Annotated in this window: 115 protein-coding genes, 1 other RNA gene and 4 riboswitches (2 of these 120 cut by a window edge); of the genes, 89 read left to right on the top strand and 27 right to left on the bottom strand. The window is 42.5% G+C overall.

Translation table 11 applies throughout. From position 1 onward, the window contains the following. The 8 genes from AC3WLU_RS07400 to AC3WLU_RS07365 form a co-directional block, all read left to right on the top strand. Positions 1-480, top strand: partial view of a sugar-binding transcriptional regulator gene (locus AC3WLU_RS07400; RefSeq protein ID WP_034309980.1) — the 3' portion only. Its footprint begins 555 nt before the window's first position; only the last 480 of its 1,035 coding nucleotides appear in the window; its start codon lies off the left edge, out of view; it ends in the stop codon at positions 478-480. A gap of 32 nt (positions 481-512) precedes the next feature. Then, complete coding sequence (gene gap / locus AC3WLU_RS07395) at positions 513-1,520, top strand: type I glyceraldehyde-3-phosphate dehydrogenase (protein WP_034309982.1); 1,008 nt, start codon at positions 513-515, stop codon at positions 1,518-1,520. Positions 1,521-1,725: 205 nt separating this feature from the next. Beyond that, on the top strand, positions 1,726-2,910 hold the full coding sequence (locus AC3WLU_RS07390; protein WP_492597051.1) for a phosphoglycerate kinase: 1,185 nt from the start codon (positions 1,726-1,728) through the stop codon (positions 2,908-2,910). A 46-nt stretch (positions 2,911-2,956) separates the two neighbouring features. After that, positions 2,957-3,718, top strand: a complete 762-nt coding sequence (gene tpiA / locus AC3WLU_RS07385) for a triose-phosphate isomerase (protein WP_106027029.1) — start codon at positions 2,957-2,959, stop codon at positions 3,716-3,718. Further along, positions 3,711-5,246: a 2,3-bisphosphoglycerate-independent phosphoglycerate mutase gene (gpmI, locus tag AC3WLU_RS07380; protein WP_034309990.1), complete on the top strand. Its 1,536-nt coding sequence runs from the start codon at positions 3,711-3,713 to the stop codon at positions 5,244-5,246. The genes tpiA and gpmI overlap by 8 nt, the downstream gene beginning before the upstream one ends. 30 nt (positions 5,247-5,276) lie before the next feature. Next, positions 5,277-6,572, top strand: a complete 1,296-nt coding sequence (gene eno / locus AC3WLU_RS07375) for a phosphopyruvate hydratase (protein WP_034309992.1) — start codon at positions 5,277-5,279, stop codon at positions 6,570-6,572. Between the two features lie 309 nt (positions 6,573-6,881). Further along, positions 6,882-7,343, top strand: a complete 462-nt coding sequence (locus AC3WLU_RS07370; RefSeq protein ID WP_492597050.1) for a hypothetical protein — start codon at positions 6,882-6,884, stop codon at positions 7,341-7,343. 61 nt (positions 7,344-7,404) lie between these two features. Then, a complete protein-coding gene (locus AC3WLU_RS07365; protein WP_492597049.1) occupies positions 7,405-8,319 on the top strand; it encodes a hypothetical protein in 915 nt (304 codons plus the stop codon). A gap of 136 nt (positions 8,320-8,455) precedes the next feature. Here the strand turns inward: AC3WLU_RS07365 and AC3WLU_RS07360 are convergent, their stop codons facing one another. Then, complete coding sequence (locus AC3WLU_RS07360; protein WP_098864840.1) at positions 8,456-9,286, bottom strand: M15 family metallopeptidase; 831 nt, start codon at positions 9,284-9,286, stop codon at positions 8,456-8,458. 54 nt (positions 9,287-9,340) lie between these two features. Continuing rightward, complete coding sequence (locus AC3WLU_RS07355; RefSeq protein ID WP_057278104.1) at positions 9,341-9,883, bottom strand: hypothetical protein; 543 nt, start codon at positions 9,881-9,883, stop codon at positions 9,341-9,343. Between the two features lie 177 nt (positions 9,884-10,060). Between AC3WLU_RS07355 and secG the strand changes: the two genes are divergently transcribed. The 6 genes from secG (at position 10,061) to AC3WLU_RS07325 (ending at position 15,765) form a co-directional block, all read left to right on the top strand. Next, positions 10,061-10,294, top strand: coding sequence for a preprotein translocase subunit SecG (gene secG / locus AC3WLU_RS07350; protein ID WP_034309999.1), 234 nt, complete (start codon positions 10,061-10,063; stop codon positions 10,292-10,294). 141 nt (positions 10,295-10,435) lie between these two features. Beyond that, on the top strand, positions 10,436-11,182 hold the full coding sequence (locus tag AC3WLU_RS07345) for an alpha/beta hydrolase (RefSeq protein ID WP_098185506.1): 747 nt from the start codon (positions 10,436-10,438) through the stop codon (positions 11,180-11,182). A 30-nt stretch (positions 11,183-11,212) separates the two neighbouring features. Beyond that, positions 11,213-13,570, top strand: coding sequence for a ribonuclease R (rnr, locus tag AC3WLU_RS07340; RefSeq protein WP_057278103.1), 2,358 nt, complete (start codon positions 11,213-11,215; stop codon positions 13,568-13,570). Between the two features lie 68 nt (positions 13,571-13,638). Further along, the gene (smpB, locus tag AC3WLU_RS07335) at positions 13,639-14,106 is read left to right on the top strand and encodes an SsrA-binding protein SmpB (RefSeq protein WP_034310006.1); all 468 of its coding nucleotides are present in this window, start codon (positions 13,639-13,641) and stop codon (positions 14,104-14,106) included. Positions 14,107-14,229: 123 nt separating this feature from the next. After that, positions 14,230-14,591: a transfer-messenger RNA gene (gene ssrA, locus AC3WLU_RS07330) on the top strand. A 433-nt stretch (positions 14,592-15,024) separates the two neighbouring features. Then, positions 15,025-15,765, top strand: coding sequence for a nuclease-related domain-containing protein (locus AC3WLU_RS07325; RefSeq protein ID WP_492597048.1), 741 nt, complete (start codon positions 15,025-15,027; stop codon positions 15,763-15,765). 223 nt (positions 15,766-15,988) lie between these two features. Here AC3WLU_RS07325 and AC3WLU_RS07320 read toward each other — a convergent pair whose 3' ends face one another. Together AC3WLU_RS07320 and fdhF are read right to left on the bottom strand one after the other, a co-directional pair. After that, complete coding sequence (locus AC3WLU_RS07320) at positions 15,989-16,465, bottom strand: helical membrane plugin domain-containing protein (RefSeq protein WP_034310010.1); 477 nt, start codon at positions 16,463-16,465, stop codon at positions 15,989-15,991. A gap of 18 nt (positions 16,466-16,483) precedes the next feature. Further along, entirely contained in the window at positions 16,484-19,423 is a 2,940-nt protein-coding gene (gene fdhF / locus AC3WLU_RS07315; RefSeq protein WP_492597047.1) for a formate dehydrogenase subunit alpha, read from the bottom strand. Between the two features lie 333 nt (positions 19,424-19,756). Here fdhF and AC3WLU_RS07310 point away from each other — a divergent pair, with 333 nt between their 5' ends. From AC3WLU_RS07310 to AC3WLU_RS07230, 17 genes are all read left to right on the top strand, one after another. Beyond that, positions 19,757-20,119 carry a Na-translocating system protein MpsC family protein gene (locus tag AC3WLU_RS07310; RefSeq protein ID WP_048688083.1) on the top strand — a complete coding sequence of 121 codons (363 nt, stop codon included), beginning with the start codon at positions 19,757-19,759 and terminating at the stop codon, positions 20,117-20,119. A 54-nt stretch (positions 20,120-20,173) separates the two neighbouring features. Beyond that, positions 20,174-20,971 (top strand): formate dehydrogenase accessory sulfurtransferase FdhD, encoded by a 798-nt coding sequence (fdhD, locus tag AC3WLU_RS07305; protein WP_095679215.1) that lies wholly within the window; start codon positions 20,174-20,176, stop codon positions 20,969-20,971. 145 nt (positions 20,972-21,116) lie between these two features. Beyond that, the gene (locus AC3WLU_RS07300; protein WP_063574716.1) at positions 21,117-21,989 is read left to right on the top strand and encodes a LysR family transcriptional regulator; all 873 of its coding nucleotides are present in this window, start codon (positions 21,117-21,119) and stop codon (positions 21,987-21,989) included. Positions 21,990-22,142: 153 nt separating this feature from the next. Next, on the top strand, positions 22,143-23,069 hold the full coding sequence (locus AC3WLU_RS07295) for an AEC family transporter (RefSeq protein WP_034310023.1): 927 nt from the start codon (positions 22,143-22,145) through the stop codon (positions 23,067-23,069). A gap of 158 nt (positions 23,070-23,227) precedes the next feature. Continuing rightward, positions 23,228-24,250 carry a tripartite tricarboxylate transporter substrate binding protein gene (locus AC3WLU_RS07290; RefSeq protein WP_492597046.1) on the top strand — a complete coding sequence of 341 codons (1,023 nt, stop codon included), beginning with the start codon at positions 23,228-23,230 and terminating at the stop codon, positions 24,248-24,250. Between the two features lie 57 nt (positions 24,251-24,307). Beyond that, a complete protein-coding gene (locus tag AC3WLU_RS07285) occupies positions 24,308-24,763 on the top strand; it encodes a tripartite tricarboxylate transporter TctB family protein (protein ID WP_230300565.1) in 456 nt (151 codons plus the stop codon). Between the two features lie 18 nt (positions 24,764-24,781). Beyond that, the gene (locus AC3WLU_RS07280) at positions 24,782-26,308 is read left to right on the top strand and encodes a tripartite tricarboxylate transporter permease (RefSeq protein WP_063574719.1); all 1,527 of its coding nucleotides are present in this window, start codon (positions 24,782-24,784) and stop codon (positions 26,306-26,308) included. Positions 26,309-26,387: 79 nt separating this feature from the next. Then, on the top strand, positions 26,388-28,019 hold the full coding sequence (locus AC3WLU_RS07275; protein ID WP_413000709.1) for an ATP-binding protein: 1,632 nt from the start codon (positions 26,388-26,390) through the stop codon (positions 28,017-28,019). Continuing rightward, positions 27,976-28,683 (top strand): response regulator, encoded by a 708-nt coding sequence (locus AC3WLU_RS07270; protein WP_187050249.1) that lies wholly within the window; start codon positions 27,976-27,978, stop codon positions 28,681-28,683. Before AC3WLU_RS07275 ends, AC3WLU_RS07270 begins: the two co-directional genes overlap by 44 nt. A 291-nt stretch (positions 28,684-28,974) precedes the next feature. Beyond that, entirely contained in the window at positions 28,975-30,033 is a 1,059-nt protein-coding gene (gene desA, locus AC3WLU_RS07265; RefSeq protein WP_413000711.1) for a Delta(5) desaturase DesA, read from the top strand. Positions 30,034-30,127: 94 nt separating this feature from the next. Then, complete coding sequence (locus AC3WLU_RS07260; RefSeq protein ID WP_413000713.1) at positions 30,128-31,249, top strand: sensor histidine kinase; 1,122 nt, start codon at positions 30,128-30,130, stop codon at positions 31,247-31,249. A 12-nt stretch (positions 31,250-31,261) separates the two neighbouring features. Then, positions 31,262-31,870, top strand: coding sequence for a response regulator transcription factor (locus AC3WLU_RS07255; protein WP_053536795.1), 609 nt, complete (start codon positions 31,262-31,264; stop codon positions 31,868-31,870). A gap of 102 nt (positions 31,871-31,972) precedes the next feature. After that, entirely contained in the window at positions 31,973-32,494 is a 522-nt protein-coding gene (gene msrA, locus AC3WLU_RS07250; protein WP_053536794.1) for a peptide-methionine (S)-S-oxide reductase MsrA, read from the top strand. Positions 32,495-32,653: 159 nt separating this feature from the next. Beyond that, a complete protein-coding gene (locus AC3WLU_RS07245) occupies positions 32,654-33,349 on the top strand; it encodes a response regulator transcription factor (protein WP_034311632.1) in 696 nt (231 codons plus the stop codon). Then, positions 33,346-34,701, top strand: a complete 1,356-nt coding sequence (locus AC3WLU_RS07240) for a sensor histidine kinase (protein ID WP_230134705.1) — start codon at positions 33,346-33,348, stop codon at positions 34,699-34,701. Before AC3WLU_RS07245 ends, AC3WLU_RS07240 begins: the two co-directional genes overlap by 4 nt. Positions 34,702-34,765: 64 nt before the next feature. After that, the gene (locus AC3WLU_RS07235) at positions 34,766-35,314 is read left to right on the top strand and encodes a PepSY domain-containing protein (protein WP_053536792.1); all 549 of its coding nucleotides are present in this window, start codon (positions 34,766-34,768) and stop codon (positions 35,312-35,314) included. 249 nt (positions 35,315-35,563) lie between these two features. Then, the gene (locus AC3WLU_RS07230; RefSeq protein ID WP_492597045.1) at positions 35,564-36,046 is read left to right on the top strand and encodes a tetratricopeptide repeat protein; all 483 of its coding nucleotides are present in this window, start codon (positions 35,564-35,566) and stop codon (positions 36,044-36,046) included. Between the two features lie 227 nt (positions 36,047-36,273). Here AC3WLU_RS07230 and shc read toward each other — a convergent pair whose 3' ends face one another. The 3 genes from shc to AC3WLU_RS07215 form a co-directional block, all read right to left on the bottom strand. Further along, entirely contained in the window at positions 36,274-38,169 is a 1,896-nt protein-coding gene (shc, locus tag AC3WLU_RS07225) for a squalene--hopene cyclase (RefSeq protein WP_492597044.1), read from the bottom strand. Positions 38,170-38,334: 165 nt separating this feature from the next. Further along, positions 38,335-39,984, bottom strand: coding sequence for a M14 family metallopeptidase (locus AC3WLU_RS07220; RefSeq protein ID WP_492597043.1), 1,650 nt, complete (start codon positions 39,982-39,984; stop codon positions 38,335-38,337). A gap of 218 nt (positions 39,985-40,202) precedes the next feature. Beyond that, the gene (locus tag AC3WLU_RS07215) at positions 40,203-40,544 is read right to left on the bottom strand and encodes a DUF1450 domain-containing protein (RefSeq protein WP_225991161.1); all 342 of its coding nucleotides are present in this window, start codon (positions 40,542-40,544) and stop codon (positions 40,203-40,205) included. Between the two features lie 265 nt (positions 40,545-40,809). Between AC3WLU_RS07215 and AC3WLU_RS07210 the strand changes: the two genes are divergently transcribed. The 5 genes from AC3WLU_RS07210 (at position 40,810) to ltaS (ending at position 47,657) form a co-directional block, all read left to right on the top strand. Beyond that, positions 40,810-41,760 carry an ABC transporter permease gene (locus AC3WLU_RS07210; RefSeq protein ID WP_053536781.1) on the top strand — a complete coding sequence of 317 codons (951 nt, stop codon included), beginning with the start codon at positions 40,810-40,812 and terminating at the stop codon, positions 41,758-41,760. Further along, entirely contained in the window at positions 41,753-42,700 is a 948-nt protein-coding gene (locus tag AC3WLU_RS07205) for an iron chelate uptake ABC transporter family permease subunit (RefSeq protein ID WP_034310068.1), read from the top strand. The genes AC3WLU_RS07210 and AC3WLU_RS07205 overlap by 8 nt, the downstream gene beginning before the upstream one ends. Next, on the top strand, positions 42,694-43,452 hold the full coding sequence (locus AC3WLU_RS07200; RefSeq protein WP_034310071.1) for an iron ABC transporter ATP-binding protein: 759 nt from the start codon (positions 42,694-42,696) through the stop codon (positions 43,450-43,452). Before AC3WLU_RS07205 ends, AC3WLU_RS07200 begins: the two co-directional genes overlap by 7 nt. Positions 43,453-43,662: 210 nt before the next feature. Next, the gene (locus AC3WLU_RS07195; RefSeq protein ID WP_492597060.1) at positions 43,663-44,607 is read left to right on the top strand and encodes a siderophore ABC transporter substrate-binding protein; all 945 of its coding nucleotides are present in this window, start codon (positions 43,663-43,665) and stop codon (positions 44,605-44,607) included. A 1,082-nt stretch (positions 44,608-45,689) separates the two neighbouring features. Continuing rightward, the gene (gene ltaS / locus AC3WLU_RS07190; RefSeq protein ID WP_440439108.1) at positions 45,690-47,657 is read left to right on the top strand and encodes a lipoteichoic acid synthase; all 1,968 of its coding nucleotides are present in this window, start codon (positions 45,690-45,692) and stop codon (positions 47,655-47,657) included. 55 nt (positions 47,658-47,712) lie between these two features. On the opposite strand, the gene AC3WLU_RS07185 is transcribed toward ltaS, so the two are convergent. Continuing rightward, positions 47,713-48,333, bottom strand: a complete 621-nt coding sequence (locus AC3WLU_RS07185) for an RraA family protein (protein WP_369315094.1) — start codon at positions 48,331-48,333, stop codon at positions 47,713-47,715. Between the two features lie 537 nt (positions 48,334-48,870). Further along, a complete protein-coding gene (locus tag AC3WLU_RS07180) occupies positions 48,871-49,050 on the bottom strand; it encodes a hypothetical protein (protein ID WP_034310080.1) in 180 nt (59 codons plus the stop codon). Between the two features lie 118 nt (positions 49,051-49,168). On the opposite strand from AC3WLU_RS07180, the gene AC3WLU_RS07175 reads away from it, so the two are divergent. The 7 genes from AC3WLU_RS07175 to AC3WLU_RS07145 all read left to right on the top strand — a co-directional run bounded on the left by AC3WLU_RS07175 (position 49,169) and on the right by AC3WLU_RS07145 (position 56,206). Continuing rightward, positions 49,169-49,498 carry a DUF948 domain-containing protein gene (locus AC3WLU_RS07175; RefSeq protein ID WP_063574734.1) on the top strand — a complete coding sequence of 110 codons (330 nt, stop codon included), beginning with the start codon at positions 49,169-49,171 and terminating at the stop codon, positions 49,496-49,498. A gap of 40 nt (positions 49,499-49,538) precedes the next feature. After that, positions 49,539-49,637: riboswitch (guanidine-I (ykkC/yxkD leader) on the top strand. Between the two features lie 48 nt (positions 49,638-49,685). Next, positions 49,686-50,006 carry a quaternary ammonium compound efflux SMR transporter SugE gene (gene sugE, locus AC3WLU_RS07170; RefSeq protein WP_034310082.1) on the top strand — a complete coding sequence of 107 codons (321 nt, stop codon included), beginning with the start codon at positions 49,686-49,688 and terminating at the stop codon, positions 50,004-50,006. 54 nt (positions 50,007-50,060) lie between these two features. Beyond that, the gene (locus AC3WLU_RS07165) at positions 50,061-50,585 is read left to right on the top strand and encodes a YhcN/YlaJ family sporulation lipoprotein (RefSeq protein WP_095679231.1); all 525 of its coding nucleotides are present in this window, start codon (positions 50,061-50,063) and stop codon (positions 50,583-50,585) included. Between the two features lie 144 nt (positions 50,586-50,729). Continuing rightward, the gene (locus tag AC3WLU_RS07160) at positions 50,730-52,238 is read left to right on the top strand and encodes a spore germination protein (RefSeq protein WP_440439109.1); all 1,509 of its coding nucleotides are present in this window, start codon (positions 50,730-50,732) and stop codon (positions 52,236-52,238) included. 24 nt (positions 52,239-52,262) lie between these two features. Continuing rightward, positions 52,263-53,363, top strand: coding sequence for a GerAB/ArcD/ProY family transporter (locus tag AC3WLU_RS07155; protein WP_413000740.1), 1,101 nt, complete (start codon positions 52,263-52,265; stop codon positions 53,361-53,363). Continuing rightward, complete coding sequence (locus tag AC3WLU_RS07150) at positions 53,360-54,442, top strand: Ger(x)C family spore germination protein (RefSeq protein ID WP_440439110.1); 1,083 nt, start codon at positions 53,360-53,362, stop codon at positions 54,440-54,442. The genes AC3WLU_RS07155 and AC3WLU_RS07150 overlap by 4 nt, the downstream gene beginning before the upstream one ends. An 84-nt stretch (positions 54,443-54,526) precedes the next feature. Next, the gene (locus tag AC3WLU_RS07145; RefSeq protein WP_492597042.1) at positions 54,527-56,206 is read left to right on the top strand and encodes a glycoside hydrolase family 13 protein; all 1,680 of its coding nucleotides are present in this window, start codon (positions 54,527-54,529) and stop codon (positions 56,204-56,206) included. 49 nt (positions 56,207-56,255) lie between these two features. Here the strand turns inward: AC3WLU_RS07145 and AC3WLU_RS07140 are convergent, their stop codons facing one another. Beyond that, on the bottom strand, positions 56,256-57,707 hold the full coding sequence (locus tag AC3WLU_RS07140) for an amino acid permease (RefSeq protein WP_492597041.1): 1,452 nt from the start codon (positions 57,705-57,707) through the stop codon (positions 56,256-56,258). Positions 57,708-57,803: 96 nt separating this feature from the next. Continuing rightward, positions 57,804-57,989, bottom strand: a riboswitch (Lysine riboswitch). A 257-nt stretch (positions 57,990-58,246) separates the two neighbouring features. Then, a complete protein-coding gene (locus tag AC3WLU_RS07135) occupies positions 58,247-59,209 on the bottom strand; it encodes a LacI family DNA-binding transcriptional regulator (RefSeq protein ID WP_063574740.1) in 963 nt (320 codons plus the stop codon). A gap of 629 nt (positions 59,210-59,838) precedes the next feature. Between AC3WLU_RS07135 and AC3WLU_RS07130 the strand changes: the two genes are divergently transcribed. The 5 genes from AC3WLU_RS07130 (at position 59,839) to AC3WLU_RS07110 (ending at position 64,661) form a co-directional block, all read left to right on the top strand. Next, entirely contained in the window at positions 59,839-60,762 is a 924-nt protein-coding gene (locus AC3WLU_RS07130) for a metal ABC transporter solute-binding protein, Zn/Mn family (RefSeq protein ID WP_106027058.1), read from the top strand. A gap of 12 nt (positions 60,763-60,774) precedes the next feature. Further along, the gene (locus AC3WLU_RS07125) at positions 60,775-61,530 is read left to right on the top strand and encodes a metal ABC transporter ATP-binding protein (protein WP_413000752.1); all 756 of its coding nucleotides are present in this window, start codon (positions 60,775-60,777) and stop codon (positions 61,528-61,530) included. Positions 61,531-61,540: 10 nt separating this feature from the next. After that, complete coding sequence (locus AC3WLU_RS07120; protein WP_063574743.1) at positions 61,541-62,464, top strand: metal ABC transporter permease; 924 nt, start codon at positions 61,541-61,543, stop codon at positions 62,462-62,464. After that, entirely contained in the window at positions 62,461-63,342 is an 882-nt protein-coding gene (locus AC3WLU_RS07115) for a metal ABC transporter permease (RefSeq protein ID WP_034310101.1), read from the top strand. The genes AC3WLU_RS07120 and AC3WLU_RS07115 overlap by 4 nt, the downstream gene beginning before the upstream one ends. Before the next feature lie 146 nt (positions 63,343-63,488). Then, positions 63,489-64,661: an FtsW/RodA/SpoVE family cell cycle protein gene (locus tag AC3WLU_RS07110; protein ID WP_063574744.1), complete on the top strand. Its 1,173-nt coding sequence runs from the start codon at positions 63,489-63,491 to the stop codon at positions 64,659-64,661. A gap of 81 nt (positions 64,662-64,742) precedes the next feature. Here the strand turns inward: AC3WLU_RS07110 and AC3WLU_RS07105 are convergent, their stop codons facing one another. Continuing rightward, positions 64,743-65,078, bottom strand: a complete 336-nt coding sequence (locus tag AC3WLU_RS07105; RefSeq protein ID WP_063574745.1) for a spore coat protein — start codon at positions 65,076-65,078, stop codon at positions 64,743-64,745. Between the two features lie 13 nt (positions 65,079-65,091). Next, positions 65,092-65,370 (bottom strand): hypothetical protein, encoded by a 279-nt coding sequence (locus AC3WLU_RS07100; protein WP_034310108.1) that lies wholly within the window; start codon positions 65,368-65,370, stop codon positions 65,092-65,094. 148 nt (positions 65,371-65,518) lie between these two features. On the opposite strand from AC3WLU_RS07100, the gene AC3WLU_RS07095 reads away from it, so the two are divergent. Next, positions 65,519-66,436: a proline dehydrogenase family protein gene (locus AC3WLU_RS07095; protein ID WP_492597040.1), complete on the top strand. Its 918-nt coding sequence runs from the start codon at positions 65,519-65,521 to the stop codon at positions 66,434-66,436. Between the two features lie 49 nt (positions 66,437-66,485). Here AC3WLU_RS07095 and AC3WLU_RS07090 read toward each other — a convergent pair whose 3' ends face one another. Then, a complete protein-coding gene (locus AC3WLU_RS07090) occupies positions 66,486-66,620 on the bottom strand; it encodes a YuzL family protein (RefSeq protein ID WP_072273724.1) in 135 nt (44 codons plus the stop codon). A gap of 208 nt (positions 66,621-66,828) precedes the next feature. On the opposite strand from AC3WLU_RS07090, the gene AC3WLU_RS07085 reads away from it, so the two are divergent. The 22 genes from AC3WLU_RS07085 (at position 66,829) to AC3WLU_RS06980 (ending at position 90,275) form a co-directional block, all read left to right on the top strand. Continuing rightward, positions 66,829-69,213 (top strand): 3-hydroxyacyl-CoA dehydrogenase/enoyl-CoA hydratase family protein, encoded by a 2,385-nt coding sequence (locus AC3WLU_RS07085; RefSeq protein ID WP_492597039.1) that lies wholly within the window; start codon positions 66,829-66,831, stop codon positions 69,211-69,213. Between the two features lie 71 nt (positions 69,214-69,284). Next, positions 69,285-70,463: an acetyl-CoA C-acetyltransferase gene (locus tag AC3WLU_RS07080; protein WP_053536761.1), complete on the top strand. Its 1,179-nt coding sequence runs from the start codon at positions 69,285-69,287 to the stop codon at positions 70,461-70,463. Positions 70,464-70,532: 69 nt separating this feature from the next. Further along, positions 70,533-72,320, top strand: a complete 1,788-nt coding sequence (locus AC3WLU_RS07075) for an acyl-CoA dehydrogenase FadE (protein WP_057278067.1) — start codon at positions 70,533-70,535, stop codon at positions 72,318-72,320. 141 nt (positions 72,321-72,461) lie between these two features. Next, positions 72,462-72,818 carry an arsenate reductase family protein gene (locus AC3WLU_RS07070; protein ID WP_034310119.1) on the top strand — a complete coding sequence of 119 codons (357 nt, stop codon included), beginning with the start codon at positions 72,462-72,464 and terminating at the stop codon, positions 72,816-72,818. 95 nt (positions 72,819-72,913) lie between these two features. After that, on the top strand, positions 72,914-73,297 hold the full coding sequence (gene gcvH / locus AC3WLU_RS07065) for a glycine cleavage system protein GcvH (RefSeq protein WP_034310122.1): 384 nt from the start codon (positions 72,914-72,916) through the stop codon (positions 73,295-73,297). 95 nt (positions 73,298-73,392) lie between these two features. Further along, positions 73,393-73,758, top strand: coding sequence for a toprim domain-containing protein (locus AC3WLU_RS07060; RefSeq protein ID WP_057278065.1), 366 nt, complete (start codon positions 73,393-73,395; stop codon positions 73,756-73,758). Positions 73,759-73,761: 3 nt separating this feature from the next. Then, on the top strand, positions 73,762-74,070 hold the full coding sequence (locus AC3WLU_RS07055; protein ID WP_053537408.1) for a thioredoxin family protein: 309 nt from the start codon (positions 73,762-73,764) through the stop codon (positions 74,068-74,070). 145 nt (positions 74,071-74,215) lie between these two features. After that, positions 74,216-74,323: riboswitch (SAM riboswitch) on the top strand. Positions 74,324-74,422: 99 nt separating this feature from the next. After that, on the top strand, positions 74,423-75,733 hold the full coding sequence (locus tag AC3WLU_RS07050; RefSeq protein ID WP_492597038.1) for an O-acetylhomoserine aminocarboxypropyltransferase/cysteine synthase family protein: 1,311 nt from the start codon (positions 74,423-74,425) through the stop codon (positions 75,731-75,733). A gap of 117 nt (positions 75,734-75,850) precedes the next feature. Beyond that, positions 75,851-75,963, top strand: a riboswitch (SAM riboswitch). A gap of 153 nt (positions 75,964-76,116) precedes the next feature. Continuing rightward, complete coding sequence (locus tag AC3WLU_RS07045) at positions 76,117-77,151, top strand: methionine ABC transporter ATP-binding protein (RefSeq protein WP_057278064.1); 1,035 nt, start codon at positions 76,117-76,119, stop codon at positions 77,149-77,151. Next, positions 77,144-77,812: a methionine ABC transporter permease gene (locus AC3WLU_RS07040; protein WP_492597037.1), complete on the top strand. Its 669-nt coding sequence runs from the start codon at positions 77,144-77,146 to the stop codon at positions 77,810-77,812. The genes AC3WLU_RS07045 and AC3WLU_RS07040 overlap by 8 nt, the downstream gene beginning before the upstream one ends. 15 nt (positions 77,813-77,827) lie before the next feature. Then, entirely contained in the window at positions 77,828-78,664 is an 837-nt protein-coding gene (locus AC3WLU_RS07035; RefSeq protein WP_413000763.1) for a MetQ/NlpA family ABC transporter substrate-binding protein, read from the top strand. Between the two features lie 810 nt (positions 78,665-79,474). Continuing rightward, positions 79,475-79,627 carry a YuzK family famiily protein gene (locus AC3WLU_RS07030; protein WP_474001829.1) on the top strand — a complete coding sequence of 51 codons (153 nt, stop codon included), beginning with the start codon at positions 79,475-79,477 and terminating at the stop codon, positions 79,625-79,627. Positions 79,628-80,077: 450 nt separating this feature from the next. Then, on the top strand, positions 80,078-80,863 hold the full coding sequence (gene sufC / locus AC3WLU_RS07025; protein WP_034310141.1) for a Fe-S cluster assembly ATPase SufC: 786 nt from the start codon (positions 80,078-80,080) through the stop codon (positions 80,861-80,863). Positions 80,864-80,878: 15 nt separating this feature from the next. Beyond that, on the top strand, positions 80,879-82,180 hold the full coding sequence (gene sufD, locus AC3WLU_RS07020; RefSeq protein WP_034310144.1) for a Fe-S cluster assembly protein SufD: 1,302 nt from the start codon (positions 80,879-80,881) through the stop codon (positions 82,178-82,180). Then, positions 82,180-83,409: a cysteine desulfurase gene (locus AC3WLU_RS07015; RefSeq protein ID WP_048688225.1), complete on the top strand. Its 1,230-nt coding sequence runs from the start codon at positions 82,180-82,182 to the stop codon at positions 83,407-83,409. The genes sufD and AC3WLU_RS07015 overlap by 1 nt, the downstream gene beginning before the upstream one ends. Next, the gene (gene sufU, locus AC3WLU_RS07010; RefSeq protein WP_034310148.1) at positions 83,399-83,827 is read left to right on the top strand and encodes a Fe-S cluster assembly sulfur transfer protein SufU; all 429 of its coding nucleotides are present in this window, start codon (positions 83,399-83,401) and stop codon (positions 83,825-83,827) included. The genes AC3WLU_RS07015 and sufU overlap by 11 nt, the downstream gene beginning before the upstream one ends. Before the next feature lie 55 nt (positions 83,828-83,882). Continuing rightward, positions 83,883-85,280 carry a Fe-S cluster assembly protein SufB gene (gene sufB / locus AC3WLU_RS07005; RefSeq protein ID WP_053536753.1) on the top strand — a complete coding sequence of 466 codons (1,398 nt, stop codon included), beginning with the start codon at positions 83,883-83,885 and terminating at the stop codon, positions 85,278-85,280. A gap of 198 nt (positions 85,281-85,478) precedes the next feature. After that, on the top strand, positions 85,479-86,327 hold the full coding sequence (locus tag AC3WLU_RS07000) for a DUF72 domain-containing protein (RefSeq protein WP_057278061.1): 849 nt from the start codon (positions 85,479-85,481) through the stop codon (positions 86,325-86,327). 85 nt (positions 86,328-86,412) lie between these two features. Continuing rightward, positions 86,413-87,240, top strand: a complete 828-nt coding sequence (locus AC3WLU_RS06995) for a sulfite exporter TauE/SafE family protein (RefSeq protein WP_057278060.1) — start codon at positions 86,413-86,415, stop codon at positions 87,238-87,240. 16 nt (positions 87,241-87,256) lie between these two features. After that, complete coding sequence (locus tag AC3WLU_RS06990) at positions 87,257-88,642, top strand: bifunctional metallophosphatase/5'-nucleotidase (protein WP_492597036.1); 1,386 nt, start codon at positions 87,257-87,259, stop codon at positions 88,640-88,642. A gap of 61 nt (positions 88,643-88,703) precedes the next feature. Beyond that, entirely contained in the window at positions 88,704-89,006 is a 303-nt protein-coding gene (locus AC3WLU_RS06985; RefSeq protein ID WP_034310161.1) for a YunC family protein, read from the top strand. A gap of 171 nt (positions 89,007-89,177) precedes the next feature. Beyond that, the gene (locus AC3WLU_RS06980; RefSeq protein ID WP_492597035.1) at positions 89,178-90,275 is read left to right on the top strand and encodes an HD-GYP domain-containing protein; all 1,098 of its coding nucleotides are present in this window, start codon (positions 89,178-89,180) and stop codon (positions 90,273-90,275) included. Between the two features lie 22 nt (positions 90,276-90,297). On the opposite strand, the gene yunB is transcribed toward AC3WLU_RS06980, so the two are convergent. Further along, positions 90,298-91,047, bottom strand: a complete 750-nt coding sequence (gene yunB, locus AC3WLU_RS06975) for a sporulation protein YunB (RefSeq protein ID WP_492597034.1) — start codon at positions 91,045-91,047, stop codon at positions 90,298-90,300. A gap of 86 nt (positions 91,048-91,133) precedes the next feature. Then, the gene (locus AC3WLU_RS06970) at positions 91,134-92,120 is read right to left on the bottom strand and encodes a M23 family metallopeptidase (protein WP_400450178.1); all 987 of its coding nucleotides are present in this window, start codon (positions 92,118-92,120) and stop codon (positions 91,134-91,136) included. A 187-nt stretch (positions 92,121-92,307) separates the two neighbouring features. Between AC3WLU_RS06970 and lipA the strand changes: the two genes are divergently transcribed. Further along, the gene (gene lipA / locus AC3WLU_RS06965; RefSeq protein WP_034310172.1) at positions 92,308-93,222 is read left to right on the top strand and encodes a lipoyl synthase; all 915 of its coding nucleotides are present in this window, start codon (positions 92,308-92,310) and stop codon (positions 93,220-93,222) included. A gap of 39 nt (positions 93,223-93,261) precedes the next feature. Here the strand turns inward: lipA and AC3WLU_RS06960 are convergent, their stop codons facing one another. Beyond that, positions 93,262-93,924, bottom strand: coding sequence for a YhcN/YlaJ family sporulation lipoprotein (locus AC3WLU_RS06960; protein WP_492597033.1), 663 nt, complete (start codon positions 93,922-93,924; stop codon positions 93,262-93,264). A gap of 113 nt (positions 93,925-94,037) precedes the next feature. Here AC3WLU_RS06960 and AC3WLU_RS06955 point away from each other — a divergent pair, with 113 nt between their 5' ends. Then, positions 94,038-94,313 (top strand): YutD family protein, encoded by a 276-nt coding sequence (locus tag AC3WLU_RS06955; protein WP_034310177.1) that lies wholly within the window; start codon positions 94,038-94,040, stop codon positions 94,311-94,313. A gap of 30 nt (positions 94,314-94,343) precedes the next feature. Here AC3WLU_RS06955 and AC3WLU_RS06950 read toward each other — a convergent pair whose 3' ends face one another. Beyond that, positions 94,344-94,631, bottom strand: a complete 288-nt coding sequence (locus AC3WLU_RS06950; protein WP_170946935.1) for a cytosolic protein — start codon at positions 94,629-94,631, stop codon at positions 94,344-94,346. 70 nt (positions 94,632-94,701) lie between these two features. Further along, positions 94,702-94,968: a DUF3055 domain-containing protein gene (locus AC3WLU_RS06945; RefSeq protein WP_034310182.1), complete on the bottom strand. Its 267-nt coding sequence runs from the start codon at positions 94,966-94,968 to the stop codon at positions 94,702-94,704. Positions 94,969-95,311: 343 nt separating this feature from the next. Between AC3WLU_RS06945 and AC3WLU_RS06940 the strand changes: the two genes are divergently transcribed. Continuing rightward, positions 95,312-95,749 carry a DUF86 domain-containing protein gene (locus tag AC3WLU_RS06940; RefSeq protein WP_048688255.1) on the top strand — a complete coding sequence of 146 codons (438 nt, stop codon included), beginning with the start codon at positions 95,312-95,314 and terminating at the stop codon, positions 95,747-95,749. 24 nt (positions 95,750-95,773) lie between these two features. Then, on the top strand, positions 95,774-96,541 hold the full coding sequence (locus tag AC3WLU_RS06935; RefSeq protein ID WP_063574756.1) for a TIGR01457 family HAD-type hydrolase: 768 nt from the start codon (positions 95,774-95,776) through the stop codon (positions 96,539-96,541). Between the two features lie 61 nt (positions 96,542-96,602). Here the strand turns inward: AC3WLU_RS06935 and AC3WLU_RS06930 are convergent, their stop codons facing one another. Continuing rightward, positions 96,603-97,100: a phosphatidylglycerophosphatase A family protein gene (locus AC3WLU_RS06930; protein ID WP_034311650.1), complete on the bottom strand. Its 498-nt coding sequence runs from the start codon at positions 97,098-97,100 to the stop codon at positions 96,603-96,605. A 206-nt stretch (positions 97,101-97,306) separates the two neighbouring features. Here AC3WLU_RS06930 and yutH point away from each other — a divergent pair, with 206 nt between their 5' ends. The 5 genes from yutH (at position 97,307) to thrB (ending at position 102,818) form a co-directional block, all read left to right on the top strand. Next, on the top strand, positions 97,307-98,308 hold the full coding sequence (gene yutH / locus AC3WLU_RS06925) for a spore coat putative kinase YutH (protein ID WP_057278053.1): 1,002 nt from the start codon (positions 97,307-97,309) through the stop codon (positions 98,306-98,308). Between the two features lie 105 nt (positions 98,309-98,413). Further along, on the top strand, positions 98,414-99,328 hold the full coding sequence (locus AC3WLU_RS06920; protein ID WP_492597032.1) for a L,D-transpeptidase family protein: 915 nt from the start codon (positions 98,414-98,416) through the stop codon (positions 99,326-99,328). A gap of 192 nt (positions 99,329-99,520) precedes the next feature. Then, positions 99,521-100,819 carry a homoserine dehydrogenase gene (locus AC3WLU_RS06915; RefSeq protein ID WP_048687328.1) on the top strand — a complete coding sequence of 433 codons (1,299 nt, stop codon included), beginning with the start codon at positions 99,521-99,523 and terminating at the stop codon, positions 100,817-100,819. Next, entirely contained in the window at positions 100,816-101,877 is a 1,062-nt protein-coding gene (thrC, locus tag AC3WLU_RS06910; protein WP_053536744.1) for a threonine synthase, read from the top strand. The genes AC3WLU_RS06915 and thrC overlap by 4 nt, the downstream gene beginning before the upstream one ends. Beyond that, positions 101,874-102,818: a homoserine kinase gene (thrB, locus tag AC3WLU_RS06905; protein ID WP_095679236.1), complete on the top strand. Its 945-nt coding sequence runs from the start codon at positions 101,874-101,876 to the stop codon at positions 102,816-102,818. Before thrC ends, thrB begins: the two co-directional genes overlap by 4 nt. A gap of 192 nt (positions 102,819-103,010) precedes the next feature. Here thrB and AC3WLU_RS06900 read toward each other — a convergent pair whose 3' ends face one another. Further along, positions 103,011-103,247 carry a NifU family protein gene (locus AC3WLU_RS06900; RefSeq protein ID WP_034310199.1) on the bottom strand — a complete coding sequence of 79 codons (237 nt, stop codon included), beginning with the start codon at positions 103,245-103,247 and terminating at the stop codon, positions 103,011-103,013. 164 nt (positions 103,248-103,411) lie between these two features. Here AC3WLU_RS06900 and AC3WLU_RS06895 point away from each other — a divergent pair, with 164 nt between their 5' ends. Continuing rightward, positions 103,412-103,741, top strand: a complete 330-nt coding sequence (locus AC3WLU_RS06895) for a YuzD family protein (RefSeq protein ID WP_440439126.1) — start codon at positions 103,412-103,414, stop codon at positions 103,739-103,741. 71 nt (positions 103,742-103,812) lie between these two features. Here AC3WLU_RS06895 and AC3WLU_RS06890 read toward each other — a convergent pair whose 3' ends face one another. Further along, complete coding sequence (locus AC3WLU_RS06890) at positions 103,813-104,880, bottom strand: NAD(P)/FAD-dependent oxidoreductase (protein WP_048687320.1); 1,068 nt, start codon at positions 104,878-104,880, stop codon at positions 103,813-103,815. Positions 104,881-105,168: 288 nt separating this feature from the next. Here AC3WLU_RS06890 and AC3WLU_RS06885 point away from each other — a divergent pair, with 288 nt between their 5' ends. After that, complete coding sequence (locus tag AC3WLU_RS06885; RefSeq protein WP_034310204.1) at positions 105,169-105,405, top strand: YuzB family protein; 237 nt, start codon at positions 105,169-105,171, stop codon at positions 105,403-105,405. A 353-nt stretch (positions 105,406-105,758) separates the two neighbouring features. Then, entirely contained in the window at positions 105,759-106,121 is a 363-nt protein-coding gene (locus AC3WLU_RS06880) for a HesB/IscA family protein (RefSeq protein ID WP_063574759.1), read from the top strand. An 87-nt stretch (positions 106,122-106,208) separates the two neighbouring features. Here the strand turns inward: AC3WLU_RS06880 and AC3WLU_RS06875 are convergent, their stop codons facing one another. Together AC3WLU_RS06875 and AC3WLU_RS06870 are read right to left on the bottom strand one after the other, a co-directional pair. Continuing rightward, positions 106,209-106,424, bottom strand: coding sequence for a Rossmann-fold NAD(P)-binding domain-containing protein (locus AC3WLU_RS06875; protein ID WP_063574760.1), 216 nt, complete (start codon positions 106,422-106,424; stop codon positions 106,209-106,211). A 216-nt stretch (positions 106,425-106,640) separates the two neighbouring features. Continuing rightward, positions 106,641-107,633 carry an NAD(P)/FAD-dependent oxidoreductase gene (locus AC3WLU_RS06870; protein ID WP_034310210.1) on the bottom strand — a complete coding sequence of 331 codons (993 nt, stop codon included), beginning with the start codon at positions 107,631-107,633 and terminating at the stop codon, positions 106,641-106,643. Between the two features lie 465 nt (positions 107,634-108,098). Here AC3WLU_RS06870 and AC3WLU_RS06865 point away from each other — a divergent pair, with 465 nt between their 5' ends. From AC3WLU_RS06865 to spsC, 4 genes are all read left to right on the top strand, one after another. After that, a complete protein-coding gene (locus AC3WLU_RS06865) occupies positions 108,099-109,313 on the top strand; it encodes an NAD(P)/FAD-dependent oxidoreductase (protein ID WP_063574761.1) in 1,215 nt (404 codons plus the stop codon). Positions 109,314-109,515: 202 nt separating this feature from the next. Further along, complete coding sequence (locus AC3WLU_RS06860; protein WP_053537405.1) at positions 109,516-109,995, top strand: NUDIX domain-containing protein; 480 nt, start codon at positions 109,516-109,518, stop codon at positions 109,993-109,995. 107 nt (positions 109,996-110,102) lie between these two features. Then, positions 110,103-110,420: a YuiB family protein gene (locus AC3WLU_RS06855; protein ID WP_034310217.1), complete on the top strand. Its 318-nt coding sequence runs from the start codon at positions 110,103-110,105 to the stop codon at positions 110,418-110,420. Between the two features lie 354 nt (positions 110,421-110,774). Then, positions 110,775-111,467 (top strand): stationary phase survival protein SpsC, encoded by a 693-nt coding sequence (gene spsC, locus AC3WLU_RS06850; protein WP_048687644.1) that lies wholly within the window; start codon positions 110,775-110,777, stop codon positions 111,465-111,467. A gap of 60 nt (positions 111,468-111,527) precedes the next feature. On the opposite strand, the gene AC3WLU_RS06845 is transcribed toward spsC, so the two are convergent. Continuing rightward, entirely contained in the window at positions 111,528-112,316 is a 789-nt protein-coding gene (locus tag AC3WLU_RS06845; protein ID WP_492597031.1) for a cobalamin-binding protein, read from the bottom strand. A gap of 9 nt (positions 112,317-112,325) precedes the next feature. Next, complete coding sequence (locus tag AC3WLU_RS06840; protein WP_034310222.1) at positions 112,326-112,808, bottom strand: divergent PAP2 family protein; 483 nt, start codon at positions 112,806-112,808, stop codon at positions 112,326-112,328. 268 nt (positions 112,809-113,076) lie between these two features. On the opposite strand from AC3WLU_RS06840, the gene AC3WLU_RS06835 reads away from it, so the two are divergent. Continuing rightward, the gene (locus AC3WLU_RS06835; RefSeq protein ID WP_145506548.1) at positions 113,077-114,582 is read left to right on the top strand and encodes a leucyl aminopeptidase; all 1,506 of its coding nucleotides are present in this window, start codon (positions 113,077-113,079) and stop codon (positions 114,580-114,582) included. A 63-nt stretch (positions 114,583-114,645) separates the two neighbouring features. On the opposite strand, the gene AC3WLU_RS06830 is transcribed toward AC3WLU_RS06835, so the two are convergent. Next, positions 114,646-115,017, bottom strand: a complete 372-nt coding sequence (locus AC3WLU_RS06830) for a YuzC family spore coat inner layer protein (RefSeq protein WP_492597030.1) — start codon at positions 115,015-115,017, stop codon at positions 114,646-114,648. 254 nt (positions 115,018-115,271) lie between these two features. Between AC3WLU_RS06830 and AC3WLU_RS06825 the strand changes: the two genes are divergently transcribed. Further along, on the top strand, positions 115,272-115,343 hold the start of the coding sequence (locus AC3WLU_RS06825) for a GTP cyclohydrolase II (protein ID WP_057278041.1). The gene runs 678 nt beyond the window's last position; only the first 72 of its 750 coding nucleotides appear in the window; its start codon is at positions 115,272-115,274; its stop codon lies beyond the right edge, outside the window.

Below are 115,343 nucleotides of genomic sequence, written 5' to 3'. Positions count from 1 at the left end.
GCCAATACGATTGTCGAAAAAATGGCACAGAAGGCACAAGCCTCCTACAGAGTGTTATATGTACCCGATCAATTAAGCGGTGAGGTTTATGCATCATTTCAGAAGGAACCTGCAATTAAAGAAGTGATTTCCCAAATCAAGTCTGCCGATATGATCATTCATGGAATCGGTGATGCCATGGCGATGGCAGAGAGAAGAAATTCTTCGCCAGAAATGTTAAAGAAGCTGTTAGATGGAAATGCTGTAGGAGAGGCATTCGGTTATTACTACGATGAAAACGGCAAAGTTGTTCATAAAGTTTTGACAGTCGGCATCCAGTTAGATGATCTTAGCCCTGAAAAGCGAGTGATAACTGTGGCAGGTGGCAAAACTAAAGCAAAGGCTATCCGTTCCTACATGAAAGGCGCACCTTCATCGACCGTTTTGATCACGGATGAAGCTGCGGCACAAGAGTTAATTCAGGGGAATTACACCCCTTAATATATTTGCGAACTTAAAAGGAGGAATTTTTCATGGCAGTAAAAGTTGGTATTAATGGTTTTGGACGTATTGGACGTAATGTATTTCGTGCAGCATTGAGTAATCCTGGGGTAGAGATTGTTGCTATTAACGACTTAACGGATGCTAATATGTTAGCGCACCTTCTTCAATACGATACAATTCATGGATCTCTTAATGAAAAAGTAGCAGTTGATGGGGATTACCTTGTTGTTGATGGTCACAAAGTAAAAGTATTGGCTGAACGTGATCCTGCACAATTAGCATGGGGTGAACTGGGAGTAGAGGTAGTTGTTGAATCTACTGGACGTTTCACAAAACGTGCGGATGCAGCTAAGCATTTAGAAGCTGGCGCGAAAAAAGTAATCATCTCTGCTCCTGCATCTGATGAAGATATCACGATCGTCATGGGTGTAAACGAAGACAAATATGATGCAGCAAACCACCATGTAATCTCTAATGCTTCTTGTACAACGAACTGCTTAGCTCCATTTGCTAAAGTGCTTCATGAACAATTCGGAATCAAACGCGGTATGATGACTACTGTTCACTCTTATACAAATGATCAGCAAATCCTTGATTTGCCTCATAAAGATTACCGTCGTGCACGTGCAGCTGCCGAGAATATCATTCCTACAACAACTGGGGCAGCAAAAGCTGTTGCACTTGTCCTTCCTGAACTTAAAGGGAAATTGAATGGTATGGCTATGCGTGTACCTACTCCAAACGTGTCTGTTGTCGACCTTGTTGCTGAACTTGAAAAAGACACAACAGTTGAAGAAGTTAATGCAGCATTCAAAAAGGCTTCTGAAGGTGAATTAAAAGGAATCCTTGAGTACAGCGAACTTCCGCTAGTATCAACTGACTATAACGGTAACCCATCATCATCTACAATCGATGCCCTTTCCACAATGGTAATGGAAGGAAACATGGTTAAAGTATTATCTTGGTATGATAATGAAACAGGATATTCAAGCCGTGTTGTTGATTTGATTGACTATTTGGCTAAAAAAGGATTGTAATTAGAATAATAAAAAAACTTGGCAGAAGATGATATTATTAGTAAGTCATTAATCAGTCAAGCGTTTACATTTCTTGTTTTTGGATAATTTCCTGGAAACCGACTATAATGAAAAAGAGAAAAGGGGAGTTGGGAAATTTACCCTCTCCCTTTTTGGCTAAAAGAATCAAAAATATGATAACAATATCTAAGGAGGTTCTTGGATTATGAATAAAAAGTCAATTAAAGATATTGAATTAAAGGGGAAACGCGTATTTTGCCGTGTTGATTTCAACGTGCCGATGCAGGACGGAAAGATCTCGGATGATACGAGAATCAAGGCTGCACTGCCGACGATTTCCTATTTGACAGAACAAGGCGCAAAAGTCATCTTAGCCAGCCATCTTGGCCGTCCTAAAGGACAAGTCGTAGAAGAGTTGCGTTTAGCACCTGTTGCGGAAAGACTAAGCGAACTTAGCGGCAAAGAAGTGCAAAAGGCAGAAGAAGCATACGGCGAGACCGTTCAATCAATCATTGAAAACATGCAAAATGGCGAGATCCTGTTGTTGGAAAACGTTCGTTTCTATCCAGGAGAAGAGAAGAACGATCAAGAATTGGCGAAGTCATTTGCGGCACTGGCTGATGTTTATGTTAACGATGCATTCGGAGCTGCGCACCGTGCACATGCTTCAACTGAAGGAATAGCTCACCATCTCCCGGCCGTTGCTGGATTGCTGATGGAAAAAGAGCTTTCTGTACTTGGAAAAGCCCTATCCAACCCAGAACGTCCTTTTACAGCTATAATTGGCGGAGCAAAAGTAAAGGATAAGATAGGCGTTATCGAAAACCTTTTGGAAAAAGTCGATCACTTGATCATTGGTGGTGGATTGGGTTACACATTCATTAAAGCGCAAGGTCATGAAATCGGTAATTCTTTATTGGAAGAAGACAAAATAGAATTGGCCAAATCTTTCATCGAAAGTGCAAAAGAAAAAGGCGTAAAACTTCACTTGCCTATCGATGCAGTCGTAACTGCTGAATTTTCACCTGATGCAGAGACGGATAATGTCGATATCGATGCTATTCCAAGTGATAAAATGGCTCTTGATATCGGACCAAAAACAAGTGAATTATTTGCGGATGTAATCAAAAGTTCCAAGCTTGTCATTTGGAATGGACCAATGGGTGTATTCGAGTTCGATAAATTTGCGAATGGAACGAAAACCGTTGCTCAAGCCTTGGCGGAAGCAAATGATACGTACAGCATTGTTGGCGGAGGGGATTCGGCCGCAGCTGCAGAAAAGTTTGGACTGGCAGAAAAGATGTCCCATATTTCAACTGGCGGCGGTGCATCTCTTGAGTTCATGGAAGGCAAAGAGTTACCTGGCGTTGTAGCCTTGAACGATAAATAAGATTGAACCGTTACATATTTCAACATTAGAAGGGATGAGAAACCAAATGCGTAAACCGATTATTGCAGGAAACTGGAAAATGAATAAAACACTATCTGAAGCGACTGCCTTTTTAGAAGAAGTGAGCAATTTGATTCCGAAGCAAGATGTAATCGATACGGTTGTATGTGCTCCAGCTTTATTTTTGGATCAGCTCGTTCAAGCAGCAAAAGGAACCGATGTGAAAATCGGGGCACAGAACATGCACTTTGAAGAAAGCGGTGCTTTCACAGGAGAAATCAGCCCAATCGCCTTGGCTGATCTTGGGGTATCCTACGTCATACTTGGTCATTCTGAGCGCAGGGAAATGTTCAACGAAACGGATGAAGCCGTTAATAAAAAAGCTCATGCCGCTTTTGCCCACAAGTTGACCCCGATCGTTTGCTGCGGTGAAACACTTGAGCAAAGGGAAGCTGGCGAAACGAATGATTTCGTAGGCAGCCAGATTGAGAAAGGCCTAGCAGGATTATCTGACGATCAATTGAAACAAGCCGTTATTGCTTATGAGCCGATTTGGGCGATTGGAACAGGAAAATCGTCATCTGCTCAAGATGCTAACGAAGTTTGTGCGCATATCCGCTCAGTCGTTGCCGACAAATTTTCAAATGAAGCAGCGGCAGCCATCCGCATTCAGTACGGTGGCAGTGTAAAACCTGAAAATATTAAAGAGTACATGGCACAACCTGATATAGACGGTGCATTGGTTGGCGGTGCTAGCTTGAAATCCGATTCATTTTTACAATTGCTGGAGGCTGGTCACTATGAGTAAGTCGCCTGTGGCACTTATCATCTTAGACGGTTTTGGCTGCCGTAACGAAGAAAAGGGCAATGCTGTTTTTCATGCGAAAAAACCGAACTTTGACCGATATTGGGAACAGTATCCGCACTCCCATTTAACTGCAAGCGGGGAAGCGGTCGGCTTGCCTGCCGGTCAAATGGGGAACTCGGAAGTGGGCCATTTGAATATCGGGGCAGGACGGATCGTTTATCAAAGCCTGACCCGTGTGAACCTGGCAATACGTGAAGGTGAGTTTGCACAAAACCCAACTTTGGTCGATGCCATGAGCCATACCAAGAAAAAAGGCACGGACCTTCATCTTTTCGGTCTTCTTTCAGATGGCGGCGTGCATAGTCATATCGATCATATGTATGCCCTTTTGAAATTGGCCGCTAAAGAAGGAGTTAAAAATGTATATGTACATGCATTTTTAGATGGCCGTGATGTCGGACCGAAAACGGCACAGGGTTATATTAAGGAAGCGGAAGCGAAAATGAAGGAAATCGGTGTTGGTCAGTTTGCGACCATTTCCGGAAGATATTATTCGATGGACCGTGATAAGCGCTGGGAACGTGTGGAGAAATCCTACCGTTCGATGGTGTATGGTGATGGCCCAGCTTACTCTTCTGCGATGGAATGTGTCGAGGATTCGTATGAACATGGAATTTTCGACGAGTTCGTGATACCTTCAGTCATAACGGCGGAAGACGGTAAACCGGTGGCAACGATTAAAGATGATGATGCCGTAATCTTTTATAACTTCCGTCCAGACCGGGCGATCCAGATTTCCAATACGTTCACGAATGAGGATTTCCGCTCATTTGACCGCGGTCCTGGACATCCGAAGCATCTCCATTTTGTCTGCTTGACACATTTTTCAGAAACAGTTGACGGATATGTTGCATTTAATCCGACAAATCTTGATAATACATTAGGGGAAGTACTTTCCCAAAACCAGCTTACCCAGCTTCGTATCGCCGAAACTGAAAAATATCCGCATGTGACGTTTTTCATGAGCGGCGGACGTGAAGAGAAGTTTCCTGGTGAAGAGAGGATTTTAATTAATTCTCCGAAAGTCGCTACATATGATTTACAACCGGAAATGAGTGCTTATGAAGTGACGGATGCATTGGTGGAACAAATTGAGGCTGACCGTTTTGATGCCATTCTACTGAATTTTGCCAACCCGGATATGGTCGGTCATTCAGGGATGCTTGAGCCTACCATTAAAGCGATTGAAACAGTGGATGAATGCCTAGGCAGGATTGTCGATTTAATCGTCTCAAAAGGCGGTACAGCGATCATCACCGCTGACCATGGGAATGCTGATGAAGTAGTAACGCTAGAAGGCAACCCGATGACAGCCCATACTACGAATCCCGTTCCTGTCATTATCACTAAAAATCAGGTAACATTAAGAACAGGTGGTATCTTAGGCGATTTAGCTCCAACGATGCTTGATTTGCTTGGAGTCGAAAAACCTGTTGAAATGACAGGGGAATCCCTATTATCTAAATAAAATTGTGAATAGGAAAAGGAGAGATTTATAATGCCGTACATCGAACATGTATATGCACGCGAAGTGCTAGATTCACGTGGTAACCCAACAATAGAAGTAGAAATCCAAACAGAGTCCGGATACTTCGGACGTGCAATCGTACCATCAGGTGCTTCAACAGGAGAACACGAAGCGGTTGAGCTTCGTGACGGGGATAAATCTCGCTACCTGGGTAAAGGGGTACAAAAAGCAGTCGATAATGTAAATGATATCATTGCTGAAGCTGTCATCGGTTTGGATGTAACGAACCAAGCAGGCCTTGACCTTACTATGATTGAATTGGATGGCACTGAAAACAAAGGTAACTTGGGAGCTAATGCAATTCTTGGTGTATCAATGGCTGCTGCCCATGCTGCTGCTGAATTTTCAGGTTTACCATTATATCGTTATCTTGGAGGATTCAATGCGAAACAACTTCCGACTCCAATGATGAACATCATTAACGGCGGATCACATGCCGATAACAATGTTGACTTCCAGGAATTCATGATCCTTCCTGTAGGAGCTCCTAGCTTCAAAGAAGCAGTTCGTATGGGTGCAGAAGTATTCCATGCCTTGAAATCTGTCCTTTCAGCCAAAGGCTTGAATACGGCAGTCGGCGATGAAGGCGGCTTTGCGCCAAACCTTGGTTCAAACCGTGAAGCGCTTCAAGTCATCATCGAGGCAATTGAAAAAGCTGGCTACAAAGCAGGCGAAGATATCTACCTTGGCATGGACGTGGCTTCATCTGAATTCTATAACAAAGAAACAGGCAAATATGATCTTGCAGGCGAAGGCCGCAATGGTGTTACATCCGAAGAAATGGTTGCTTTCTATGAAGAGCTAGTGAATGAATTCCCTATTATCTCCATCGAAGACGGCCTGGATGAAAATGACTGGGATGGCCACAAGCTTCTAACGGAACGCATCGGTTCTAAAGTTCAGCTTGTTGGTGACGATCTTTTCGTAACGAACACGAAAAAATTGGCTGAAGGCATCGAAAAAGGCATCGGTAACTCCATCCTGATCAAAGTGAACCAAATTGGTACACTGACCGAAACGTTTGATGCAATCGAAATGGCTAAACGCGCAGGCTACACTGCAGTCGTTTCCCACCGCTCAGGTGAAACGGAAGATGCAACGATCGCTGATATCGCCGTTGCAACAAACGCAGGACAAATCAAAACCGGTTCCATGTCCCGTACGGACCGTATCGCTAAATACAACCAACTTCTTCGCATCGAAGACCAACTTGGTGACTTGGCTGTATATGGCGGCTTGAAATCTTTCTATAACTTGAAGAAGTAATTATCTTGGGATTCCGCTTCTGACGAGAAGATGGATTCTGCACAGTAATTTCTTTTCACCTCCCATTCAATGTGAATGGGAGGTTTTTTTATGTTTATGAGGGGGAAGTGTGCATTCAATATGGGGGGAGATACAGTCTTTTACTATAATGTGCTTGCATGGATAAAACAATAATATGTCAAGACTATTAAGTTTTAATTTCAATATATAGTTAAAATGGTATAATATAAATATATTGGTAAATATTTCATAAACTAAATATAGGTTGATGAAACTACTATTACATATTAAAGGAGATGAAAAATAATTTTGCTTAAGAAATTATTTTTCGTGGGTACAGTTTTTGCTAGTTTATCAATTGGAAATAGTACAATTGCAGCAGAAATAGAATCAGAAACGACCGTTACTAACATATCTAGTTTATCAGAAGTCAGCAGCCTAACCTCAGGCATTTCAGGTGAAACATCAGGTAAAAAAATTAAATGTAGTTCCAAAGTAAAGGCGAGAAATCCAATATTTGGTTCTCCAACAAGCGCAACCGCTACTTCATCAGCAGCAGTAAAAGAAGATACTATCTCTGCTAAAGTTAGGGTATATAGCAGTAAGGGAGGATTAAAAGGACGAAAAACAGATTCTCAGAAAAATTCAACATATGCTGGAGCTACCTATACTGATAAATCTAATAATATTCCTGCAACTGCTTTTGGCAATCATACTTATGTAAAGAAGAGTTATAAAACAGTAGTACATGAAACTAAGGATAAATTTTAAATATAAGAAAAGTTAAGGCTAACTGATGTTAGCCTTAACTTTATTTAGGAGCAATGATGATATGAAAAAACAGCTTTTGATAGCAATGTCCCTTTTATTGATTGGAATCTCAGGATGGATTTTTTACAATAAAATGTCTGATGAAATCACAAAAGGTGTACAGCCTAGTTTTAAGGAAGGCTCCAATACCATCTCCTACGGCTTGTTAGATGCGGATGGAAAAGTAATGAATAATGGAAGTGCTCTAGAACCGAAAAATAATAAGCTCGAGTATACTCTTTCTCTCTCAAATTTTATAGAAGTGGAAAGAGAATATGCCTTAATAGTCCTTAGTAACTTTGAACAAACACCCTTCACAGTTGAAGGAAAGCAATACAGTGTTTATACTTTTAATGCCAAGCCAAATAAAAGTATCGAGTTTAATCTGAGTGTTACCACTAACAATAGTACAAAAGAAATAGATTATCTTATAATTAAAAAACCAAATTATTTAATAGATAAATTAGATATATCAAGAATGCATACATTGCAAGAAGTGTTACCTATGCGTTATATGGTTAAGAGCAACGGGGACAATCCAAAAGCAGCTGCTGGTTTAATTCCAGATGACACGATTAAAAAAGGCCCAAACGATACCATATTTGTCAGCAAGCAAAAAGAGGAACTGCATATCCTGTCTGCAGCAAGAAGTGGTGAACATGTTTTCATATCTGTTGGGAATGTTGGTGAAAAAAAGGAAAATTACAATATCATTGCATTAAATCAATGGCAGCAGATTCCGTTGGAAAATGATCAGTTAGTAGGAAATGTGGCAGTTAACCCCGGTGAAAGAAAAGTGTTTGAATATAAGCTTCCAAAGGTAAAGCATGATTCGAATTTTCAGGTTATTGCTTTACCCAAACCTTATGAAGTCAGCGAAAGTGACTATGAAAGTACAGTCCCCTCCGGTTCATTTCGAACTGTTATCAAACCTTAAAGTTACATCATTCTCTTATAGAAAAGATGGGGATTGTTACATCTTAGACATGATTCCAGCTGGATTCAAGATAGATAAGACCATTTAATCAAACGTTTGATTAATAAAAAAAGGTGCCGCATCCGGGCACCTTTTTTTATTTATTCGATACAGCTTCCACTGGTACGGCATTATAGTATTCTTCTAATGTAATCTTCGCTTCAAAGATTTCAGTTGCGGTAGCGACACCAACATAGCGGATGTGCCATGGTTCGTATTTATAACCCGTGATGTTTTCCTTGCCTTCAGGGTAGCGGATGATAAATCCGTATTCATGTGCATGTTCAGCAAGCCAGGCCGCTTCATTCGTATCACCGAAGCAGTCTTGGGCAGCGCATGCCCCATCGTGGGTCGTGACATCAATCGCCAGGCCCGTTTCATGCTCGCTTGTCCCAGGCATTGCACTGTAGGTTTTCGCCTTTTCTTCTCCGTCCTTAGCCACATAGTTATTAAAGACCTCGATCTGTCTTTGGTGAGAGCGATAAGCGGAAACGCCGGCAAAGTGCATGTTTTCTTTTTCGGCAGCCTGGAACATTACTTCAAGTGCCTTTCCCGCTTCCTCTCGCATCATTCTTTTTTCAATTTTATCTTGAAAGATGAAATCCACTTTTGGGTAGATGAGGTCAGCAGGTTTGTAATCTTCAGGCAGGCTGTATTGTTTATTGACAAGTACAGGAATGCCTTCCGGATGGGCTAATGTCTGAAGGCCAGCCTGTCCGGGTTTAGCCGTTTCATCAACTTCCACCTGGCGTTGGGCCGATTCTTTTGAATCATTATTCTTGTCGGTCTCAGTCTCCTTCTCAGTCTCCTGGGAGCTCGGTTGTTCTTCTTTTTGCTCTTTTTCATGCTCGCTTGTCAGGTCGGATGAACAGCCAGCCATCAGAATGAAAGATGATAGAGCGGTTGCTGCAAATATAGGTTTTAACATATGAAAGGCCCCTTGCTTTTAATATAAGATTTCCAATAAAAGTAGTTTTGAAAATTATCGTGATAAGTAATCCCTTGTTAATTCACTTTGATACTTATCAAGAAATAAGCCAATCCAGACGACCATCAGTAAAAATGGATAATCGTTACGGATTGCGGTTTCCACGACGGGATCAGACCAAAAGCTCGAAAGGAAACCGGATGACATCCTGATTGTCTCGAATGTGACAAGGGCGTGAAGCGATAACCAAAGAATCGTAAGGGTATTGGTCCCGAACCCAATGACCGCCGCTATGACGCTCAGCAAGGCGGCTGCTGCCCCGATCAGGAGGACATGGAAGCTTGATTGGAAAAAGTCGATACCGCTATTGGAAAGTCCATTATAAATAATAGCAGTAAAATAAACGGTTGTCGTGATATATGCAGCAAATAATAAGTATCGATTTCCGTGATACTTTGCCAGCAGCAATAGAAGCGGTGATAGGATGATTAATAGGACGCTGATGAAATTGCTTCCGCCTGCCCATAAAGAATAGCCGGCAACCGCCGAGAATAGGATGGTCAGGAGATCAAGAATCCGTAGTATGGACTTAAACATGTTGACACCTCTTTCTCTATTTATGCAAATTATCTCAAACTTTGATTCAAAAAGAAAATAAATGACTATGGGTTTTTAGGAATTCTTACCATCATAGTATAACAAAGATTGTGGATATTTATTGGGTGTGGTAAAGTTAAAGTAATTGTTTATTGGTTCTTCAGGAGGTGTAATTGCATGCATGCATTTCTCATAACGCTTTTAGTGATTGTCAGTATCGCCCTCATTGTGACGGTATTGCTTCAATCAGGTAAGAGTGCAGGTTTATCAGGTGCGATTGCCGGCGGTGCTGAGCAGTTATTCGGAAAGCAAAAGGCACGCGGTTTGGACCTGGTTTTACATCGTGCGACAATAGTATTGGCGATTCTATTCTTTGCTTTAACTTTACTTGTTGCATACTTTGATGTGTAATGGATCAAAAATGAGTCTAGCTAAATAGCTAGGCTTTTTTCTTTGCACAATAGTTGCATGAATAGATATAGTGATTTTAGTACTTAATTATAGGATAGGGATTTTTTGAAATTCTATTTACTGATAAAGGAGTTTAAGGTCATGAAAATCAAGCTGCAGCAGCCCTTTACTTTTGAAGGCGGAAAAAGGGCTGTCTTACTTTTACATGGGTTCACGGGGAATTCAGCGGATGTACGGATGCTGGGCCGTTACTTGGAGAAACAGGGATACACCTGCCATGCCCCGCACTATGAAGGGCATGGCGTTCCCCCAGAGGAGCTGGTGAAAACAGGTCCGGAAGATTGGTGGAAAGATGTCATGATGGGCTATGATTTCCTGAAAAGCAAAGGCCATGAAGAAATTGCTGTTGCCGGACTCTCATTAGGAGGCGTATTTTCTCTTAAATTAGGTTACACTGTACCTATAAAGGGTATCGTAACAATGTGTGCGCCTATGTATATCAAAAGTGAAGAAATGATGTTTAAAGGAGTATTGGAGTACGCCAGAGAATTTAAGAAGTATGAAGGAAAAACTCAAGAGCAAATAGAGCTTGAAATGGACCTCCTTGCCGATAAACCGATGAATACATTGAAAGCCCTTCAGGAATTGATAACGGATGTACGGGAGCACGTCGATCTTATTTATGCTCCGACATTTGTCGTGCAGGGCCGGCATGATGATGTTATCAATCCAAAAAGTGCCGATATTATTATTGATTCCGTAGAATCACCGGTCAAAAAAATCAAGTGGTATGAAGAATCCGGTCATGTCATAACCCTTGATAAAGAAAAAGACGAGCTGCATGAAGATGTATTGGAATTTTTAGAAAGCCTGGATTGGTCCGAATAACAAAAATATACCCTGAATAGGAGGGTTTTCATGGAAGATAACATTCAAGAACATATTAATAAGCTTCTGACATACATGACGGATGAAGCGTATAAGCCGCTAACGGTACAAGAACTGGAAGAGGCTTTGAAAATCGAAGACTCGGCAGATTTCAAGAATTTCGTTAAGGCTTTAGTAAAAATGGAAGAAAAGGGATTGGTGGTCAGAACGAGGAGCAATCGTTACGGCCTGCCGCAAAAAATGAATTTGTTCCGCGGTAAATTAACGGGGCACGCAAAGGGGTTTGCCTTTGTCACACCTGAAGACAACCCGGGAATGGATGATATTTTCATTCCGCCAAATGAAACGGGCACAGCGATGCATGGAGATGTCGTCATGGTACGGGTATCTTCGGAAACATCGGGCTCAAGGCAAGAAGGCACGGTCATCAGAATACTTGAACGCGGAATTACACAAGTGGTCGGTACATACTCCGAAAGTAAAAGTTTTGGTTTCGTCATCCCTGATGATAAAAAGATCGCAAACGATATCTTCATTCCACAGCATGCTTCACATGGAGCGGTAGAGGGACATAAGGTTGTCGTCAAGCTTACTTCTTATCCTGAGGGACGCATAAGTGCCGAAGGTGAAGTCATTGAGATTCTTGGCCATAAAAATGATCCTGGTGTCGATATTCTTTCCGTGATCCATAAGTATGGTTTGCCGATGGAGTTCCCGGATGACGTCATGGAGCAGGCCAATGCCGTTTCCGATACCATTCAAGAAAGTGAAATTGGCAACCGCAGGGACTTGCGTAATGATGTTTTGGTTACGATTGATGGAGCGGATGCAAAGGATCTGGATGATGCCGTCACTGTTTCCAAGCTTGAGAATGGCAATTACAAGCTGGGCGTTCATATTGCTGATGTCAGTCATTACGTGAAGGAAGGTTCTCCAATCGATAAGGAAGCCCTGGAAAGAGGGACGAGCGTGTATTTGGTGGACAGGGTCATCCCGATGATCCCGCATCGTTTATCGAATGGCATTTGTTCCTTGAACCCACAAGTCGATCGTTTTACACTCTCATGTGAAATGGAAATCACGCCGGATGGCAAAGTCGTCAACCATGATATTTTTGAAAGTGTCATTAAGACGACGGAACGTATGACATATGGCAATGTGAACAAAATCCTTGTCGATAAAGATGAAGAACAGCTTGAACGCTATGAAGCGTTGGTGCCGATGTTCCAGGACATGGAGAAGCTAGCGGCCATCCTTCGCAAGAACCGGATGAACCGCGGTGCAATCGACTTTGATTTCAATGAAGCAAGAGTCATCGTTGATGAAGAGGGCCATCCGACTGATGTGGTTTTACGTGAAAGGTCGGTTGCGGAAAAGCTGATTGAAGAGTTCATGCTTGCAGCTAATGAAACCGTTGCTGAGCATTTCCACCGTCTTGACCTACCGTTCATTTACCGTATTCATGAAGATCCAAAGCCGGAAAAACTGCAGCGTTTCTTCGAATTCATTACGAACTTCGGATACATTGTAAGGGGATCGGCCAATGACGTCCATCCTAAGGCGTTACAGGAAATCATTGAGGCGGTTGCCGGTAAGCCGGAAGAAACGGTCATATCCACCGTCATGCTTCGTTCCATGCAACAGGCGAAATATGATCCGGAGAGCTTAGGCCACTTTGGTTTATCTGCTGAGTTTTATACACATTTCACATCGCCGATTCGCCGTTACCCGGATTTGATCGTGCACAGGCTGATCAGGACCTACTTGGTGGAAGGTAAAATGGATGAAGCTACGAAGGAGAAATGGAATGCCAATTTACCTGAGATTGCCGATCATACATCGAAACGTGAACGTCGCTCAGTCGATGCCGAGCGGGAAACGGATGATCTGAAAAAAGCGGAATACATGCTGGATAAAATCGGCGAGGAATATACCGGGATCATTGGTTCAGTCACCAATTTCGGGATGTTCGTCGAGCTGCCGAACACGATTGAAGGACTTGTCCATGTCAGCTTCATGACGGATGATTATTATCGCTTCGATGAGCGTCAGCTAGCAATGATCGGGGAACGTACCGGTAATGTGTTCCGGATTGGCGATGAAATCGACGTACGGGTTTCCAACGTCAATAAAGAGGAACGCGCCATCGATTTTGAAATTATCGGCATGAAGGTAAGCCGTCCGCGTCCATCCGGCGAGAAGAAAATATTCAAAGCCAATTCAGGTGAACGCAAACGCGGCCGAGGCGGCAATGGGGGACGTAAGGAAGGAAAAGGCGGCGACCGTAATGGAGATTCGACTTCTTCTGGAAGAAAATCGAAAAAGAAGAAAAAATTCTTTGAAAATGCGCCAGCTGCCAAGCGCAAGAGAAAACCTAAAAAGAGATAAAGATTCAGGCGGGGGGATGATCATTCCATCCTCTCGCCGCGATTGGATGTAAAAAAGGGGAGAGTTAGATGCCAAAAGGCTCAGGTAAACAACTAGCACAAAATAAAAAAGCGTATCATGATTTCTTTATTGAACAAACGTTTGAAGCAGGAATCGTTTTAAAAGGGACCGAAATCAAAGCAATCCGTGCGGCCCGAGTGAATTTGAAGGATGCCTTCGCTAAAATAGAAAATGGTGAAGTTTATCTTCATAATATGCATGTCAGCCCTTATGAGCAGGGAAACCAGTTTAACCATGATCCGTTACGGACACGGAAGCTTCTTTTGCATAAGAAAGAAATCAGTAAACTGATCGGGGAAACAAAGGTAACAGGTTACACCATCGTCCCGTTGAAAATGTATTTAAAGAATGGCTTTGCCAAAGTTTTAATCGGACTTGGAAAAGGGAAGAAACAATATGACAAGCGTGATGACCTGAAGAAGAAGGAAGCGAAGCGTGATATTGAACGTGCTTTCCGTGATCGTCAGAAGATGTAAAACTGCCAAGACCTTACAATTGATTTTTTGAACCAATCTGTTATAATTAATCCTGTACCGATGACAATTGAATATCAGCCAACTTGCTGACTATTCTTCTCTCGTACGCTCCATTTCTATCATGGGGACGTTACGGATTCGACAGGGATAGTTCGAGCTTAAGTTGCGAGTCGAGGGGATCGGCCTCGTTAAAACGTCAACGCCTATAACTGGCAAACAAAACAACAACCTAGCTTTCGCTGCTTAATAACAGTCGATAGCTGTTCCTCCCTCCATGGCCCACGTGGTAGGGTAAGGGACTCACTCTAAGTGGGATACGCCGGAATCCACCGTCTGAGGATGAAGGAAGAGACCAATCAGACTAGCTGCTCTGCCGCCTGTCGATAGGCTAATGAGTTCGCGAAATGCGAATATATCGACTACACTCGTAGAAGCTTAAGTGCCGTTATGTCTGGACGTGGGTTCGACTCCCACCGTCTCCACCAATACATATATTGGTGGTTTTTTATTTGGTTTTTTTTCGTCGTTTTTGTCGAAAAATCGATAAATCGAATAATTCGCAGATATATCAGAATTTTTCGTTGATATATCTCCAGTTTCGAAGATATATTCCCGATTTCGCAGATAAACTGTACAATTTCAATCATTTGCTGTAGAATCCTTTTGAAGAAAATAGGATTGGAGCGATGAAATTGATTGTAAAAAAAAGAAAAGTTCCTCTTGCCGTCCGCAAATTACGTGCATTAGCGTGCAGGCTTCCTCCGAATCACCCTAAAGTTCCCTTAATCATGAACGATCTCAATAAAAGGGAAGCGGGCTATAAAGGGGAATGTTCCATTGATTTTCCATTAAGCTTTCTTGAACCGAAAAGCCATTTCATCTTCCACGATTTAAGGCTTCAGGATCAATCCCGATTTTTTGCTGGATACCTTATTAATCTCCAAGAAATATGCGCTTATCATTGAAGTGAAGAACATTGCAGGGTCGATCTATTTTGATCCGCATTTCAATCAGCTCATTCGAAAGATAGAAGGAAAAGAAACGGCCTTTCCAGATCCCATCATACAAGTCAGCCGCCAGGAATCACAATTGACCAATTGGTTCTTGAAAAACGGTTTTCCCTCACTGCCCATCCTTTCATTGATTGTCATCAGTAATCCCCAAACCATCATCCGTACAGCCCTTGAAAACCATGAACTCCACTATAAAGTTATCCATCGCGATGCACTTCCCGATAAAATTAATCAAATGGAGCATTCCATAACAGAATCCAGTTTTAGTGAGAAAGATTTGAAGAAAGCAATTCGCGTAATGAATAAACTCCACATCGATGCGGACTTTTCCATTCTGGAACGATACAATCTTACCGAAAAGGACCTAATTAAAGGAGTGATTTGTGAGAATTGTAAGGGCAATAAATTATTTAGAAGGCATGGCACATGGCTTTGCAATCAATGCCAACTCTCCAGTAAAAAAGCACATATCCCGGCTTTACGAGATTATTTTTATCTATTAGGCCCGACCATAACGAATCGGCAGTTGAGGAACTTTTTAAACATTTCCTCTTCATCCAGTGCAACGAGGATCTTGCAATCATTGAATCTGACAAGCAGTGGTGCGAATAAGGGGAGGGTGTACAGCCTGTATTTTGATGAATGACTTTAACTCATTTCTTTATATTCACATCAACATTTTGGAAATTTTTACTGAGACTAGATGTAATTCTTTTGCCCTTAATTTTATCTTCTTGATTCATTACACATCCAACATCCACTCCAATGCTAATCTTATCCAACGCTGCACTTTCAGCAGTTTTGCAGCAACTAAGCCCTATGATAGAAAAAGACTCAAAAGAAGCTTCTCTTGAGTCTTTGTTCCGTTTCTATTCTTTTAATTCCTTGCCCATTCCCTTGAGGAAGTGGACGCCAAAGCCGATCGCCCTGTTTATGTCTGGATCATTCAATGTTTTCATTAATTCCAGAACACCGATCTTCTTATCGGCCTGAAGGAATTTGTTTCCTTCATCAATTCCTGCAAGTGCACTGTTCAGCAGTTTCGTGGATTGTGCGGCATCGGCGTTCATCAAGGCTCCTGTTGCACCCATAAGGGTATTGATCAGGTTTGTTACAGGTTGCCTTGTGATTTGTTGAAGTGCGATTTTCGCAATTTGTTCTTTTCCTTGAAGCATGGAGGTCGCGGCTTCGAATACTCCCGAGTCATTCAGTTCATTGACGATTTTAAACATATTGTTCAAGGCATCTTCATTATCGGTAATCAGCGTTTTCAGTTCCTCCAGTTTTTGTAGTTTTATCTCTTCCTCAGTAATGGGATTATGGATTTCCGTTATAGGAGCTGCCATGATCTTCACCCTCCTTGTTTAATTATCCGTTAAGTGAACATACCCTGGACGGGCCCACTTACGTTCAACCTCGACACCATTTTGAGGATGACGTTTTTTGTTCCGTGGATTGGTACCCGGTAATGGAACGTCTCCGCTTGCGCTTAATACTTCCATGCGGACCATCGTCTGTTTGTAAGCAGGCGTGCTTGTGCGTCGATCATAGATGGGACCGGTCAGGAAGTTGATGGCAGAGTCTTTATCGACGGAGTTCATCGGTAAAAATAGCTCATTATTTTTAACACGGTCTGTGATCAATGCTTTTAACTTAACGGCCCCGAATGGAGACACCAAGCGAACGAGTCCGCCATCACTGACTTTACGTTCTTTGGCAAGTTCTGGTGAAACCTCGACGAAAATATCAGGTACTTTCGATTGGATTCCATTGGACTTGTTCGTCATATTGCCTTCATGGAAATGCTCCAGCATGCGTCCATTATTGATATGAAGGTCATATTCTTCCGGGAATTTATGAGGTTCCACCCAGTCAGCCAGTGCAAAGCGCGCTTTTTTATCAGGGAAGTTGAAGCCATCTACATAAAGAAGGGGCGTGCTTGATCCATCATGGCTCCCCCAGAGGAAGCTGTTCCATCCTTCCAGCACTTCGTAATTCGCTTGGCTGAATATCGGTGACAGGCTTGCCATTTCGTCATAGATTTCACTAGGGTGAGAGTAATTCCAATTCGCACCTAAGCGGTTGGCGATTTCTTGGGTGATTTCCCAATCCGCCTTAGAATCTCCCATAGTGGGAAGGGCTTTATATAATCGCTGTACACGGCGCTCCGTATTGGTGAACGTTCCGTCTTTTTCAAGAGATGGAGCTCCGGGCAATACCACGTCGGCATATTGGGCTGTCCTTGAAAGGAAAATATCCTGGACAACAAAGAAGTCCAATCCGGATAACACTTTATCGACATGGTTGGCATCCGCGTCAACAAGTGCCATATCTTCACCTACAAGATACATCGCCTTCATGTCGCCTTTTTCTATCGCTTTAAGCATTTCAATATTGTTCAAGCCTGGTTGGCCAGCGATTTTCACTCCATAAGCTTTTTCGAATTTAGCACGTGCCACGTCATCGGTAACATGCTGATATCCCGGAAGCCATGTTGGAAGGGTACCCATATCGCAAGCGCCCTGTACATTGTTGTGGCCGCGAAGCGGATAGGCTCCCGCTCCTGGACGACGGTAGTTACCCGTAGCCAATAGCAGGTTGGAAATTGCCGCCGAAGTATCGGAGGCACCGGTGTTTTGTGTTACGCCCATACCCCAAAGAATGCATGTACCGTCTGCATCGCGAATGGCCTCAGCTATTTGGATCAATGTTTCTTTAGAAATACCTGTATGTGTTTCTGCATATTCCAGGGTATATTTCTCAAGTACTTCTTTATAATCGTCGAAGAAGTTAACATTTTCATTGATGAATTCTTGATCATGCCAGCCTTGATCGATCATATATTTTGTAACCGCCATCAACCAGACTTGATCCGTTCCTTGTTTTGGGCTGATATGGATGTCGGAACGTTCGGCCATTTCGTTTTTGCGGATGTCAGCTACAATCAGCTTTTGTCCGTGAAGCTTGTGTGCCCGTTTAACGCGTGTCGCCAGTACGGGATGTCCTTCTGCCGGGTTAGCCCCAACGATGATGACAAGTCCTGCTGCGGCGATATCCTTGATCGTACCAGCATCTCCGCCCATGCCGACTGTACGGAACAGTCCGTCTGTTGCCGGGGATTGACAGTAACGCGAGCAGTTGTCGACGTTATTCGTTTCGAACATTTGCCGTGCCAGTTTTTGAATGACATAGTTTTCTTCATTCGTGATCTTGGATGAGGAAATGAAGCCTACTGAATTTCCGCCGTATTGCTGTTTGATCGAACCCAGTCTGGACGCAACCAAATCAAGTGCTTCATCCCAGCTTGATTCAACGAATCTTCCGTTTTTCCGAATCAGGGGCTTTGTCAAACGTTCTTCCGAATTTACGAAGTCCCAACCGAATTTCCCTTTGACACATGTGGATATCGCATTGACGGGTGCTTCATGAGTAGGTTGGACTTTAAGGATTTTACGGCCTTTTGTCCAGACTTCGAATGTGCACCCTACCCCACAGAACGTACAGACCGTTTTTGTCTTCTTCGTCCGTGTCTCTCGCATTGCCGCTTCAATCTCCGAAATGGCAAAAATCCCGCTGTATCCAGGTTCCACTTCTTTGACAAGGTCGATCATCGGTTCCAGCATATCGTTTTTCAAGCCTGACATGAAACCAGCTTCGCCAAGCATCGATTTTTCCATTAATGCATTACATGGACAAATCGTTACACACTGTCCGCAGCCTACACAAGATGAGTTATTGATTTCCGTTCCTTCATCCCATATTACCCGAGGGCGTTCTGCTTCCCAGTCGATGGACAGCGTCTCGTTGACCTGAAGATTTTGGCACACTTCAACACATTGCCCGCATGCGATGCATTGATTGGCATCATAGCGGTAAAATGGATGGGACATATCGACGGCACCCAATTCCACTTTCGGTGTATAAGGATATTTTTGGTGTTCAATTTCCATTAATTCTGCTGTGTTATGTAGTTTGCAATTTCCGTTATTATTATCACATACAGTACAGTATAAAGAATGGTTTTCCAGTATCCGGTCCATGGCCTCGGTTTGGGCTTCTTTTGCCTTGCTTGAGTCCAAGGCTATATCCATGCTGCTCACTGCTTTTGTCGAACATGACCGGACGAGTTTCCCATTAACTTCGACGATGCATGTGTCGCATGTTTGGATCGGATCCACCTCAGGAACATAACAAATCTGTGGATGGGCCATCTCATTTTGGTTGATGACCTCCAGTATTGTCGCACCTTCATTAGCGGTATAAGCCTTCCCGTTGATTGTGATGGTGATGTTTGAATCGATCATTATATTTCCCCCTTTTATAGCCAAAAGACGCAAAAAAACCACCATGATTACACCTCCGTCTCTGAACGGAAATGTAGGTCATGGTGGAATAGTTTAATAGCAAAGCTTGCCAATATACCAATCCATACCATAATGGATAATTTTAAAAAAGATAGGACACAACAGTACACTATCATGCTCCCAACTTTCATCATTGATATTATACCTTTTATCATGAAAAGAAACAATCCTGGAAAGAGGGTATCATTCCCAAATTCCTTTCGTTTTTCTTCGCGTTGATTTATGATAAGAAAATTGAGAACTTAATTTTTCTTGAAATGGAGTGACGCAACGGTGTCAAAAGTTATCCATGAATTCAATGATATGATTCGTAAGCTGCGCAAGGAACTATTCGGTAAAGGACCAGAACGCATACACACGGTTTTCGTGGAAAATATGGCCGTTTCTACGTTATATGGAAATTTGACTCCTACGGAAATGTTCATATCAAGATCGGAGGAAGGAAGGGATATGGTCCATTCTGCACGAACCAAAATGGTTCAGGATGTGTATTCGGAGAGTCCTCCCGATGGAATGGAAGATCTGGTTGGAGCTAAACTGCTCCATTTGTTTTCAGACATCAAAATCAAGGAAAACATAGCGATTTCCGTATTCGTATTTGATAAGAATATAGCGGACAAACTCAACGGGCATTGACCATGTTCCTTACATTTGGTCAATTGGCTCCTGGATAGTAAAAGGAGTGGGAACATGAAAGCGATTGAAATCAAGAGGGACATCATCCGGATAACCAAAGGTAACATCGAGCGGACGGAAGATGCGATCGTAACGGAGCATCCCGTTACTGTCAAAATAAATGGCCAGGAATTCGTCACGATGGTTTGTACACCTGAATACATCGAGGATATGGTGATTGGTTATTTGGCTTCGGAAGGAATCATCAAAAAATATGATGAGATAAAAGAAGTCTGGGTTCAGGAAAAAGAAGGCTTTGTTCATGTGAAGACGGATAAAGTGAATCCCTACTTCCAGGACTTTCAAAATAAGCGGTATATTACATCATGCTGCGGAATGAGCAGACAAGGTTTCGTCTTTGTAAATGATGCATTGACTGCCAAGAAAATGGATGATGTTTCGGTGAAACTGACTCCTGATGACTGCTTCCGCTTGATGAAGGATTTACAAAATTCTGCTGTCACTTTCCAGAATACGGGCGGAGTCCACAATGCTGCTTTATGTGATGCCAATGGGCTCGTATTAAGCAGGATGGACATCGGACGGCATAACGCCTTGGACAAAATATACGGCCATTGCTTGAAAAATGGCATTTCGATGGAAGGGAAGGCGATCGTGTTCAGCGGCCGGATTTCATCGGAAATTCTTTTGAAAGTGGCGAAAATCGGCTGTGAACTGATACTCTCGAAGTCCGCTCCAACTGAATTGGCTTTGGAGTTGGCTGAAGGATTGGGAATCACGACGGTCGGGTTCATTCGCAATGATTCGCTGAATATCTACACATGTCCTGAAAGGATTCTATTGAATGACTGAGCATCCTTCGCTGGAAGGATGCTTATCGGAAAGTCCTGCCGGTTTGGCTGGGCTTTTTTGTATTTGTAAAAGGATATATCCAACAGGCCTTTTGTGGTACAGTTTTTATAAAACATTCAAGGGAATTCGTATCGGGGGAAGGGTTATGAACGAAAGGGATTGGCATATTTTAAAGGTGTTGCATGAACATAGGAATATTACTAAAACGGCGCAAAGTTTATATATCTCGCAACCTTCTTTAACGAAACGGATTCAACAAATAGAGAAGGAATTCAATCTGAAGATTGTGGAGCGGGGAACTAGGGGAGTGCAGTTCACCCCTCAAGGTGAATATTTGGCCATCTGTGCAGATGAGATGCTGATCAGGCTCCGGCAGATAAAGGAGACAGCATTCAATATGGGTCAGGAGATCAGTGGAACATTACGGCTGGGTGTTTCCAACTATATTACGCTGCATAAGCTGCCTGGCCTGCTGAAAATTTTTCGTGAGCGATTTCCTAAAGTGGATTTCCATGTGACAACCGGCTGGAGTAAAGAAGTGCTGAACCTCATTTATAAGGAAGAAGTGCATGTCGGGATTGTTCGGGGGGATTATCAATGGTCAGGATCAAGGCATCATCTTTTTGAGGAAACGATTTGCATTGCTTCCAAGGAAGAAATCGAAGTCCGGAACCTGCCTTTCCTGCCGAGGATCGATTATGGGACAGATGCCCTTTTGAAAACAATGATCGATAATTGGTGGAGAGACAATTTTTCCGGACCTCCTTTGGTGGGGATGGAAGTGGACAAAGGGGATACATGCAAGGAAATGGTCAAGAATGGCCTGGGATATGGCATCCTCCCCAGTGTTTTATTGGAGAATGACCAAAACCTCCGTCAAATGGACCTTAAGGACAAGCAAGGTAATCCCCTTATCAGGAATACATGGATGTTATATCATGAAAAGTCGCTGGAATTAAAACTGGTCAAAGAGTTTGTCGAATTTGTCAAAGGCGTCGATTTCATGAGGGATATTTAACTGAAGCGCAGAAACCTCTGTGCTTTTTTATCATTCCTTTTTTGAATGGATAACGATAATTTATTGGTATTTTAATTATGGCCATCCCGGCATTATGATAGATGGGAGATGTAAATCATCAGGAATTTGCCTAAGGAATGGAGAGGAAGTCAAGTGAGTGTCCTGTTTCTGATTGTATTGAATGTGATTGTACCGGTTTTTTTCCTTATAGGGGCGGGGGCCATTCTGCATCGTAAATTCAAGTTGGATATGAATACGCTGTCTAAATTGAATCACTTCCTGCTCATGCCCGCCATTAGCTTTGTCAATATCTATCAAAGCAAATTGGGCGGGGGGATGATCGTCCAGATATTCAGCTTCCTTGCTCTTCAAGCAGTAAGCCTCATCATCGTGAGTACAGTGGTAGCGAAACTAGCCAGGTTTGATCAAAGTCTTTCGGCCACGTTTAAAAATAGTGTAGTCCTGAATAACTCGGCCAATTTCGGGTTACCTGTCAGTCAGATGGTTTTTAATGGAAACCCCCTTGGTCTGTCGATCCAAGTCATCGTGATCATTTTTCAAAACCTGTTGACCTATACCTATGGATTGATGAATTCTGTTTCCGTCCATACAAAAAGTGCAAAGGGTGCCATTCGCGAGTTCTTGAAGAACCCCGTCATTTATGCTTTATTGCTTGGTTTAATATTACATTCAGTTTCTTTTGAAATCCCTCTGTTCTTATGGACCCCGATTGATAATATCGCGAGTGCCTTCATAGCCATTGCATTGATAACATTAGGGGCACAGAGTGCCTATTTGAAAATAACGCATTTCCCGCTTCCGCTTATCCTTAGCTTGGCGGGGCGCTTAATACTCTCACCATCCATCGCCTTCCTGATCATCCTCATGCTGGGCTTGGAAGGGACTGTCGCCCAAGGGTTGTTTATTGCAAGCTCATTTCCCACATCAAGAAACAGCGCATTATTCGCTTTGGAATATGACAACCATCCGGAGTATGCGGCACAGGCGGTTTTGATGTCGACTTTATTTAGCAGTATAACGGTAACGATGGTCGTGTATCTATCAAAAATACTATTCTAGCAGGGCTGCTCTTTGTGAGGGGCCTTTTTCCCATGTCTCCCGATAAAACTTTATGAACAATATGAAGGTTTTGGAATTTATGCATTTTAGTTGGGCAATCATTGAAAGCGAAGATATTTTTGTAAAATTAAGAAAACGCTTTCAAAAGGGGGATTACTATGTTTTCTCGTAAAAAGATTTCAGCGGTACTATTGGCAGGTTCGTTAGCTTTAAGTTTAGGTGCATGCAGCAGTTCGGGGACATCAGGAGAAAAGAAAGAAGATACAGGTTATCCGAAAAAAGCGATAACGGTCGTTGCTCCTTCGGGTGCAGGCGGGGGATGGGATTTAACGGCCCGTTCATTTACAAAGGTCTTGGGTGAGACGAAATTGGTGAACCAGCCATTGACCGTCGAAAACAAACCCGGCGGCGGGGGCGCTGTCTTCATGGCGGACTATGCAACACAGCAAGCGGATAATAATGACATGCTGTTCGTGAATTCACCGCCTGTCATCATCAATAACCTTAAAAAAGAAGGCAACAGTCCTTATGGATATAAAAATACGACTCCTTTGGCACAGCTGACAAAAGATTATGGGGCGATAGTGGTAAAGGCGGATTCTGAATTCAAGGATTTGAAATCAGTGCTGGAAGCGGTGAAGAAAGATCCGCGTAAGTTGACCTTTGCAGGAGGATCTGCACCGGGGTCCATGGATCATTTGATTTCCATTCTTCCAGCCTATGAATATGGCTTGAATCCAACCGAACTTAAATACGTTTCGTACGACGGCGGGGGGGAAGCGATTACGGCATTGCTTGGCGGTAATGCAGATGTGATCGGAACGGATGCATCCAGTGTCAGGGAATTTTTAAAAGCAGGAAAGATCAGAGTGTTGGCCGTAACCTCGACTGAACGTTTGGGTGGAGATCTGAAAGACATACCGACGGCAAAGGAACAGGGTGTTGATGCTGAATTCACGATTTGGAGAGGTGTTTTTGGACCTCAGAATATGTCTGAAGAAGCGAAAACATTTTGGGGCAAATCCATTGCGAAGTTAGTTGAAACTTCTGAATGGAAAAAAGAAGTGGAAGTTCAAGGATGGGAACAGGAATATAAAAATAGTGAAGAATTCAGCAAGTTTTTAGAAGAACAGGAGAAACAGGTGCAGCAATTATTAGAAGCTTTAGGCATGGAAAAATAATCGGGGAGAAGGAGGTGCTTTCACCTTCTTCTTGTTTTCTGAAATGGAGGGATTAGGATGGACGTGAAATTTGATCGCTTTGCATCTGTAGCCTTTCTGGCTGTCGGGGTGCTGTTCATGATAGGAAGCAGGAAACTGGCCAGTTCTTCTTATGGAAGTTCGGTAGGACCGGACATTTTCCCTTTTGTATTGGGGCTTGTTCTTGCTGTTTTAAGTATTCGCCTGTTCTATGAGGCATTTCGGAGCAAGGTGCAGGAATCGGGTAAGGGAAAGCTGGAATATAAACCCTTTATCATCATTCTGCTCTCCACCTTGATTTATATTTTGACATTGGAAACGATAGGATATGTCATTACGACCTTTCTCTTTTTGTTTGTTTGCTTTCAAACGATGGAACGGAATAAGTGGGTGGCATCGCTCATCATTTCCGCAGGATTTTCCGGAATCATCTATTATTTATTCGTGAATGTGTTAAAGGGAACACTGCCGGGTTGGCCAATCTGGTTTTCATAAAAGGAAGGGGGATGTGAAGTGGGCACTTTTGATTATTTAATGCATGGATTTGAAACGGCACTAACTTGGTATAACATCCTTTTTGCATTTGTCGGGGTATTGATCGGTACGGCGGTCGGCGTTTTGCCGGGAATCGGGCCGATGAGCGGCGTGGCTCTTTTGATTCCGGTAACCGCTTCGATTACAGGGGGACTTCCACCAGAGCAAGCGGCCACAAGCGCCATCATTTTACTTGCAGGTGTTTATTATGGAGCGATGTATGGAGGATCGACAACTTCAATTCTATTGAATACACCTGGCGAATCTTCTTCTGTCGTCACCACATTGGATGGCTATCAAATGGCCAAGAAGGGAAGAGCCGGGAGTGCTTTATCCATTTCGGCGATCGGTTCCTTCGTAGGAGGGATCGTCACCCTTATCGCCATGATTGCCTTGGCTCAGCCATTATCGACGATTGCCATTAAATTCGGTCCTGCGGAGTATTTTTCACTCATGCTTCTAGGGTTGGCGGCAGTCAGCGGCCTTGCGGGAAAATCCGTAACCAAGGCACTGATCATGACGGTTTGCGGTTTGTTGATCGGGACGATAGGCATTGATAATGTATCCGGGATCGCCCGTTTTACATTCGACTTTCCTTGGCTGTATCAAGGGATCGAATTCCTGACAATCGCTGTTGGTCTATTCGCCCTTGGGGAAGTATTCAAGACAATCTTGGAAAAGGACGAGGATGATGGGGAAATTGCAAAGATCAATAATTTGCTTCCTTCCAAAGAAGAATTCAAGGAATCTGCGGGGCCGATTGCGAGGGGATCGCTCTTAGGTTTCTTTGTAGGAATCCTGCCGGGGGCAGGGGCCACTCTTGCTTCCTTCTTCTCATACCTTATGGAAAAACGGATTTCAAAAAAACCTGGGAGATTCGGTACAGGGGCAATCGCAGGTGTGGCTGGCCCTGAAACGGCCAATAATGCGGCATCTGGCGGAGCGATGATTCCATTATTGACACTGGGAATTCCGGGTTCCGGTACAACGGCGATTTTAATGGGTGCGCTCATGATGTACAATGTTCAGCCAGGTCCATTATTATTCGAGGACCATCCTCAGGTGGCTTGGGGACTTATCGCCAGTATGTTCATCGGGAATCTGATGCTGCTGATCCTTAATCTCCCGCTCGTTAAGGTTTTTGCGAAAATCATTGAAACGCCAAAGAAATATTTGATTCCGATCATTATCGCAATTTCCATTTTTGGTGTTTATGCTGTACAAGTATCGACTTATGACTTATTGCTATTATTAGGATGCGGGGTCTTGGGATATTTCTTAAGTAAAAATGATTATCCAATCGCCCCGTTGGTATTAGGCCTGGTTTTAGGACCGATGATAGAAAACAATATGCGCAGGGCACTGACGATATCCGATGGGGATTACAGTTTGTTTTTCACTCGGCCGCTTTCGCTGACCTTCCTGATCGTAACGGCATTATGGCTGCTCATTCCGGTTTTACTTAAGAAGAGAGGGAAGGATGTTGTCATCAATATTGAAGGTTAATCGATATTTTCTGAATGTTGCGAAATAACCCCTTTTTTAAAGGGGTTATTTTTTATATGATGTAAGTAGAGGTGATTGAATGCGTTTACACACCAAGTTGATGCTGGGCATCTGTACGTTAATCATCTTAATGGGTGGAATCTTTGAAGTTATTTTCATAAATATCCTGGAAAATAACCTGAAGCAGGAGACAGGGGAAAAAGCATTGTCGGTTGCCCAGACCGTTTCTTTGCTGCCTGAAATTAAACAAGCTTTTCGAACGGATCATCCTTCTGTAATCATCCAGCCCATCGCGGAAAGGATTCGCAGGCAGATTGATGCGGAATTCATAGTGATAGGAGATGAAAATGAAACAAGGCTGTCCCATCCAAATCCCGACCTGATCGGAAAGAAAATGGTTGGGGGAGATAACGCTGAGGTTTGGGATGGGAAATCCATCATCACGGAGTCCACTGGCACATTGGGACCTTCCATAAGGGGGAAATCCCCGATAATCGCCAATGAAAGGGTCATTGGTGTCGTCTCCGTTGGCTACCTACAGGATGATATTGAAAAAGAAGTGTCCAGTATACAAAGAAAGATCGTCTTGATTATCTCTTTTATATTAATCGGCGGTTTATTGGTAGCCTTTTTCATTTCATTCAATATAAAAAAGGCGATATTGGGTCTGGAGCCGAAAGAGATCGCCTGGATGTTTCAAGAGAAGCATGCCATTTTGGAATCCATTCATGAAGGCATCATTGCCATTGATGTTCATGGGAAAATCACCATCGTCAATGAAACGGCGCATAAAATCCTTCATATCCCTAAAGACGTCATGCTTCGCGGAAGAAAAATCGAAGAAGTCATCACGCATACACATTTGCTAGATGTAGTCAGTACGGCACGGGCCGAGTATGATCAGGAATTCATGATTGACGGTGAAGTTTTTTTGGCAAGCCGGATTCCCATTTTGAATGGACAGGGGGAAATCATCGGTGCCGTTGCAAGTTTGAGAAATAAATCGGAGCTATCCAATCTCCTGCAAGAACTGTCACATGTAAAGGCGTATGCAGAAGGGCTGAGGGCCCAGACACATGAATATTCCAATCGGCTTTATACACTGCTGGGCTTGATTCAACTCGGTTCATATAAAGAAGCAATGGATTTCATATCGAAGGAAGTCGATGTCACCCAGGGCTTCCTTCACTTTCTGATGAAGGAAGTGCCCGATCCGATCATTGCGGGGTTCATCTTAGGGAAGGTAAGTTTAGCCAGCGAGCTGAAAATTGATTTTACCATCGATAGAGAAAGCAGTTTTAAAGATATTCCGTCTGAAATAGATCGGGATTTATTAGTGACGATCATCGGCAATCTCATCAATAATGCCTTCGAAGCTGTGCGGGAAAACGAAAGGGAGGAAAAAAGGGTATCGTTGTTCGTCACGGACTTGGGTAAAGAGTTGATCATAGAGGTTGAAGATAATGGAAAAGGGATGGGTTCGGAGGTTACCGAACTGATTTTCCGGAACGGTTTTACGACGAAAAGCCATCAAACCAATTCAGGTATAGGTTTGAGCCTTGTTCAGGAAGCAATTGATGGTTTAGGGGGATATATCACTTTTTCGACGAAAGAAGGGGAATATACGATCTTTACCGTAGCTATACCAAAAGACAGAGGGGGATTAAATGATGGCCCATCGCGCTATAGAAGTTCTGATCGTCGAGGATGACCTGCGGATTGCCGAGATACAAAAGCTATTCATCGAAAAGCTTGAGGGGTTTCAAACGATCGGGATCGCATCAAGCTATGACGAGGCTAAAAGCTTCATTGAAATCATGCAGCCGGATCTACTGCTGCTCGATATGTATTTTCCGGATATGAATGGGCTCGATATCCTGAAAGAAATCAAGCAGCAAAGCAAACAAATGGATGTCATCATGATAACGGCGGCTAAAGAAATCGAAAAAGTCCAGGAAGCCATCAAGATCGGCATATTCGATTATATTATCAAGCCTGTCGCATTTGAACGTTTCAAGCAGTCCCTACTCCGGTATCAGGAGTATCACATTAAGCTGTCTGAATTGGAAAAGGGCAATTTTCCCGTAACGCAGCAACAGGTTGATAAGCTTTTGCGAAAGGATATGAAAGAAAAAGAGAGGGAACAGGCTTCACTGCCAAAAGGGATTGATCGGATGACATTGGAGAAGGTGATGGTTGTGTTGGGGAAATCCTCCCCTGGGTTAACGGCCGAAATAGTGGCAAAGGAGATCGGGGTGAGCAGGACAACGGCAAGGCGTTATCTGGAGCACTTGATGTCAGAGGAAAAAATTGATGCCGATTTAACGTATGGCACGGTAGGACGTCCTGAACGGGTGTATGCCATCAAGTTATAAATGGGTTCGCCAAGCGGCGGATCTTTTTTTATTGGATCGAAAAAATGTCAGGCATTTTCTTGGAATCAGATTGATTGGAGTTCATCGTTTTTTTTTGAAGTGTAAAAATGATGAAAGAGGAAAAAATAGTGTGAAAAGTGTTGAAGCAGACAAGTATATGACAAGTGTCATGGCAGGGAATTGACGTTTATGACTATAGAAAATCGGTTATTATTACTATACTTAAAGAAGAGAAGTAAGCATAACCAATCCATTTAAACACTCCATTCTTAATATTATGAGGAGGAAATCATGAGTAATCATAATCATAATCAAAAACAATTGAGAAAAGATATTGCCCCTTTTGAAAAATCCAATACTAAATCAAGTGTGAAACAGCTTATAAATACATTTCCGCCATTTTTCCTGTTATGGTTTTTAGCTTATCAAAGCTTAACCATTTCATACTGGCTGACACTTGCATTTGCCGTCCTTGCTTCAGGATTCGTAGTCAGGATTTTCATCATTTTCCATGATTGCTGCCATCAATCGTTTTTCAAAAGCAGGAAAGCGAATAGCATCCTGGGTACAATCAGTGGGATCGTTACATTATTTCCGTATGAACAATGGAAGCATAGCCACTCCATACATCATGCAACAAGCAGTAATTTAAACAAACGTGGCACAGGGGATATTTGGATCATGACCGTTGATGAATATATCGCCGCTTCATTCTGGGGGCGTCTTGCTTACCGTTTATATAGAAATCCGATCGTCATGTTTGGATTGGGTCCATTTTATCTATTTCTTGTATCGAACCGTCTGAATAAAAAGGGCGCAAAAAAGAAAGAACGGATGAATACGTATTTGACAAATGCTGCAATCGTGGCAATTTATGGTCTTTTATGCTTGGCTATCGGATGGCAGGCATTCCTGATGATTCAGGTACCGATGCTTTTTGTAACGGGATCACTGGGTATCTGGCTGTTTTATGTACAGCATCAGTTCGAAGATTCTTATTTCGAAGAGGAATCTGAGTGGGATTACGTGAAGGCTGCCATTGATGGAAGTTCTTATTATAAACTTCCAAAGGTCTTGCAATGGGTGACCGGTAATATCGGTTTCCACCACGTGCATCACCTTAGTCCAAGAGTGCCAAACTATAACTTGGAAAAAGTACATGACTCCACCCTGCCATTGCAGCAGGCAACGACAATCACCCTTAGTTCAAGTTTAAAATCGCTTCGCTTCCGCCTTTATGATGGAGAAAACAAGACGTTTGTAAGTTTTAAAGAGATTAAGGAACGTCTAAATGAAACAAAATCCAAGGTGGAAATCAATCATAAACGTCCAAGTCTTCAAGAAAAATAAATAGTTCATCAAAAAACCATTCGATTTCCATTGGATGGTTTTTTGATGAAACTCCTTAGTATATACTAGGGTAAAAAGAAATAGAGGCGGCGCCATGCAAAGTTGGTATCATATCTTTCCGAAAAACACAGGGCTGAGCCCTTATGTCTGGATCATTTTTTGTATCCTTCCCTTTTATTTCATCTTCAAATCCTCTTCGATGTTGGAGATAGTCTTTGGAATCGTCATGATCATTTTGTTTTTCATATCATATGGTCTCTCATTCGTTTCGAAGGGATGGCCCGTATACGTATGGACGGCGATACAAATAATCATTTCCATATCGATGACCATATTTTTCAGCTACATTTACTTTTCACTCTTTTTGGCATTCTTTATTGGGAATGTTCAAAATAAGGTTGGCTTTTTCGTATTATATTCAATCCAGCTATTGGCTACCATCGTGTCTGTCAATATTGGCTTCATCATGAAAGACCCTACCTTCTTTTCGCAATTTCCCTTTATGCTCATTTGTGTGGTAGGCGTGATCCTTCTCCCTTTCAACACGTATAATCGGAACAAACGGGGTATGCTGGAAGAACAATTGGAGGATGCCCATAAACGAATATCAGAGCTCGGCAAAATGGAAGAACGTCAGCGAATTGCCCGTGACTTACATGATACACTTGGACAAAAGCTGTCTTTGATTGGCTTGAAAAGTGACCTTGCAGGGAAATTGATCGATTTGAATCCGGAGACGGCCAAGAAGGAAATCAAGGATATCCGGCAAACGGCGAGGACGGCACTCAAGGAAGTACGTGAAATGGTGTCGGAAATGCGTGGGGCGAAGCTAAGCGATGAAATCATCCGGGTCAAGCAAATATTGAAAGCGGCAGAGATAGAATTCAATTTGGAAGGCACCGCGGCATTGCGAGATACCCCATTGCTTGTTGAAACGGTTTTGAGCATGTGCTTGAAGGAGGCTGTGACCAATATCGTCAAGCATAGCGGTGCCGACTGCTGTAATATCGTCATCGAAGAATTACAAACAGGAGTGACGATCACAGTACAGGATAATGGAGTGGGACTTTCACATCGATCAGAGTATATTAAAGGAAATGGACTTCAAGGAATGAAAGAAAGGCTCGAATTCGTTAATGGCAGCCTGGATATTCAATCAACAGAGGGAACGACACTGTATATAAGGGTCCCGAATGCTATAAAAAATAATGGATAGGTGGGATTAACCTTGATTCGAATCGTAATTGCCGAAGATCAGCGGATGCTGCTTGGCGCGCTAGGTTCCATCCTTGATTTGGAAAGTGATATGGAAGTTGTCGGAAAAGCGAGCAATGGGGAAGAAGCAATGAATCTCGTCAATCAATTAAAGCCGGATATCTGCATAACCGATATTGAAATGCCAGTTAAAACCGGGCTCGATGTAGCGGAGGAGATCAAGGATCAGGGCCACCAATGCAAAGTCATCATTTTGACCACCTTTGCACGTCCTGGGTATTTTGAAAGAGCAAGAAAGGCCGAGGTAGGCGGATATCTTCTCAAGGATAGCCCTAGTGAGGAACTGGCGAACTCCATTCGTGTCATCATGGATGGTCGGCGCATTTATGCTCCTGAGCTGGTGGATATGGCTTTCGAAGAAGAAAACCCTTTGACTGAACGAGAGAGCCAAGTGCTCAAATTGATCGCAGATGGTAAGACCACAAAGGAAATCGCAAGCCAGCTTTATCTGACCAATGGAACGGTCCGTAATTACATATCGGTCATCCTTGATAAATTGGATGTGAGCAACCGCGTTGAAGCGATTGTGAAATTCAAGGAAAAGGGCTGGTCAAAAGATTGATCAAAGGTAAATCCCTGGCTGCTTTGCAAATCAAAAAAGCAAAGTGTCAGGATTGAATTATGGTATATTAATTTCTATTACATAAGGAAAGGGGTGACCATTATGCAAAAGGCTACATTTGCTGGAGGCTGTTTCTGGTGCATGGTGACACCATTTGAAGAACAACCGGGAATTGGGGGAATCGTATCCGGTTATACGGGAGGACATGTTGAAAACCCGACTTACGAGGAAGTGAAGACGGGAACTACGGGACATTATGAAGTCGTGGAAATCACTTTCGATCCTCAGTTATTTCCTTATGAAAGATTGCTGGAACTATATTGGCAGCAAATCGATCCAACCGACGATGGCGGTCAATTCCATGACAGAGGAAGCCAGTATCGGACGGCCATCTTCTATCATGATGAAGCCCAAGAAAAACTGGCCCTTGAAGCGAAAGAAAAGGTAGCGGCCAGCGGGAAGTTCCAGAAACCAATCGTAACGGAAATCCTTCCGGCCCAAACCTTTTACCCTGCCGAAGAGTACCATCAGGGCTATCATAAAAAAAACAAAGATGATTATAAAGCGGACCGTGCGAAATCGGGACGCGATGAATTCATTGGCCAGCATTGGAACGGTGAATGAAATGGATCGGGTGTGTTTTCACATCCGGTTCTTTTTATTGTCTTTTTAAAGGTACAAAAATTAAATTCATCAATTCAGCGGATTTTTATTGCGGAGGGGTCAATTTCTCATGATATTTTCATATTTCTTCAGTACACTAAGGGGTAGGTGGTGATGATCATGAATAAGAGAATTTTAATAATAGAAGATGAAGAAAAAATAGCAAGGGTCCTTCAGCTGGAACTTAATCATGAGGGTTATCAAACAGAATCGGCATTTACGGGAAAGGCAGGTCTGGAAAGGGCGGAAGCCGAAGAGTGGGATTTAATCTTATTGGATGTGATGCTGCCCGAGTTGAATGGCATAGAGGTACTTAGGCGTTACCGGAAAAAGAATGGGTCGACACCGGTCATCCTTTTGACCGCAAGGGATGCTGTGCCAGACAAGGTGAATGGCCTGGATCATGGCGCGAATGATTATGTAACGAAGCCGTTTGAAATTGAAGAGCTGCTGGCACGGATCCGTGCTTGTTTTCGTACCAATGTAAGGGAGAGCCTATCAGAAGGCGAAGTGGATGAACTGAAGATCCACGATCTGAAGCTGAACCTTGGGACTAGGGACATTCACAGGCAAGGCAATAGGATTGAGCTGACATCACGCGAGTTCGATTTGCTGGTTTATCTTTTGCAAAATAAAAATCAAGTACTTTCAAGGGAGCAAATCCTGACACATGTATGGGGATATGACTTCGCAGGGGATACGAATGTGGTTGATGTGTATATCCGTTATTTGCGCAAAAAGATAGATTATCCCTTTGAGCTGCAGCTCATCCATACTTACCGCGGGGTAGGTTACAGCCTGAAGGAGCCAGTATGAAGATTCGGACGAAAATCCAATCGTATTCCAGTCTTTTTTTAAGCGTCATGCTCATATTGTTGAGTATCATCGTTTTAATCGCCTTCCTTTGGATATCGTTAGAGAGGGAACGGGATCTGCTTGAAGATCAAGCTTCATTAATCGAAGAAAATATCCTGACGAAAGATTTGATTTCCGGTGATTCCGATTTAATGGAGCCGTATATCCCGGACGATGGAATGGTGCGGATATTCGACACGGATGGAAGGCTGGTTAAATCATTTACGGATGAAGAGGACCTCAAGGGGCTTGCGGTTAAATCCATTAACGAGAAAGGATATGATTTTGCCAAAGCTGACGGTGAATATGTATTGACCTACCGTTATCCTTATCCTGATGAGGGGAAGAGACTGGGGATGATCGAGGTCACACAGCCGCAGGATACCCTCCTTGATAATTTATCTACGCTTGCCCTCGTTTTGGGCGGTGCATCCCTTTTTGTCATTCTGTTATCGATTCTTGCCGGTAAGTGGCTGGCCAACCTGATCCTCAAACCGATATCGGTCATGAGCGGAACGATGAAGGATATTGAGAAAAGCGGGGAATTCAAACGAATACCGCTATCGGATCAATCGAAGGACGAGCTGCAGGTGATGGGAGCGGCATTCAACAGGATGATGGAAAGACTGGAGCGGAATTATAACCAACAGCAGCAATTCCTTTCAGATGCTTCGCATGAATTGAAAACCCCGATTACGGTCATCGAAAGCTACTCCTCTCTATTGAAACGCTGGGGAATGAAGGATCAGGCGATTCAGGAAGAGGCAGTGGAGGCAATCCATCATGAAGCCGTCCGGATGAAAAAACTGACGGAACATCTTCTGCAGTCAGCTTCCCAGACGGAACCTTCAGAAGATGTGGAAGGGAAAATAGAACTCATTTCGTTTTGTGAAGGGATTGCCCAAACATTCAGAAGGACGGGAAATCGTGAAATAACGATAGAGTCAGAGTTTAAGGAAATCTATGCAATGACCATTTCCAGTAAGCTTGAACAGGTGATAGTCATCCTATTGGACAATGCAATGAAATATAGTGAATCAGGCATACAGATCATGATAAAACGGCAGGATAATGAAATTGTCATCGGTGTGAAAGATCACGGCGGAGGGATATCACCAGAACATCTCCCACATGTATTTGACCGTTTTTATCGTGTTGATTCATCAAGGGCAAGGAAAACGGGAGGCAATGGGCTCGGGCTATCCATCGCCCGGACGCTTGTCGAGTCATTCGACGGTAAATTGGAGATTCAAAGCGAGGTGGGGGAGGGAACGTTGGTGACTCTTACTCTTTCTCATCAAATTCTAATCTAACGCTCATGTTCATTTCATGAAGGGTGCTTATTATAAGGGTAACAACTTAAAGGAGGAATCATTCATGAAAAAACAGTGGAGTACGATTAAAGAAGGTATCATTCAAAGGAAAAAGGTAATCATGACAGTGTCCATAGCGTCCGTATTGCTTTTCGGCGGTGCTGCTGGAACGGCGGTATATGCAGTCAATAAGGGGAACCTTTCCGAGGATGAGGCTATTAAAATGATTTCAGAAAAACTAGGCGGGGAAGTTACTCAATTTGAAAAGGATTGGGACCAGCCGATGACCTATGAAATGACCGTAAAAACGAAAGAAGGCTATCAAGACGTTGACGTTGATGCTGAAAAAGGAGAGATTCTTTCTCAGGAGATGGAAGACGGTGATGATGAGGATATGAGCACACAACAAGCCGTGGAAACTGCAAAAGTCAGCAGTGATCAAGCTGAAAAGATTGCCTTGAAAGCGGTGGATGGTCAAGTAACGGATATGGAGCTGGATTCAGAGAATGGCACCCTTGTGTACGAGCTGGAAATAAAACAAGGACTAAAGGAATATGATGTAGTGGTGGATGCCACCACGGGAAAAGTATTGAAAAACCAATTGGATGATTAATCATATGTCATGTCGACAGTAATCCATGATATATGGAGATTGAAATGTATGAAAGGATTTGCCGGGAGGCAGATCCTTTTTTTTATTTGCCAAGACAGTCGGGGAAGTGAAGCTTCCAAATCCTTAACAACATATTAGTTCCTGGCTGCAGCATTGTTGGGAGATGGGCTGTTTATACATATAAGAAGGAATTGAAAAGAAGAATCGCGAATAGGGGATTAAGGAATCATATACAATGGAGGAATGACAATGGGAAATTTGGAAAGGGCCCTGTTCTTAAGGGAAAAGAAGGAATTCGAAAAATCCAATCGTATATTGATGGATCTGGCAAAGCAAAATCCCGGTGATGCAGTCATACAGTATCAGTGTGCCTGGAGTTTGGATATTCTCGGACTTGAGGTAAAGGCGGTGCGCTATTATGAAGCGGCACTCGAATTAGGTTTGCCGGAGGAGGATGCAAAAGGGGCCTACCTCGGGTTGGGGAGCACATATCGCACCATAGGGGAATATGAAAAATCAAGACGGACATTGGAATCCGGACTGGCGAAGTTTCCTGGGGATAAGGCTTTATTGGTATTCAGGGCCATGGCATTTTATAATTTGGGCCAACATGATCTTGCGATGGAATCTCTTTTGAAGATCATTGCCGAAACCTCGAGGGATCAAAAAATACAATCTTATGCTAAGGCGATAGAATTTTATAGTGATAAACTGGATAAGGTTTTCACATAAAATCGTGCTCATCCCCAAACTATCCACAAGCCTGTATAAAACCAGTCATTTTTACATAGCCGAAATGAATGAATCAACAAATTTGATGGGGAAATTCTTGCTTTTGCCACTTTTACGGATAAATGAATGTGGATAACCTCGGATTGTGGATAACTTTCCGGTGTTATTCACTACTTTTCCACAGGTAATCCACATATTCACCTTTAATATGAAAAAAACACTGGCGATTAAGTCTCCAGGAATTTTTTATTGTAATGACTTAAGGCTAAAAGGGGATAAATATAGCGATAGCTATGATAATGGATATACAAAAAATCCGCCATTCCCTGGCCTGCAGGATAATCATTGGTCCAGCTTTCTTGTTGACCTGCACGGATGAGGTAGGCAATGCCTTTTTCAATCTGGGCTGTCGGCTTTTCTGATGCCGATATCAACGCATCCACAGCCCAGGCTGTATGTGTCAGTGTGCTTGTTCCGAGGGGAATATATCGTTGCTTGATATCACTGTAACAAGATTCACCCCAGCCGCCATCTTCATTTTGAATTTTCTTCAACCAAGTTAAGGCTTTTTGGATGGATGGATGTCCAGTGGCTTGCCCTGCTGCCTTCATGCCGGTCAGTGCAGACCATGTGCCATATAGATAGCAGATGCCCCAGCGCCCGTACCAGGAGCCATCACGCTTCTGGTCTTCCAATAGCCAATCCACCGCTCTTTTACTGACTTCTTCCGGCTTTTTCATATTTGTATAGTTCCCCAGGAATTCCAGCGTCCTTCCTGTCAGATCAGCGGTGGAAGGGTCAGTCAGGAGATATTTCGAACCCTCTATGGGAAGAAGCTGCAGCCATTTATGGTCGTTATTCCGTTCGAAGGCTGGAAAGCCACCATCATCATTTTGCATGGAAATCGTGAAGGCGACACCGCGCTGCCAGCTGTCCCGATTATCCGGTTTCGCTTGCAATTGCTTTGCCAGTGCCCGCAGTGAGGCGGTCGTATCATCGACATCCGGATTCATGGTATTCAAATCCGAGAACCCCCAGCCGCCAGGAATTGCATCAGGATTATGGATCAGCCAATCTCCATACATATAATGCTGGCGTGACAGTAAGTACTGATTGGCTGCCTTGACCGTTTTGTCTTTGAAAGGCATTCCCGCTTCTTGAAGGGCGTAGCTTATTAAGGAGGTATTCCAAACATGGGGCGTCGTGAACTGGATATGTGTGTGTCCCTCAATGGAGCAGGCCATCCCTTTCAGACCGGCAATGGCCTTTAGAATCACTGGATCTCTTTTCGAATATCCAATTGAAAGGAGGGCAAAGATCATGAAAAAGGTAGAGCCGAAATAATTGTACAGTGTCCCGTCTGGTTCCAGCCTGTCAAGCATGAACCTTTTCGTTGAATCCAAGGCCAAGGAATGCAAATAATCCGGATAACCAATCAAGGTTTTGACGCCTGTTTGAAGTTTGGAGAAGAAGGAACGATATTCTTCGGTACGGTATTCTTCCCACACTTGCTCTTCGGAACTGTCCTCCCTTGTTTGGAATAAATCTTTTAAACTTGGCGTGTCCGGAGTCGTGATCTGAAACTTTTTATGGCCCAGCAATAGCAATGGAATCATATTGACCCGCCCATAAACGGAAAGGTCATATATGCTGACGAAAAAGGTCGGAGGCAGTAAGACCACTTCGAGTGGAATGGGGAATAGGCGCGGCCATTGATATTGTCCGGTGACAGTAAGCATCATTTTCGTTAACATTTTGGCTTGTTTGATGCCGCCCTTGGAAAGAATGAATTGTTTGGCCTTCCTCATATGCGGATGATTCTTATTGCGGAGTCCGCTAAAAAGAAGGCCATAGTAAGCCTCGATCGTAACCGTAACATTGCCGTCTTTCTCATCTTGGAATAGTTTCCATGACCCGTTTTCCGTTTGCTTGCTTTCGATTCTTTTTACTAAAGCCTCTATAAGAGGAGTATCCTCCATATCTAGAATTTTCAATAATATGATCATATAGGCATCTGCTGTTATCCCGGTGTCAAAGGGATAATTCCACGAACCATCAGCGGATTGGTCTTGTTTCAAGCGATGAACAAGGCGATTGATTTCCGATTGTACATCTTGGTTCAATGACTTTCCTCCTCTAAAAACACATTTCCGTTTATATGTATATTCAAAACTTGTCGTTGCATTCAAGAAATCATGTCAGGCGCATCGTCCCACAAGAATAAAGGAGGGGGAACTAAAAACGCTTTGGCAATGAAAGCTGCCAAAGCGTCATTTGGATCCTATGCATCATTTAACTGGTAAGGAAGATGACCGCATATAGCGGTAAATCGGCAGTTCTTTTCCTTTGGCAGCCGGGATGAAATTGAATGTCACGTAGCTGTCTATGCCCTCAGGTTCGAGGGCAAGGGAGATGAAGTTGGCATCAGGCTGAGCCATGTCGAAAACATAGCTTCCTTTTGGGAAATCCCGAGTTTTTGAAATGACGTTGGTCGTGACTTCCCTTGTGGAATGTCCGCTTTCCAGTTCAGCGGAAACTATTAAATCATTGACCCTATAGCTTTCAACAGCTACCTTCATGGGGCTTTTTAATCTTTTCACTTCTACTCCCAATAGCTGAAGTTTCTTGGCGATATTTTTATATTCGGGAGGAAGGATATAGGCTGTCGGACGATCTCTGACAAGGGTAGGGTAGGCATCGGTTGAATCCAGCCAATCGATGGAGGCATCGACCATTTTCGCTTTCGCTAAATCAACTACCATCAATTTTTGATCCTTAACCAATTTATTTTCGCTGGTGATGACGATTTTATCGTTATCATTTGCTCTTCGCCCTTTTTGCACGATTTCAGTTTCTGCCTGTTTAACGGCCTTTTTAACTTTACTTGCCTGTTCGGCTGTCGTTTTGATGAAGGCTGCCTGTGCTGTAGCTTGTGCAAAAACACGTCGTTTAAAATCGGTACGGCCGATATTGATTCCCCTTGTTTCGATTAAATAGGTCATTGTATTTTTCAAACCGAGGGCGTTTCGGCCAATCCGGGCTTCGGTGCTTCCTTCTGTGGCGGTAAGGACCCCATCATCAGAAGTGGCCAGTGTATAGTAATCGTGATAGGAAAGCTTTTCTTTTTCCAATGTTTTAAAAACATTGGGTAAAAGCAGTTGATCGGAAGCTTTTCGAAGCTGTTCGGGAATATTTAAATTCTTGGCTGAGGAGATGAGTAAATCATAGGAAGCGATCGATCCATTTGCTCCCACCTTTTTCAGGGGGGCGGGATTCACTGTATATTCATGTACATCCAGAATGACTTCCGGTTCATAATCATCGATTGATTGATGAATCGTCTGTACTTCAGGATATTCCACTTTTAAGTAGTCCCTATTCGCATCCATGTCATTTGCGGTAAATCGTTTGAAATAATAAGAGCCATCGGGATTGACCCGTGGAACGATGGCAACATTGACTTTATCGAGGACATCACCAAGCTTGCCTTCAGCTAGCCATTGTGCAAGGACTAATGTTGATTCACCCGATGCGGGTTCATTGCCATGGATCTGGCCTTGAATCCAAATCAATGGTTTATGGGAACCCTTAATCGGTCTTTTTGAATCCTTGCTGAAAAGAAGCATCTTGATGTCGCGTCCTTCTGTGGATTTACCTATCGTCTTGACCTGGATGTTCTTGTTTTTATGGGCGAGGGACTTGATATGATCAAACATTTCTTCCTGGCTCGTAAAGGCGATCTTGTTTTGTTTAAAGGCAGGGGTCTTGAAAGAAACATTAGGGTCAGGGAAAAGGTGGGAGAGGTTATCTGGTTGAATGTAGCTTGGACCATTTCCATAATAAGGGGTGAATTCTTCGGCTTCGGCTAAGGGGCCAGGCAATCCAGTGACGAGACCTAGTGTTACGACTGATACAATAGTAGGAATGATTTTTTTCATGGACTTCCTCCTGTCTATCTTTTTCCATAAATTATCATATATTAAACTATTTATACAGTGAAAACATATGAAATCGTGAAAAACAGGAAGTAACGACTAGATTAATGATTCCATGGTAAAATTCGCAATCCTTTTAATAGATGTTCATCACCTGTATTCTGTATAATTACAGGTGGAAAGTCATAATGATACAGATTAAGCTATTTGCTTAACCCGTATCATTTCAATTCATCATATAACTTATTTAAAAGATCCTGTGAATCTTCGCCACTCATTATCTGGCCGTTCACTTTCGCATAGGGGGTTTTCTTACAAAGTTTACACTCACTCAAACATTCATATTCCTTATATTGAATCCTTGGATTCTCTAAGAACTTACCATAATCGGCAATTGTTTGTTCATTAAGGAAGCGGTCAAGATTATTTTGGCAAAATTCAATCTGGATTTTCGCCTTTTTTGAGAACACTTTGGATAACAAGTTTTTCATCATATCGCTTCTTTCATTATAAGAGTAAATATTTGTTATTTTGATTTTATCACTTCCTGAAACGAAATGCATGGTTGGTTCATCCGAATTCATTACAATTGGACTATTGGGAGAATATCAAGTAATTCCCTTGTATATATTGACACATGTCCAAGAAATGATAGAATAAGAATAGATGATAATGAATCTCATTATCACGAATGGAAGATCCTTGTAACTATTGCAACTTAATGAGTCCCACTTCGATAGGTGACTTAATGATAGTCTTTATTCAAATATATTTAATTAAAAATATTATCGCTGTATTAAAGTGAGATAGGAAGAGTAGGAAATGTAGATGAAGATAAGATATTTAGTCATGGCGTTAATTGTTCTATCGTTTACGTCATTATTCATTGGTGTAAAAGATATTACCCCCCTGGATTTATTGAATCTAAGTGATGATAAAGTGCAAATCATGCTGCAAAGCCGTTTCCCTAGAATGGTGACCATAGTCATTGCCGGTATTGTGATGAGTATAAGCGGTCTGATCATGCAGCAATTGAGCCGCAATAAATTTGTGTCCCCGACGACTGCCGGTACCATGGACTCTGCAAGGCTGGGACTTCTTCTTGCCATTATCATTTTTCCATCGGCAGCACTTATTGAGAAAATGGCATTCGCTTTCATATTCGCTTTGGCAGGTACATTCTTGTTCATGAAAATTCTTGATCAAGTGAAATATAAGGATACGATCTTCATTCCATTGGTTGGTTTGATGTTTGGTAATATCGTAGGATCGATCTCGACTTTCTTTGCCTATAAATATGATTTGATTCAAAGCCTCAACACATGGATGAATGGTGATTTCTCGATGATCATGTCGGGCAGGTACGAACTTATATATCTGAGTATCCCGCTAGTCATTCTCGCATACTTCTTTGCCAATAAATTCACTGTGGCAGGGATGGGAGAGGAGTTTGCTATCAATCTAGGACTCAATTATAAGTTCATAGTCAATTTTGGATTGATCATCGTGGCATTATCCTCCACTGTCGTTTTGTTAACGGTGGGAACGATTCCTTTCATAGGATTGATCGTGCCAAATATTGTATCCCTTTACCTTGGTGACAATTTGAAAAAGAGTCTTTCTCATACAGCATTGCTAGGGGCAGTCTTCCTATTGATCTGCGATATTCTGGGCAGGATCCTTATATATCCATTTGAAATCCCGATCGGACTCGTGGTTGGTGTGATAGGAAGCGCCGTATTTATCTATCTGATACTGAGGAGAAAGGCATATGAATAATAAAAGTAGGATCATTGTATTGGCTGTTCTTGCAGCTGCTTTAACGGCAGGTTATATCTTTTGGGACCTTGGCCCGAATTGGGATTATGCACTGCCGAGAAGGGTCATAAAAATCGTCGCCATCATCGTGGTAGGTTGTGCAATTGCTTTTTCAACAGTGATTTTCCAGACGGTCACAAATAATAAAATCCTGACGCCAAGCATTTTAGGGTTGGACTCCATGTATATGCTGATTCAAACGGGAGTGATTTTCATCTTCGGTTCAACGCATATCATGATCATGAATAAAAATCTCAATTTCCTGATTACACTTGCGGCCATGCTCATTTTTGCAAGCCTGCTGTTCAAGTTCATGTTCAAGAAAAACCGCAATATTTACTTCCTATTGCTGATCGGTATCATCTTCGGAACCTTATTCGGCAGCATGTCTTCATTCATGCAGGTATTGATTGACCCGAATGAATTCCAAATCATTCAAAATAAAATGTTCGCCAGCTTCAATAATGTCAACACGGACCTGTTAACCTTAGCTATTGTCCTCATGATTGCGGCAATGATATATTTCATGAGATTTTTGAAGTATTTAGATGTCATGTCCCTAGGGAGGGACCAAGCCATAAACTTGGGTGTGGATTATGATTTTGTCACGAAGCGGGTTTTAATCGTCGTTACGGTTTTAATTTCCATTTCGACTGCCTTGATCGGTCCGATCACGTTCCTCGGATTGCTTGTTGCAAATGTGGCTTATCAATTCATTAAGTCCTATCAGCATAAACATATCCTCCCGGGTGCAATGCTGATCAGTGTGATTGCCTTGGTCGGCGGCCAATTCATTGTAGAGAGGATCTTTACGTTTTCCACGACCTTAAGTGTCATCATCAACTTTGTCGGCGGTGTCTATTTCATCTATCTTCTATTAAAGGAGAATAAATCATGGTAGAAGTGAAAAATTTATTCAAAAAATATAATAATAAAACGGTTGTCGAGGATGTTTCCATCGAAATAATGAAAGGGAAAATCACATCCTTCATCGGTCCCAATGGAGCGGGTAAAAGTACCGTCCTTTCGATGATCAGCCGTCTCATTACCCGGGATTCAGGAGAAGTCCTTATCGAGGGTAAGGATATGGGGAAATTCAATAGCAATGAACTTGCGAAAAAGATTGCCATCTTAAAGCAGGCTAACCACATCAATATCCGTTTAACGATTCGTGAACTGGTCGCCTTTGGCCGTTTTCCTTATTCACAAGGAAAGCTGACGAAAGAGGATTGGAAATACGTCGATGAAGCGATTGAATATATGGAACTTGCTGACATGCAGGATAAGTTTCTTGACCAGCTGAGCGGCGGGCAGCAACAGCGGGCCTTCATTGCCATGGTCATTGCTCAAAACACGGAGTATGTGCTTCTTGATGAACCCCTGAACAATCTTGATATGAAGCATTCCGTCCAAATCATGAAGGTATTGAGGAGATTGGCCGATGAATTGGGGAAAACGGTCATCATCGTCATTCATGACATTAATTTTGCATCCTGTTATTCCGACTATATCGTCGCATTGAAGGATGGCAAGGTTGTTCATAATGGACCTACCGAACAAGTCATCAATTCCAATGTATTAAAGGAAATTTATGATATGGATATTGAAATCCAAAGTATCAATGACAATAAGATCTGTGTGTACTTCACATAAGACAATTCCATTCGGTTTTAAATTACTTCAGTATTCGTAGCCGTCCAGAAATCACCTCGTACGCTTCTTAGGCAGCTAAGAGTTGGCGGGCGCCCAAGACCTTAGCCGCCTCCTGTTCATCTGGCAGGGAAAGTGTTGAAGGTGAACTATGTGATGGTGAGGATTCAATATGTAATTTTAAATAAAAAATTTTTTGAGGTGACCATAATGATTAAGAAATTATCCTTGCTGCTTTTGGTTGCAATGCTGGCTGTAGTGGCTGCTGCTTGTGGATCAGATAAGGAAAAAGAAGAATCAAGCGCGAAAAAAGAAAGTGCTAAAAGCGAAGAAATTACAGTTAAGCATCTACTAGGCGAAACGAAAGTAAAAACAAACCCTGAAAAAGTAGTTGTATTCGATATGGGTGCTCTTGATACTCTTGATAAATTGAATGTGGAAGTGGCAGCTGTTCCTCATGATGGCCTTCCAAAATACCTTTCTAAATATAAAGGTACAACTGAAAATGCCGGCGGATTAAAAGAGCCTGACTTCGAAAAAATCAACGAAATCGCTCCTGATTTAATCCTTATTTCTGGCCGTCAATCTGAAGCATATAAAGAATTAAGCAAAATTGCCCCTACTGTTTTTGTGGGTGTAGATACAACAAAGTATATGGAATCATTTGAAGAGAACGTAACACTTTTAGGTAAAATCTTCGATAAAGAAGACGAAGCAGCTAAAGAATTGGCAAGTGTTGAAGAAAACATTAATGCTTTGAAAGAAAAAGCCCCGACTGACAAAAATGGTTTAATCGTTCTTGCCAGCGGTGGAAAAGTAAGTGCTTACGGACCGGATTCAAGATTTGGAATCATCCATGATGTATTCGGAGTACCTGCAGTGGATGATAAATTGGAAGTATCGACACATGGTCAAAGTATTTCTTTCGAATACATTGCTGAAAAAAATCCTGACTACCTATTCGTTGTAGATAGGGATGCGGTTGCCGGTGATGGAGCTGCAGCAAAAGAAACGATTGAAAATGACATCGTAAAAAATACAAAGGCATTTAAAGAAGGTAACATCATTTATCTAGACCCTAACTACTGGTACTTATCAGGCGGCGGTTTAGAATCTGTTGACGCTATGGTTAAAGAAGTTTCAGAAGGCATTAAGTAATGTAAATATGATTTAAGATAATCCTGTCCTCGATCGAGGGGCAGGATTTTTTATTTTTTATAATAAAGCTGGATGAAACAAATATACTAACAAAGGGGAAGAAAAGAATTCCTGCAAAACACAGGTAAGCTTATAATAAGGCGCCCACAACCTAATTAAGGGGGAATGGGAAAGGACAAGGTCTATATTCCGCCTGTTGCCGCTGCTATGGTCATATGGGCTGCTATCGAAAGAATTTAACCCTTCAGCCAATATGGAAAAATTCAGTTTCTTCCTATTATAATGTCATTTGCATTCATTCCGGTTCCAGGAGGGATTTGAAATCGTAATTTATGTTAAATTTGGGAAATTGCATCTGTTATGGATGATAAAAATAATATGATCTCCACTTCAAATTATCGGGGAGAATTCGGTGGATTAATATTTTTCAGGAAAAATTATTTGAAAAAAGCTGAATAAAAAAGCCGGAGGGGAATGATGTCGATAATTCGTGCAATTCATTTGTTATTTTATGGGATTTAGGGGTGGCAGGACGCTTATAGGTTAAAAGGTTAAACTTTACAGGCACGGGGTATCAAAAGTGCGGATGAGAAAAGCATCCATGTAACCGGCCATCCATTTTTAACTGTCGAATTATCGGGAAATAAATCCTGGATATATCTATAGCTTTAAATTATTGAAGATTTATATCTTACATATTTTGTAATGTACTGGTTTTTTTATAAAGAGTCGTTTATAATGGTAAAAGCCTGAAGGACGTGAAATTAATTAGTGCCTGTCACCCGCAGTCACCCCAAAAAGTTACGGTGATATTTATTGGATTAAGACATGTAGTTCCTATATATTTGTTATAGGTGCGCTAAAACATTCGGGACGGGGAAACTCTGTTATTTTTTCAAAGGCTTGTTCATAAGCTAAAGAAGTGTTCTGGATTTGAGGAGTCATGGATGTGACAAAAGGTGGTTTTCACAATCTTGACTATCCAAGTGAAAGAATGCTATTATAAGGTTTCTGATTTTCCGTCTTTTGTAAGTTTGTAAAAATTTATATAAATAAACCACTAGATTAATAGAGGTGAAAGCATGAATAATTTTGTAAAAAAAAGCCGGCATTTATTTGCAGATAACATACTAGGCTTTTTCTTTATTGCGGTAGTCTTGTTTACGATAAAAACTTATATTGGATATCGAGTTGAATTTAACTTAGGTATTGAAAATGGCCTGCAACAGTTCTTACTGTTCATAAACCCGATTAGTTCAGCCATTTTATTCTTTGGCTTGGCATTATTGGCTAGAGGCAAAAAATCGTTTAAATGGATCATCAGGTTGAACCTATTGATGTCACTATGGTTATTCTTCAATATTGTATACTATCGGTCATTTACCGATTTCATTACATTGCCAACCTTGACGCAAGTGCAAAATGCCGGGGATTTGGGGCCGAGTATTTTAGAATTATTTAAAGGCCATGATGTATTTTATTTCCTTGATACGGTTCTTTTGATCGTGTTGTATAGATTCAAAGGCTTTAAAGCGGAAGACTTCAAAGTCAAACGCCGTACAGTTGGATTGGTTTACCTAGCGGGACTGGCAATTTTCGCAATCAATTTGGGACTTGCTGAAAAGGATCGCCCGCAATTATTATCAAGAACATTCGACCGAAACTATATCGTCAAATATTTGGGCATGTTCAACTATACGGTTTATGATGCCGTTCAGAATACTAAAACATACGCCCAGCGTGCGACTGCAAACAGCACCGATATCGCTGAAGTCGTCAACTATACAAAGGCAACAAGCGCTGAACCGAACCCTAAATATTTTGGTGCAGCCAAAGGTAAGAATGTTATCTACCTGCATTTGGAATCCATGCAGAACTTCTTGATCGATTATAAATTAAATGGGGAAGAAGTAACTCCATTTTTAAACTCACTTGCACATGATAAATCAGATTTCATGCACTTTGATAATTTCTTCCATCAAGTAGGCCAAGGTAAAACAGCGGATGCCGAATTCATGCTTGAAAATTCCCTGTTCGGTTTACCACAGGGGGCAGCATTCACAAACAGATCCCAAAATACGTATCAAGCAGCACCAGCGATTTTAGGACAACAAGGATACACATCTGCTGTGTTCCATGGTAATTACAAATCTTTCTGGAACCGGGATAAGATGTATAAGTCTCTTGGTTTTAATCAGTTCTTCGATGCAAGCCATTATAATATGGAAAATAAAGAGGAAGTACTAAGTTATGGATTAATGGATAAGCCTTTCTTTAAAGAATCGATTCCAATGTTAGAAACGCTTAAACAGCCTTTCTATACAAAATTCATAACGGTATCTCATCATTTCCCATATGCCATGGACCAGGAGAAAGCAACAATCGGTAAACAAACGACAGGCGATGCTTCCGTAGATAATTACTTCCAAACTGCACGCTATGCGGATGAGGCGCTTAAAGAGTTTTTCGATTATCTGAAGGAATCCGGTCTATATGATAACTCGGTAATCGTTATGTATGGTGATCATTATGGTATTTCCGAAAACCATAAAGAAGCCATGTCAAAAGTGCTTGGCAAGGATGTTGGCGCATTTGAGAATGCCCAACTGCAACGTGTACCATTATTGATTCATGTTCCAGGTGTTGAAGGCGGGGAAATGCACCAATACGGTGGACAGATTGACCTTCTCCCGACTTTATTGCATCTGTTAGGAATTGAATCTAAAGATTATGTACAATTCGGTTCCGATTTATTGTCAAAAGATCATAATGAAGTGGTACCTTTCAGGAATGGTGATTTTGTAACACCGGATGTCACTTCCATTAAAGGGAAATATTACGATACTAAAACGGGAGAATTGGTCGAGGAAAATGATGCCATCCTCAATTATAAAACGAGAGCTGAAACGATGCTCAATTTATCCGACCAAGTAGTGAACGGCGACTTACTCCGTTTCTATACTCCAAACGGCTTTAAACCGATTGATCCTGCTGATTATGATTACACATATGATGAAGAAGGTTCAAAGGAAGATAAGACCGATAAATAATGCTAATGAAAAGAACAGGCAGGAAGCCATCGCTTCCTGCCTGTTTTTTTATGCGTCACCCTTTATTGGTCATCATGGCAATATACTTTCTGATTTCATCAGGCTTCCCTGCATATTTTTCAGCACGCTGTTCGTCTTTCATGGTTTTATCCTTGGCTTTGACCAGGATTTCTTCACCCTTATCTTTGGGCACGACCACGACTCCATCTATGTCCCCTATGATAATGTCCCCTGGATATACGGTGACACCTCCACATGATATGGGCACATTGGTTTCGCCTACCCCTGCCTTGCCGCTTGAGGCAACCGTCGCCCCTTTGCTGAATACAGGGAAATTCAATTCTTTAATGGCTTCAAGGTCGCGAATGACCCCATCGACTACGAGGCCGCCTATTTCCATGGTCTGCATCATGCCGACAACAAAGTCTCCTGCTATTGCCCGGTATGTATCACCCTTGCTGTCAACGACAATTATATCCCCAGGCTTGGCTTCACCGATCGCTTTTAACACAGCAGAATTATCACCGACGGGAATCTGTACGGTCAAAGCTCGTCCGGCCAAACGAAATTCTTCCTTTAAGGGTTTTATTGCCGAATCAAGATTGCTTAACCCTTCCATTGCATCTGAAATCGCCGTGGTGGGCAAATTCCTGAACTGTTGAATAAGATTATCCATGACTATGATTCCTCCTTAAGAGTAAATGAATATAGCCTAATTATACACAAATTTCGTAATTTTCTAATAGTTTTCAGCTTGATAAAATGGTAAGTGTTGTTCTGTCTGTTACACCGGTTCATAACCGAACTGCGAATTTAAGGAGTGATGAATATGCTTCCATTGCATCTGAAATCGCCGTAGTGGGCAATTCCTGAACTGTTGAATAAACTAATAGTTTTCCGTCTGATAAAATGGTAAGTGTAGTGTAATTAACATCTGAAGGGGGAGGGAAGCTCAGCTGTCACAAGGGGGTTAAAGGCAAATTCCGTTTTAATCAATCGTTTGATTAAACTTTGAAGAGATTGAAATCCTGGATAGGAACAGTCCTAGCAATATTAATGGTCGGGCCTCCATGGCTGTTTGATCCGTACAGGAACATTCTTCTGAAGCAAGGGTAGGATGCTGGTGCATATCCTCGGTTTTTTTCTGATCTGGATGGGGGTGTCAGCGAAGAAATCCATAACACAGCCAGTGTGCAGGGGATACTTGCAATCTTCAAAGCAGGAGCAGAATCAAGACAGATGTTGCCAATGTAAGCCAAAGGGGGCTGAAAACTTCTGGATGAATGATTAAAAAAATGATTCCTGCAATCGTGGCAGCCTGCTGTATGGTCATATGTCTAATGAAGTGGATTCCAGCTTTAAAGCAGGCTTTAAGAAGAGGCATTTGATTCATTTTCATTCCTCCTTTTACTTTCAATAATATGACCAGGCATAAAAGAAAATACATGGGGATTCGTTTTCTGCTCAATTATTACGGGTATAGTAAAGGTAAAATAAAAGGAGGAATCTAGGTGATCATTGTATATATTAGTCTTGCCCTCTTTATCGGATCGATTATTTATTTAGCGTTTTTTGCTTTTAAAACATTTAAGGATTCCAAACCGACAATTGAAAATGTGACTCAAACCGTTACACGCATCCAGGCCAAAACTGACCAGATTAAATCGGAAACGGACCAACTCGCCATGACCCAGCAGGAAATCACTGAAGATGTTGAATATAAAAAAGAGGCTGTCCAATATACGGTTGAGGCGGCTAAAGAAATACCTGAACCCTTTAAGAATATTTGGTTTTCAATAAAAGGTGACAAGTGGAAGCTTAGAAACAGAAGCGATGCATAAGTGTTTGACCGATCTGAAATGTACATGATATAGTATGGAAATACTATGTTTCTAGGGTTCCTCGGTTGAATGTTACCGGAATGGTCCAAGAGAAACGCGCAGGAATCTGCGTACACGGAGGGAAAAAAGCCCGGGAGGTCATGAAAGATGACCTCCCGGGCTTTTTCTGTAATTGGAGGGGAAAAAGATGGCTTGGATTCAATTGGTGATTGCAGGATTATTTGAAGTGGTATGGGCCACAAGTCTAAAGTATACCGAGGGTTTTACGAAATTATTACCTTCTATCATAACGATTGCTGGCATGGTTATTAGTTTTTATTTTTTGTCATCGGCGATAAAAACTCTGCCTATGGGAACAGCGTATGCAATCTGGACGGGAATAGGGGCTCTTGGGGCTGTTCTGGTAGGCATCATCGTTTTTAACGAGCCTAAGGATGCGATGCGATTGGTATTCGCGGGTTTTATTTTGGTTGGAATTATCGGCTTGAAGGTCACCTCTTCTGAATAATCTGCCCACTCCTCGCAAATAGTAATGTTAAATGATATTTGAGGAGTGAAGAATATGAACTATAAAGCGATAGTATCAAGTACAATGATGGCTTTAGTGATTACAGGTTGTGCAACGAATGATAAAGAAGACGCCAGTGAAAACCTTGGCCTGAATCGTACTCATCAGGATAATTTGGATAATCCGATGAATGTAAGCGACACAAGGCAAAATGTCAATAATGATAATAATGATAATGGCGTAAACGGTATGAGGGTCTCCGAGGATATCTCAAATCGAGTCGAAGCTTTGAAGGAAGTAAGTAACGCAAAGGTCATCGTGACTGAAAATAATGCCTATGTAGGCGCAGTATTAAAAGACGGCGGAGATAAGGATATCTCGAATGACCTTAAAGAAAGGGTTGCTGATGCAGTAAGGGGAGCGGATCCATCTGTAGACCAAGTTTATGTGTCGGCAAATCCGGACTTTGTTCAAAGAATGGATAGGTATGCGAATGATATCGAGAATGGAAAACCTGTTGAAGGATTTGCTGAAGAGTTCCGTGAACTTGTAACACGGATCTTTCCAAGTTCAAGATAATTGGGAAATTAAGGTGTGGAGACTTATCCGGTGGATCCCGGATAGGTCTTTTCCTATTTTTAAGATATCTGTGGAACATGACTAACTTTAAATAGGGTGGTTACAATAATCGAATGAACGAAAAACTTGTATGGGGGTGGGGTGGTGAGGTTATTTAAGGGCAAGAGGGAAATGGATTCAGGTTCCTTTCAGGTTACTTCCAAAGATTTTCAGGAACTCCTTAAAAAGTTTAAAGCATCTGATGATTTCCTTACCTTCCAATTCCCGAATGATGATGGCTATATCATCTCCTACTTCAATTCACTGGTCAGTGTACAACAGCTCCATGAACAAGTATTGGCGGTCATGTCGAATCAGCCAAAGAAGGTCCTTAAGCAACTAAAAGGCGATATTCCGATGGAAGATATGAAATTGACGGCTGATTTAAAAGACATTCAAAGATTGGTTTTGGCAGGATCGATCATGATTCAATACAAGCAAGATGATGAAATGTGTTTGCTCATTCCGTGTGTTCACAGTGTGAAAAGGCAAATTTCCACACCTGAGTCGGAGTATACGGTCGTTGGATCCAAGGAGGCGTTTGTTGAATCGCTTGATTCGAATTTGAATCTGATCCGTAACCGGTTGCCCACTCCTGAATTGCAGTCCAAGGAATTTAGGGTCGGGAGCATTTCGCAAACAAGGGTAGCGGTACTCTACATAGATGGGGTGGTAAATCAACAGAACATCAAGACGGTCATACAGAGAATAGAAGATATAGAATATGATACAATCGTCGATATTTCGTTCATAAGCCAGATGATCACGGATAATCGGAATTCGATGTTCCCGCAATTGATTGATACGGAGCGGCCTGATCATCTGGCCAGTGTATTATCGGAAGGGAAAATAGGGATCATGCTGGATGGATCTCCTCATGCATTGGTTGGTCCCAATACCATCATTTCATTCTTCTCGTCATTTGAAGATTATTTTCAAATTTGGAATCTCGGCACTTCATTCCGTTTGATTCGGCTTTTCGCCGTTTTGTTTTCCGTTTTGTCATCACCTTTGTATGTGGCCGTTTTAACCTATCATTATCAAGTGATCCCAACGGATTTGCTGCCAATCTTAATATCATCCAGGGGAGTGATCCCTTTTCCGCCGATCTTGGAAGCGATCGTGCTGGAAGGGACGATCGAATTGCTGAGGGAAGCGGCGGTCAGGCTGCCTGCCAAGGTTGGCTCCACCATCGGTATTGTTGGCGGTATAGTCATCGGTACAGCCGCTGTGGAAGCGGGATTTGTCAGTAATGTCTTGTTGATGCTTGTCGCTTTGGCTGCCTTGGCTTCATTTACGGTGCCGATTTACCAAATCAGCAATACGATTCGCCTTATCCGCTTTCCCTTTCTAATTGCTGCCCAGTTATACGGACTGTTTGGAATAGCTTTATGCAGTGCATTCATTTTAAGTCATTTATTGAAATTGACTTCGCTTGGCAGTCCTTATTTAGACCCGCTGTACCCGTTAAGAATTCATGACTTTAAAGATAGTCTGATTCGCCTCCCTTTTTCAAAGCAGAAAAAACGCCCGCAGTTTCTGCGGACGGAAAATCCACTAAGGATAAGGAAAGAGGCGGAAAAACGAAACACCCGTAATGATATCGATGAATAAGGAAGTAGAAAGCGGTGAGAAGGAATGGAAGTCAAACCAAATGAAACAAAACAAATATCTCCATTTTTTGTTTTTTTCCTCATGCCCGGCATGCAGATTGGAGTAGGGATATTGGGGTTTGAACGGATCATAGCGAAAGAGGCTGGCCAAGACGCATGGATATCGGTCCTGATATCAGGGTTGATCATAAATGTTCTGCTTTGGATGTGTTTCAAGCTTTTGGGCAGGGGCCCCCAAACTCGTGATTTGGTTGCCATCCACAAGGATTTGTTCGGTAAATGGGTGGGGAATGCTTTCAATATTTTATTCATCTTCTACTTTATCATGATTTCCATCATTCTTATCAGGACTTATTTAGAAGTCATTCAGGTTTGGATGTTCCCTGGTGTCAATGTCCTGATGCTGATAACCATCATCCTTATTCTCGTGTATAACTTTGTGGAGGGAGGTTTCAGGGTCATTACCGGTTTTTGCATAATCGGCCTTATAATCGCATCGCCATTATTCCTTTTGAATTATTTCCCTTTGAAGTACGCCCACTTTGAAAATTTGGGTCCTTTGCTTGATCATTCCTTTTTGGAAATCATGAAGGCCTGTAAGAAAATGACCCTGAATTACCTTGGTTTTGAATTAATCCTCATTTATTATCCTTTCATTAAAAATCGTGAAAAATCTCAAAAGTGGGCCCACTTAGGGGCGTTGTTCACTATGGTGGTATATGTAGTATCCATCCTTGTTTCATTAGCCTACTATCATCAAGATCAGCTGAAAGATGTAATCTGGGCAACTTTGACGTTATGGAAAATTGTAGACCTTCCATTCATTGAAAGGTTTGAATACATAGGGATTTCCGTTTGGCTGTTCATGGTTCTGCCGAATGTTTGCCTAGGGGTTTGGGCAGCAAGCAGGACAGCGAAAAGAGTATTCGGATTTAGACAAAAAAAGATGATGGTTCTCATCCTGATCATCATCTTGGTATTCTGCATTTTTTTGGATAACCGCTATAGGATCGATAAGTTTAACACGATCAGTTCGCAAATTGGTTTTTATATCGTTTATTTGTATCTTCCTCTCTTATTCATATGGCAGTCGATCGTCTATAAAGTCAGGGGGCATAAATCATGAAAATCAAACTTCTCTTATTAACATTAGCGAGCTTTTTGATGGCGGCCTGTGGCGTGGAAAAGCAAATATTAGAAGATATATTAATTGCTGAAGTCGTAGGTTATGATGATGCCGGAGACAAGAAAATCAAGGGTACGGTCGTTGTCAGCGTTCCCCAGCCTGGAGAGGAAGCAAATCTGGGTAAAGAAGTATATGAAGCGGACTCCCATGATATAAAGGCGGCCCGCCAGCAGGAAAATGCAAAAACACCATACCCGATTGTCGGCGGGAGACTGACAGTCACTCTATATGGTGAGGAATTGGCAAGTAAGGGATTGAATGATTATGTCGATACATATAGGCGTGATCCAATGGTGGGAAGGGATTTGTATTTAGCGGTCGTTCATGGCAAAGCGGAGGATGTAGTTAAAATGGAGCCGAAGTTGATTAAAACTCCAGGGGTTCAAGTGAAGGAGCTGATCGAACAGAATGTAAGGACCAATTTGCCTGATGTAGACCTTCACAGGTATTTATATGCGTGTCATGGTAACGGGATCGATCCGGTCTTGCCCTTATTGGAAACTACAGGAGATCAAATACGGGTAAGGGGAATCGCCTTGTTTAAAAAGGATCGTTATATTGGTAAATATATACCTTATGAAGAAGGCTTCTTATATAAGGTCCTTAGTGAAAATTTTAAGCTGGGGAGTTATGAAATTAAATGGAAGGAAAATGACTTTACCGATATCAATAACGTGGAGTCACGTGTCCATTATCATATTTCGAATGCCAATCAAGACCCTAAGGTCAGGATTCAAGTGAAAATGAAAGCGAGTCTGCTAGAGGTCCAAGGCTATGACTTGGGCAAAGAGGTCGACCTGAATAAAATAGAGGCCAGGGCCGAGCGGGTCATTGGTAAAAAATTAAATGAGATGGTAACCATGTTTCAGGAGAACCATATAGATCCGCTTGCACTCGGTGATCATGCTAAAAGTAAAACAAGAAATTTTGATCAAAAGCATTGGGAGGAGACATATCCCGATATTCCAATCGAGGTCGATCTGGATATTGAAATGATTCAAACGGGAATAGCTGAATAAAAGTAGAATATTCTGGAGTTCCCCCCTTTATAATAGGGTATTGGTGTAAGGATTGTGTCAATGCGGCTAAAAAGGGGGAAAAGCATGGACAAAGCATGGTGGAAAGAGGCAGTTGTGTATCAAGTGTATCCAAGGAGTTTTATGGATAGTGATGGCGATGGTATTGGTGATATAAACGGGATTTTGATGAAGCTCGATTATTTACAAGAGCTGGGTGTGAACGTGATATGGCTATCCCCAGTTTATCAATCTCCCAATGATGACAATGGGTACGATATCAGTGATTATAAAGCAATCATGACTGAATTCGGGACCATGGCTGATTTCGATAGGTTGTTGAAGGCCGTTCATGAACGTGGAATGAAGATCATGATGGACCTCGTTGTCAATCATTCTTCAGATGAACATCCATGGTTCGAGGAATCCCGATCCTCAAAAGATAATCCGAAACGTGATTATTATATTTGGAAACCTGGCAGGAATGGAAAAGAGCCAAATAATTGGGAGTCGATTTTTAAAGGTTCAGCATGGGAATATGATGAAAGAACCGATGAATATTATTTACATTTATTCAGCAGGAAACAACCGGATTTAAACTGGGAGAATCCTAAGCTCCGTGAAGAAGTCTACAGCATCATGACTTGGTGGCTGGATAAGGGTGTCGATGGCTTCCGGATGGATGTCATCAATTTCCTTTCAAAAGATCAAAGCTACTCAGATGGAGCCGTTCATCATGAAAAGCAGTATGGTGATGGAAGCCCCTTTTTCCTGAATGGCCCGCGCATACATGAGTTTCTGCAGGAAATCAATCAACGGGCACTTTCTGGACATGACGTGATTACGGTTGGGGAGATGCCAGGCGTCACACCGGAGGAAGCGCAATTGTTCACTGGTAAAGATCGTGGTGAGCTACATATGGTCTTTCAATTCGAACATATGGATTTGGGGAGGGGACCAGAAGGGAAATGGAGTAACGATAAATGGAAGCTAACCGATTTAAAGCGAATCCTCTCCAAGTGGCAGACTGGTTTGGAGAGGGATGGCTGGAACAGTTTATACTGGAACAACCATGATCAGCCCCGGGTTGTCTCGAGGTTTGGTAATGATGGAAAGTATCGTATTGAAAGCGCAAAGATGCTTGCCGCTTGTCTTCATATGCTGCAAGGTACACCTTATATATATCAAGGGGAAGAGCTGGGCATGACCAATGTTGCATTTGAAAGCATCGATGAATACAGGGATATCGAAACATTGAATTCATATGACGAACTCGTCCATTCACATGGCTGGTCAAAAGAGCGGATGATGTCCGCCATCCACGCCCGCAGCCGGGATAATGCGAGGACACCGATTCAGTGGAATGACTCCCGGAACGCAGGATTCACGAACGGGACCCCTTGGATTAAGGTTAATCCCAATTTTCCCGAGATTAATGCAGAAAAGGCTTATAATGATCCGAATTCCATTTTTCATTTTTATAAAAAGCTTATCCAACTGCGCAAGGAACATGATATCGTCGTTTATGGCCGTTTTGAACTGCTGTTGCCGGATGATGAACGAATATTTGCGTACATGAGATCGTTTGAGGAAGAGAAGTTATTGGTGCTATGCAACTTTAAAGAAGAGCAGGCCGCATATACTTTGCCTGAAGAGCTGCATGCATATTCTGCCACAAAGCTGATCGGCAATTATGGTCAGGAGGAAGAAGGAATCTCCAGCAAACCCCTGCAACCATATGAATGCCGTGTTTATCATTTGAAATGAAAAAAGGACCTGTCCTTCTCCGGTTAGGGAAGAACAGGTCCTTTGCGTATTATTTTGTTTTAAGATCACATTCCTCAAGCGGAATGATTTTCGTTTTATGCTTAATTTTATAGCCGAACCATAGGACGAAAAATAGAATCAAGCCAATGTAGGAAACGAACATTGAATTCCAGTCGATTCCATCGCTGCTGAAAGCCTGATAGCCTTGTCCGATGATAATGATAATACAAAGGACAAGCGCGAATATAGGTCCGAATGGGAAGCCTTTTGCCCGGAATGGTAAAGCATTCATATCAAGGCCTTGAGCTGCATAAGCTTTGCGGAAGCGATAATGGGCAATCGCAATCCCTACCCAGGTGACGAATCCCGCCATGCCTGAAGCATTCAATAACCAGATATAAACGACGCCGTCCCCGAAAAATGAAGCTAAGAATGCAACACAGCCAACTAAGGAAGTCACGATAAGTGCATTCACGGGCACTCCTCTTTTATCTAACTTACCTAGGAATTTCGGTGCTTTCCCATCACGTGCCAAGTCCCATAACATACGGGTTGAAGCGTACATGCCAGAGTTACCGGCAGAGAGTACGGATGATAAAATGATCGCGTTCATGATCGATGCAGCAAATGCAAGGCCGGCCCGTTCAAATACAAGCGTGAATGGACTTACGGCAACATCTTCACTCAGTAAACGTGAATCCGTAAACGGAATGATCATGCCAATTACAAAAATGGCTAAGATATAGAATAAGATGATACGCCAGAAAACGGATCTGATCGCTTTTGGGATATTTTTTTCTGGATCCTCACTTTCACCAGCAGTCACTCCAAGCAATTCCGTACCTTGGAATGAAAAGCCGGCAGCCATGAATACACCTAGAATCGTGAAGAACCCTCCGTTAAAGGGACCTTCGCCCATTGTGAAATTGGAAAAACCGATTGGGTCTTTCCCACCCATGATTCCAAGAATGATCAGAACACCCGTAATCAAGAAAATGACGACTGTCACGACCTTGATCATGGCAAACCAGAATTCTGTTTCACCGAAACCTTTAACGGACATGTAATTGATAAGAAACATAATGATTAACGCAATGGCACTCCAGATAAATGAAGGGCTATCCGGGAACCAGAACTTCATAATTAAGACAACGGCTGCCAATTCGGCGGCAATGGTGATTGCCCAGTTATACCAGTAGTTCCAACCAATCGCAAAACCGAAGGACGGATCGACGAATTTGGATGCATAGACACGGAACGAACCGGCCACTGGCATGAACGCCGCCATTTCTGCAAGACTTGTCATTAAGTAATAAACCATGATGCCGATGACCGCGTATGCCACCAAGGCACCGCCGGGACCGGCTGAATGAATGGCACCGCCACTTGCTAAAAATAAACCTGTTCCAATTGTTCCACCTAATGAAATCATCATTAAATGACGCGCTTTCAGGCTCCTTTTCAGTTCAGTAGGGCTTGATGGTGATTGTGAATTTGACAATTGATGTTACACTCCTTTTTATTGGAAGGGAACGAAAAATAAAAAAACAGCAGTCGAAAAAGATCGACGGCTGTTTATAATAAACCCGTTTATCCTTCCGAAGATAGCTCCCCACGCTTTTTTGAAAAAACGTGACAGTGGTGTTCCTGTTCGGTAACACCGCCAGCGAGAATATACATGGAATATACCCTAACTTCGGCAACTTATCCTTTCAAACGGAGTCTTTAATTTTCCAGAATCTCGTCCGTTTTACTTTTATAAGCTGCAGCCTCTAACTCATCGGTAAATGAGGAAGTATTCAATTTTCTAAAATCGTTGGCGTCAGCTTGTAGGTGACGTCGTACGACTGTACTCATGAAATTCATGCAATCGCGAATAGATTGCTAGTAATTGAGTAAACTTTACTATATCAAAATTATAAAATAACTTCTGGGATATCGCAATGATTATTTCATGTGGTTATTTTTTCCTAGTTAATGAATGATGGCAGTAAGGAAGAATCAAGTGACGATGCACTAAAAAATAGCACATCCTGATAACTAAACGGTTTTCCTTTTTATTAGGGCATAGTCCAGTTTTACATGTTTGACCTCTTCAGGATTCTCAAAGAGATCCACTGCCATTTTCCCGATCCATTCCAGCGGTAAGGAAATGGTCGTGATGTCGAGCATTTCGCCAAGGCTATCATTATTGAAGCCGAGAATGGCCACATCTTCCGGTACCCTTATACCCAATTTCTTAGCGGTAAGAATGAAGCCTGCCGCCGTGTCATCATTCGTGATGATGATGGCTTCAGGTTTATCCATCATCGAATTCCATTCCTGAAACAATTGTTCACCGTCCTTAATGTGATAACTGCCTTCAAACAGCCATTCTTTATTGTTTATCAGTTGATGTTTACTCATGATATCGTTAAAGGCCTTTGTACGATGGGAACTGTTCCTGCTCTTTTTACGGCCGAGGCTGTATCCGATTTTCTTATATCCTTTAGCAATCACGTACTCAAGGGCACAGGAGAAAGCTGCATAATGATCAATGCTGATGGATGAGAATTCAGCCTGGGCGGTATCTTCACATAAAATAATCGGTCCGTATTTTTGATAATCCAAGAGGATTTTCATTTCCGAAATCCTTGAACAAACGATAATGCCATCGAGCTGCTTCATTTGCAGCATATTAAAAGCCTGGATCTCTTTCTCCCTGTCATAATTTGTTTGAAAGATGACGATATGACAGCCAATTGCATTTGCCTGTTTTGTGATTCCGTTAACGATTGCCCCGTAATATGGGTGATTGTTGAAGGGGATGATGACGCCGATAAGGTTGGTTTTCCCTTTTGAAAGATGGATGGCGTTGATGTTTCTCGTATAATTCAAGCGATTGATCGCTTCTAGGACGCTCTTTCTTTTATCGGGGCTTACATAAGGATGATCATTCAATACACGAGACACTGTTGAGACAGATACACCAGCACATTGAGCTATTTCTTTAATATTTGTCATGGTATCACCGTTTTTCTTTTTTTATATTGTACAGTATGAAACCCATTTCAGGGCAAGGGAACAGTGGGGACTGCTGAAGATTTCTGCAAATAGGGTCTTGTTATGGTATTGGTTTCATCCTTTAAGATTGGTCTAAGTCTTAGAGGAGGAGGAAAACATGATGTTCCAAACTTTAATCACCCTGTTTTTGCTTTGCGGAATCGAATTGGGATTTGCGTACTTGGCCATTTCCTTGAAACAGGAGAAATGAGTGGCAATGCCCGTCAAGAAGTTCGCGGCTTTACGCGTGGAAACCGCGTTTACACGTGAATTTCACGTTGTTCAGAAATAGCTCCCCTAGTTATGTTCACCAGTAAAACTCCACAATATAAATATAATTTCATCATACGGAATGACTGACTGTCAGGAAGCTGCCTAGTGGAGGTTCCTGACAGTTTTTGCTGTCTGTAAAAGTCATTCGCCTTTTTGAAATGTTTAAAAAAAGTTGCACTTTTTTTGTATATTTGTGTATAGTATAAAATAAGTTGTGTAGAGGAAACTTTTTAGCGTTTGCGACAATGAAAAAAATTTACACTTAATTTTGCACATGGCAAACTATTTTAGAGAGATGAAAAAGGGAGGGAATATGGATGGGTTTTCTTAAATCTATTGGAGGCGTGATTGCTGCATTGCTGGTTTTAACGGGGTGCGGCAATGATACGGCCGAAAGCGATAATGGCAATGGCAAGCTGGATGTCGTTACAACAACGGGAATGATTGGGGATTTGGTTGAGAATATCGGCGGTAAACATGTCGAGGTCACAAGTTTAATGGGACCGGGAGTCGACCCCCATCTATATAAAGCGACGCAGGGTGATGTGAAGACATTGGATTCGGCTGATATGATTTTTTATAACGGATTGCATCTTGAGGGGAAAATGACGGATATATTTGAAATGATGAGCAAGGATAAACCGACGATTGCCGTAACGGAAGACTTCAAGGAGAACCAACTTCGCAAAGTGGGTGCAAAGGAGCATGATCCCCACGTATGGTTTGATGTAAAGCTTTGGATCGTTGCGGCGGAGGCAGTTAAGAAAGAATTGATTGCCAAGGACCCGGACCATGAAGCGGAGTATCGTGAAAATTATGAGGAGTACGTTCTGCAATTGGAGGAACTTGATAAATATGTCCATGAGGAAATCAATAAAGTGCCAGAAGACCAACGGGTGCTCGTTACGGCACATGATGCTTTTGGGTACTACGGGCAGTCATATGGCCTGGACGTAAGAGGGCTCCAAGGGATCAATACATTATCGGAATATGGATCGAAAGATGTGACGGATATGCGGAACTATCTTGTGGAGAACAAAATAAAAGCGATTTTCATAGAGTCAAGCGTACCGAGGAAGGCTATCGAGGCTGTCATTCAAGGAGCAGGTAAGCAGGGCCACAAAGTGGAAATCGGCGGTGAATTGTTCTCGGATGCCATGGGTGAAAGAGGGACGGAAGAAGGAACGTATATCGGAATGGTCCGTCATAACACGGACACCATCGTCCGTGCTTTGAAATAGGGGGGAGAAACTATGAATCAAGCAGCTTTGAAGGTCGAGAATTTAACGATTGCTTATCATAAGAAGCCGGTTGTCGAAGATGTCTCATTTGAGGTGCCGGAGGGGAATTTAATCGGAATCATAGGCCCCAATGGAGCAGGGAAGTCCACTTTGATAAAGGGGATACTCGAATTGATCCCGAAAATATCGGGGCACATCACGATCAAGGGCTCTACTTATAAATCGATGAGGAAGAGTATCGGCTATGTACCACAGCGGGAGTCAGTGGATTGGGATTTTCCGACCAACGCACTTGATGTCGTGATGATGGGCAGATATGGTCATCTCGGATGGCTGAGGCGACCGGGGAAGTCCGAAAGGCAGAAGGGGATGGAGTGCCTGGAGAAGGTGGGGATGGCAGAATACGCAAACCGCCAGATCAGCCAGCTATCAGGCGGACAGCAGCAACGGATATTCCTGGCCCGGGCATTGGCACAGGAAGCGGATATTTATTTTATGGATGAACCGTTCGTAGGGGTGGATGCCGCAACAGAGAAAGCGATCATACAATTGCTGATGGAATTGAAGGAAAAAGGCAAAACCGTTCTTGTTGTGCACCATGACCTATCCACCGTGAAGGAATATTTCGACTGGACGATGTTATTGAATAAGAAGGTGATGAAAATAGGTCCGACAGAAAAAGTGTTCATTCCCGAATACCTACAGGCAACATATGGAGGCCGCCTAGCGATACTATCAGACACAAAGTCCGGCCTTTTATTAAAATGAGGTGTACACGATGAATATAATGGACATTATCAACGATCCAAATACAAGGTGGATATTGCTTGGCACGATGCTCCTCGGATTAAGCAGCGGGGTCATCGGCAGCTTTGCCTACCTCAGAAAGCAGTCTTTGCTTGGTGACACGCTCGCACATGCAGCATTACCCGGTATCTGTGTCGCCTTCATGTTAACTGGAGTGAAATCCACTTCTTACTTTTTGATAGGTGCCGCCCTGGCTGGCTTAGTCGCAGTCTTCTTGATCAGTGTGCTTACGAGATACAGTAAGATCAAGCAGGATGCGGCCTTGGGAATCGTCTTATCTTCTTTCTTTGGTTTCGGAATTGTGATGCTTACGCAAATCCAGCAGAGCGAGTATGGAAACCAGAGTGGATTGGATACCTTTTTATTCGGACAGACGGCGTCAATGGTCATGTCCGATGTATATATGATGATGACGGTTTCCTTCATTCTCATTTTCACTTGTACCGTATTTTTTAAAGAATTCAAATTACTGTCCTTTGATCCCGGGTTTGCTAAGGGGCTGGGATTGCCGGTGGTTTTTCTGGATTATTTCATCATGATGCTGATCGTGGCGGCTGTAGTGATCGGTATCCAGGCTGTAGGCGTCGTATTGATGGCATCTTTACTGATAACACCTGCGGTATCCGCAAGATATTGGACGGAGCGCCTGCATATCATGGTCATCCTGTCTGGTATATTCGGAATGTTGAGCGGTGTGTCTGGAACGTTGATCAGTACATCTGTCAATGATTTGCCGACAGGACCGTTAATTGTCTTATCCGCGACGGTATGGTTTTTCTTTTCCATGCTTTTTGCACCTAAACGCGGAGTGCTTTCATCTATATGGAGAAGGGTTTCGACAAAAAAGAAATATTCTCTCGAACAGGATAGAAGGAAAGGGAGCCACTCATCATGAATGATTTTTGGATTATCTTAGTCGGAGCATTAGTGGCGGGTTCTTGCAGTGTATTAGGGTGTTTTTTGATAGTCAGGAAAATGACGTTGATTGGGGATGCAATCAGTCATTCCGTTTTGCCGGGAATCGTATTGGCATTTTTAATAACCGGAACCCGTGATTCGGTTCCAATGCTGATCGGGGCTGCTGCGCTCGGCTTGCTTACCGTGTTCTTGATTCAGCTTTTCCAATCGTCGGGCGTTCAATCCGACGCTGCTATCGGGATTGTATTCACTTCCCTTTTTGCTACGGGGATCGTACTTGTGAGCTTGTACACGCAACAAATAGATTTTGACCTGGAACATGTCCTTTATGGAGAAATAGCCTATACTCCGTGGAACACGATGACAATCGGGGGAATCGAGGCTGGACCAAAAGCTGTTTGGATAGTCGGCAGTTGTTTTATCCTGAACCTCATACTGATTTTCCTTTTCTTCAAACAGTTTAAACTCGTTTCATTTGATCCGGCACTTGCTGCCGCGATGGGAATTCCTGTACTGTTCTTTCATTACTTATTGATGAGCCTCATTTCACTGACAACTGTTGCTTCTTTTGATAGTGTAGGTTCCATTTTAGTAGTTGGAATGCTCATCATACCTGCGGCAACGGCCTATCTGCTGTCAGACCGTTTAAGCCGCATGATATTGGTCAGTATCGGGGTCGGGGTGCTAAGTTCCGTCATCGGCTACTATTCAGCCACCATTTTGGATGCCTCGATATCAGGTTGCATGGTGGGGTCGGCCGCCATATTATTCGGATTGGCCTTTCTCTTCTCCCCAGGCAATGGATTGGTCAGCCTATTGCTGAAACGGAGAAAATCAAAGGAATCACACGCATAGCTCCCATGCGTGCAGGCTTCATGGAAATAACTCCATGAAGCCTGTAAACTATTCTTCTATATAGTTGTGATTTTATTTGTTTAAAGTATAATGAATAAGTGTATTTATAGATGTATCGCAGGAGCCTTTTTAAGGGAGAGTTAAGTATGGAAGAACAAAATAAATTTTCATCTCGAATAGATTTTTCTTTGGTCACAATATTGCTGTTATTATGCGTTGGAAGCTGCCTGGCAATCTATAGTGCCCAAACGACTGGACAGTACGCTGAAAACTTCTTAATTAAACAAATTTTTTGGTATATAGTGGGGATTGGAATCGTATTAGGGTTCATTACACTGGATTCGGACCAACTGAAAAAAATCTCTTGGTACGCCTATGGATTCGGATTGTTTTTGCTATTTTTGCTGATCATTATGCCGGAAAGCATCGTTCCTGTCCGGAATGGTGCGAAAAGTTGGTTCATCATTCCGGGAATCGGTTCGATTCAGCCATCGGAGTTCATGAAGGTTTTCCTGATTTTGGCTCTAGCCAATGTCATATCGAACCATCATCTAAAAAACACGCTGAAAACGATTCAAACGGATATTTGGCTGCTTATTAAAATCGGTCTTGTGACCGGTGCGCCCTTAATGTTAATCATGCAACAGCCGGATTTGGGCACCTCGCTTGTCATCATGTCAATCATGCTCGGAATGATTTTCATATCAGGGATATCATGGAAGATCCTGCTGCCAATCGTTTCGGGAGGAATTGTCGTCGCTTCAACGGTCCTTTACTTTGTTATTTGGAAGCCGGAGATCCTGGTAAAATACTTAGGGGTAAAAACCTATCAATTCGGACGTATCTATTCTTGGCTGGATCCATATAATTATGCCAGCTCCGAAGGGTATCACCTAACAAGATCCTTACTGGCCATTGGCTCCGGTCAGACAACGGGCAAGGGAATCGGTTCGAGGGAAGTGTATTTGCCTGAGAGTCATTCGGATTTCATTTTTAGCATCATCGGTGAAGAATTCGGCTTCATCGGATCAAGTATCATCATTTCCTTGTTTTTCCTATTGATTTACCACATAACAAAAACGGGAATGGACACGAAAAATAACTTCTATACATATATCTGTGTTGGCGTTATAAGCATGTTGACGTTCCACGTTTTTCAAAATATCGGCATGACTGTAGGCCTTTTGCCGATTACGGGGATTCCGCTTCCATTTGTCAGTTATGGAGGAAGCTCGCTCATGGGGAACATGATGGCGATGGGCTTAATATTCAGCATTCGGTATCACTATAAGAAGTATATGTTTTCTACGGATATCTAATAATAAAGCCGGCCCCCGATGGGCCGGCTTTATTTGTAGAAAAAAACAAAAGGAGCAGAATCCACCCCCCTGAATGTTTGTTTATTGAATATTCGTTCCAGATGGAAATTGATTTTTATAACCGGAAAATTGTTGATGCGATTGGCTTAAAGAGGAAGCTTGCGCCTTTTCTAAACTATACCAGCCTTTTTCGAACATAAGGTTATAGAGTTCACGCTGCATCTCCTGATTTTCTTTGGAAATGGAGAAAATGTCTTGGAATAATGCTTGATTGCTCATTTCATGCAGGGCAACGGAAAGGGAGTTACAAAAGTACTTTTCAGTTGTGAGCATATCATTTATAAAATCCCTGTCATTCATTTGCGGTGTTTTTGCCACGGGAGATTCAGGGTTTTGGACTTTGTTTTCATTGGGCATCAAGAACCCTCCTTTATTGATATTGTTGTTGACTCTGATTTTGGTCCGGGTTCAAATGTTTCAAAATGGTATCGTAATGGCGTTGATGCATGAGTCCGCACCGATTTAACGCATCAATGATTTGCGGGTCCTTACATTGTGTGGCAAAAAAATGTGCTTTTTTAACCGCATTCAGATTCCATGCAAGCATATCGGTTAAGTATAAGCTATCTTTCACCGAAACCATCTCCGGCGGCTGTTTCATAAAGCCGGTCGACTGCTGTTGGCTATTAAACGAATTTTGCTGTTCCATCATTCTACCTCCTCATGTGTTCTTTAATCGGGCTTAATTTTCCCTTCATGAAATTTTTTATTCTTGATTCTAAATATCTGAAAAATGAATTAAATGGTAAAATAATCTTGTGCATCTATTTTCCAAAATGATTTGGAGGGGAATGCAGATGGAAAGGATTTTGAAAAATATATTCCTTTTTTTATCAAAGAATAAAGCTATGACACAGGCAGCGAAAAAATACGGGCTGCGGTTTGGTGCATCTCGCTTCGTGGCAGGAGAATCCTTGGATATGGCATGTGATGTGATTGCTGAACTTAACCGGAAGGGGCTTGCTGTCACCATTGATTATTTGGGTGAATTCATTGAAGATGAACAAGAAGCAGGGAAGATGGCAAAAGAGTGCATCGAAGCCATCCGGATGATTGGCACAAATGAACTGGACTCACAGTTATCCCTGAAGCTGACCTCGATGGGCTTGGATGTGTCCGAACAAGTCGTAATGAATAACATGCGGAGAATCTTGGATGAAGCTAAAGCCCATCGAGTTTTCGTGACGCTTGATATGGAAGATTTTCCGCGCTGTCAGCCGACTTTGGATGTATTCAAAACCTTGAAGTCTGAATATAATGAATTGGGGACTGTCATTCAAGCTTATCTGTATCGTACTGAGAGGGATATTGAAGAGCTGGATGAATACCATCCGAATTTAAGGCTTGTTAAAGGGGCTTATAAAGAACCAAGGGACGTGGCTTTTCCTGAAAAAAAAGATGTGGATGAGAATTTCAAGAAAATCATCAAGAAGCATATGCAAAATGGAAATTACACAGCCGTTGCCACACATGATGATGGTATCATTGATTATACGAGGGACCTAGTCAAAGATCAGGGAATACCCCGGGATTCATTTGAATTTCAAATGTTATATGGCATCCGCACTGAAAAGCAGCTTGAACTTGCTAAAGAGGGATATAAGGTAAGGGTGTATGTACCTTATGGTACGGATTGGTATGGATATTTCATGCGCCGCCTTGCGGAGAGGCCAGCCAATATTGCTTTCGTTTTAAAAGGCCTATTCAAGAAATAGGAAGCGAGAGCCGCCCCGGAAAAGGGACGGCTGCTCAAATCAAGAAGGATTATCTTTTGAACTGATTGTTCTGGCTGTTCACTTTATTGATTCCATGTTGACGTTCAGCGCCAGGGCCGGCATTGCCTTTAACACTTGCTGCGCTCACGGCTGCTTTAGAAGGATTATCTTTACGCTTCATTATATAAGTCACCTCCTGCCCGGTTATTTTTTACTGAACGGAGGAGAAATAACCGAAAGAATGCGGAGAAAAAAATATATTTTTTCCTGTTTAATCATTGCGGAATTTCCAAATATATTCTATATTAGTAATAAGAAAAAATATTCAAAATTTTTTTGAATTAAAAATGAATGAGCATTCATTCAATAAATTGTGTAAGGGGGATATAAACTTGGTTCGACAAATACGAAAGGCTGCTGTTCTAGGGTCAGGAGTTATGGGATCAGGGATTGCTGCACACCTTGCTAACATCGGCATTCCGACTTTATTATTGGATATTGTACCTCGTGAACTCACTGAGGATGAAAAGAAAAAGGGACTGACATTAGATAATAAACAAGTGCGTAACCGCATCAGCCAAACGGCGATTACGAAACTTTTAAAACAGAAACCAGCTCCGCTTTCGGCTAAGGGAAACATCGCGTTGATCGAGGCTGGAAACCTGGAAGATGATATAAGTCGTTTAAAGGATGTCGATTGGATCATCGAAGTGGTCGTTGAAAAGCTTGAGGTTAAGCAAAGCGTATTCGCCCAGGTTGATCAGCATCGTAAACCAGGAAGCATCGTTTCATCGAATACATCCGGAATTTCAATCGAAGCGATGGCAGAAGGACGTTCGGAGGACTTTCAAAAGCACTTCCTGGGAACTCACTTCTTCAATCCGCCGCGTTATCTTAAATTGTTGGAAATCATCCCTACTAAGGCAACTTCTCCAGAAGTGCTCGAATATATGAAACGATTTGGCAAAGATGTTCTTGGAAAAGGTGTTGTCGAAGCCAAGGATACCCCCAACTTCATCGCAAACCGCATTGGAACTTATGGTTTATTGGTCACTTTGCGGGAAATGCAAAAAGGCGGATACAGTGTCGGTGAGGTCGATTCGGTTACAGGTCCGTTGATTGGAAGGGCAACTAGCGCCACTTTCCGGACACTTGATGTCGTTGGATTGGATACCTTTGCACATGTTGCCAGAAACGTTTATGACCAGGTGGACGGAGAAGAAAAAGAAGTTTTCAAGATACCTGATTTCATGAATGAAATGCTTAAGAATGGGTGGCTTGGAAGCAAGTCAGGACAAGGATTCTTCTTGAAAAAAGGCAAGGAAATCCTTGAACTGAATCCCGAAACCCTTGAATATGCTGCACGAAAAAGATTAAAAACGCCTTCCATCGAAATGGCTAAACAGGCCAAGGGCTTGGATAATAAAATGAAAGCGCTTGTTTATAGTGAAGACCGTGCCGGCCAATTGCTATGGAATGTCCTGAATCCGGCGCTTGTGTATTCTGCCCAGCTGCTTGGGGATATCGCGGATGACATCGTGGCGATCGATCAAGCGATGAAATGGGGATTTGGATGGTCCACAGGCCCATTTGAAACCTGGGATGCGATAGGTGTAGAAAAATCGGCAGCCCGAATGGAAGCGGAAGGCATCACCGTTCCGCAATGGGTTAAGGATATGCTCGCTAAAGGCATCACGTCATTCTATAAAGAAGAAAATGGCATAGTTCACTATTATGATAATGGTGAATATAAAGAGCTTGTCGAAAATCCTAAAGTGATCAATCTTAAAGCGATCAAGAAGCAAAAAGGCGTAATCAAGAAAAACAATGGCGCAAGCTTGATCGATATCGGCGATGGAGTGGCTCTGCTTGAATTCACTTCGCCGAATAATGCAATCGGTCTGGATATCATACAAATGATCAATGCCGCGGTTGACGAAGCGGAAACGAATTTTAAAGGCCTGGTCATCGGAAACCAAGGAAAAAATTTCTGTGTCGGCGCTAATATTGCAATGATGCTGATGGAAGCGCAGGATGACAATATTTTTGAACTCGATATGGTCATCAGCCAATTCCAACAGGCGATGCTTAAAATTAAGTACAGTGCAGTTCCTGTAGTGGTTGCCCCGTTTAATATGACACTTGGCGGGGGTGCTGAAGTGTCCCTTCCGGCAGCGCGCATCCAGGCAACGACTGAAACGTATATGGGACTGGTGGAACCTGGTGTCGGCCTGATCCCAGGCGGCGGCGGGACTAAAGAACTTTATGTGAAGACGTTGAGGAATATGCCGAAGGGCGTTGACTTCGACTTACAGAAAGTGGCCAACCAAGTATTTGAAACGGTCGCCATGGCAAAAGTTTCGACCTCCGCCGAGGAAGCGAGAGGGAATAATTTCCTTGATTCAGCTGATGGAATAAGCGTGAATGCAGATCATCAGCTATATGATGCGAAACAGGCGGTACTTTCCATGCATGAACAAGGCTATACCGCTCCAGCCCGCACAAAGATCCCTGTCGTAGGTGAAACTGGATATGCCGCACTGCTATTAGGGGCGGAATCCATGCGCCTTTCAGGATTCTTATCTGAACATGACCTTGTCATAGCCAAAGAGCTGGCATACGTCCTGGCAGGGGGGAAACTCCCATTCGGCACGGAAGTAGATGAACAGTATATCTTGAACCTGGAAAAACAGGCATTCCTAAAACTGATTTCGACTCCGAAATCCCAGGCAAGGATGCAGCACATGCTCGTTAAAGGTAAACCACTCCGTAATTGATGAATAGATGAAGATATGGCCAAAACGAGATCAATAGATCGATAGCTTAAAAATGAGTAAGGGGGATCCTCATGAAAGAAGCGGTAATAGTAGCTGGAGCAAGGACTCCGGTAGGAAGAGCGAAAAAAGGTTCTCTTGCTAGTGTACGCCCTGATGATTTAGGGGCTCTTGTCGTAAAGGAAACGTTAAAGCGTGCAGGGAATTATGAAGGAACGATAGATGACCTGATTATCGGTTGTGCAATGCCTGAAGCGGAACAAGGCTTGAACATGGCGCGTAACATTGGAGCATTGGCGGGATTGCCTTATACAGTACCGGCCATAACGATTAATCGTTACTGTTCAAGCGGGCTGCAAAGTATCGCATATGGAGCGGAAAGGATCATGCTCGGCCAAAGTGATACAGTCATTGCAGGCGGAGCGGAATCCATGAGCCTTTTGCCAATGATGGGCCATGTAACACGTCCGAACGCGAGACTAGCGGAAACGGCACCGGAATATTATATGGGGATGGGTCACACTGCTGAAGCCGTTGCCAAGAAATACGGCATTTCCCGTGACGATCAAGATGCATTTTCTGTTAGAAGTCATCAGAAGGCCGCTAAGGCCATTGCAGAAGGAAAGTTTTCCGATGAAATCGTACCGGTTGACGTTACCCTTCGTTCAGTGGGGCCAGATCTTAAGTTAAAGGAAAAATCATTTACTTTTTCACAAGATGAGGGCGTTCGTCCAGGAACGACTGCTGAAGTGCTGAAAAAACTAAGACCTGCATTCTCCGTTACAGGATCCGTAACAGCAGGGAATTCATCACAGACGAGTGATGGTGCAGCCGCGGTCATGGTCATGGACGGGGAAAAGGCTTCTTCCTTGGGGATGAAACCGATGGGTAAGTTCCGTTCCTTTGCTGTAGCAGGAGTACCGCCTGAAATTATGGGCATCGGACCGATTGCAGCCATACCTAAAGCATTGAAGCTAGCGGGTCTTGAATTATCGGATATTGGTTTATTTGAATTGAATGAAGCCTTTGCTTCCCAATCCATTCAAATCATTCGTGAGCTCGGATTGAATGAAGAGATTGTCAATGTAAATGGCGGAGCCATCGCCCTAGGCCATCCGCTAGGATGTTCGGGAGCAAAATTGACATTAAGCCTGCTTCATGAAATGAAGCGCAGAAACCAACAGTTCGGAGTCGTGACAATGTGTATCGGCGGCGGGATGGGTGCTGCCGGAGTGTTTGAATTAATGGCGTAATCCGACCCCTTCCGGAAGCTGTCATGCTTCCGGCGGGTTTACTATCTTAAACACATAGGAGGAAATAACATGTCCAATCAAACTACAGATAACCTCATTAAAGGCGGGGCCTTCTTAATAGAAGATATTACGTATGATCAAGTGTTTACACCGGAAGATTATTCTGATGAGCATAAAATGATTGCCAAAACTTCCGAGGAATTCGTAGTGAATGAAATTCTGCCGCAGGTTGAACATTTAGAAAACCATGAGTTTGACCGTTCCGTCAAATTACTGAAGCATGCAGGTGAAATCGGTTTACTTGGTGCTGATGTTCCTGAGGAATACAGCGGATTGGGTCTCGATAAAATCAGTTCGGCATTGATTACGGAAAAAATGGCACTTGCAGGCGGTTTCGGAATTACGCATGGTGCACATGTAGGTATCGGCTCTTTGCCAATCGTATTATTCGGGAATGAAGACCAAAAGAAAAAATACCTTCCTTTACTAGCAACGGGTGAGAAGATTGCTGCGTATGCCTTAACGGAACCAAGCTCAGGTTCAGATGCCTTGGGAGCAAAAACGACAGCGAAATTGAATGCTGAAGGAACACACTATATTTTAAATGGTGAAAAACAATGGATTACAAATGCAGGTTTTGCAGATGTCTTCTGTGTATACGCCAAAATCGACGGCGAACAATTCTCCGCTTTCATTGTTGAGCGTGATTATAAAGGCGTATCAACTGGGGCTGAAGAAAAGAAAATGGGGATCAAAAGCTCATCTACACGTACTTTAATCCTCGAAGATGTTCATGTACCAGTAGAAAACCTTTTGGGTGTAGCCGGAAAAGGTCATATCATCGCTTTCAATATCCTGAATATCGGGCGCTATAAATTAGGCGTCGGTGCTGTCGGCGGATCCAAACGTGCCCTTGAGATTACAGCTGCTTATACGAATCAACGTCAACAGTTCAAAACGAAAATTTCCGATTTTAACTTGACGAAAGAAAAACTTGCAACAATGGCAGCTAAAATTTATGCAGCAGAAAGTTCTGTATATCGTACGGTTGGCCTTTATGATCAAAGACAAAGCAAATTGACGGATGAGCAAGTGAAAGATGGGAAATCAATGGCGGCTGCAATCGCTGAGTATGCCATCGAATGTTCATTGAATAAATTCTTTGCTTCCGAAGTATTGGATTACGTTACGGACGAAGGCGTACAGCTTCATGGCGGTTATGGTTTCATGCAGGAGTATGAAATTGAAAAAGCATATCGCGATTCCCGTATTAACCGAATCTTTGAAGGTACAAATGAAATCAATAGATTGCTTGTCCCGGGAACATTCCTGAAGAAAGCACTTAAAGGAGAATTGCCGCTACTTCAAAAAGCTCAGGGGTTGCAAGAGGAATTAATGATGATGATGCCGGAAGAACCTGGCGATGAGCCACTGGCACAAGAAAAAATGCTTGTTAGGAACGCTAAGAAAATCGGTATTCTGGCTGCTGGGCTTGCGGCACAGAAATACGGAAAAAATCTTGATCAAGAACAAGAAATCCTCTCCAACATTGCTGATATCGCATCCCTTGCCTATGCAGCTGAATCCGTGGTATTGCGTACGGAAAAAGCAATTGCAGCTACAGGTCTTGAGAAGAACAAACAAAAAGTGCTTTACACTGAAATCTTCGTTCAGGAAGCTTTCAATGAAATAGAACAGCATGCAAAGGAAACGTTAATTGCAGTGGAAACAGGCGATACTCTTCGCATCATGCTTTCGTCGCTCCGTAAGCTGACAAGACACACTCCAATCAATGTCATTGCGAAAAAACGCGAAGCATCCGTCAAAGTAATCGAAACGGAAAAATATGCTCTTTAAGCAATGAGTCAGAATCCGTAAAGGGAATGCCCGTAAAGGCATTCCCTTTATTTCCTTTGATGAAATCGCATTGGAAATTCAAAAGACATTTCGTTGTATTGCGTGGTAAAAACGGGTATTCTATTGATAGGTGGTGAAATGATGGGCTTAACATTATATTGGTACCCAAAATGCGGTACATGCCGTAATGCGAAGAAGTGGCTGGATAATCATGAACTGCAATATGAAGCGATCCATATAGCGGATAATCCCCCTTCGCGAACTGAAATAGAACAACTATATAAAAACAGCAATTTGGAGTTGAAGAAGTTTTTCAATACTAGCGGTCAAAAATATCGGGAGCTGGGCTTAAAGGATAAGCTGAAAGAAGCTTCTGAAGCAGAGATGCTTGATATATTGTCCACAGATGGAATGCTTCTGAAAAGGCCGATTGTTACGGATGGCACCAAAGTGACGGTAGGATTCAAAGAAGAGCAATTCGAACAGGTATGGAACTGAAATTTCACAAAATATTTGGTTAATTCCTTACTTAAACAAACAATCTACCTTATAATGGAATAGATAAAATAAGATGTACATATGGAGGGTTAATTATGACAACAACACCAAAAGAACTTCGTTACACTAAAGAACATGAATGGGTCAAAACGGAAGATGGAACAGTGCGCATTGGAATTACGGCATTCGCACAGTCCGAGCTAGGGGACATCGTATTCGTTGAGCTTCCGGAAATCGGCGATGAATTGAAAGCGAACGAACCATTTGGAAGCGTTGAATCCGTTAAGACCGTTTCTGAGCTTTATGCACCTATCAGTGGCAAGGTTGTTGAAGTGAACGAAGATTTAAGTGACAACCCTGAATATGTAAATGAGTCCCCTTATGAAAAGGCATGGATGGTCGTGCTTGAACCGTCTAATAGCAGTGATATTGAAAACTTGATGAGCGCTGAAGAGTATGAGAGTTTAATCAACGGTTAAAAAAGAAAGGAGAGGGGGGACTGAAAAGGCCTGCTCTCTTTTTCATTTGTACAGTGGGTGAGTTGCGCACATAATTCGTGAGATGGAGTGATGACATGGAGTGGGGCGAATTCGATAAAGTGATCATTGTAGAAGGCAGTTCCGATAAAAGAAAAGTTGCCTCCGTTTTAAATGAAGATGTGGAAATAAGATGTACGAATGGGACCATATCATTAACTAAGCTGGATGAATTAGTGGATGAATTGATGGACCGTGATGTTTATCTCCTTTTTGACGCAGATGAATCAGGAGAAAAGCTGCGGAAGCAGTTCCGAAGGGAAATGCCGGAAGCGAACCACCTGTATATTAATAAAATGTACAAAGAAGTGGAGAGCTCACCCGAACATCATATCGCAACTGTGCTCCTATCTGCCAATATGAATGTGAAAATGAAATTTTTAAGTCAAAGGGTGAACGACTAATTGATGCAGGAATGGAAAGAAGAAGAGTGTAAGCTTGCTGTTGAAAATGGGGAAACCTTTTGCTTATATTTATATACACCTTTATGCGGAACCTGTCAGGTGGCCTCCAAGATGCTGACGATATCCTTGGAGCTTTTCCCCGAATTGAAGGCAGGCAAAATGAATATGAACTATATCCAAGCAATTGCCGAATCATATGAAATCGAAAGTGTTCCTTGCTTATTGCTTTTCAAAGAAGGGCAGCTGCACAAGAAAATATATGCCTTTCAATCCGTTCCTTATTTGTACGGATTGCTTAAGGAAATCAGTTAGGAAACCAATCAGAACCGCGGTTGGTTTTCTTTGTTGCTGACATTTGAATGAGAGCAGGAAATAAACAAAGAATATTCTAACAATTCATTGACTGATTTAATCTAAAATGCTATATTTTGAATTAAGTAATGGCAGAATTTAATAGTTCTTATCAAGAGTGGCGGAGGGACTGGCCCGACGAAGCCCGGCAACCGGTATAAATTTTTATATACGGTGCTAATTCCAGCAGAGTGTTGGCTCTGGTAGATGAGGTGTATTCTTGAAACCTCTTCTTATTGAAGTGGTTTTTTTGTTTATAAAAAGCCAGATTTCATATAAATCCAACTAAATCCATAGAAAAAGGTGAAATTAAATGTCAGAGAAAAAGTTGCGTTTTGAAACATTGAGTGTTCATGGCGGTCTGCAAGCTGATGAAACAGGTGTCCGTGCCGTTCCTATCTACCAAAGCAATGCATACTTGTTCAAGGACACCGACCATGCAGCAAATTTATTTGGCCTGAAGGAGAATGGCTATATATATTCACGGCTTCATAATCCCACGGTCAGCGTTTTTGAGGAAAGAATGGCCTTATTGGAAGGCGGTATCGGCGGATTGGCAACGGCAAGCGGAATGGCTGCCATCTCACTTTCAATCCTGAATATTGCTGCTGCAGGGGATGAGATTGTTTCAGCCTCTACATTATATGGCGGTACGTATAACCTTTTCGAAAACACTCTTCCTAAATATGGGATCAAAGTGAAGTTCGTTTCTCCCGATGACCCTGAGAATTTCAAAAGGGCGATTACACCAAGAACTAAAGCCATTTTTGCTGAAACGATCGGAAATCCAAGTTTGAGGGTGCTCGATATTGAAGCGGTAGCGGAAATCGCCCACGAAGCCGGCATACCTTTAATCATTGATAATACCTTCGCGACACCGTATCTTTGCAGACCAATTGATTTTGGAGCGGATATTGTCATCCATTCCGCTACAAAATGGCTTCTTGGAAATGGAACGACGCTAGGCGGTGTCATCGTTGATGGAGGGAAATTCGATTGGAACTCGCCGAACTATCCTGGCTTCACGGAGCCTGACCCAAGTTACGACGGTCTGGTATACGCCGAGGCAGTTGGCCCTGCCGCATTCATAACGAAAGCCCGGGTCCAGTTACTACGTGATTTGGGCCCTGCGCTAAGTGCCCAAAGTGCATTCCAGTTTACGCTTGGACTTGAAACGCTGCATGTAAGGATGAAAGAGCATCTATCAAACACCAAGTCTGTCATCCAATATTTAAAAAACCATCCTGCCGTGACCTGGGTTTCACATCCTGGTGATGAGGATCATCCCGATAAAGCCCTTTCGGATAAATATTTGCCAAAGGGAGCTGGATCTGTCGTGACATTTGGGATTCAAGGTAATCGCGAAGCTGGGGCAAAACTTATCAATTCGGTGGAATTATGGTCCCATGTGGCGAATGTAGGGGATGCGAAGAGCTTGATCATCCACCCAGCAAGTACGACCCATCAACAATTGAATGAGGCGGGTCTTGCGAAAGCGGGTGTAAGCGCCGATCAAGTCCGTTTATCGATTGGGATTGAAAATGTAGACGACTTAATAGAAGATTTGGAGCAGGCAATTGAAAAGGCGACGAACATCGTCTCCTTGACTTCCAAAACGCTTTAAGCAAAGTTCCTGTTCATTCTTGTACTAGAAATAATATACATTGCGCTCCTTTTTTATCTATGATAAAATTTCTCCATACTAAAGAACTTAATGATGTACAAATATTCTATATATTAGCTCTTATCAAGAGAGGTGGAGGGATGTGCCCGATGAAACCCGGCAACCGACAAGGAGATTTCCTTGGAAAGGTGCCAATTCACACAAAGTTTAATCACTTTGGAAGATGAGAGGAAGGCCTGTTTCTTCACCTGCCTTTCTGCTCATGCAGAAAGGTTTTTTCTATTTTAATTGGGAAAACTTTTACATGATAGGAGAAACAGACTAATAATGTAGAGAAATCAACTAAGTTCATAGGTTTTATTGGATAAAAGAGGTGAGGGTTAATGATTACATTGACGAAAGTCAGTAAGCTGTTCCGAACAGGAAAAGGAAACAGTGAGACGATCAAGGCTGTAAATAATGTGAATGTTGAAATAAATAAAGGCGAGATTTTCGGGATCATCGGTTACAGTGGAGCGGGGAAAAGTACTTTGATCAGAATGCTCAATGGATTGGAAACACCGACAGAGGGATCCGTTGTGGTGGCTGAAAAGGAAATTTCAAAAATTAAAGGGGCTCAGCTCCGTAAGGCCCGTCAAGAAATCAGCATGATTTTCCAGCATTTCAATCTATTATGGTCAAGGACCGTTCAGGAGAATATATCTTTCCCGTTGGAAATTGCAGGTATTTCTAAACCTGAACGCACCAAGCGTGTGAACGAATTGATCAAGTTAGTCGGACTTGAAGGCAGGGAAAAGGCCTATCCTTCGCAATTAAGCGGAGGGCAAAAGCAAAGGGTGGGCATAGCCAGGGCTCTGGCAAATGACCCTAAAGTGCTGCTGTGTGATGAAGCGACTTCTGCATTGGATCCGCAGACTACCGACTCCATACTCGAATTGCTTGTTGACATCAATCAGCGTTTGGGATTGACGATCGTCTTGATTACGCATGAAATGCATGTAATACGTAAAATCTGCCATCGCGTCGCCGTGATGGAAAGCGGGCAGGTTGTTGAACAGGGTCCTGTCCTGGATGTCTTCAAGAATCCTAAAGAACAAATGACGAAGCGTTTCGTGCAACAGGTAACGGAACCGGAAGAAACGAAAGAAACGATGGACCATTTGCTCGAACGCTATCCAGCAGGCAAAGTGATTCAATTGACCTTTGTAGGTGATCATGCAGAAAGCCCATTGATCACCAAGCTTGTACGTAACTTCGAGTTGGATGTCAATATCGTTCAAGGTAAGATATCCCAAACAAGAAGCGGTTCATATGGAACATTGTTTATCCATCTAGATGGCAAAGAGGATGAAATGCTCCGCGCAATCGAATTCATTAGAGCACAGCAGGTAGGCGTGGAGGTGATTACTCATGCTTGAAGAATTATTGCCGAATGTTGATTGGGAAGACATCATTGAAGCTACGAAAGAAACGCTTTACATGACAAGCGTCTCTGTAGTGGCAACCTTTTTTATAGGCATAATACTAGGATTGATCCTTTTCCTGACAGGGAAGGGTAATATGTGGCAAAACCGGGCTGTCAACGGAATCATGAGTGCTGTCGTCAATATATTCCGTTCCATTCCATTTCTTATTTTGATCGTGCTGCTCATTCCTTTCACTAAAGCGCTTGTCGGTTCCATGATCGGTGAGAACGCTGCACTGCCGGCACTTATTATCGGTGCTGCCCCATTTTATGCGCGTATGGTTGAAATCGGCCTTCGTGAAATCGATAAAGGTGTAATTGAAGCCGCTAAATCGATGGGGGCAAAAACGAGCACGATCATTTGGAAGGTCCTTCTTCCAGAGTCGATGCCTGCCCTTATTTCCGGGATTACCGTAACATCGATTGCATTGGTTGGATATACCGCAATGGCCGGGGTCATCGGCGCTGGCGGGCTTGGTAACCTAGCCTATTTGGACGGCTATCAAAGAAATCAAAATGACGTTACGCTTGTAGCGACAATCGTTATTCTAATTATCGTCTTCATAATTCAAATTATTGGAGATGTGATTACATCTAAATTGGACAAAAGATAAAGGGAGATGAATAGGATGAAAAAGTTTTTAGGATTTGCATTAATCTTAGTGTTATCTATCGCTTTGGCTGCTTGTGGAAGTGAAAAGGATAAAAGCAGCAGCGATACGGAAAAAGAATCGAAGAAAATAGTTGTAGGGGCATCCAATGTTCCTCATGCAGAAATCCTTGAGAAAGCTAAACCGCTTCTTAAAGAAAAAGGAATCGATTTGGAAATTGAAACGTTCCAGGACTATGTTTTACCGAATAAGGCGTTGAATGATAAGGAATTGGATGCTAACTACTTTCAACACATTCCATATTTAGAGGGGCAAATTAAAGAAAATGGATATGACTTCGTCAATGCTGGCGGAATCCATATCGAGCCGATTGCTCTATATTCACAAAAATATAAAAGCATTGATAAACTTCCGGAAGGCGCAACAATTATTATGAGCAGCTCTGTTGCTGATCATGGACGCGCTTTATCCCTTTTGGAAAAGAACGGCCTGATCACTTTGAAAGAAGGCATCGATAAAACGACGGCTACAACGAAAGACATCGTTGAAAATAAGAAAAACCTTAAATTCGATGCCGATTATGAAGCGGCCCTGCTTCCTAAAATTTATGAGAGCGGCGAAGGCGATGCAGTCTTGATCAACTCCAACTATGCAATTGACGCCGGTTTGAATCCGCTTAAAGATTCGATTGCGATTGAAGATTCCGAATCACCTTATGTGAATGTCATTGCCGTAAACAAAGGTGACGAAAATAAAGAAGCAATCAAAGCGCTTGTAGAAGTATTGCATTCTAAAGAAATTCAAGATTTCATTCTGAAAGAATACAAAGGTGCAGTTGTACCGGCGGATAAATAATTCGAGAATGGCGGCCTGATTTAATTCAGGTCGCCGTTTAAAAAGGTTTCGGAATGGTCTCATTTTGAAACCTTTTTTTTATTGGATTTGAATCATAATAGCCCTCTACATTTGTTATTGAGTGCCGATGGGCAGGGATAACAACCAAAACGCTCATATTACACATAGCCATGGTTGCGGAATCTGCGTCAACAGCTTCAGGGTTTCCAGCTTTCTTAATCACTTGTTCAATCAGAGGCTCTTAATACGAGTATTTCGGGGTGTTACTATCGTCCCAACACAAATCCGTTACAGTCTGCTGAAGCATAAATGAATAAGCGAGCTGGTTTGTCCGTTCAGCTTTTACATAATGCGTCGCTCATAATTTTTAGTTTGTCTACAGTTTTTTAGATTTTTAGGTTTTCAAAATTTGAACGTTACTTTCCACTTCAGGCACTCGCTTTCCGCGGGCGGTCCGGAAGCCTCCTCGGCGCTTTTGCGCCTGCGGTGTCTCCCCTCGACTCGCTTTCCCGCAGGAGTCTCGTACCTTCCGTTCCAATCCACTAAGACTCCACAATCAGATAGAATCACTTTTACCTACATTCTCTATATTCCGTTCAATGCCGGTTAGGATTTCCGTGATAAAGTGCTTCACTTCTCTAAGTCCGGATAATGATGATCCAGGTTGTTTCAGTCTGCGGCTTAATTTAATTCCTTTCATGTTTAATCAGGAAAGGAAAGGGTATAGAGATAATGAAGGTGAAAAAATGATACACAAATTTGAAAGGATGGTTCACTATCAATACTCTGGATTTAAATGTAACAAGCGAAATGGAAAAGGCGATGCAGTCTTCACATGGGATTGGCTACAGTGAGTACAGTAGAGACTTAGACCTCCGTATCGAGGTTGAGAAAGAACGGGATAGGGAACATGTAAAGTGCAACAAAATGGTCCAGGACCTACAACGCAAAATTCACGGCTAAGCATATAAAAGAATTCTTTAAAAGATCGGTCTGTAGAGGTAAAATGGAAAGTGGTCCATAAAATAAGGGTTTCCTTATTGGATAAACTTACATAATACCTGACAGTCCGATTTTTTTCTTTTTAAGCGGAACGTTCGTACCTTGCAATCGAATCCTTTGAACATATAGTAATAAGGACGAAGATTTGCCGAATAATAAGATAATTTTAACAAAAGCTAAAATAAGTATGAATATGCAGTAAACAGGCCATATCTGTTAGTATTGTAAGAATAGGACAGGTTTTTAACATGGCCGAAGTGGAAACCCCTATCTATTTAGTTGATTCCAAATTGGATTTGTTATAAAATTGGAATGAGAATAAAGTGAGAATGCTTTTACGGAAATTATAGTAATGAAAGTAATCTTTACTTTCTGGTAATAAAATTGGAATTAGTTCACGGAGGTATTATTATGTCAGCTTCTACATTAACGGTTAAAGATCTGCACGTATCAATTGAAGGCAAAGAGATTTTAAAAGGGGTAAACCTTGAAGTTAAAGGTGGGGAAATCCATGCGATCATGGGACCAAATGGAACTGGTAAATCAACTTTATCATCAGCAATCATGGGTCACCCTAAATATGAGGTAACTAGCGGGAGCATCACATTCGATGGTGAAGATGTATTGGAGATGGAAGTAGACGAGCGCGCTCGTGTCGGTCTATTCCTAGCTATGCAATATCCAAGTGAAATCAGCGGCGTTACAAATGCAGACTTCTTACGATCTTCCATTAACGCACGCCGTGAAGAAGGCGATGAAATTTCATTGATGAAATTCATCCGTCAAATGGACCAAAAAATGGAATTCCTTGAAATGGATGAAGATATGGCGCAACGCTATTTAAATGAAGGTTTCTCAGGCGGAGAGAAAAAACGCAACGAGATTCTTCAATTAATGATGATCCAACCTAAAATTGCAATTCTGGATGAGATTGATTCAGGTCTAGATATCGATGCACTTAAAGTCGTTTCAAAAGGAATCAACGAAATGCGCGGAGAAGACTTTGGATGCTTGATCATCACTCACTACCAACGTCTATTAAATTACATCACTCCTGATTTTGTACATGTAATGATGCAAGGGCGTGTCGTAAAATCAGGCGGTCCTGAACTTGCTGCCCGCTTGGAAGCGGAAGGTTATGACTGGATTAAACAAGAATTGGGCATTGAAGACGAAACTGTTGGCGAAGAAGCGTAAGTAGGAGGATTTGCAATGACTACAGAAACGAAATTACCGTTTGAACAAGAGGATATAAGCTCCTATTCAACTAAAAATAATGATCCAGCTTGGCTATCCGAGCTTCGGATTCAAGCGTTTTCTGAATTAGAAAAGCTCCCGATGCCAAAGCCGGATAAAACGAAAATCGATAAATGGAATTTCACTTCTTTCCAAACTCATACGGTTGAGAGTGAAGCTTTTGCCTCTTTAGAGGAGCTTCCGGAAGAAATTAAGTCCATCATTGAAGAAAATGAAAACTTATACATCCAACGCAATAATACGCCGGCACATATCAATCTGTCAGCAAATGTGAAAGAACAAGGCGTCATTTTTACGGATATTTTATCAGCGGCTCGCGATCATGCTGAGCTCGTGCAAAAATATTTCATGAAAGACGGCGTTAAAATAGATGAGCATCGTTTAACAGCGCTTCATGCTGCATTGGTTAATGGGGGAGCATTCCTTTATGTTCCGAAAAATGTAGAAATCAAAGAGCCGATTCAATCGGTATTCCTTCTGGATAATCCGGATACTACACTTTTCAACCATGTCTTGATCGTAGCTGAAGATAATAGCTCTGTCACATATGTAGAGAACTATTTCTCAACCGTTGAGTCTAACGAAGGTGTTGCCAACATCGTAACTGAAGTATTTGCAAATGCGAATGCCAAAGTCCAATATGGTGCGGTTGATACCCTTTCAAAAGGCTTCACGACATATGTTAACCGCCGTGGAGTGGCAGGACGTGACGCACGTATTGAGTGGGCGCTTGGCCTGATGAACGACGGAAATACGATTTCAGATAATACAACATATCTAATGGGCGATGGATCTCACGGTGATACAAAAACCGTTGTAGTCGGACGCGGGGAACAAAAGCAGAACTTCACGACAGCCATCATTCATTATGGCAAACGCTCTGAGGGTTATATCCTTAAGCACGGTGTCATGAAAGAATCCGCATCCTCCATTTTTAATGGCATTGGGAAAATAGAGTATGGTGCTACAAAGGCCAATGCTGAACAAGAGTCACGTGTATTGATGTTAAGTGAAAAAGCACGCGGAGACGCCAATCCGATCCTCTTGATCGATGAAGATGATGTAACGGCTGGTCATGCTGCTTCAGTCGGCCGTGTCGACCCGCTACAGCTGTATTATTTAATGAGCCGTGGTATTACAAAGAAAGAAGCAGAAAGACTTGTCATTCACGGATTCTTGGCCCCTGTTGTTAACGAGCTTCCAATTGAGGGAGTCAAAAAACAATTAGTAGCGGTCATTGAAAGGAAAGTACAGTAATGAACCCATACGAAATTCGTAAGCTTTTTCCAATATTAGATCAAGAAGTCAATGGTCAGCCATTAGTTTATTTAGATAGTGCTGCAACCTCTCAAAAACCGGCTGCAGTGATTGAAGCGATTGAGCAATATTACCGCGGCTATAACTCGAATGTTCACCGCGGGGTGCATACACTAGGAACAAAAGCTACGGATGCGTATGAAGGTGCTCGTGAAAAGGTACGTAAATTCATTAATGCTTCTTCTACAGAGGAAATCATCTTTACCAGAGGCACAACGACTGCTTTAAATACTGTAGCAAGAAGTTACGGTGGTGCAAATATTAAAGAGGGTGACGAAATCGTCATCTCTTACATGGAGCATCACAGTAATATCATTCCGTGGCAGCAGCTTGCCAAAGAAAAAGGCGCTGTATTGAAGTATATTCCGCTTCAGGAGGATGGCACGATTTCCGTTGACGATGCGAGGGCTACAATTACGGAAGCAACGAAAATCGTGTCCATCATGCAGGTTTCGAATGTGCTTGGTGTTATCAATCCTGTGAAGGAAATCGCCCAAATTGCCCATGATCACAATGCTGTAATGGTAGTCGACGGGGCACAAAGCACGCCGCATCTAAAAGTGGATGTCCGTGATTTGGATTGTGATTTCTTTGCCTTCTCAGGTCATAAAATGGTCGGTCCAACAGGCATCGGCGCATTATATGGCAAGAAAGATCTTCTGGAAAAAATGGAACCGATCGAATTCGGCGGAGAGATGATTGATTTTGTAGGTTTGTATGAGTCTACATGGAAAGAACTCCCGTGGAAATTCGAAGGCGGTACACCAATCATAGCCGGCGCCATCGGCATGGGGGCTGCCATTGATTTCTTGGAGGAAATCGGTTTGGATAATATTGAACGGCATGAACATAAGCTTGCCGCTTATGCAATGGAGAAAATGTCAGCAGTTGAAGGGCTGACCATTTACGGTCCTAAAGATGCAGAAAAGCGTGCTGGTGTAATAACCTTTAATATTGATGACGTACATCCACATGATGTCGCTACCGTTCTTGATGCAGATGGAATTGCTGTCCGTGCCGGTCACCACTGCGCACAGCCATTAATGAAATGGCTTGACGTATCAGCGACAGCAAGAGCAAGTTTCTATCTATATAACACGGAAGAAGATATTGATAAGCTTGTGTCCGGGCTTGTTAAAACGAAGGAGTATTTCAGTAATGTCTTTTGATAACCTTGATACACTTTACCGTCAAGTCATTATGGATCACTATAAGAAACCTCGTAATAAGGGCATGCTAGAAGATGGAAGCATGACAATCGATATGAATAATCCAACTTGCGGCGATCGGATTCGTTTAACGATGAAGATTGAAGACGGCAAGGTCAGCGATGTTAAATTCGATGGTGATGGGTGTTCGATATCGATGAGTTCGGCTTCCATGATGACGCAAGCCATTAAGGGCAAAGACGTTGATACTGCCCTAGCGATGTCCGAGACTTTTTCCTTAATGATTCAGGGGAAAGAATACGACGATGAGATGGACCTTGGGGATATTGAAGCCCTTCAGGGTGTTTCTAAATTTCCTGCCCGAATCAAGTGTGCTACCCTAGCTTGGAAAGCCATGGAAAAGGGATTGAAGGAATAATTAAATTAAAATGAGCTGTTGTAATTCAGCCATTTGAAATGGAGGAATACGAGCTATGGCAAAGAAAATGCCTGATATCGGCGATTATAAATATGGCTTTGCGGATAAAGATGTTTCCATCTTCCGTTCAAAGCGTGGTCTGACAAAAGAAATCGTGGAAGAAATTTCTCGAATGAAGGATGAACCGCAATGGATGCTTGATTTCCGTTTGAAATCATTGGAGCATTTCTACAACATGCCAATGCCTCAATGGGGCGGCGACATGCAGAGCCTGAACTTCGATGAAATCACATACTATGTTAAGCCATCAGAGAAATCAGAGAAGTCTTGGGATGAAGTTCCTGATGAAATCAAACAGACTTTTGATAAATTGGGAATTCCTGAAGCCGAACAAAAATACCTTGCCGGTGTATCTGCCCAATATGAATCTGAAGTGGTTTACCATAGCATGAAAGTAGAATTGGAAGACTTGGGTATCGTGTTTAAAGATACGGACTCAGCACTTCGTGAAAATGAAGATATCTTCCGTGAGCATTTCGGGAAAACGATCCCGCCTACTGACAATAAATTCTCTGCATTGAACTCGGCAGTTTGGTCAGGTGGATCATTCATCTATGTACCAAAAGGCGTTAAAGTGGATACTCCGCTTCAAGCATATTTCCGGATCAACTCTGAAAACATGGGGCAATTCGAACGTACGCTAATCATTGTTGATGAAGGCGCATCCGTTCACTATGTAGAAGGTTGTACAGCACCTGTTTATACAACTAACTCCCTTCATAGTGCGGTTGTTGAGATTGTCATCAAGAAAGATGCTTACTGCCGTTACACGACGATCCAAAACTGGGCAAACAACGTGTTTAACCTGGTTACGAAACGTGCGGTTTGTGACGCTAATGCAACAATGGAATGGATTGATGGTAATATCGGTTCGAAATTGACAATGAAATATCCTGCTGTCATCTTAAAAGGTGAAGGCGCTCGCGGTATGACATTATCGATTGCCATTGCAGGTAAAGGCCAACACCAAGACGCGGGAGCGAAAATGATTCACCTAGCGCCAAATACATCTTCAACGATTGTATCTAAATCAATTTCTAAACAGGGCGGTAAAGTAACATACCGTGGTATCGTTCATTTTGGACGTAAAGCGGATGGAGCTCGTTCCAACATTGAATGTGATACATTAATCATGGATAATCAGTCTACATCTGATACGATCCCTTACAATGAAATCTTGAATGATAATATTTCCCTTGAACACGAAGCGAAGGTTTCCAAAGTATCTGAAGAACAATTGTTCTACTTGATGAGCCGCGGAATTTCTGAGCAAGAAGCAACGGAAATGATCGTAATGGGCTTCATCGAACCATTTACAAAAGAACTTCCAATGGAATATGCGGTTGAAATGAACCGTCTGATCAAGTTCGAAATGGAAGGCTCCATCGGATAATAACCGACTGGCCTGCCTGTAAGGCGATTTAGAATAATCATTCATACAAAAGCCTGCCGGGTTTGACTGGCAGGCTTTTTGTTTTGATATTTTGATATTCCACACCCTTATACGAAAGATTAGATATGGCTCAATGAGGGTAAAAAAATAAAAGAAGAAGTCAGGAAATAGTCCTGTCCCAAAGGAGTGGTGATGCAGATGATTTATGTTGGTGTGACCGGTTGGGGTGATCATGATAGTTTATATCATGGAGGTGTTTCCCAACGTGATAAACTCAAAGAGTACGGCGCTCATTTTCCCATTGTGGAGGTGGATGCTTCATTCTATGCAGTCCAGCCAAAGAGGAACAGTGAAAAGTGGGTATCCGAGACGCCAGCATCATTCCGGTTTGTCGTTAAAGCCTACCAAGGGATGACAGGACATCAACGTGGGGAAATCCCATTTGAAAGTAAGAAGGAGATGTTCAAGGCGTTTTGCGACTCACTGGAAGCATATCGGAAGTCCGGCAAGCTCGCGATGGTCTTATTTCAGTTTCCGCCATGGTTTGATTGTAAACGTGAAAATGTGAATTACCTGCGATGGTGCAAAGCTGAAATGGGCGATATCCCAGTTGCCATAGAGTTCCGGAATCAAAGCTGGTACAGGCCCAACGTAGTCCAGCAAACTTTGGATTTTATCGAAACGGAAGGCTGGATCCATACTGTATGCGATGAGCCGCAGGCTGGTGAGGGATCCATTCCTGTCGTTCTGCATGCCACCGATAAAGATAAAACCCTGGTACGCTTTCATGGCCGTAACCTGCATGGTTGGCAAAGGCCTGCTTCGGGGGATAATTGGCGTGAGGTCAGGTACCTATATCGATATAATCATCAGGAATTGACTGAATGGGTGGAGAAAATCAGGGTATTGGAAAAGGAATCCAAGGAGTTATATGTCCTGTTCAATAATAACTCAGGCGGGGATGCAGCTGATAATGCCAAACAAATGATCGAGCTGCTTGGTATAGAATATGAAGGACTGGCTCCTAAGCAGCTTGGTTTGTTTTAAGAGGGATTATATAATGAATAATGAGATGATGTGACAAGCTAGTAGAGGTAATATCCTCACAAACAGGTAAAGGCGGATTTTTTTCATGGTATGGTTAGTATTAGTGGGTATTGGATTATTAGCGGGATCAATCGGCGCTCTTGTCGGTCTGGGAGGCGGCATCATCATTGTGCCTTCCCTTTTATATTTAGGAACATCTACAAATATTATCGATGAGCTGACTCCACAGGTCGCCGTTGGTGTTTCAACCGTAATCATGATTTTTACCGGCTTATCTTCCACTCTATCTTATTTAAAACATAAGGTGGTGGATTATAAGGCCGGCTTAATCTTTTTTATTGGCGGTGCACCTGGGGGAATAATGGGGGCCCATGTGAATAAAAACCTTAACGCCGAAGCTTTTTCATTGTACTTTGGAATTTTCATGGTTTTCATGGCCATCGTGTTATTAGTGAAAAATCGTTTGAAGCCCATGCTTTTCAAGCCTGGAAAAGGGAAAATAGTGAAAACGTATAAAACCGAAAATGGACATTCATTTTCCTATGGTTACCACCCCCTGTTAGCTGTATTTATTTCTTTTGTCGTGGGATTCAGCTCCGGGTTATTTGGAATTGGCGGCGGAGCCTTAATGGTACCCGTCATGATGCTTCTTTTCTTCTTTCCTCCGCATATGGCTGTAGCGACTTCGATGTTCATGGTATTCCTATCTTCCATCACTAATTCGATTACGCATATTTCCCTTGGAAATGTAAATTGGCCATATGCTTTTGCCCTGATTCCGGGTGCGTGGTTCGGTGCTAAATTGGGCGCATTCATAAATACGCGCCTAAAGAGTGCTTCGCTGGAGAATATGTTGAAAATAGTGCTGATAATCATTGGTTTACGTCTTATATACCAAGGCATTACAGGATAAACGAGGAGGAAAAATGATGTCAGAAATCATTCATTTATATCACACCAATGATCTCCATAGTCATTTTGAGAATTGGCCTCGTATTGATAAGTTTCTTAAAGAAAGAAGACAACTTCATCAAGAAACGGGAGAAGAAGCGATCATACTGGATATAGGCGATCATGTGGACCGCTGGCATCCATATACAGAAGGTACGTTGGGTAAAGGAAATATTGAACTGCTTAATGAAGCGGGCTACCAATATGTGACCATCGGCAATAATGAAGGGATCACTTTACCTCATGATGCATTGGATTCCTTATATGATCATGCAAGGTTCAAGGTCTTGGCAGCCAATATTTATTACGGTGATAATGAAAGGCCGGAATGGGCGCTTCCATTTTGGATACATACAACGGCAAAAGGCACCAAAATCGCGATGATAGGTTTGACAGCCTTTTTTCAAAAGTTTTATTCTGCGATGGGCTGGGAAATAACGGAACCATTCATGGAGTTAAAGGCGCAGCTCGAAAGGGTCAAAACAGAGGCGGATGTAATCATCATCCTTTCCCACCTGGGCATCCACGATGATGAGAGGATGGCAAGGGACTTTCCGGAGATTGACATTATACTTGGCGCGCATACCCACCACATCCTCCACCAAGGTAAATTGATCAATGACACACTCCTTTGCGGGGCAGGGAAATATGGTTTTTTTGTTGGACAGGTGGAAATGACCATCAACCCGGAAAAGAAAATTAGCCAGAAGAGAGCCATTCTTTATGATACCAATGACTTTTTGGAATTGGAGAATGAGCGGTCATGGATTGAAGAAATATACCAGGCCGGAGGAAAAACGCTAAAACAGGTTGCTGTGGATTTACCGATGGCACTGGATAATGATTGGTTCAAACGAAGTCCTTTGACGGGAATCCTTGTGGAGGCCCTAAGGGAGTGGAGTCAGGCGGATTGTTCCTTTTTGAATGCAGGTCTTCTGCTCGAGGGGCTTCCGAAGGGATCTGTCACAAAAGGGGATATTCACAGAATCTGCCCACATCCCATCAATCCTTGTGTCGTTGAAGTAGATGGGAATGAGTTAAAGGAAATCTTGATGCAATCGAGAAATGAAGAGTGGCCTCATATTCAGGTGAAAGGTTTTGGTTTCCGCGGAAAAATCATGGGAGTCATGCATTATGATCAAATTGAATTTAACGAAATGGAGAATGGAATCGTAAAAGGGATCCTTATAAAAGGAGAGAAACTGCAGGCGGATAAGTCCTATAAATTGGCAATACCTGATATGTTCACGTTCGGGCACTTCTTTCCAAGTATCCATCGTTCCAATCGCAAGGAATACTTACTGCCGGAATTCTTACGGGATATCCTTTTATGGAAGCTGAAAAAAATATACACTAACCCCTGATACAAAATCACGGTTTTGCCCTTTTTTTCATAAAGTATGGGGAAGGAAGGGGCGAAACCAATTGATTAACATGATCCCAATAATTCTTGATAATCATACATTCCTAGCCATTTCTGTCCGACTGCCGAAAACGAATTTACTTGCTGTCGCGTCCGAAAAAGGGTATATAATGTGCGGTGCGTTAGATGTTGGACTGCTGAACGATAAATTGAGAGATCGTAAAATCCTTGCAGGGAGGGCCACAGGAGTTAAATCGATTGAAGAGTTATTGGAAGCGCCGCTTGAATCAGTTACCTGGGAGGCTGTGGAAAAGGGCATACATCCAGGAATGATTGGTAAAGAGGCATTAATCAAAATGATTTGAAAAGGTGGGCTTTCTTTCTTCCGAAGGGGGCCTTATTTTTTTATCAAAGTAAATATTTTTTCAATAAATATGTTCTAACAGATTCATTTATAAAAATATGCTCCGATAAAACTTATAAAAGAAAGAATCGGTTTGAATTGCAAATATTGAATGGGGAAACGGAGTACAAGTATGAGGCTAGCTATTACAAAGTCCCTAAGACCTGGAGCAAGGCTCGGTAAAAACATTTATAATGATCGGGGCCATATCCTATTGTGCGAGGGTCTTAGATTAACGCAGAAGATGATCAATCGACTGGTTTCCCTTAATATTCCCTATGTTTACATTCAAGATTCCAGGACGGATGACATTATTCCGAAGCCCCCAGTTTCCGGGAAACTTAGAAGAGAAGCCATTAATATGATTGAAACCACTTTCCTGGACATGAAAAATAAAATGAACCTGGATGGATCATTCACGATAGAGCATGCTAACGTCAAATTAACTCAAATAGTCCGGAACATCATGGGCGAGCTGAAAAGGAATAAAGAGCTAATGACTTTATTGGCCGACGTTTATACATACGATGACTATATCTTCACACATTCCTTCAATGTGACCTTATATACCTTGGCAATCGGGGTGGAATTGAATATCAATGATAAGAATCTCGAAATTCTTGGGCTTGGAGCGATTTTACATGATGTCGGCAAAATGCTCGTGCCTTTGGAAGTCCTCCGTAAACCCGGCAAGCTGACGGAAAAGGAGTTTGAACAAATCCAAAAACATGCCGATTACGGGTTTCATCTAATTAAAAATGTTCATACCGTTTCACTTTTAGTTGCGAATTGTGCCTATCAGCATCATGAAAGGTTAGATGGATCTGGATATCCCCGTGGGATAAAAGGGGATGAAATCCATTATTTCGGCAAGATCATTGCCGTTGCCGATGTGTTTGATGCCGTTACTTCCAATCGGGTTTACCGTAAGGCCATGCTGCCGCATCTAGGATTGGAAGTCCTTTATGCCGGAGTCGGGAAAAAGTTCGACAATACGATCATCGAGGCTTTCCGCAGGGCGGTTGCCATTTATCCCAATGGTCTATCCGTTGAATTGAATGATGGGAGGAAAGGGGTAGTATCCTCTCAAAATGAAGGGATAGGAGACCGCCCCATGATAAGGATACTTGAAGAAGATGGAGAGCAGATAAAAGAGCCCTACGAAGTGGACTTGAATAAAAACCTGCATTTGCTCATCATGAAATGTCTCGATATACAAGAACCAGCCTAACCTCAAGGATAAGCTGGTTTTTTCATTCCTTGTTTTCCTTCATGATGGCAGGTGCAACCGAGCCGTTTCCGTTACTGAAATAACTTGGAACATCACCTTCGATCAGCAGGCTTCCGACTGTCACTTCCTGGCTTACCTTGGTCTCCTTCGTGAAAGAGGGGATGACGATTTGAATATTGACATCAAAGTCCACAATCAATTCATAATAAACATTATTGATGCCTGCGTTTGTCAGTTTTGTCCTCAAATCCGATTCAACATTCCCGATGACTGACATTTTCACTGGGATTTCAGGTCCGTAATTGGAAAGGAGGTTATTCCCGGTTACGACACCAAATGGTATATAATACACCACACTTTTATATTGTTCATCATTTATTTTGGATGATCCTGTTTTAAAAGGGTTTCCCTGTTTGATGCCAAGCTTCTTTTGAATATCCTTCGTGATGTTAGCCCGCAATTCACTATATATGACTGGATTGAAGCTATAGGAAGAACTGGAGTCATCACCACCCTTGGTGTTGGTGATGATTTTGTTCATGTCAATCTTGGCTATATTCTCATCAACCGATTCATGAATCGTTTCGGTTGCAATCCGTTTGATTTCATATTCGGCTACACTCATGATCACGGGTTCGATCGATTTGTCCACGTACCAAAGAGTCATGATGCTTGATATGATGAACAGGATAAATGAATAGAGAAATACTTTTCGGGTGGGAAGAGGCCCCTTTTTTCGGAATTTCTTCGTTCGAAATCTTTTTTGGAACACGCTTTAGCCCCCTTTACTAATAACTATGCATCAAGTTCAGGGGTTTATGTTCGAATCAAAAAAAAGCAGCGTAAAATTCACGCCGCTCACCATTTCTTTTTGGCCAGATCTTTCCTTTCCCACAATTTTAAATAGGGGTAAGGGTCAAAGCTCCATTCTGTGATTCCGTTGTCTTTGTACATTCCGTAATGAAGATGAGGAGGGAATTTTCCGGAAGTTCCTGGAGGACCGTAGCCCGTACTGCCGACACCCCCGATGACTTGTCCGGGCTCAACGATTTGACCGACTTTCAACCCTTTGGCGAAGCCGCTTAAATGGGCAAAGTAATGATAGGTATTATTTAAATCCCGTATCCCAATCCTCCAACCGCCGAATTTATTCCAGCCTTTCATTTCTATGATTCCATAGCTCGTGGAACGAACGGGAAGGCTATAATCCGCAAAAATATCAGTGCCCTCATGGATTCTCCTTCCGCCCCATCCGCGAGCGCTTCCCCATGTATTCAAGTACGTATAATGAGTCCGTACTGGAACCGGGAAGGCTTTTTCATGTAGATCCAACCGGTCGTATTTCTTATAAATCTCGGCATTGCCCATAATGATGCTGACGGCTTTATCGCGTTTATAATAATCCCACAAGCCGATCCGGATATTATCTTCATCTGCACCATATGCTTGGAGATGCTTAGAAAAAGCATACAATCGATCGGTATCATTAGTGATATCCGCTTTGCCATCACCATTGCCATCCTGGCCCAACCCATCAAAAAATGTGATCGTGAGCGGGTTCACATCGTTTAAGTCAGGATTGAGAGCCCCGCTCCACTTTGAAGGCTCGATGTGGATGCCTATAAAACCCTTTGCCGGCTCTAAATCCCTTCTTGCGGCCCTTAGGCTGTGCTCATATTGATCTGCTCCAGCAAGGTAATACCACGGGATTTGGAGGGCAGCCTCCATATTTTTATATAGCGCCATTCTCCCGGCATAAACATCAGGGGTATCGGCAGCATTGGCGACTTGGCCTGGTGCCAAGATAAACAAACAAGTTATCGTTAGAAGGAATAATTTTTTCAACGGGGCAGGCTCCTTTCATGATATTCTCCGTTATTAAAAGACATCAGTCCATCCATCTTTTATAGTTTTGCTGATTTGGCAATAAACATGAAAAATAAATAATGGGAAACCAACTATAACTTGTATAAATGCTTTTTTATTGTTAAAGTAGGGTGTGTTAATTTCTATAGAATGGAGTGGCATTTTCATGTCTTCTAGAAATAAAGAAATTCTTCGAAAACCAGATTGGTTGAAAATAAAGCTTAATACTAACGAAAATTACCTCGGTTTAAAAAATATGATGCGCGAGAAAAATCTTCATACAGTCTGTGAAGAGGCAAAATGTCCGAATATTCACGAATGCTGGGCAGTGAGAAGGACGGCTACTTTCATGATTCTAGGTGAAATCTGTACAAGGGCTTGCCGTTTTTGTGCAGTAACAACCGGACGTCCGAATGAATTGGACTGGGCTGAACCGGAGCGTGTTGCCGATTCCGTTGTTTTGATGAATTTAAAGCATGTCGTCATTACAGCTGTTGCCCGTGATGATTTAAAGGATGGAGGCGCTGAAGTTTTCGCTGAAACGGTCCGTGCCATCCGTCGCAAAAATCCATTTACATCAATTGAAGTATTGCCGTCTGATATGGGCGGGGTGTTTGAAAATATCAAGACTTTGATGGATGCTAAACCGGATATCCTGAACCATAATATAGAGACTGTCAGAAGTTTATCCGACCGTGTACGGGCTCAGGCCAAGTATGATCGTTCATTGGAGCTTTTAAGAAGAGCCAAGGAACTGTATCCGGAAATACCGACAAAGTCCAGTTTAATGGTGGGGCTGGGTGAAACGCGTGAGGAAATCCTTGAGACAATGGATGACCTAAGGGCCAATAATGTGGATATCATGACGATCGGCCAGTATTTGCAGCCGACTAAAAAGCATTTAAAAGTGCTGAAATACTACACGCCTGAAGAATTTGCCGAACTGAAAGAACGTGCATTGGAAAAAGGATTCAGCCATTGTGAATCAGGTCCGCTTGTCCGTTCATCCTACCATGCGGATGAACAGGTTAATGCTGCGGCAAAACATAAGCAGAGCAAAGGTGAAGAATTATTGAAATAGAGTGAAATAAAGGACCGAAAAAATTCGGTCCTTTTGTATTCAACGGTTATCCATTTTTTGATGGATGTTATCGTGATGATCTCTTTTATCGTTAACCATTTCGCCGTTTTCATTTTCACCGTCACTCATTTTGTATCCTTGAGGCGACTTCAGCATTCTTTTGATGGTCTGTTCAATCGTATAGTCAATCCCTCTGCTGCCGGATTTCACTGTAGCGAAGTTCTCGACATCTTGGGCAAGGGTTTGATAATCATCACTGACATAGACATGATAGTAGCGAGGCACGACGGACATGGCAGTACGTTTAACCTGGTCTGCGGTTTCCGTCCGATCCTTTGCATTGGTGTCATATACGACAAGCACTTCCTCATCAGTAACGAGGGTAGCGGCATCATTGACATTTGGAATCTGAACACTCAGTTTAGAGATGACATCAGAAAGTTGTTCACGGTCAATGGAAGCAGCTTTGTTGGAAATGTTTCGGCCGTCAATGGTTGCACTATTTGTGCGGGTAAAACCGAAATCATCACTTTTATTGTCATTATTGCGATAATCCTCATCATAATATTGAGTTGGATTATTTACGTTTGTTGGGTTACCGGCATTGTTTTTTGCCCCGAGACCCTGATCTTTATCTTTATCAGTACATCCGGTTAGTGCAATAATCGAGCTTAAACCTATCGTTATTATCGTTTTTTTCATCAATAACACCCCCATAACTTTAGGATGAACATATTTCTCTATTTTTCGCTTAGTAATTGATGGGGAATCAGTTATAATTTAAAGAAGGAACGTATATATGAGAGGTGAAAACAATGATTAACATCAATAACATGACCTATGAAATAATTGAGGATGAAAGGGAAGGCTATAACGAAGAAGCGTTTAAAGCCAGATACAGTGAGATTTTAACGAAGTATGATTATATAGTGGGCGATTGGGGTTACGGGCAATTGAGGCTGCGTGGATTTTTTGATGATTCCAATCAGAAAGCCACCTTTGATACGAAAATAAGCACGCTTAGTGAATATTTATATGAATACTGCAATTTTGGCTGTCCTTATTTCGTCGTGAAGAAAATAAAGAAATAAAAAGGCCAGAATTCACTCTGGCCTTCCATGTTAAGAGTTACCATATCCTTTATATGGAGGCTGTTCGTCTTTTTCTGAATCATCATGTGTCGGATGTGCCCCAGGATATTGTCGAGGCATACCCTCATGTAACGATTTATTTTCATAATTAAAGGCACTTTGATATCGTTGCCCTTCCTGCCACGGGGTATTTTTATTCTGAACTGGTTCATCTTTTGCTATGGCTGATCCAAAAGGTCCTTCGGGAAATTCTTCAGGAATTAAATAATCCCTCTGTTTTTCGACATTGGAAAAATCGTGGTATTCTTCTTTGTCCAAGATAATCCCCCCTCATGTAATCGGTCTTACACTCAGTAGGTTTCCCGTTTAAGCTAAAAAACTTCAGCACTCAGACGATTTCCATTAAAAAGTGACGAAGTTCTTCGGCTTCCGCTTCCGACAATTGAAAGGCATGCTCAAGATAGCCTTCCTCTTCCAAATCATCAGGCCCAATAATCGCGAAACGGTTACTCTGCATATTTAAAACAAGCTTCTTTCCATAGAAACGATCGGTTGCCGTAATGGCCAGATCGAATCTTGATTCCTCTCCCATGAAGCTTATGAACCGGGTTTTTGAATCAACGACGTCATTGTATAAATAAAAGCGATCTTCCATAGTATCATTCCCTTCGTATCTTCACATTTGTAGTTCCATCATAACAAAGTGACTTCAATAGGGGAACAGACATTTTTCGGGGCTTCCGGCTGAAGAACTTCGCTCAAGCATAAATGCATTCATCGATTAAATGAAAATGGCAAGAATATAAATGGAATCGGGGAGTGTACGTCTGGAAATGCACCCCCGTAGAAAAGCAATGTGTGGTTGAAGGAATTGAGAGTAAGGGAGAAGCTATGGTATTATCAAGGAATAAGGTTGGTTCGGTACAGCGTTTTTAACTATGCCGCTCATTCAACCAATGATTCCCTATATCATCTTAGATCAGAAAGGATCTGGAAAAATGTACTTTGTAGACCGCCAAAAGATTGAACAAATATTAGGTTTTCTTGAAAAGCAGCTTGGACTTTTTGAGGGGCAGGATAATTGGGATGGAGACCATTCGGAACTTATCGCTGAAAGGCTTATACAAACTTCCATCGATTCCGTGTTGGATGTAGGAAATGCGGTAATTGATGGTTTCATTATGCGTGATCCGGGAAGTTATGAGGATATTATCGATATCCTTCAAGATGAAAAAGTGATTTCAGAAGAAAAAGCGATGCAATTCAAAAAGGTTTTGCCATTAAGGAAAATGCTGGTTCAAGACTTCATTGAAGTGGATCACAAAGAACTGCATGCCGTATTTTCGGAAAATATCGAGGCATTCAAGCAATTCCCTGATTTGGTGAGGAACTATTTAACGAATGAATTGGGACCTGTTTCAGCTTTTAAAAACTAGCAGCGTTAGGAAGGCGAATTTCAAATGAAGTCGTATAAAGGATATTTAATTGACTTAGATGGCACCATGTATCGCGGAACGGAACAAATTGCTGAAGCGGCAGGGTTTATTAATGACTTAAGGAAAAGGGATATCCCTTATTTATTCGTCACCAATAATTCATCCCGCACTCCGGCACAGGTAGCGGATAAATTGAGAAGCATCGGCATATCGACGGAGGATGACCAGGTTTTCACGACAAGCATGGCCACTGCCAATTACATAGCTGAACAAAAGAAAGGTGCAACGGTCTATGTGGTGGGTGAAGAAGGCATAATCGAGGCTCTTAAGGAAAAAGGAATGAAGCTTGTGGAAGAGCATCCCGATTATCTGGTCATGGGCATCGACCGCGGCATCAATTATGAAAAGCTGTCAAAAGCCTGTCTTGCTGTAAGAAATGGTGCTGTTTTCATTTCGACCAATGGTGATATTGCCATTCCTACCGAGCAAGGCCTTTTGCCTGGGAATGGTTCCTTGACCTCCGTTGTTTCCGTTTCGACCCAGGTACAGCCGATTTTCATTGGAAAGCCAGAATCCGTCATAGTGGAGCAAGCCCTAAGAGTATTGGGGGTTCCTAAAGAAGAGACAATCATGGTTGGAGATAACTATGATACGGATATCCTTGCCGGCATTAATGCTGGGATCGATACACTGCTTGTACATACTGGCGTAACGACAAAAGAACGTTTAAAGCAATATAAGGAGCAGCCTACGCATGTGGTGGACACCCTTGACTTATGGCGCTTTGAATGAAAAAAACCAGGTCTGCGAATGCAGCCCTGGTTTTTTTCATGTCGTCAATATAATTCGTTTACTATTCCGCATTTTCAGTTCTATGGGCAAGCCGGCTTGAAGCGGCAGCGGCAATTGCCCCAACGATATCATCTAAAAAGGTGTTCACCTTACCTGTGCTTTTATCGTTTAAATATTTTAAGATACCCGGCTTTTGTTTATCGATGAAACCATAATTGGTAAAGCCGATGGATCCATAAACATTCACAATTGAAAAAGCCAATATTTCATCTACCCCATATAGGCCTTCATCTATTTCAATGATGCTCAGCAGAGGCTCCTCGAGCAGTTTTTTCTCAGCCAGAATATCCAACTGTATGCCGGTAAGGATGGCATTTTGGACCTCGCGTTTTGAAAGGACCCGTTCGACATTGTGAAGGCAATCGGACATTTGGAGATTTTCATGGTAGCCGGATTGTAAATACATGACAAGCTCAGCGATATCCTCCAATTTCACTCCTCGTTCAATTAGCCATTTCCGAGCTGTTTTTTCAGACATTGATTGTTCAATATTAGCCATTTCATCACCCATTTCTCTATATTTTAAAGGGATAGTTCTAATGCAGGTAGTTTGATTTGATTAAACTGAAAACCTATGGAGGATGTTTTGATTGGAATTTCTAATAAGGTTTCGATAATCATTCAGAAAACGGGTTATTCCACATATATATAAGTATATGATGTCCAATATTTCTATTATATCCATTTGATGAAGGAGGCCATTCCATGATAGAAGAAATCATTTTTAATAATTATGGCATACAGGTGGAGCTTGAGGAAGCCAATGTCAGGTTTCCAAGCTTCCGCTCAGGAAATATGGTGTACAGTATTGTTCCCATTGAAAATATGGAGCAGGAGGAATTAGTGGAACGGTATAAAATGTCTCAACATCTGATTTCACAAGGTGATCGTCACGTATCCGCCTTTGTCCTTGCCAATCATGGAAGTTATGTTTCGGAAGCGGATGAACAATTATTCATCCTTCTCGCCAATCAGGCATTGGAAGGTCCGAGAAATTTCAATCCGGGAAGACGTCTGGCAAGATTCCATCAGCGTGGGAGAACGATTAATGAAACGATTCGAACTTGTTCAAGGATCGGTAAATGGAAAGAACTCTGGGAACAAAGGATCGATCAGTTAGAAAAGATTTGGCGGGATAAGCTCAACGCCCATCCTGATAACCAGTTTGAAAAATTGTTTATAGAAACCTTTCCCTATTATATGGTCCTAGGTGAAAATGCGATTCAATATTTAGTCGACACGGAAATTGATGATACCCCGCAAATTGTCGATAGCGGAACGGTATGTTATGAACGTTTTTTACATGATACCTGGAAAAGCAATAAGTGGATGAAAAATCCGTTCGATTGGGTATTCGACCACGGAACCAGGGATGTCGCGGAATGGGTGAGGGAACATTATTTTCAAAATGTGCATACCCATCAGCGGGGCATTGGCCATTTCTTTCACGAATATCAGTCCATAGAACCCTTATCCAGTTTTTCAGCCCGGTTGTTATATTCGAGGATGCTGTTTCCCATTCATTATTTTGAAACGGTGGAAGAGTATTTTTCAAAAACGACGGAATCAAGGTCGAATGAATTGGAGGATAAAATAGCTTCGATCACGAAATCCTCCCAACAATATGAGTCCTTCCTCAAACATTTTTATGAATTGGCAGAGGTCCCTGCCAAGCATTATGATTTGCCTAAAATTGACTGGATTTAGATAAAAACGGGAAAGAAATATGATTCATTCTTACTTACTATGTTATGATAATAACAAGATTTTTTAGAATAATTAGATATTTAATCACTGCGGAAGGATGGAATCATGAAAAGATTGATGATGGCCGCCGTTATAGCCTTTTTAATCATCCAAACGGCGAATCTTGCGAAAGCTGAATCGAAAACAAGTTGCGAATCAACTCAATTCAAGATTGTCACGAAGTCTGAAGCGGATGTGAAAGAAAAGGCGTCGGCTGCAAGTAAAACGTTAAAAACGTATAAGAAAAATAAAGAATTATCGGCAAGCGGGAGAACCGGAAACTGGTATGAAATCTGTCACGCAAATAAGTCCGCATATATCAATATGGCAGATGTAAAAGAGGTTTTCAGTACTGATGAAAAAGCTCTTCTGAAGAAATTCGATAGGAGGAAAGGCGTTAACCAAGTTGTATCGGCGACAGGTAAATCGATGAGTGATACGAAGGTAACGATCCAAACTTATGAGAAGAAACAAGGGGAATGGCGCCGGGCATTGAAGAAGATGGAGGGTGTCATTGGGAAGAACGGCTTCACGAAGAGCAAAAAAGAGGGGGATGGGAAATCCCCGGTTGGAATTTATTCCTTTGGTACGGCCTTTGGAAGCGAAACGAAGCCGGCCGGAATGAAAATGGGTTATAAGAAAACGACCAAATATGACTACTGGATTGATGATCAGACATCCAAGGATTATAACAAGTGGAAAACCTATAAAGGAAATCCTGCAGTTAAATGGAAGTCTTTTGAAAGGATGAATCATGAACTGTATAGGTATGGAGCGGTCATCAATTATAATACGGATCCCATCATAAAAGGAAAAGGCAGTGCAATCTTTCTCCATATATGGAGAGGGGGTACAAAACCGACGGCGGGATGTACAGCCACGGCCGAAAGGAATGTCCTCAGTTTACTGAAATGGATGGATCCCGTGCAAAAGCCACATATTGTAATGGGTACAAATGATTCATTGAAGAGCGTTAAGTAATAATCATCAAAATGGTTTTCCCATAAAAAAAATAAACGTTACCCGTTCTTACTCGTTCAAGGGATGGACGAAAAAAGTTCGTGCATCCATCTTTTCTAACTATTGATAATTATGTGAATTAAACTTATAATGTCTACTATACAAATACAAATGTTTTCTACAGGCAAACAGTTTTTAAGGGGGAACCAAAATATGAAAGCCATCTCGATCGGTTTATTGGGGTTAGGTACAGTCGGATCAGGAGTCGTACAAATCATTGAAAGCCACCAGGACAAGCTCATGCATCAAGTGGGCTGTTCCATATCCATTAAGAAGATACTAGTGAAAGACACGACGAAGGAGCGGCTTGTCGCGGTCGAAAAAGGAATGTTAACGGACAATCCTGAGGATATCCTTTCGAATCCCGAGATTGATGTTGTAATAGAAGTGATGGGCGGAATCGAAGAAACACGCGGCTATCTAATAGAAGCGATAAAAAATAAAAAGCATATCGTTACGGCCAACAAAGACCTAATGGCTTTACATGGACCGGAACTGTTGGAATTGGCCACCGATAATCAATGTGACTTGTTCTATGAAGCAAGTGTTGCAGGGGGAATTCCGATTTTACGCGGTCTTGTCGATGGGTTATCTTCTGACCGCATCACGAAAATGATGGGAATCGTCAATGGAACGACAAACTTCATTTTAACGAAAATGAGCAAGGAAGGCAGAGCTTATGATGACGTATTGAAGGAAGCCCAGGAGCTGGGATTTGCTGAAGCCGATCCGACAGCCGATGTAGGCGGATTGGATGCGGCCCGTAAAATGGCAATCCTATCAACACTCGGGTTCTCAATGAACATTGGCTTGAATGATGTTGAGGTACAGGGCATTACCGAGATATCCGAAGAGGATTTGAGATATAGCAAGAAGCTTGGTTATACAATGAAATTGATCGGGGTCGCTTCCAGGGCAGGGGATAGGGTCGACGTAAGTGTCCAGCCTGCACTTCTTCCGGAAGCACATCCGTTGGCATCGGTAAATAATGAGTATAATGCTGTATACGTTTATGGGGAAGCCGTAGGGGAAACGATGTTTTACGGACCGGGGGCTGGCAGTCTTCCTACTGCGACTGCAGTCGTTTCGGATATGGTGACGGTCATCAAGAATATGAGGCTGGGCGTAAATGGCCGCAGTGCCGTTGCACCTCAGTACCCGAAACAATTAAAAGATGCCACTGAGATTTTCGCTAAATTCTTCATTCGGTTACATGTTCAGGATGAAGTTGGCGTTTTAGCCAAAATCACGAATTTATTTGCCGAGCACGGGGTAGGATTCGATAAAATCCTTCAATTGCCTCTGGATGAAAAGGAATCTTCCGAAATCGTATTAGTTACGCATACTGCCACAAAGGCTGCATTTGAGCAAATAATACAGAAATTAAATGATTACAATATGGTAAGAGAAGTGAAAAGCACATACAGAGTTGAAGGAGAGGACATCAAATGAGCTGGCAAGGACTTATAAGCACGTATAAAGATTTTTTACCCGTCAATGAAAACACGCCTGCACTAACCCTTTTGGAGGGCAATACACCTTTAATCAGACTGAATCGATTATCCGAAGAGTGGGGAATCGACTTACATGTAAAATATGAAGGGGCAAATCCAACTGGGTCATTTAAGGACCGCGGAATGGTCATGGCCGTCGCCAAAGCGATAGAAGAGGGCAGCGACACGATCATCTGTGCTTCCACAGGGAATACATCAGCAGCTGCAGCAGCTTATGCCGCCCGTGCCAACCTGCGCTGTATCGTCGTCATCCCGGAAGGTAAAATAGCCATGGGCAAACTTGCCCAAGCCGTTATGTATGGAGCGGAAATCATCTCGATCGAAGGCAACTTCGACCAAGCTTTAAAGATCGTCCGTTCGCTTAGTGAGAGTTCACCGATAACTCTTGTGAATTCGGTCAACCCATACCGGATTGAAGGACAGAAGACAGCCGCTTTCGAAATTTGTGATGCTCTCGGCTCCGCACCGGATATTTTGGCGCTGCCAGTCGGGAATGCAGGGAATATAACGGCTTACTGGAAAGGCTTTAAGGAATATAACGAATCGAAACAAACGGGCCTTCCTGAAATGAGAGGGTTCGAAGCTGAAGGAGCGGCTGCAATTGTCCGGGATAGCATTATTGAAAATCCAGAAACGATCGCAACGGCCATCAGGATTGGAAATCCTGCAAGTTGGAAGTTTGCTGTGGAAGCGGCAAATGAATCCAAAGGCAAAATTGATGAGGTGACAGACGAAGAAATTCTGGAAGCCTACCATTTCCTTGCTAAAAAAGAAGGGGTATTTGCAGAGCCGGCATCATGTGCTTCCATTGCAGGTATCTATAAACAATTAAAAAGCGGTGAAATCAAAAAAGGAAGTAAGATTGTTGCTGTATTGACTGGAAATGGATTGAAGGATCCGAATGTGGCAGTCAATACAAGTACGATTCAACCTACATTGCTGCCAATGGATGAAGAAGTCATTTTAGAACATCTGCAAGGTGTGAAACAGGCATGAGTGCGGAATCAGAGATGTTCTTGATCCGTGTACCAGCAAGTACGGCCAACTTAGGGCCAGGTTTCGATTCCATCGGCTTGGCGCTGGGACTTTACTTGGAAATACACGGATCTCCATCAGATCATTGGGAAGTCGTCCCGCTTTCAGAGGAAATGTCTGTTTTTCCAAGGGATGATAATAATTATATCGTCCAAATTGCCAAGGAAACGGCGGCTTCCTATGGAAAGGAACTATCCCCATGCCGGCTTTTCGTCTCTAGCGAAATTCCACTGGCGCGCGGGCTTGGAAGCAGTGCCTCTGCCATTGTGGCGGGAATTGAATTGGCGAACATCGTTGGTGAGCTTCATTTATCAAATGAGGAGAAGAATAGGCATGCTTCCCTCTTTGAAGGGCATCCCGATAATGCGGGGGCATCTGTGTATGGTGGATTGGTTGTGGGCCTTCATACGGAGGAAAGGACGGATGTCGTGTCGTTTCCAATCGAGGGAGTTAAGGTGATCGCTGTCATTCCCCATTTTGAATTGCTTACTGAGGATTCAAGAAATGTCCTTCCGAATTCGCTTTCCTATAAAGATGCGATAAGCGGGAGCGCAGCCGCAAATGTAATGCTTGCAGGAGTTCTATCGAAAGATTGGAAACTTGTTGGTGAAATGATGCAAAGTGATCGTTTCCATCAGCCATATCGAGCGGAGTTGGTCCCTCATTTAGCGCTTATTGAAGAAGTCGTCCACAATGAAGGCGGATTTGGTGCGGCACTAAGCGGAGCAGGACCAACTGTTTTATGCTTGGCATCTCCAGAAAAAAGTGAAGGTTTGCTCACTGGATTGAAAGATAGATTTCCGGAATTCCATGTGAGGGAATTGGAAATCGATAATGATGGAAGTTATACGGCAATCCTTTCTGAACAGGAAAAAAAGGAATTGAAGTTTTTGAAATCGTGAGCCGTGTTCATTTGCCATATAAAAAAAGCTGACCCGTGTCAAGCCGTATCAATTCATTTGATAGGGCAAAAGCCGAGTCAGCTTTATTTTTATTACAGTCCGCAAAAAGATTCCGGCCTGCATGAAAAAAGGTTGAACGTGTATAGATGAAGTGATCCTTCATCCATACGCTGCATGTTATTTAAAGGGCTATTAGAAAACTTGTTCAACTTCCACTACACCAGGAACTTCTTCAAGAAGGGCACGCTCAATCCCAGCTTTTAGCGTAATGGTCGAACTAGGACAGCTTCCGCAAGCTCCTAGTAATCGTAATTTTACAATTCCATCTTCTACGTCAACTAGTTCACAGTCACCGCCATCACGAAGAAGAAACGGACGAAGCTTATCTAGGACTTCTTGAACTTGAACTTCCATTGTTTGTTCAGACATTGCAATCGACTCCTTTCCTAATCATATTATAATGCGAAGGTAATAAAAAATCCAACTGTAACTTTGCGGAAATATAATCTATATTATTCTGGTATGATGGAAACAGGTGAAGTTTTAAACATTATTCAAATGAAGCAACTATAATAAACTGAAGGAGGAAGAGTATGGTAAGGAAAGATATTGAGATAGAAGTGTATGGAGCGGAGCAAATTTGCGCCAGTTGTGTGAATCTCCCCTCTTCGAAAGATACCTGCGAGTGGCTTGAAGCCGCTTTAACGAGAAAATTTCCTGAGCAGCCATTCAAAATATCCTATATAGATATGTATAACCCACCAGAAACATTGAAGCAAAAGAGCTTTGCCGAGAAAATGATCGAGGAAGATTTATTTTATCCACTGGTCCTCATCGAAGGTGAAATCATTGCGGAAGGAAATGTCCGTCTCAAAAAAGTGGTGGAAACTATGGAGAAATATGGATACTCAGTGCGAGCGTGATATATAATGGAAGAAAAAAGAAAAACTGACCCATGAATGGGCTGCATGCAGCTCATTGGGCCAGTTTATAATCAACCGTTATGGTATTTATACATCCACAGAATGCCTGATTTCATTAGGCGTGCCACTCTGCCGGTGATTGGGCGATTTGCAACAAGACCAAAACCTTGTTTCTTCCCAAGGGAACCTAATGTTCCTTTTAATTTCATGGTAGGGAAGCTTTCAGGAAGTGGTTCATTTGCCCATTTCTTCACAAGGACTTGGACGATTTGCTCAGCTTGGGACTCCGCTAATTGAGCACTAGGTGCATGAGGCAGGCTCGCGCAGTCGCCGACTACAAAGATGCTGTCATCATTAGGAAGGAAATGCTGAGGAGTCAGAACGGCTCTTCCTTGACGGTCTTTTTCAATATCCATATCGCGGATGATCTTGCTTGGCTGAATTCCAGCTGTCCATACGATGACGTCGCTTTGAACGGCTTCGTCGCCATTGTAAAGAAGGTTTGGTTCAACTTTCGTAATATTTGAATGATGGACGATTTCGATGGTATGTTTATCGAACCATGATTCGACAAAAGTACTTAATCTTTCTGGGAAAGCAGATAGAATATGCGGTCCACGGTCAAATAGCTTAACGTTTAAATCTGAACGGCTTTCAATCAATTCACTTGCAAGCTCAACACCGCTCAGTCCGCCACCAACGATAGAAACGGTTGCACCGGCACCTAAATTATTCAAAGCTGAATATGTGCGGCGTGATTTATCGATTGTTTGGATACTGTAAGTGTGTATGTCTGCACCAGGAATATCGTGGTATTTGTCTTCGCAGCCAAGGCCAATGACTAAATCATCATAAACGACAGGATCTTGATTTTCTATAATGACCTGTTTATTTTCCATGTCGATGGAAAGTACTTCTCCGTATACGTTCTTCAAGCGAGGATGTTCAGGAAATGCAACACGGATGTGCTGATCTGGAATGGTACCTGCTGCTAAAGCATAATATTCCGTTTTTAAGCAGTGATAAGGATTACGGTCGATAAGCGTGATGCTCACATTTTCAGGAAGCTGATTAGGCAGCAATCTTTGCAACATGCGCATACCACCATACCCGCCACCAAGTATGACTAGATTCTTCATATGATTTTTTCCCCTTTATTTGATCTCTTGAAAAATTTGATTAGCACTTAACTATAGGATTCCCCCAAATGGTCCCCTTAAAAGTTTAATTAAATATATATACCCCAATTTGTAGTAAGAATAAAAAATTAGATAATTTTCTTTTTTTACGTACCCCGACAAAAGTATAACGAATATAAAAGGAAATCACAACCGATATCTTGAAATAGGCTTATTTTTTATGCGTAAATATTGACTGTTAATGGGAAAAGTAATAAGATGGGTTGTTAGTAACTGTGAGGTGAAACAATGTACCCGATTATTGAATTTTGCGTAAGCAATCTAGCCAGCGGGGCTCAGGAGGCTCTCGAAAGATTGGAGCGGGATCCGAATTTGGATATCATAGAATATGGTTGCCTGGGATATTGCGGCAGATGCTCCAGTAACTTATATGCACTTGTAAACGGTGAAGTGGTTTTTGGTGACACAACGGATGAATTGGTAGATAAAATATATAAGTACATTGATGAATTTGAAATGTCTTAATCATCAACGGCGGATAAAAGGCTGTTCCTGGAAGGGACAGCCCTTTTTTTATCAGTGCTGCAGCAAAGGGTGGGTTGTTTCCTGGGTCAGTTGGAATTCCTGAAAGCGGTCCCTGGCCATCTGGATGAGGGAGGCTTTCCGGGCCTTTTTTGGGGATGCGAATTTTAGGATAAGGTTCAATGAGTTGGTTCATTATACCTATACCTATTGTTGTAGACTAATCTTAGTTGGTAAAATAGGTGGGGGAATATGAATTTTTCCAAGCTGGAAAATTGAGCGCGGGAATTTCTTTGGTATATACTATAAAGAGAAATGGTTCTATCTCACATATTCAGAAGAAGGAGGGATTTATTGTGAGTGAAGTTGTTCAAATAACGGAAGCTGCCGCTTTTCAAATAAAAGAAATGATGAAACATAATGGTGAAGAGGGTTCCTTTTTAAGAGTGGCCGTTAAAGGCGGAGGCTGCAGTGGATTATCCTACGGAATGGGCTTTGAACAAGAGCCCGGAGAAAAAGATAGCCAGTTGGAACAGTTTGAAATTAAGATCCTTGTTAATGCCGAGGATGCAGATATATTGAATGGAACGGTAATTGATTATAAGCAAACGATGATGGGCGGAGGCTTTACGATCGAAAACCCAAATGCCATCGCATCATGCGGTTGCGGGTCTTCCTTCAAAACGGCAAAAAATGCCGGTACGCCGGAGAACTGCTAAGTAAACTCCAATACATCGGAAAAAGGGGGCACTTTAATAAGTGCCCCCTTTTTTGTTTTTTACAAGAGGGATTAGGATGGTCTCATCCTAACACGAGACCAGTTTAATGGCTCCATTCTTATCCACAGCTGTCGTTTTATCCGGCCCAGTTTCGGGTCCGGATCCGGCGGCAAAAATGATGGCTTCCATGTTATCCACTGCTTTATCCACATTTCCCTCTAAATCTGCAAGGATTGGATGCCCGCCCACTTCTTTTATCGTTTGAGCCTGTTCCTCTTTCCTGGTCTTCCCGTATACGGTCATTTGATAATTCCCCAATGATCTGCTTTCCGTTCGTTCCGTTGGCCCCTGCAATTAAAATATTCTTGGATGCATTCCCCTTTCATGGCTTCTTCTACTCTTTACCCATAGAATGAAAAGGGTAAGCGCTGTGGATAACTAATTGAAAAAACTTATCCACAATCATCGAATTGGGGACAAAAAAAACCGGCCATGAAAGCCGGTTTTTGCGTACTATAATTAAAACATGGAAGAACTGTGCATCGGCTGAACTTTTGCTTTTGGGTCAATATATTGTTTGGCATGATTGACGGCAGTGGGTGCCTCACCAAAACCACTGGCAATCAATTTTACTTTGCCATCATAGGTTGCAATATCGCCTGCTGCATAAATCCCCGGGATATTCGTTTCCATTCTGGAATTCACCAAAATGCTGTTCTTCTGGATATCAAGTCCCCATTCCTTAATGGGACCAAGAGAAGAAACGAAGCCGTAATTGACGATGACTGCATCTACATCCATGGTCTCTGTATCGTCACCATTTGTATCCTTGATGACAATTGTATGGATACGTCCGTCTGTACCAATCAACTCTGCAGGTATGTATGGAGTCTTTATTTCCACTTTTGAATTTTTAAGTGTTTCTACACTATGTTCGTGGGCACGGAACTTATCTCTTCTGTGAATGATGCTCACTTTCTCGGCGATCGGCTCCAGCATTAAGGCCCAGTCCACTGCTGAATCCCCACCGCCGAAGACGACCACTTTTTTGCCGGCAAAATGATTGAGGTCATCGATGAAATAGTGAAGGTTGCCGTTTTCATATTTTTTTGCATCTTCAATTTCGATGCGGCGGGGTTGGAAAGCCCCATTTCCAGCTGTGATGATAATCGTTTTGGAGTAATGGATTTCTTTATCAGTCGTTAACTTGAACACTCCATCGGCTTGCTTTTCCACTTCTTGAACGGCTTGCTCCAGGACGACATCCTGTTCGAACTTTGCCATTTGTTCTTTCAAATTATTCACTAGCTCCTGAGCTCGCACTTTGGGGAAACCAGCGATGTCATAGATGTATTTCTCAGGATAAAGGGCCGACAATTGTCCGCCTAATTGTGGCAGGCTCTCGATGATTTTTACGGATGCCTGTCTCATTCCTCCATAAAATGCAGTGAATAATCCAACCGGGCCTCCGCCAATGATTGTAATATCATAAACTTTTTCATTAACTTCCAACGTTATCCCTCCGATATACTAGGTTTGCTGAAATTTATTCTCTTATTTTAACATAGATGATCTTTTAAAAAACGGAGAAAGTTAGAAAAGTGGGAAAGTTTTGACTATATTTGTGCAGTTTCCTGATGAATGCTTTGTATCCGCTTTCAAATCCGGGTGAAATTACCCTTTGCCAATGTTGGGCATATCGTATAAATATGGTCGCAACTGGGTGAAAAGTAATGTTTTTCGGCTATATTTTAACCCGAAAAAGTTAGGTTTGTTACTTGAAAAAGGTAAGGAAAAAGACTAATATTTACTTAGATATCATTTGGTAAATTTTTTATGAATTTTTTATGAAGTGTTACGTGAAATACGTCACAAATGTATAAGAGTGCTTTTTATAATGGAAATTATAAAGATAGACAATATATTTTAGTTATGGAAAGCATCACAAGAAAATATCGTAAAGGTGGAAGAATACTTTTGAAAAAGCCAACAATCGTTGTTTTAGGAGCAGGTTATGGCGGATTGATGACTGTTACTCGCTTACAGAAGGCGTTAGGTCAAAATGAAGCAGAAATCGTATTAGTTAACAAAAATGATTACCACTATGAAACAACATGGCTGCATGAAGCATCAGCTGGAACGCTTCATCATGATCGTGTGCGCTATCCAATCAAAAGTGTCATTAACAGCAAAGTTAAATTCATCCAGGATTCCGTTTTGGAAGTGAAAACGGAGAACAAAAAAGTCATCCTTGAAAACGGCGAAATTTCTTATGATTATTTAGTGATTGGTCTTGGACCTGAATCGGAAACATTCGGAATCCAGGGGCTAAAAGAATATGCTTTCTCTATCTCTAACGTGAATACGGCACGTAAAATCCGTGACCATATCCAATTGCAATTCGCGACGTACAGTACTGAGGCTGAAAAGAATGAAGACCGCTTGACGATCGTTGTTGGAGGAGCAGGATTTACGGGTATCGAATTCCTTGGCGAATTGGCTAACCGTGTCCCTGAACTTTGTAAAGAATACGACATCGATTTCCAAAAGGTCCGCATGTACTGTGTGGAGGCTGCCCCAGCCGTCCTTCCTGGCTTCGATCCGGAATTGGTGGATTATGCAGTATCTTACCTTGAGAAAAAAGGTGTGGAATTCAAAATCGGCACACCGATCAAGGGGGCGACTCCTGAAGGCATCATCGTGGCAAAAGGTGAAGATGAAGTGGAAGAAATCAAAGCGGGCACCGTTGTATGGGCAGCTGGAGTACGTGGAAACTCCGTGATAGAAGCTTCCGGTTTTGAAGCTATGCGCGGACGTATTAAGGTGAATCTTGACATGCGGGCACCAGGGCATGACGATATCTTCATCGTAGGGGATTGCGCTTTGATCATCAACGAGGAAATTAATCGTCCATATCCACCTACTGCACAAATAGCGATGCAGCAAGGTGAGGTCATTGCGAAGAACCTGACTAAATTGGTTCGTAACGAAAGCGACCTGGAAACGTTCACCTTCGAAAACAAAGGAACGGTATGTTCACTCGGTGAAGATAATGCGATTGGTGTTGTCTTCGGCAAGAAAGTTACAGGTAAGACTGCATCATTCATGAAGAAAATGGTTGATAACAGGGCATTGTTAATGATTGGCGGAGCCTCACTTGTTGCTAAAAAAGGTAAATTCAACGTCCTTTAATTTTTTCGATAGATCAATAATGGCCATTTGGGGATTGTCCCTGAATGGCTTTTTCATTGGCAGCCCATCCATCGATGAGTGTGTCATAGCGGAGTATGCAATTTTTTTGTGTGGAATATAATGGGGATGACGAAGTTTGATCAAGGAAATTATCTTTGGCATCATCTTTACTAAATAATGATTGTAGGGGAAGTGGGTTTTGGTGGAACGTTGCAAAAATGTTTGGCTGGCAGTGTCCGGCCTTGTGATATCGGATAAAGGTGAGTGGCTTGTCGTGAACAAAAGGTATGGCGGATTGAAAGGGCAATGGTCGCTTCCGGCAGGTTTTGTAAAAAATGATGAAACCGTCGATGAAGCTGTCGTAAGGGAAGTGCTGGAGGAGACGGGCATTCATACAGAAATCGAAGGCATCGTAGGAGTGAGAAGCGGAGTCATCAAAGGGGATATAAGTGATAATATGTTGATATTTTTACTTAAACCGCTCAGCTTTGAAGTAAATGCTCAATTGGATGAATTATATGAAGCGAAATTTTATCACCCTGATTTACTCATGAAGGAAGGGAAGCAATCGTTACTATTGGAACAGCTTTTAGCTTTTAAAAAGGAAAGAATGCAGACGATGCTTGACGGGTTGAATCCGGGAGATCAATTTGGATATACATCATATAAACTATTCTTGTAATTTGGGTAATTATCTTTTCTTCGGTATTATTTGGTATAAGTCGTTGACGCAGCAATTATTTTTTCAGTAAACTAAAGGTGTCGCTTTTAAGGAGGGTCAAGAATAACATGCCATTGCCTGTTTTAATTATCTCAATACTCTTATTTTTCATATTGTTTTTCGGAATTGGCTTTTTGCTGAATATGCTCTTTCGTTCTTCGTGGATCATGGTCTTCTTATTTCCAATCGTCTTCATCATCATTGTCAATGAAACAAAGCTAATAGAATATTTTAGGAATCCGGGAATATCTTTTTCCAATCTTGGTACGAACCTTACATCCCTGCATACGGCAGACATCATTATTTTATCAAGCGGGCTGCTTGGTGCGGTTTTAGCTGGTGTGGTCATCAGGATTCTAAGGAATAAAGGATATCAAATGTTTTAATAAGGGAAGGGCCGTCATTTATGGACGGTCCTTTTTTTTGTAGGCTGTTTTCGCATACTTTGTTGCTATTTACCAAGTAGTGCGGTGTGGTTGATTTCCCCTCCAGATGCTCGCTTTCCGCGGGGCGGTGAGCATCCTCGGCGTAAACCCTGTGGGGTCTTCACCTGTCCCGCTGCTCCCGCAGGCAGTCTGGCACTTCCGCTCCAATCAACCTTAAATAGTTTCGTTTTAAAAACAACGATCTTTACGAAAAGAGCCTTTTTGTATGAAAAATTGGTTCTTTCCATGCTTTATGAATACTTTCACTCCGTAAAGGGAACAAATATCCTTGTGAGAGGAGTGGAATTGATACATATGAAGATTGTAAAGGCATTATTTTTGAGGGTTGCTATTATCATATTATTTATCTTGGCCATCGAATCGACCTTGAATCATGTTTTTGGGGCAGTTCCTGAAGATCATCCTTTTGAAGAGGCAATGAGACAACATCGAATGCTTGGTCTCGAATATAAAGCGATTCATAGTGGGGGGCAAGTGGCAACGCTAATGGCATCGGCATCTGCGAGCAATGGTCCCACGACGATAGCGGAGGCAATCGAGCTTTCGAAATACCCGAAGCATGAAGTTTTGGCTACAGGATATACAGCAGGGTATGAATCAACCGGAAAGTACCCGGAAAGCCCATCTTATGGAATCACATATTCAGGGGTGAAGGTGAAACGGGATTTGTTTTCCACCATTGCCGCCGATCTTGCCATATTCCCTCTCGGAACCATCCTTTGGATTCCGGGCTATGGATATGGGGTTGTAGCGGACAAGGGTGGTGCGATCAAAGGGAATCATCTGGACCTATACTACGAAACGGTACAGGATGTGTACGAGAACTGGGGAAAGAAAACCCTTGAAGTATATGTTGTCCAAAAAGGGAACGGCGAGTTATCCGAACAACAGTTAAGCAGGTTGAATGAAACCAAGATCAAGCAGGTATTCAAGCCGAAAATCGCTGAGAAAACATTGAATGAGAATGTAGCTTCTTTTGCTTTTTAAAGAGGAAAGTGAAAGGCTGCCTCAATTGAGGCAGCCTTTTCTGTTTCATTTGGGACGCCCTTAGGGCATGCCTTTGTAGGCTTCAGGATGCAGAGTCTTTGCCAATATGGACAGCCCATCCAGCAAACGCGGGGAAGGCCGGCAGAATAAAGGTTCTTCCATGATGTGAATATGGTTATTCCGGACGGCCTTCATATCAGTCCACCCTTGCCGTTTCTTGACAAGCGCCGGGTTTACTTTACGTAAAGGGACACCAACCCAAGCTAAGCAAATATGGTCGGGATCCTTTTTTTGGACCTCTTCGGAAGTGACTTGAATGCTTGCCATGTCGACATCCTGGAAAAGGTTATATCCTCCCGCAAGCGTACTGATCTCGGATAACCAATTAACTCCCCCGGGGCTGAATAAGGGATTAGGCCACCATTCCCAATACAGGGACGGCTTTGTTTCGATTTTATCGGCGATGTTTTTATATTGAAGGATGGCATCACGGAATTTGGCAGCCTGTTCCTCTGCTTTTTCCTTAAGATCCATCGCCTCGCCCAAGGTCAGTAAATCTTTTGCGATATCTTCAAGCGATTGCGGGTTGAAGATGATATGGGGGATGTTCCGTTCTTTTAGCCCCTCAATGTTTTTTTCCATGCCCGGTACACTCAGTGAAGCCAGCACCAAATCGGGTTTTAGTGATTCCACATGATCGATATCGATCGATAAGTCGGGACCCACCTTAGGAAGATGCTGTAGGGTTTCAGGCCAATCAGAGTAGTCATCGATGGCGATCAGCTGATCTTCGATTCCTAGATATGTGCATAGTTCCGTATTGCTGGGGCAAAGAGAGATTATTTTCAAATTGAACACCTACCCTTGAAAGATGAAAAAGTGAAGTGCCAATGCAATGAATACTCCGGTCAAGGCTCCGAAAAATACCTCGATTGGCTTATGGCCCAACAGTTCCTTTAATTGCTGCTGTTTCTGTTTATCTGCTTTTTTCTGCCAGTTCTTTGCTTGCTCGACAAAGGTATTGAAGTCGGTAACGAGCTGGTTCAAGACGGCTGCCTGTTCTCCTGCCTGCCGTCTCACTCCTGTCGCGTCGAACATCGTGATGATTGCAAAGATCGCGGCAACGGCAAATACAGGGGAATCCATTCCGGTTTCGATCCCTACCGCCACGGTCAGGGCTGACACGGCCGCAGAGTGGGAGCTTGGCATACCGCCTGTGGAGTTAATGAGTGACCAGTTTACTTTGCGAAATGCTATGAAGTGGATGGGCACTTTGATGAATTGAGCAAAGAAAATGGCAATCAATGCTGCGATTAAAGGGAAGTTGAGTAATAATTCCAAGAGTATCAGCCTTCTTTCTAGTTATAAGTAAAGATGAAATCCATATATGGGTAAATGCATCCTGTTCGGAATAAGGCCCTTATTATTAGTTCCATTCAGTCCTGTCGATTCCCTGCCGGCATAAGTATAAATATGATCTTTCTTATACTATTACTCTAAAGTCACCCATTCTAAACAATATCCCTTGTTATTATTATTTTCGCGGCTTATTCGAAAATTTTTGAAGATTTCGTTATAATGAATGTAATAGAATGGAGGAGGTATCAGAATGTTCACAGTAAAAAATTCCTTAAATATAGATTTGATTGACGAATGCCTGATTCTAGGCGTATTTGACAGACCCGTAAAGTTCACAGGGATAGGAAAAGAAGCGGATGAACGATTGGATGGCCAGCTGACAGAGTTGGTGAAAGCCGGTGAAATCTCTTCCAAGAAAAAATCAGTGGTCAAAATACATACATTAGGTAAATTAAGCGTAAAGAGATTGATTTTTGTAGGGTTGGGCAAGGAAAAGGAGCTATCTTTTGAAACGCTCCGCGAAGCGTTGGGAAAAGCGCGTAAGACGATTAAAGAATCAAAGATTACGACACTTTCGATCGCGTTGGATACATTCACGACTGAAAATCTGGATGCATTGGATGCAGCGCATGCTTGTTCCGAAGCTTTTGAACTTGCATCCTATAAATTTGACGGATATAAGCAAAAATCGAACCAGGTCGAAAAAAGCCTTGAATCGATTACGGTTTACAGTGAATTTGATCAAGAAGAGGTCGGTGCCGCGCTTCATGTAGGGAGGATCTTCGGAAGGGCGACGAACTCAGCCAGAACATTGGTCAATACACCGGGCAATTTGCTGACTTCCACGGATTTGGCGGATTATTCATCTGCCTTGGGCGAACGTTATGGGTTTGAAGTGGAGATCCTCGAGAAGGAGGACATGCTCAAGTTGGGAATGGGCGCACTCCTTGCTGTCAATAAAGGTTCGGTCGAGCCTCCGAAAATGATCGTCCTGAAGTATCAAGGTAAGGATGAATGGAAGGATGTTATCGGGTTGGTCGGTAAAGGGATCACATTCGATACGGGTGGATACTCATTGAAAACGAAGGCTGGTATCGTTGGAATGAAGACGGATATGGGCGGTGCGGCAGCCGTTTTAGGTGCAATGGAAATCATCGGCGAATTGGGACCGGACCAAAATGTCGTGGCGGTCATTCCTTCCACTGATAACATGATCAGCGGTGATGCATTCAAGCCCGATGACGTGATCACTGCCATGAGCGGCAAGACGATAGAGGTATTGAACACGGATGCTGAAGGCCGTCTGGTTTTGGCGGATGCCATGACATACGCTAAACATCATGGTGCCGACTATCTTATTGACGTTGCCACTTTAACGGGTGGTGTCATAACGGCGCTGGGCATGGATATGACGGGTGCAATGACAAATGACACGGAATTCTATGAGCAAGTGGTCAAAGCCTCAGAGGAGGCCGGGGAGCCCATTTGGAGATTGCCGATTACGGAAAAGGATAAAGAGCGGGTACGCAATAGTAAAATAGCGGATTTGAATAATTCACCTGGAGGGGCGGGACATGCGATCATGGGCGGCGCCTTCATCGGTGAATTTGCCGAAGACACTCCGTGGGTCCATCTGGATATTGCCGGAACTTCCACAACCTCGAGCAACTCCGAATTGTGCCCATCGGGGGCTACCGGTGTCATGGCACGGACGCTTGCACTATTGGTTGAAACCTTTGAAACGAAAACAAGATGAACCCAAATATCCGAAGCCGAAAATAGGCTTCGGTTTTTTTACCAAAAAGGTGTTGGACGGACGTTATGCCTCCCTCCATTTCAAGCTGACGATGATATGGCAATTTTCTTCTCCTGCTTTAGGATAGAAATCAAAACGGATCCCATCGGGGTTATACGTGATATCAGGTTCGTTCTTAATTCCTATCTTTCGGATCATATCGATCACGACATTTTTTTGCGATGCTTGGGCAGCAGTCATCAACCGGTTCGAGAAAGGCTTGGATGCGGCTATGGTATCCATGACCTTTTTTACATCAAGCATCAAAGATTGCGAGGTATTTGCCGATTTGACTAGCAGATCTGGATTGGTTGCCAAGTAGGGACGCAATGTCCGATTCCTGGCGTGAGGCGGAAATAGGATGGGATCATATAAAAAATAAGGGAAATCCTCCAAAAGGTTTCCTTCCTTTCATTAGGTCTGTCTATAGACACGTTTTCGTTATACATTAAAATATGTATAAAGGCCAGCCGATATGATAGAGGTTTGTGAATGACCTTTTTCTGCAAAAAAACTTCTTGAAAATTATGATCAAAGACACACTATTATTTGTAAACTGCTTCATTGACAGGTATAGTGTATAGTAATATACTTACTTACCTAAAGTAAGGAGAAGGCACACTATAAATTATAAAATAGGTGATGTTAACATGAAAATAACCCAGGAAACAAAAGACCTTTTAATAGATAAAATGAATATCATCCAAACCCCCGGTAAAGCT

Source organism: Peribacillus sp. FW305-BF15 (assembly GCF_058783805.1).
Note: the sequence above shows the minus strand (reverse complement) of the source record. Positions and strands in the feature narration are given on the sequence as shown.

Bases quoted from the DNA above. Each gene is read 5' to 3' on its own strand.
- AC3WLU_RS06885 (WP_034310204.1), top strand. From the start codon at position 105,169: ATGTACCCGATTATTGAATTTTGCGTAAGCAATCTAGCCAGCGGGGCT.
- AC3WLU_RS07035 (WP_413000763.1), top strand. From the start codon at position 77,828: ATGAAAAAGTTTTTAGGATTTGCATTAATCTTAGTGTTATCTATCGCT.
- AC3WLU_RS06995 (WP_057278060.1), top strand. From the start codon at position 86,413: ATGGTATGGTTAGTATTAGTGGGTATTGGATTATTAGCGGGATCAATC.
- AC3WLU_RS07230 (WP_492597045.1), top strand. From the start codon at position 35,564: ATGGGAAATTTGGAAAGGGCCCTGTTCTTAAGGGAAAAGAAGGAATTC.
- AC3WLU_RS07070 (WP_034310119.1), top strand. From the start codon at position 72,462: ATGGGCTTAACATTATATTGGTACCCAAAATGCGGTACATGCCGTAAT.
- AC3WLU_RS07355 (WP_057278104.1), bottom strand. From the start codon at position 9,883: ATGTTTAAGTCCATACTACGGATTCTTGATCTCCTGACCATCCTATTC.
- AC3WLU_RS07050 (WP_492597038.1), top strand. From the start codon at position 74,423: ATGTCAGAGAAAAAGTTGCGTTTTGAAACATTGAGTGTTCATGGCGGT.
- msrA (WP_053536794.1), top strand. From the start codon at position 31,973: ATGCAAAAGGCTACATTTGCTGGAGGCTGTTTCTGGTGCATGGTGACA.
- AC3WLU_RS07245 (WP_034311632.1), top strand. From the start codon at position 32,654: ATGAATAAGAGAATTTTAATAATAGAAGATGAAGAAAAAATAGCAAGG.
- AC3WLU_RS07120 (WP_063574743.1), top strand. From the start codon at position 61,541: ATGAATATAATGGACATTATCAACGATCCAAATACAAGGTGGATATTG.
- tpiA (WP_106027029.1), top strand. From the start codon at position 2,957: ATGCGTAAACCGATTATTGCAGGAAACTGGAAAATGAATAAAACACTA.
- AC3WLU_RS07075 (WP_057278067.1), top strand. From the start codon at position 70,533: ATGTCCAATCAAACTACAGATAACCTCATTAAAGGCGGGGCCTTCTTA.
- gpmI (WP_034309990.1), top strand. From the start codon at position 3,711: ATGAGTAAGTCGCCTGTGGCACTTATCATCTTAGACGGTTTTGGCTGC.
- lipA (WP_034310172.1), top strand. From the start codon at position 92,308: ATGTCTTCTAGAAATAAAGAAATTCTTCGAAAACCAGATTGGTTGAAA.
- AC3WLU_RS07345 (WP_098185506.1), top strand. From the start codon at position 10,436: ATGAAAATCAAGCTGCAGCAGCCCTTTACTTTTGAAGGCGGAAAAAGG.
- AC3WLU_RS07210 (WP_053536781.1), top strand. From the start codon at position 40,810: ATGAAGATAAGATATTTAGTCATGGCGTTAATTGTTCTATCGTTTACG.
- yutH (WP_057278053.1), top strand. From the start codon at position 97,307: ATGATAGAAGAAATCATTTTTAATAATTATGGCATACAGGTGGAGCTT.
- AC3WLU_RS06890 (WP_048687320.1), bottom strand. From the start codon at position 104,880: ATGAAGAATCTAGTCATACTTGGTGGCGGGTATGGTGGTATGCGCATG.
- eno (WP_034309992.1), top strand. From the start codon at position 5,277: ATGCCGTACATCGAACATGTATATGCACGCGAAGTGCTAGATTCACGT.
- AC3WLU_RS07320 (WP_034310010.1), bottom strand. From the start codon at position 16,465: ATGGCAGCTCCTATAACGGAAATCCATAATCCCATTACTGAGGAAGAG.
- gcvH (WP_034310122.1), top strand. From the start codon at position 72,914: ATGACAACAACACCAAAAGAACTTCGTTACACTAAAGAACATGAATGG.
- AC3WLU_RS06915 (WP_048687328.1), top strand. From the start codon at position 99,521: ATGAAAGCCATCTCGATCGGTTTATTGGGGTTAGGTACAGTCGGATCA.
- AC3WLU_RS07165 (WP_095679231.1), top strand. From the start codon at position 50,061: ATGAACTATAAAGCGATAGTATCAAGTACAATGATGGCTTTAGTGATT.
- AC3WLU_RS07365 (WP_492597049.1), top strand. From the start codon at position 7,405: ATGAAAAAACAGCTTTTGATAGCAATGTCCCTTTTATTGATTGGAATC.
- AC3WLU_RS07200 (WP_034310071.1), top strand. From the start codon at position 42,694: ATGGTAGAAGTGAAAAATTTATTCAAAAAATATAATAATAAAACGGTT.
- AC3WLU_RS06955 (WP_034310177.1), top strand. From the start codon at position 94,038: ATGATTAACATCAATAACATGACCTATGAAATAATTGAGGATGAAAGG.
- AC3WLU_RS06855 (WP_034310217.1), top strand. From the start codon at position 110,103: ATGCCATTGCCTGTTTTAATTATCTCAATACTCTTATTTTTCATATTG.
- smpB (WP_034310006.1), top strand. From the start codon at position 13,639: ATGCCAAAAGGCTCAGGTAAACAACTAGCACAAAATAAAAAAGCGTAT.
- AC3WLU_RS07125 (WP_413000752.1), top strand. From the start codon at position 60,775: ATGAATCAAGCAGCTTTGAAGGTCGAGAATTTAACGATTGCTTATCAT.
- AC3WLU_RS07260 (WP_413000713.1), top strand. From the start codon at position 30,128: ATGCAAAGTTGGTATCATATCTTTCCGAAAAACACAGGGCTGAGCCCT.
- desA (WP_413000711.1), top strand. From the start codon at position 28,975: ATGAGTAATCATAATCATAATCAAAAACAATTGAGAAAAGATATTGCC.
- AC3WLU_RS07055 (WP_053537408.1), top strand. From the start codon at position 73,762: ATGCAGGAATGGAAAGAAGAAGAGTGTAAGCTTGCTGTTGAAAATGGG.
- AC3WLU_RS06900 (WP_034310199.1), bottom strand. From the start codon at position 103,247: ATGTCTGAACAAACAATGGAAGTTCAAGTTCAAGAAGTCCTAGATAAG.
- AC3WLU_RS07145 (WP_492597042.1), top strand. From the start codon at position 54,527: ATGGACAAAGCATGGTGGAAAGAGGCAGTTGTGTATCAAGTGTATCCA.
- AC3WLU_RS07030 (WP_474001829.1), top strand. From the start codon at position 79,475: ATGGAAAAGGCGATGCAGTCTTCACATGGGATTGGCTACAGTGAGTAC.
- sufU (WP_034310148.1), top strand. From the start codon at position 83,399: ATGTCTTTTGATAACCTTGATACACTTTACCGTCAAGTCATTATGGAT.
- AC3WLU_RS06835 (WP_145506548.1), top strand. From the start codon at position 113,077: ATGTTCACAGTAAAAAATTCCTTAAATATAGATTTGATTGACGAATGC.
- AC3WLU_RS07220 (WP_492597043.1), bottom strand. From the start codon at position 39,984: ATGAAAAAAATCATTCCTACTATTGTATCAGTCGTAACACTAGGTCTC.
- AC3WLU_RS07095 (WP_492597040.1), top strand. From the start codon at position 65,519: ATGGAAAGGATTTTGAAAAATATATTCCTTTTTTTATCAAAGAATAAA.
- sufC (WP_034310141.1), top strand. From the start codon at position 80,078: ATGTCAGCTTCTACATTAACGGTTAAAGATCTGCACGTATCAATTGAA.
- AC3WLU_RS07080 (WP_053536761.1), top strand. From the start codon at position 69,285: ATGAAAGAAGCGGTAATAGTAGCTGGAGCAAGGACTCCGGTAGGAAGA.
- AC3WLU_RS07290 (WP_492597046.1), top strand. From the start codon at position 23,228: ATGTTTTCTCGTAAAAAGATTTCAGCGGTACTATTGGCAGGTTCGTTA.
- AC3WLU_RS06895 (WP_440439126.1), top strand. From the start codon at position 103,412: ATGGTAAGGAAAGATATTGAGATAGAAGTGTATGGAGCGGAGCAAATT.
- AC3WLU_RS06875 (WP_063574760.1), bottom strand. From the start codon at position 106,424: ATGACCGTATACGGGAAGACCAGGAAAGAGGAACAGGCTCAAACGATA.
- AC3WLU_RS07105 (WP_063574745.1), bottom strand. From the start codon at position 65,078: ATGCCCAATGAAAACAAAGTCCAAAACCCTGAATCTCCCGTGGCAAAA.
- ltaS (WP_440439108.1), top strand. From the start codon at position 45,690: ATGAATAATTTTGTAAAAAAAAGCCGGCATTTATTTGCAGATAACATA.
- AC3WLU_RS07180 (WP_034310080.1), bottom strand. From the start codon at position 49,050: ATGAATCAAATGCCTCTTCTTAAAGCCTGCTTTAAAGCTGGAATCCAC.
- spsC (WP_048687644.1), top strand. From the start codon at position 110,775: ATGAAGATTGTAAAGGCATTATTTTTGAGGGTTGCTATTATCATATTA.
- AC3WLU_RS07000 (WP_057278061.1), top strand. From the start codon at position 85,479: ATGATTTATGTTGGTGTGACCGGTTGGGGTGATCATGATAGTTTATAT.
- AC3WLU_RS07015 (WP_048688225.1), top strand. From the start codon at position 82,180: ATGAACCCATACGAAATTCGTAAGCTTTTTCCAATATTAGATCAAGAA.
- AC3WLU_RS07100 (WP_034310108.1), bottom strand. From the start codon at position 65,370: ATGGAACAGCAAAATTCGTTTAATAGCCAACAGCAGTCGACCGGCTTT.
- AC3WLU_RS07285 (WP_230300565.1), top strand. From the start codon at position 24,308: ATGGACGTGAAATTTGATCGCTTTGCATCTGTAGCCTTTCTGGCTGTC.
- AC3WLU_RS07060 (WP_057278065.1), top strand. From the start codon at position 73,393: ATGGAGTGGGGCGAATTCGATAAAGTGATCATTGTAGAAGGCAGTTCC.
- fdhD (WP_095679215.1), top strand. From the start codon at position 20,174: ATGAAAGCGATTGAAATCAAGAGGGACATCATCCGGATAACCAAAGGT.
- AC3WLU_RS07360 (WP_098864840.1), bottom strand. From the start codon at position 9,286: ATGTTAAAACCTATATTTGCAGCAACCGCTCTATCATCTTTCATTCTG.
- AC3WLU_RS06935 (WP_063574756.1), top strand. From the start codon at position 95,774: ATGAAGTCGTATAAAGGATATTTAATTGACTTAGATGGCACCATGTAT.
- AC3WLU_RS06930 (WP_034311650.1), bottom strand. From the start codon at position 97,100: ATGGCTAATATTGAACAATCAATGTCTGAAAAAACAGCTCGGAAATGG.
- sufD (WP_034310144.1), top strand. From the start codon at position 80,879: ATGACTACAGAAACGAAATTACCGTTTGAACAAGAGGATATAAGCTCC.
- AC3WLU_RS07045 (WP_057278064.1), top strand. From the start codon at position 76,117: ATGATTACATTGACGAAAGTCAGTAAGCTGTTCCGAACAGGAAAAGGA.
- AC3WLU_RS07040 (WP_492597037.1), top strand. From the start codon at position 77,144: ATGCTTGAAGAATTATTGCCGAATGTTGATTGGGAAGACATCATTGAA.
- AC3WLU_RS07150 (WP_440439110.1), top strand. From the start codon at position 53,360: ATGAAAATCAAACTTCTCTTATTAACATTAGCGAGCTTTTTGATGGCG.
- AC3WLU_RS07215 (WP_225991161.1), bottom strand. From the start codon at position 40,544: ATGCATTTCGTTTCAGGAAGTGATAAAATCAAAATAACAAATATTTAC.
- AC3WLU_RS07115 (WP_034310101.1), top strand. From the start codon at position 62,461: ATGAATGATTTTTGGATTATCTTAGTCGGAGCATTAGTGGCGGGTTCT.
- AC3WLU_RS07240 (WP_230134705.1), top strand. From the start codon at position 33,346: ATGAAGATTCGGACGAAAATCCAATCGTATTCCAGTCTTTTTTTAAGC.
- AC3WLU_RS06960 (WP_492597033.1), bottom strand. From the start codon at position 93,924: ATGAAAAAAACGATAATAACGATAGGTTTAAGCTCGATTATTGCACTA.
- thrB (WP_095679236.1), top strand. From the start codon at position 101,874: ATGAGTGCGGAATCAGAGATGTTCTTGATCCGTGTACCAGCAAGTACG.
- AC3WLU_RS07185 (WP_369315094.1), bottom strand. From the start codon at position 48,333: ATGGATAATCTTATTCAACAGTTCAGGAATTTGCCCACCACGGCGATT.
- AC3WLU_RS06920 (WP_492597032.1), top strand. From the start codon at position 98,414: ATGAAAAGATTGATGATGGCCGCCGTTATAGCCTTTTTAATCATCCAA.
- AC3WLU_RS07390 (WP_492597051.1), top strand. From the start codon at position 1,726: ATGAATAAAAAGTCAATTAAAGATATTGAATTAAAGGGGAAACGCGTA.
- AC3WLU_RS07135 (WP_063574740.1), bottom strand. From the start codon at position 59,209: ATGACAAATATTAAAGAAATAGCTCAATGTGCTGGTGTATCTGTCTCA.
- gap (WP_034309982.1), top strand. From the start codon at position 513: ATGGCAGTAAAAGTTGGTATTAATGGTTTTGGACGTATTGGACGTAAT.
- AC3WLU_RS07155 (WP_413000740.1), top strand. From the start codon at position 52,263: ATGGAAGTCAAACCAAATGAAACAAAACAAATATCTCCATTTTTTGTT.
- AC3WLU_RS07205 (WP_034310068.1), top strand. From the start codon at position 41,753: ATGAATAATAAAAGTAGGATCATTGTATTGGCTGTTCTTGCAGCTGCT.
- AC3WLU_RS06945 (WP_034310182.1), bottom strand. From the start codon at position 94,968: ATGGAAGATCGCTTTTATTTATACAATGACGTCGTTGATTCAAAAACC.
- AC3WLU_RS06980 (WP_492597035.1), top strand. From the start codon at position 89,178: ATGAGGCTAGCTATTACAAAGTCCCTAAGACCTGGAGCAAGGCTCGGT.
- AC3WLU_RS07300 (WP_063574716.1), top strand. From the start codon at position 21,117: ATGAACGAAAGGGATTGGCATATTTTAAAGGTGTTGCATGAACATAGG.
- sufB (WP_053536753.1), top strand. From the start codon at position 83,883: ATGGCAAAGAAAATGCCTGATATCGGCGATTATAAATATGGCTTTGCG.
- AC3WLU_RS06990 (WP_492597036.1), top strand. From the start codon at position 87,257: ATGTCAGAAATCATTCATTTATATCACACCAATGATCTCCATAGTCAT.
- AC3WLU_RS07235 (WP_053536792.1), top strand. From the start codon at position 34,766: ATGAAAAAACAGTGGAGTACGATTAAAGAAGGTATCATTCAAAGGAAA.
- rnr (WP_057278103.1), top strand. From the start codon at position 11,213: ATGGAAGATAACATTCAAGAACATATTAATAAGCTTCTGACATACATG.
- AC3WLU_RS07275 (WP_413000709.1), top strand. From the start codon at position 26,388: ATGCGTTTACACACCAAGTTGATGCTGGGCATCTGTACGTTAATCATC.
- AC3WLU_RS07110 (WP_063574744.1), top strand. From the start codon at position 63,489: ATGGAAGAACAAAATAAATTTTCATCTCGAATAGATTTTTCTTTGGTC.
- AC3WLU_RS06940 (WP_048688255.1), top strand. From the start codon at position 95,312: ATGTACTTTGTAGACCGCCAAAAGATTGAACAAATATTAGGTTTTCTT.
- sugE (WP_034310082.1), top strand. From the start codon at position 49,686: ATGGCTTGGATTCAATTGGTGATTGCAGGATTATTTGAAGTGGTATGG.
- secG (WP_034309999.1), top strand. From the start codon at position 10,061: ATGCATGCATTTCTCATAACGCTTTTAGTGATTGTCAGTATCGCCCTC.
- thrC (WP_053536744.1), top strand. From the start codon at position 100,816: ATGAGCTGGCAAGGACTTATAAGCACGTATAAAGATTTTTTACCCGTC.
- AC3WLU_RS07130 (WP_106027058.1), top strand. From the start codon at position 59,839: ATGGGTTTTCTTAAATCTATTGGAGGCGTGATTGCTGCATTGCTGGTT.
- fdhF (WP_492597047.1), bottom strand. From the start codon at position 19,423: ATGATCGATTCAAACATCACCATCACAATCAACGGGAAGGCTTATACC.
- AC3WLU_RS07270 (WP_187050249.1), top strand. From the start codon at position 27,976: ATGATGGCCCATCGCGCTATAGAAGTTCTGATCGTCGAGGATGACCTG.